This is a genomic window from Microbacterium paraoxydans (assembly GCF_018224615.1).
Classification (GTDB): domain Bacteria; phylum Actinomycetota; class Actinomycetes; order Actinomycetales; family Microbacteriaceae; genus Microbacterium; species Microbacterium paraoxydans_B.
In genome coordinates this window covers 671,836-784,157 of sequence record NZ_JAGTUK010000002.1, presented here as the reverse complement: position 1 = coordinate 784,157, position 112,322 = coordinate 671,836, and the positions used below count along the sequence as shown (strand labels likewise).

116 protein-coding genes, 2 tRNA genes, 1 other RNA gene and 1 pseudogene (1 of these 120 running past the window's edge) are annotated in these 112,322 nt (G+C 69.9%); 19 read left to right on the top strand and 101 right to left on the bottom strand.

The genetic code is table 11. The features are described from left to right. The 4 genes from pta to ffs form a co-directional block, all read right to left on the bottom strand. Nucleotides 1-1,986, bottom strand: partial view of a phosphate acetyltransferase gene (pta, locus tag KE274_RS09520; RefSeq protein ID WP_211543102.1) — the 5' portion only. 147 nt of this gene lie to the left of the window's left edge; 1,986 of the gene's 2,133 nt are visible here — the first part of the coding sequence; the start codon lies at nt 1,984-1,986; the stop codon falls past the left edge of the window. Nucleotides 1,987-2,047: 61 nt separating this feature from the next. Beyond that, nucleotides 2,048-2,743 (bottom strand): hypothetical protein, encoded by a 696-nt coding sequence (locus KE274_RS09515; protein ID WP_211543100.1) that lies wholly within the window; start codon nt 2,741-2,743, stop codon nt 2,048-2,050. Next, nucleotides 2,740-3,348, bottom strand: coding sequence for a rhomboid family intramembrane serine protease (locus KE274_RS09510; RefSeq protein WP_211543098.1), 609 nt, complete (start codon nt 3,346-3,348; stop codon nt 2,740-2,742). Before KE274_RS09510 ends, KE274_RS09515 begins: the two co-directional genes overlap by 4 nt. A gap of 54 nt (nt 3,349-3,402) precedes the next feature. After that, nucleotides 3,403-3,499: signal recognition particle sRNA small type (gene ffs / locus KE274_RS09505), an RNA gene on the bottom strand. A 116-nt stretch (nt 3,500-3,615) separates the two neighbouring features. On the opposite strand from ffs, the gene KE274_RS09500 reads away from it, so the two are divergent. The 3 genes from KE274_RS09500 to KE274_RS09490 are packed head-to-tail and all read left to right on the top strand — an operon-like array spanning nt 3,616 to nt 8,060. Continuing rightward, nucleotides 3,616-4,605 (top strand): AAA family ATPase, encoded by a 990-nt coding sequence (locus KE274_RS09500; RefSeq protein WP_211543096.1) that lies wholly within the window; start codon nt 3,616-3,618, stop codon nt 4,603-4,605. 10 nt (nt 4,606-4,615) lie between these two features. Next, nucleotides 4,616-5,806 (top strand): DUF58 domain-containing protein, encoded by a 1,191-nt coding sequence (locus tag KE274_RS09495; RefSeq protein WP_211543094.1) that lies wholly within the window; start codon nt 4,616-4,618, stop codon nt 5,804-5,806. After that, a complete protein-coding gene (locus KE274_RS09490; RefSeq protein ID WP_211543092.1) occupies nt 5,793-8,060 on the top strand; it encodes a transglutaminase family protein in 2,268 nt (755 codons plus the stop codon). The genes KE274_RS09495 and KE274_RS09490 overlap by 14 nt, the downstream gene beginning before the upstream one ends. A gap of 18 nt (nt 8,061-8,078) precedes the next feature. Here KE274_RS09490 and trhO read toward each other — a convergent pair whose 3' ends face one another. Then, a complete protein-coding gene (gene trhO / locus KE274_RS09485; RefSeq protein WP_211543089.1) occupies nt 8,079-8,984 on the bottom strand; it encodes an oxygen-dependent tRNA uridine(34) hydroxylase TrhO in 906 nt (301 codons plus the stop codon). Nucleotides 8,985-9,067: 83 nt separating this feature from the next. Between trhO and KE274_RS09480 the strand changes: the two genes are divergently transcribed. After that, nucleotides 9,068-9,155: transfer RNA gene (locus KE274_RS09480), tRNA-Ser, on the top strand. A gap of 172 nt (nt 9,156-9,327) precedes the next feature. Here KE274_RS09480 and KE274_RS09475 read toward each other — a convergent pair. The 5 genes from KE274_RS09475 to KE274_RS09455 all read right to left on the bottom strand — a co-directional run bounded on the left by KE274_RS09475 (nt 9,328) and on the right by KE274_RS09455 (nt 14,699). Next, nucleotides 9,328-9,948 carry a GNAT family N-acetyltransferase gene (locus KE274_RS09475; protein WP_211543087.1) on the bottom strand — a complete coding sequence of 207 codons (621 nt, stop codon included), beginning with the start codon at nt 9,946-9,948 and terminating at the stop codon, nt 9,328-9,330. Between the two features lie 21 nt (nt 9,949-9,969). Beyond that, the gene (locus tag KE274_RS09470; protein WP_249186153.1) at nt 9,970-10,614 is read right to left on the bottom strand and encodes a phosphatase PAP2 family protein; all 645 of its coding nucleotides are present in this window, start codon (nt 10,612-10,614) and stop codon (nt 9,970-9,972) included. 31 nt (nt 10,615-10,645) lie between these two features. After that, a complete protein-coding gene (locus tag KE274_RS09465; protein ID WP_439957712.1) occupies nt 10,646-12,010 on the bottom strand; it encodes a multidrug effflux MFS transporter in 1,365 nt (454 codons plus the stop codon). A gap of 103 nt (nt 12,011-12,113) precedes the next feature. Next, on the bottom strand, nt 12,114-13,268 hold the full coding sequence (locus tag KE274_RS09460) for a cystathionine gamma-synthase (RefSeq protein ID WP_211543085.1): 1,155 nt from the start codon (nt 13,266-13,268) through the stop codon (nt 12,114-12,116). Nucleotides 13,269-13,322: 54 nt separating this feature from the next. Then, the gene (locus KE274_RS09455; RefSeq protein ID WP_211543083.1) at nt 13,323-14,699 is read right to left on the bottom strand and encodes a cystathionine beta-synthase; all 1,377 of its coding nucleotides are present in this window, start codon (nt 14,697-14,699) and stop codon (nt 13,323-13,325) included. Nucleotides 14,700-14,864: 165 nt separating this feature from the next. Here KE274_RS09455 and KE274_RS09450 point away from each other — a divergent pair, with 165 nt between their 5' ends. Beyond that, entirely contained in the window at nt 14,865-15,863 is a 999-nt protein-coding gene (locus tag KE274_RS09450; RefSeq protein WP_211543082.1) for a glycerophosphodiester phosphodiesterase family protein, read from the top strand. A 97-nt stretch (nt 15,864-15,960) separates the two neighbouring features. On the opposite strand, the gene KE274_RS16680 is transcribed toward KE274_RS09450, so the two are convergent. The 6 genes from KE274_RS16680 to KE274_RS09420 form a co-directional block, all read right to left on the bottom strand. Next, entirely contained in the window at nt 15,961-19,665 is a 3,705-nt protein-coding gene (locus KE274_RS16680; protein ID WP_211543080.1) for a fibrinogen-like YCDxxxxGGGW domain-containing protein, read from the bottom strand. 199 nt (nt 19,666-19,864) lie between these two features. Beyond that, on the bottom strand, nt 19,865-20,539 hold the full coding sequence (locus tag KE274_RS09440) for a hypothetical protein (RefSeq protein WP_211543078.1): 675 nt from the start codon (nt 20,537-20,539) through the stop codon (nt 19,865-19,867). Between the two features lie 224 nt (nt 20,540-20,763). Further along, nucleotides 20,764-24,456: a fibrinogen-like YCDxxxxGGGW domain-containing protein gene (locus tag KE274_RS09435; protein ID WP_211543076.1), complete on the bottom strand. Its 3,693-nt coding sequence runs from the start codon at nt 24,454-24,456 to the stop codon at nt 20,764-20,766. A 359-nt stretch (nt 24,457-24,815) separates the two neighbouring features. Continuing rightward, nucleotides 24,816-25,778 carry a carbohydrate ABC transporter permease gene (locus KE274_RS09430; RefSeq protein ID WP_211543074.1) on the bottom strand — a complete coding sequence of 321 codons (963 nt, stop codon included), beginning with the start codon at nt 25,776-25,778 and terminating at the stop codon, nt 24,816-24,818. Beyond that, entirely contained in the window at nt 25,775-26,914 is a 1,140-nt protein-coding gene (locus KE274_RS09425) for a carbohydrate ABC transporter permease (RefSeq protein WP_211543072.1), read from the bottom strand. The genes KE274_RS09430 and KE274_RS09425 overlap by 4 nt, the downstream gene beginning before the upstream one ends. A 108-nt stretch (nt 26,915-27,022) precedes the next feature. After that, nucleotides 27,023-28,339, bottom strand: a complete 1,317-nt coding sequence (locus KE274_RS09420; RefSeq protein ID WP_211543070.1) for an ABC transporter substrate-binding protein — start codon at nt 28,337-28,339, stop codon at nt 27,023-27,025. A 286-nt stretch (nt 28,340-28,625) separates the two neighbouring features. Here KE274_RS09420 and KE274_RS09415 point away from each other — a divergent pair, with 286 nt between their 5' ends. Continuing rightward, nucleotides 28,626-29,630, top strand: a complete 1,005-nt coding sequence (locus KE274_RS09415; RefSeq protein ID WP_211543068.1) for a LacI family DNA-binding transcriptional regulator — start codon at nt 28,626-28,628, stop codon at nt 29,628-29,630. Nucleotides 29,631-29,705: 75 nt separating this feature from the next. Here KE274_RS09415 and rplL read toward each other — a convergent pair whose 3' ends face one another. Further along, the gene (gene rplL, locus KE274_RS09410; RefSeq protein ID WP_067194328.1) at nt 29,706-30,089 is read right to left on the bottom strand and encodes a 50S ribosomal protein L7/L12; all 384 of its coding nucleotides are present in this window, start codon (nt 30,087-30,089) and stop codon (nt 29,706-29,708) included. A 48-nt stretch (nt 30,090-30,137) separates the two neighbouring features. Continuing rightward, a complete protein-coding gene (gene rplJ, locus KE274_RS09405) occupies nt 30,138-30,626 on the bottom strand; it encodes a 50S ribosomal protein L10 (RefSeq protein WP_211543066.1) in 489 nt (162 codons plus the stop codon). A 297-nt stretch (nt 30,627-30,923) separates the two neighbouring features. On the opposite strand from rplJ, the gene KE274_RS09400 reads away from it, so the two are divergent. Continuing rightward, on the top strand, nt 30,924-31,604 hold the full coding sequence (locus KE274_RS09400) for a YqaJ viral recombinase family protein (protein ID WP_211543064.1): 681 nt from the start codon (nt 30,924-30,926) through the stop codon (nt 31,602-31,604). A 25-nt stretch (nt 31,605-31,629) separates the two neighbouring features. Here the strand turns inward: KE274_RS09400 and KE274_RS09395 are convergent, their stop codons facing one another. The 6 genes from KE274_RS09395 to KE274_RS09370 form a co-directional block, all read right to left on the bottom strand. Next, complete coding sequence (locus KE274_RS09395) at nt 31,630-32,124, bottom strand: hypothetical protein (protein ID WP_211543061.1); 495 nt, start codon at nt 32,122-32,124, stop codon at nt 31,630-31,632. Further along, nucleotides 32,121-32,753 carry a hypothetical protein gene (locus KE274_RS09390; RefSeq protein ID WP_211543059.1) on the bottom strand — a complete coding sequence of 211 codons (633 nt, stop codon included), beginning with the start codon at nt 32,751-32,753 and terminating at the stop codon, nt 32,121-32,123. Before KE274_RS09390 ends, KE274_RS09395 begins: the two co-directional genes overlap by 4 nt. After that, complete coding sequence (locus KE274_RS09385) at nt 32,750-33,373, bottom strand: signal peptidase I (protein WP_307872181.1); 624 nt, start codon at nt 33,371-33,373, stop codon at nt 32,750-32,752. Before KE274_RS09385 ends, KE274_RS09390 begins: the two co-directional genes overlap by 4 nt. Nucleotides 33,374-33,405: 32 nt before the next feature. Next, complete coding sequence (locus tag KE274_RS09380; RefSeq protein ID WP_211543055.1) at nt 33,406-34,023, bottom strand: SipW-dependent-type signal peptide-containing protein; 618 nt, start codon at nt 34,021-34,023, stop codon at nt 33,406-33,408. Between the two features lie 7 nt (nt 34,024-34,030). Continuing rightward, a complete protein-coding gene (locus KE274_RS09375) occupies nt 34,031-34,657 on the bottom strand; it encodes a SipW-dependent-type signal peptide-containing protein (RefSeq protein WP_211543053.1) in 627 nt (208 codons plus the stop codon). Between the two features lie 155 nt (nt 34,658-34,812). Continuing rightward, nucleotides 34,813-35,721, bottom strand: a complete 909-nt coding sequence (locus tag KE274_RS09370) for a LysR family transcriptional regulator ArgP (protein WP_211543052.1) — start codon at nt 35,719-35,721, stop codon at nt 34,813-34,815. A 70-nt stretch (nt 35,722-35,791) separates the two neighbouring features. On the opposite strand from KE274_RS09370, the gene KE274_RS09365 reads away from it, so the two are divergent. Beyond that, nucleotides 35,792-36,460: a LysE/ArgO family amino acid transporter gene (locus KE274_RS09365; RefSeq protein ID WP_211543050.1), complete on the top strand. Its 669-nt coding sequence runs from the start codon at nt 35,792-35,794 to the stop codon at nt 36,458-36,460. 6 nt (nt 36,461-36,466) lie between these two features. Here the strand turns inward: KE274_RS09365 and KE274_RS09360 are convergent, their stop codons facing one another. From KE274_RS09360 to KE274_RS16545, 7 genes are all read right to left on the bottom strand, one after another. Further along, a complete protein-coding gene (locus tag KE274_RS09360) occupies nt 36,467-36,823 on the bottom strand; it encodes an iron chaperone (protein ID WP_211543048.1) in 357 nt (118 codons plus the stop codon). A 49-nt stretch (nt 36,824-36,872) separates the two neighbouring features. Next, complete coding sequence (locus KE274_RS09355) at nt 36,873-37,676, bottom strand: amino acid ABC transporter ATP-binding protein (RefSeq protein ID WP_307872180.1); 804 nt, start codon at nt 37,674-37,676, stop codon at nt 36,873-36,875. Next, nucleotides 37,663-38,328 (bottom strand): amino acid ABC transporter permease, encoded by a 666-nt coding sequence (locus KE274_RS09350; protein WP_211543046.1) that lies wholly within the window; start codon nt 38,326-38,328, stop codon nt 37,663-37,665. Before KE274_RS09350 ends, KE274_RS09355 begins: the two co-directional genes overlap by 14 nt. A gap of 3 nt (nt 38,329-38,331) precedes the next feature. Next, nucleotides 38,332-39,150: an amino acid ABC transporter substrate-binding protein gene (locus KE274_RS09345; protein WP_211543045.1), complete on the bottom strand. Its 819-nt coding sequence runs from the start codon at nt 39,148-39,150 to the stop codon at nt 38,332-38,334. Between the two features lie 196 nt (nt 39,151-39,346). Beyond that, nucleotides 39,347-40,036 carry a 50S ribosomal protein L1 gene (gene rplA / locus KE274_RS09340; RefSeq protein ID WP_211543043.1) on the bottom strand — a complete coding sequence of 230 codons (690 nt, stop codon included), beginning with the start codon at nt 40,034-40,036 and terminating at the stop codon, nt 39,347-39,349. A gap of 11 nt (nt 40,037-40,047) precedes the next feature. Continuing rightward, a complete protein-coding gene (gene rplK, locus KE274_RS09335) occupies nt 40,048-40,479 on the bottom strand; it encodes a 50S ribosomal protein L11 (protein ID WP_025102337.1) in 432 nt (143 codons plus the stop codon). Between the two features lie 182 nt (nt 40,480-40,661). Continuing rightward, nucleotides 40,662-41,594: a helix-turn-helix transcriptional regulator gene (locus tag KE274_RS16545; RefSeq protein WP_307872185.1), complete on the bottom strand. Its 933-nt coding sequence runs from the start codon at nt 41,592-41,594 to the stop codon at nt 40,662-40,664. Nucleotides 41,595-41,699: 105 nt separating this feature from the next. On the opposite strand from KE274_RS16545, the gene KE274_RS16540 reads away from it, so the two are divergent. Next, entirely contained in the window at nt 41,700-42,095 is a 396-nt protein-coding gene (locus KE274_RS16540; protein ID WP_249186151.1) for a VOC family protein, read from the top strand. 79 nt (nt 42,096-42,174) lie between these two features. On the opposite strand, the gene nusG is transcribed toward KE274_RS16540, so the two are convergent. From nusG to KE274_RS09315, 3 genes are all read right to left on the bottom strand, one after another. Then, nucleotides 42,175-43,209 (bottom strand): transcription termination/antitermination protein NusG, encoded by a 1,035-nt coding sequence (nusG, locus tag KE274_RS09325; protein ID WP_211543040.1) that lies wholly within the window; start codon nt 43,207-43,209, stop codon nt 42,175-42,177. 42 nt (nt 43,210-43,251) lie between these two features. After that, entirely contained in the window at nt 43,252-43,524 is a 273-nt protein-coding gene (secE, locus tag KE274_RS09320; protein WP_136034407.1) for a preprotein translocase subunit SecE, read from the bottom strand. A gap of 40 nt (nt 43,525-43,564) precedes the next feature. Continuing rightward, a tRNA-Trp gene (locus KE274_RS09315) sits at nt 43,565-43,637 on the bottom strand. A 193-nt stretch (nt 43,638-43,830) separates the two neighbouring features. Here KE274_RS09315 and KE274_RS09310 point away from each other — a divergent pair. Next, nucleotides 43,831-45,654, top strand: coding sequence for an HSP90 family protein (locus tag KE274_RS09310; protein WP_211543038.1), 1,824 nt, complete (start codon nt 43,831-43,833; stop codon nt 45,652-45,654). Between the two features lie 21 nt (nt 45,655-45,675). Next, entirely contained in the window at nt 45,676-48,474 is a 2,799-nt protein-coding gene (locus KE274_RS09305) for a hypothetical protein (protein ID WP_211543036.1), read from the top strand. Between the two features lie 27 nt (nt 48,475-48,501). Here the strand turns inward: KE274_RS09305 and poxB are convergent, their stop codons facing one another. The 7 genes from poxB to gabT form a co-directional block, all read right to left on the bottom strand. Beyond that, nucleotides 48,502-50,226, bottom strand: a complete 1,725-nt coding sequence (poxB, locus tag KE274_RS09300; protein ID WP_211543033.1) for a ubiquinone-dependent pyruvate dehydrogenase — start codon at nt 50,224-50,226, stop codon at nt 48,502-48,504. A 92-nt stretch (nt 50,227-50,318) separates the two neighbouring features. Continuing rightward, complete coding sequence (locus KE274_RS09295) at nt 50,319-51,683, bottom strand: NAD-dependent succinate-semialdehyde dehydrogenase (protein ID WP_211543032.1); 1,365 nt, start codon at nt 51,681-51,683, stop codon at nt 50,319-50,321. 22 nt (nt 51,684-51,705) lie between these two features. Beyond that, nucleotides 51,706-53,172, bottom strand: coding sequence for an NAD-dependent succinate-semialdehyde dehydrogenase (locus tag KE274_RS09290; RefSeq protein WP_211543030.1), 1,467 nt, complete (start codon nt 53,170-53,172; stop codon nt 51,706-51,708). A gap of 24 nt (nt 53,173-53,196) precedes the next feature. Further along, on the bottom strand, nt 53,197-54,744 hold the full coding sequence (locus KE274_RS09285; RefSeq protein WP_211543028.1) for an APC family permease: 1,548 nt from the start codon (nt 54,742-54,744) through the stop codon (nt 53,197-53,199). Next, nucleotides 54,744-55,628, bottom strand: a complete 885-nt coding sequence (locus KE274_RS09280) for a universal stress protein (protein WP_211543026.1) — start codon at nt 55,626-55,628, stop codon at nt 54,744-54,746. Before KE274_RS09280 ends, KE274_RS09285 begins: the two co-directional genes overlap by 1 nt. Continuing rightward, nucleotides 55,628-57,010 carry a flavin monoamine oxidase family protein gene (locus tag KE274_RS09275; protein ID WP_211543024.1) on the bottom strand — a complete coding sequence of 461 codons (1,383 nt, stop codon included), beginning with the start codon at nt 57,008-57,010 and terminating at the stop codon, nt 55,628-55,630. The genes KE274_RS09280 and KE274_RS09275 overlap by 1 nt, the downstream gene beginning before the upstream one ends. A gap of 92 nt (nt 57,011-57,102) precedes the next feature. Beyond that, nucleotides 57,103-58,464: a 4-aminobutyrate--2-oxoglutarate transaminase gene (gene gabT / locus KE274_RS09270; protein ID WP_211543022.1), complete on the bottom strand. Its 1,362-nt coding sequence runs from the start codon at nt 58,462-58,464 to the stop codon at nt 57,103-57,105. Nucleotides 58,465-58,560: 96 nt separating this feature from the next. On the opposite strand from gabT, the gene KE274_RS09265 reads away from it, so the two are divergent. Further along, a complete protein-coding gene (locus KE274_RS09265) occupies nt 58,561-60,069 on the top strand; it encodes a PucR family transcriptional regulator (protein WP_211543020.1) in 1,509 nt (502 codons plus the stop codon). 14 nt (nt 60,070-60,083) lie between these two features. Here the strand turns inward: KE274_RS09265 and KE274_RS09260 are convergent, their stop codons facing one another. Both KE274_RS09260 and KE274_RS09255 read right to left on the bottom strand, forming a co-directional pair. Next, entirely contained in the window at nt 60,084-60,473 is a 390-nt protein-coding gene (locus KE274_RS09260; RefSeq protein WP_211543018.1) for a riboflavin kinase, read from the bottom strand. Then, nucleotides 60,470-60,979 carry a flavin reductase family protein gene (locus tag KE274_RS09255; RefSeq protein WP_211543016.1) on the bottom strand — a complete coding sequence of 170 codons (510 nt, stop codon included), beginning with the start codon at nt 60,977-60,979 and terminating at the stop codon, nt 60,470-60,472. The genes KE274_RS09260 and KE274_RS09255 overlap by 4 nt, the downstream gene beginning before the upstream one ends. 102 nt (nt 60,980-61,081) lie before the next feature. Here KE274_RS09255 and KE274_RS09250 point away from each other — a divergent pair, with 102 nt between their 5' ends. Beyond that, nucleotides 61,082-61,744: a PadR family transcriptional regulator gene (locus tag KE274_RS09250; protein ID WP_211543015.1), complete on the top strand. Its 663-nt coding sequence runs from the start codon at nt 61,082-61,084 to the stop codon at nt 61,742-61,744. Between the two features lie 19 nt (nt 61,745-61,763). On the opposite strand, the gene KE274_RS09245 is transcribed toward KE274_RS09250, so the two are convergent. The 6 genes from KE274_RS09245 to KE274_RS09220 all read right to left on the bottom strand — a co-directional run bounded on the left by KE274_RS09245 (nt 61,764) and on the right by KE274_RS09220 (nt 68,565). Then, nucleotides 61,764-62,648 (bottom strand): ribokinase, encoded by an 885-nt coding sequence (locus KE274_RS09245; RefSeq protein ID WP_211543013.1) that lies wholly within the window; start codon nt 62,646-62,648, stop codon nt 61,764-61,766. Beyond that, nucleotides 62,641-64,017: an NtaA/DmoA family FMN-dependent monooxygenase gene (locus tag KE274_RS09240; RefSeq protein WP_211543011.1), complete on the bottom strand. Its 1,377-nt coding sequence runs from the start codon at nt 64,015-64,017 to the stop codon at nt 62,641-62,643. The genes KE274_RS09245 and KE274_RS09240 overlap by 8 nt, the downstream gene beginning before the upstream one ends. A 105-nt stretch (nt 64,018-64,122) precedes the next feature. Then, nucleotides 64,123-64,971 carry an ABC transporter permease gene (locus KE274_RS09235; RefSeq protein WP_211543009.1) on the bottom strand — a complete coding sequence of 283 codons (849 nt, stop codon included), beginning with the start codon at nt 64,969-64,971 and terminating at the stop codon, nt 64,123-64,125. Further along, nucleotides 64,964-65,761, bottom strand: a complete 798-nt coding sequence (locus KE274_RS09230; protein ID WP_211543007.1) for an ABC transporter ATP-binding protein — start codon at nt 65,759-65,761, stop codon at nt 64,964-64,966. The genes KE274_RS09235 and KE274_RS09230 overlap by 8 nt, the downstream gene beginning before the upstream one ends. Continuing rightward, nucleotides 65,761-66,864: an ABC transporter substrate-binding protein gene (locus KE274_RS09225; RefSeq protein WP_249186150.1), complete on the bottom strand. Its 1,104-nt coding sequence runs from the start codon at nt 66,862-66,864 to the stop codon at nt 65,761-65,763. Before KE274_RS09225 ends, KE274_RS09230 begins: the two co-directional genes overlap by 1 nt. 249 nt (nt 66,865-67,113) lie before the next feature. Continuing rightward, the gene (locus KE274_RS09220; protein ID WP_211543003.1) at nt 67,114-68,565 is read right to left on the bottom strand and encodes a helix-turn-helix transcriptional regulator; all 1,452 of its coding nucleotides are present in this window, start codon (nt 68,563-68,565) and stop codon (nt 67,114-67,116) included. Nucleotides 68,566-68,696: 131 nt separating this feature from the next. On the opposite strand from KE274_RS09220, the gene aceA reads away from it, so the two are divergent. The 3 genes from aceA (at nt 68,697) to KE274_RS09205 (ending at nt 72,307) form a co-directional block, all read left to right on the top strand. Then, entirely contained in the window at nt 68,697-70,022 is a 1,326-nt protein-coding gene (gene aceA, locus KE274_RS09215) for an isocitrate lyase (RefSeq protein WP_211543001.1), read from the top strand. A 107-nt stretch (nt 70,023-70,129) separates the two neighbouring features. Continuing rightward, the gene (aceB, locus tag KE274_RS09210) at nt 70,130-71,785 is read left to right on the top strand and encodes a malate synthase A (RefSeq protein WP_211542999.1); all 1,656 of its coding nucleotides are present in this window, start codon (nt 70,130-70,132) and stop codon (nt 71,783-71,785) included. Between the two features lie 87 nt (nt 71,786-71,872). Then, nucleotides 71,873-72,307 carry a hypothetical protein gene (locus KE274_RS09205; RefSeq protein WP_211542997.1) on the top strand — a complete coding sequence of 145 codons (435 nt, stop codon included), beginning with the start codon at nt 71,873-71,875 and terminating at the stop codon, nt 72,305-72,307. 34 nt (nt 72,308-72,341) lie between these two features. Here KE274_RS09205 and KE274_RS09200 read toward each other — a convergent pair whose 3' ends face one another. Continuing rightward, nucleotides 72,342-72,860 carry an Lrp/AsnC family transcriptional regulator gene (locus KE274_RS09200; protein WP_211542995.1) on the bottom strand — a complete coding sequence of 173 codons (519 nt, stop codon included), beginning with the start codon at nt 72,858-72,860 and terminating at the stop codon, nt 72,342-72,344. 107 nt (nt 72,861-72,967) lie between these two features. On the opposite strand from KE274_RS09200, the gene ald reads away from it, so the two are divergent. Then, a complete protein-coding gene (gene ald / locus KE274_RS09195; protein ID WP_211542992.1) occupies nt 72,968-74,059 on the top strand; it encodes an alanine dehydrogenase in 1,092 nt (363 codons plus the stop codon). An 81-nt stretch (nt 74,060-74,140) separates the two neighbouring features. Next, nucleotides 74,141-75,340: a pyridoxal phosphate-dependent aminotransferase gene (locus KE274_RS09190; protein WP_211542990.1), complete on the top strand. Its 1,200-nt coding sequence runs from the start codon at nt 74,141-74,143 to the stop codon at nt 75,338-75,340. 79 nt (nt 75,341-75,419) lie between these two features. On the opposite strand, the gene KE274_RS09185 is transcribed toward KE274_RS09190, so the two are convergent. From KE274_RS09185 to KE274_RS09145, 9 genes and pseudogenes are all read right to left on the bottom strand, one after another. Further along, the gene (locus KE274_RS09185) at nt 75,420-75,821 is read right to left on the bottom strand and encodes a VOC family protein (protein ID WP_211542988.1); all 402 of its coding nucleotides are present in this window, start codon (nt 75,819-75,821) and stop codon (nt 75,420-75,422) included. 31 nt (nt 75,822-75,852) lie between these two features. Further along, nucleotides 75,853-76,983: a UDP-N-acetylmuramate dehydrogenase gene (locus KE274_RS09180; RefSeq protein WP_211542986.1), complete on the bottom strand. Its 1,131-nt coding sequence runs from the start codon at nt 76,981-76,983 to the stop codon at nt 75,853-75,855. After that, complete coding sequence (locus tag KE274_RS09175) at nt 76,980-77,381, bottom strand: MaoC/PaaZ C-terminal domain-containing protein (RefSeq protein WP_211542984.1); 402 nt, start codon at nt 77,379-77,381, stop codon at nt 76,980-76,982. Before KE274_RS09175 ends, KE274_RS09180 begins: the two co-directional genes overlap by 4 nt. Continuing rightward, entirely contained in the window at nt 77,381-77,839 is a 459-nt protein-coding gene (locus KE274_RS09170) for an FAS1-like dehydratase domain-containing protein (protein WP_211542982.1), read from the bottom strand. The genes KE274_RS09175 and KE274_RS09170 overlap by 1 nt, the downstream gene beginning before the upstream one ends. Nucleotides 77,840-77,946: 107 nt before the next feature. Then, a complete protein-coding gene (locus KE274_RS09165; protein ID WP_211542980.1) occupies nt 77,947-78,138 on the bottom strand; it encodes a hypothetical protein in 192 nt (63 codons plus the stop codon). Nucleotides 78,139-78,143: 5 nt separating this feature from the next. Continuing rightward, nucleotides 78,144-78,941 (bottom strand): sulfite exporter TauE/SafE family protein, encoded by a 798-nt coding sequence (locus tag KE274_RS09160; protein WP_211542978.1) that lies wholly within the window; start codon nt 78,939-78,941, stop codon nt 78,144-78,146. 46 nt (nt 78,942-78,987) lie between these two features. Continuing rightward, nucleotides 78,988-80,534: pseudogene (locus KE274_RS09155) on the bottom strand (tripartite tricarboxylate transporter permease). After that, a complete protein-coding gene (locus KE274_RS09150; RefSeq protein WP_307872178.1) occupies nt 80,534-81,001 on the bottom strand; it encodes a tripartite tricarboxylate transporter TctB family protein in 468 nt (155 codons plus the stop codon). The pseudogene KE274_RS09155 and the gene KE274_RS09150 overlap by 1 nt, the downstream one beginning before the upstream one ends. A gap of 91 nt (nt 81,002-81,092) precedes the next feature. Then, the gene (locus KE274_RS09145) at nt 81,093-82,112 is read right to left on the bottom strand and encodes a Bug family tripartite tricarboxylate transporter substrate binding protein (protein WP_211542974.1); all 1,020 of its coding nucleotides are present in this window, start codon (nt 82,110-82,112) and stop codon (nt 81,093-81,095) included. A 160-nt stretch (nt 82,113-82,272) separates the two neighbouring features. Between KE274_RS09145 and KE274_RS09140 the strand changes: the two genes are divergently transcribed. After that, nucleotides 82,273-83,493 carry a PAS domain-containing protein gene (locus KE274_RS09140; RefSeq protein WP_211542972.1) on the top strand — a complete coding sequence of 407 codons (1,221 nt, stop codon included), beginning with the start codon at nt 82,273-82,275 and terminating at the stop codon, nt 83,491-83,493. A gap of 54 nt (nt 83,494-83,547) precedes the next feature. On the opposite strand, the gene rplQ is transcribed toward KE274_RS09140, so the two are convergent. The 42 genes from rplQ to KE274_RS08930 form a co-directional block, all read right to left on the bottom strand. Next, nucleotides 83,548-84,123 carry a 50S ribosomal protein L17 gene (rplQ, locus tag KE274_RS09135; RefSeq protein WP_211542970.1) on the bottom strand — a complete coding sequence of 192 codons (576 nt, stop codon included), beginning with the start codon at nt 84,121-84,123 and terminating at the stop codon, nt 83,548-83,550. A gap of 34 nt (nt 84,124-84,157) precedes the next feature. Then, nucleotides 84,158-85,147 (bottom strand): DNA-directed RNA polymerase subunit alpha, encoded by a 990-nt coding sequence (locus KE274_RS09130; protein WP_211542968.1) that lies wholly within the window; start codon nt 85,145-85,147, stop codon nt 84,158-84,160. A 131-nt stretch (nt 85,148-85,278) separates the two neighbouring features. Continuing rightward, complete coding sequence (gene rpsK, locus KE274_RS09125) at nt 85,279-85,677, bottom strand: 30S ribosomal protein S11 (protein WP_045249905.1); 399 nt, start codon at nt 85,675-85,677, stop codon at nt 85,279-85,281. A gap of 30 nt (nt 85,678-85,707) precedes the next feature. Continuing rightward, a complete protein-coding gene (rpsM, locus tag KE274_RS09120; protein WP_062632862.1) occupies nt 85,708-86,082 on the bottom strand; it encodes a 30S ribosomal protein S13 in 375 nt (124 codons plus the stop codon). Between the two features lie 182 nt (nt 86,083-86,264). Then, a complete protein-coding gene (gene rpmJ / locus KE274_RS09115) occupies nt 86,265-86,381 on the bottom strand; it encodes a 50S ribosomal protein L36 (protein ID WP_005050492.1) in 117 nt (38 codons plus the stop codon). Between the two features lie 65 nt (nt 86,382-86,446). Next, nucleotides 86,447-86,668: a translation initiation factor IF-1 gene (gene infA, locus KE274_RS09110; RefSeq protein WP_018171468.1), complete on the bottom strand. Its 222-nt coding sequence runs from the start codon at nt 86,666-86,668 to the stop codon at nt 86,447-86,449. A gap of 171 nt (nt 86,669-86,839) precedes the next feature. After that, entirely contained in the window at nt 86,840-87,511 is a 672-nt protein-coding gene (locus tag KE274_RS09105; protein WP_211542966.1) for a DsbA family protein, read from the bottom strand. After that, nucleotides 87,511-88,362 (bottom strand): type I methionyl aminopeptidase, encoded by an 852-nt coding sequence (map, locus tag KE274_RS09100; RefSeq protein WP_211542964.1) that lies wholly within the window; start codon nt 88,360-88,362, stop codon nt 87,511-87,513. The genes KE274_RS09105 and map overlap by 1 nt, the downstream gene beginning before the upstream one ends. Before the next feature lies 1 nt (nt 88,363). Further along, nucleotides 88,364-88,969, bottom strand: a complete 606-nt coding sequence (locus KE274_RS09095; RefSeq protein ID WP_211542962.1) for an adenylate kinase — start codon at nt 88,967-88,969, stop codon at nt 88,364-88,366. After that, nucleotides 88,966-90,288 (bottom strand): preprotein translocase subunit SecY, encoded by a 1,323-nt coding sequence (gene secY, locus KE274_RS09090; protein ID WP_211542960.1) that lies wholly within the window; start codon nt 90,286-90,288, stop codon nt 88,966-88,968. Before secY ends, KE274_RS09095 begins: the two co-directional genes overlap by 4 nt. A gap of 152 nt (nt 90,289-90,440) precedes the next feature. Beyond that, complete coding sequence (gene rplO, locus KE274_RS09085) at nt 90,441-91,067, bottom strand: 50S ribosomal protein L15 (RefSeq protein WP_211542958.1); 627 nt, start codon at nt 91,065-91,067, stop codon at nt 90,441-90,443. After that, a complete protein-coding gene (gene rpmD, locus KE274_RS09080; protein WP_067121122.1) occupies nt 91,067-91,252 on the bottom strand; it encodes a 50S ribosomal protein L30 in 186 nt (61 codons plus the stop codon). The genes rplO and rpmD overlap by 1 nt, the downstream gene beginning before the upstream one ends. Then, the gene (gene rpsE, locus KE274_RS09075) at nt 91,252-91,926 is read right to left on the bottom strand and encodes a 30S ribosomal protein S5 (protein ID WP_200838869.1); all 675 of its coding nucleotides are present in this window, start codon (nt 91,924-91,926) and stop codon (nt 91,252-91,254) included. The genes rpmD and rpsE overlap by 1 nt, the downstream gene beginning before the upstream one ends. 20 nt (nt 91,927-91,946) lie before the next feature. Beyond that, nucleotides 91,947-92,306: a 50S ribosomal protein L18 gene (gene rplR / locus KE274_RS09070; RefSeq protein ID WP_136028894.1), complete on the bottom strand. Its 360-nt coding sequence runs from the start codon at nt 92,304-92,306 to the stop codon at nt 91,947-91,949. 2 nt (nt 92,307-92,308) lie between these two features. After that, complete coding sequence (gene rplF / locus KE274_RS09065) at nt 92,309-92,845, bottom strand: 50S ribosomal protein L6 (protein WP_211542956.1); 537 nt, start codon at nt 92,843-92,845, stop codon at nt 92,309-92,311. A gap of 6 nt (nt 92,846-92,851) precedes the next feature. Then, complete coding sequence (rpsH, locus tag KE274_RS09060; RefSeq protein ID WP_136028890.1) at nt 92,852-93,250, bottom strand: 30S ribosomal protein S8; 399 nt, start codon at nt 93,248-93,250, stop codon at nt 92,852-92,854. 133 nt (nt 93,251-93,383) lie between these two features. Next, nucleotides 93,384-93,974: a 50S ribosomal protein L5 gene (gene rplE, locus KE274_RS09055; RefSeq protein WP_211542954.1), complete on the bottom strand. Its 591-nt coding sequence runs from the start codon at nt 93,972-93,974 to the stop codon at nt 93,384-93,386. Next, nucleotides 93,974-94,333: a 50S ribosomal protein L24 gene (gene rplX, locus KE274_RS09050; protein ID WP_211542952.1), complete on the bottom strand. Its 360-nt coding sequence runs from the start codon at nt 94,331-94,333 to the stop codon at nt 93,974-93,976. The genes rplE and rplX overlap by 1 nt, the downstream gene beginning before the upstream one ends. 2 nt (nt 94,334-94,335) lie before the next feature. Continuing rightward, the gene (gene rplN, locus KE274_RS09045) at nt 94,336-94,704 is read right to left on the bottom strand and encodes a 50S ribosomal protein L14 (protein ID WP_025102399.1); all 369 of its coding nucleotides are present in this window, start codon (nt 94,702-94,704) and stop codon (nt 94,336-94,338) included. Then, nucleotides 94,701-95,018: a 30S ribosomal protein S17 gene (rpsQ, locus tag KE274_RS09040; protein ID WP_136028883.1), complete on the bottom strand. Its 318-nt coding sequence runs from the start codon at nt 95,016-95,018 to the stop codon at nt 94,701-94,703. The genes rplN and rpsQ overlap by 4 nt, the downstream gene beginning before the upstream one ends. After that, nucleotides 95,018-95,335, bottom strand: coding sequence for a 50S ribosomal protein L29 (gene rpmC / locus KE274_RS16675; protein WP_211542950.1), 318 nt, complete (start codon nt 95,333-95,335; stop codon nt 95,018-95,020). Before rpmC ends, rpsQ begins: the two co-directional genes overlap by 1 nt. Continuing rightward, nucleotides 95,335-95,754, bottom strand: a complete 420-nt coding sequence (rplP, locus tag KE274_RS09030; protein WP_025102402.1) for a 50S ribosomal protein L16 — start codon at nt 95,752-95,754, stop codon at nt 95,335-95,337. The genes rpmC and rplP overlap by 1 nt, the downstream gene beginning before the upstream one ends. Next, on the bottom strand, nt 95,754-96,506 hold the full coding sequence (gene rpsC, locus KE274_RS09025) for a 30S ribosomal protein S3 (protein WP_025102403.1): 753 nt from the start codon (nt 96,504-96,506) through the stop codon (nt 95,754-95,756). The genes rplP and rpsC overlap by 1 nt, the downstream gene beginning before the upstream one ends. Next, on the bottom strand, nt 96,506-96,904 hold the full coding sequence (rplV, locus tag KE274_RS09020) for a 50S ribosomal protein L22 (protein WP_025102404.1): 399 nt from the start codon (nt 96,902-96,904) through the stop codon (nt 96,506-96,508). Before rplV ends, rpsC begins: the two co-directional genes overlap by 1 nt. A gap of 25 nt (nt 96,905-96,929) precedes the next feature. Then, entirely contained in the window at nt 96,930-97,211 is a 282-nt protein-coding gene (gene rpsS / locus KE274_RS09015; RefSeq protein ID WP_017201589.1) for a 30S ribosomal protein S19, read from the bottom strand. Nucleotides 97,212-97,223: 12 nt separating this feature from the next. Further along, complete coding sequence (rplB, locus tag KE274_RS09010) at nt 97,224-98,063, bottom strand: 50S ribosomal protein L2 (protein ID WP_136028879.1); 840 nt, start codon at nt 98,061-98,063, stop codon at nt 97,224-97,226. Between the two features lie 20 nt (nt 98,064-98,083). After that, nucleotides 98,084-98,407 (bottom strand): 50S ribosomal protein L23, encoded by a 324-nt coding sequence (rplW, locus tag KE274_RS09005; RefSeq protein ID WP_025102406.1) that lies wholly within the window; start codon nt 98,405-98,407, stop codon nt 98,084-98,086. Further along, nucleotides 98,404-99,066, bottom strand: coding sequence for a 50S ribosomal protein L4 (gene rplD, locus KE274_RS09000; protein ID WP_211542949.1), 663 nt, complete (start codon nt 99,064-99,066; stop codon nt 98,404-98,406). Before rplD ends, rplW begins: the two co-directional genes overlap by 4 nt. 2 nt (nt 99,067-99,068) lie before the next feature. Then, the gene (gene rplC, locus KE274_RS08995) at nt 99,069-99,728 is read right to left on the bottom strand and encodes a 50S ribosomal protein L3 (protein ID WP_211542947.1); all 660 of its coding nucleotides are present in this window, start codon (nt 99,726-99,728) and stop codon (nt 99,069-99,071) included. An 8-nt stretch (nt 99,729-99,736) separates the two neighbouring features. Next, the gene (gene rpsJ, locus KE274_RS08990; protein ID WP_017201594.1) at nt 99,737-100,045 is read right to left on the bottom strand and encodes a 30S ribosomal protein S10; all 309 of its coding nucleotides are present in this window, start codon (nt 100,043-100,045) and stop codon (nt 99,737-99,739) included. An 842-nt stretch (nt 100,046-100,887) separates the two neighbouring features. Beyond that, nucleotides 100,888-101,100: a hypothetical protein gene (locus KE274_RS08985; RefSeq protein ID WP_211542945.1), complete on the bottom strand. Its 213-nt coding sequence runs from the start codon at nt 101,098-101,100 to the stop codon at nt 100,888-100,890. A gap of 153 nt (nt 101,101-101,253) precedes the next feature. After that, complete coding sequence (tuf, locus tag KE274_RS08980; RefSeq protein WP_211542943.1) at nt 101,254-102,447, bottom strand: elongation factor Tu; 1,194 nt, start codon at nt 102,445-102,447, stop codon at nt 101,254-101,256. Between the two features lie 148 nt (nt 102,448-102,595). Next, nucleotides 102,596-104,710, bottom strand: coding sequence for an elongation factor G (fusA, locus tag KE274_RS08975; protein ID WP_211542942.1), 2,115 nt, complete (start codon nt 104,708-104,710; stop codon nt 102,596-102,598). 87 nt (nt 104,711-104,797) lie between these two features. Further along, nucleotides 104,798-105,268 (bottom strand): 30S ribosomal protein S7, encoded by a 471-nt coding sequence (rpsG, locus tag KE274_RS08970; RefSeq protein WP_017201608.1) that lies wholly within the window; start codon nt 105,266-105,268, stop codon nt 104,798-104,800. 5 nt (nt 105,269-105,273) lie between these two features. Next, nucleotides 105,274-105,642 (bottom strand): 30S ribosomal protein S12, encoded by a 369-nt coding sequence (rpsL, locus tag KE274_RS08965; RefSeq protein WP_029145644.1) that lies wholly within the window; start codon nt 105,640-105,642, stop codon nt 105,274-105,276. Nucleotides 105,643-105,860: 218 nt separating this feature from the next. Beyond that, nucleotides 105,861-106,508 carry a spermidine/putrescine ABC transporter substrate-binding protein gene (locus KE274_RS08960; protein ID WP_211542940.1) on the bottom strand — a complete coding sequence of 216 codons (648 nt, stop codon included), beginning with the start codon at nt 106,506-106,508 and terminating at the stop codon, nt 105,861-105,863. Between the two features lie 47 nt (nt 106,509-106,555). Continuing rightward, nucleotides 106,556-106,990 (bottom strand): hypothetical protein, encoded by a 435-nt coding sequence (locus tag KE274_RS08955; protein WP_307872177.1) that lies wholly within the window; start codon nt 106,988-106,990, stop codon nt 106,556-106,558. A 65-nt stretch (nt 106,991-107,055) separates the two neighbouring features. Then, nucleotides 107,056-108,147: an ABC transporter gene (locus tag KE274_RS08950; RefSeq protein ID WP_211542938.1), complete on the bottom strand. Its 1,092-nt coding sequence runs from the start codon at nt 108,145-108,147 to the stop codon at nt 107,056-107,058. A 115-nt stretch (nt 108,148-108,262) separates the two neighbouring features. Continuing rightward, nucleotides 108,263-108,415: a hypothetical protein gene (locus tag KE274_RS08945; protein ID WP_211542936.1), complete on the bottom strand. Its 153-nt coding sequence runs from the start codon at nt 108,413-108,415 to the stop codon at nt 108,263-108,265. Nucleotides 108,416-108,481: 66 nt separating this feature from the next. Further along, nucleotides 108,482-109,384 (bottom strand): sugar ABC transporter permease, encoded by a 903-nt coding sequence (locus KE274_RS08940; protein ID WP_211542934.1) that lies wholly within the window; start codon nt 109,382-109,384, stop codon nt 108,482-108,484. A 1-nt stretch (nt 109,385) separates the two neighbouring features. After that, on the bottom strand, nt 109,386-110,990 hold the full coding sequence (locus tag KE274_RS08935) for an ABC transporter permease subunit (RefSeq protein WP_211542932.1): 1,605 nt from the start codon (nt 110,988-110,990) through the stop codon (nt 109,386-109,388). A gap of 73 nt (nt 110,991-111,063) precedes the next feature. Next, the gene (locus tag KE274_RS08930; RefSeq protein ID WP_211542931.1) at nt 111,064-112,272 is read right to left on the bottom strand and encodes a sugar ABC transporter substrate-binding protein; all 1,209 of its coding nucleotides are present in this window, start codon (nt 112,270-112,272) and stop codon (nt 111,064-111,066) included. Nucleotides 112,273-112,322 lie beyond the last annotated feature (50 nt).

Below are 112,322 nucleotides of genomic sequence, written 5' to 3'. Positions count from 1 at the left end.
GCCCGCCGACCGCTGCACGGCCTTGTAGGTGTTGTTGCCCGTGTTGAGGTCGGGGAAGACGAACACGGTCGCGCGTCCGGCCACCGCGGAATCGGGCAGCTTGGCCTTGGCGACCGCGGCATCGGCGGCCGCGTCGTACTGGATCGGCCCCTCCACGGGCAGCTCCGGCGCGCGTTCGCGCACGAGGGCCGTGGCCTGCCGCACCTTGTCGACGTCGGCGCCGCTGCCCGACTCGCCCGTGGAGTACGACAGCATCGCCACGCGCGGGTCGATGCCGAACTGCTGCGCGGTCGTCGCGGACGAGATCGCGATGTCGGCCAGCTGCTCCGCCGTGGGGTCGGGGATCACGGCGCAGTCGCCGTACACCAGCACGCGGTCGGCGAGCGCCATCAGGAAGACGCTGGAGACCACGGTCACCCCGGGCTTGGTCTTGATGATCTCGAACGACGGCCGGATCGTGTGCGCCGTGGTGTGCGCGGCACCCGACACCATGCCGTCGGCGAGCCCGAGGTGCACCATCATGGTGCCGAAGTACGACACGTCGGTGACCGTGTCGGCCGCACGTTCCAGCGTGACGCCCTTGTGCGCCCGCAGCCGTGCATACTCCTCCGCGAAGCGCGGCACCAGCTCGGGGTCGGTGGGGCTGATCACCTGCGCGCCCGCGATGTCGACGCCGAGCTCCGCAGCCCGAGCCCGGATCGCGGACTCGTCGCCCAGGATCGTGAGGTCGGCCACGTCGCGCGCGAGCAGCGTGGCCGCCGCGCGCAGGATGCGGTCGTCGTCGCCCTCCGGCAGCACGATGCGGCGGCGGTCGGCCCGCGCCCGCTCCATCAGGCCGTACTGGAACATCAGCGGGGTCACGACGTGCGCCTCCGCGAGACCCAGCTGCTCGGTCAGCTCGGCGATGTCGACGTGCGCCTGGAAGAGACCCAGCGCCCGGTCATACCGTCCGCGGGCATCGGCCGTGATCCGTCCGCGCGTGCCCATCACGCGCACCGCCGTGTCGTACGTGCCGAGATCAGTCGTGATGATCGGCACCGACGAGCCGACGCCGTCGAGCAACTGCAGGATCGGGGCCGGAAGCGGGAAGGGGCCGTTGAGGACGATGCCGGCGATGCGCGGGAACGTGCCGGACGAGTCGGCGAGCAGGGCCGCCAGCAGCACCTCGGTGCGGTCGGCAGGGATCACCACCACGGACTCCTCCGTGATCCGCGGCAGCACGTTCACCATCGACATCCCCGCAACCACGATCGACAGGGCCACCGCGGTCAGACGCTCCTCGTCCCCCGCCAGCAGCGTGCCGTCGATCGCCGCGAGGATGCCGCGGATGGACGGCGCCACCAGCGCGCGGTCTTCCGGGATCGCCCACACCGGGGTGCGGTCGGCCGGAAGCACAGCGCGCACCGCGGCGACCATCCGCTCCAGCGCCTCGGGGTCGGCGCGGTTCACGGCGACTGCGAACAGCTCCGCGCGCTCCGCGGCGAGCTCGGACAGCGCGAGCGCCGCGATCTGACCCACCGCGGCCGGAGTGCGCGCGGTCGTGGTGCCCAGCTGTTCGGCCTGGCGCTGCTGGTCGCGGCCGCTGAGCACGAGCAGCACGGGCGCGGCGAGGTTCGCGGCGATGCGGGCGTTGAACCCGAGCTCCGCCGGACTCGCGACGTCGGTGTAGTCGCTGCCCACGATCACGACCGCGTCGCACTGCGCCTCGACCGCCTTGAACCGCGCGACGATGGTCGCCAGAGCCGCCTCGGGATCGGCGCGCACGTCGTCGTAGCTCACCCCGATGCAGTCGTCGTAGTCGAGTTGCACGCCGTCGTGGGCGAGCAGCAGCTCGAGGATCTCGTCGCGCTCCGCGACCGACCGCGCGATCGGTCGGAACACCCCCACGCGCGGCGAGACGCGCATCAGAGCGTCGAGCGCCCCGAGGGCGATCGTCGACTTCCCGGTATGGCCTTCGGCCGAGGTGATGTAGATGCTCCGCGCCACGCCCCCAGCTTAGGCGGGGCGCCGCCGAACGCACCCGGCCGGTGCCGTGACTATCCGGCCGTCACTCGCACGGGCCGGACAGGGCGTCCACCACGGCCGTCGCGTCTTCCTGGTAGCGGGCGTAGTAGTCGCGATCGGTGTTGATCTGCACGCGGTGGATCGCGTGGGACGGCGGCATCGACTGCCACGCCGGCAGCCGCGCGAGCCGCTCGTAGAACAGCGTGGCCGAGGCCGCCGGGTCCATCCGCTGCTCCACGCTGCCCCACCAGTCCTGCTGCTGGAACAGACCGATGCTCGTGGTGCGCGAACCGTCCGGGTTGGTCCAGCCCCTGGTCTCCCAGTCGCCGTAGTCGATCGCGCGGAGGCTGCTCTCCCCCATCGCGGTCATCACGCCGAGGATCTGACCGTCGCGGCCGAAGCCGAGCGCGGAGGCGGTGCGCACGATCGTCGCCGCATTCTCCAACTGCTCGCCGCTCCACCCCTGGATGCCCGCCGCGGGGAACGTCTCGGGGCGGTCGATGCAGATCGGTGCCGGGTCGCGCGCGAGGCCGAGCGGGATGAGCACCAGGAGACCAGCGACCACTGCGATCACCCCGGCGGACACGAGTGCCCTCCGCAGCAGAACCCGGCGACGCGCACGCGAGGCCGCACGACGGCGCGCGGTCGCCCGACGGCGGGCGGCCGGAGAGCGCCGTGCCGCCGATCCGCGCCGCGCCCTGGCACCGCCGGACCGCGGCTTCGCGCGCGCCGAACTCATCGCCGGACGGCCCTCGTCTCGGAACGCGGGCGCCCGGCGAGCGCCGCGACGCCACCGCCGATCGCGCCGAACAGGTGCCCCTGCCACGAGACCCCGTCCGCCACGCCGAACACCCCGGAGAGCATGGTGCCGCCGTACACCCCGATCACCACGACCGCGATCACGGCGTACAGGATGCGGTGCGCGACCCGCCCCGGCGAGAACACCCGCATCACGACGTAACCGAAGTACCCGAAGACCAGCCCGGACGCGCCCACCGTGAGGGTGCCCGGAGCGTTCACGAGCCACGTCCCCAGCCCGCCGACCACGGCCACGATCGCCGTCACGGCCCAGAAGCGCCGTGCTGCCTCGACCGCCACGAGGCAGCCGAGCACCAGGAACGGCACCGAGTTGGCGATCAGGTGCGCCCAACTGGCGTGCAGCAGCGGCGCGAGCACGATGCCGCCCAGTCCGGACAGATCCCACGAGCGGATCCCGAACACCGTGAACGTCCCCGGCAGCACGGCATCGGCGAACTGCACCAGCCACATCAGGGCCAGCAGCAGCACCGGCGACGCGAAGCGGGCGAGCGGGTGCGGCGGCCGCGAAGGAGGGGGAACGGTCACCGCTCGATTGTCGCAGGCCCGTCCGACGAACGGCTGTGTGCGCGGCCCCGAGACAGAAAAGACCCTCCGCGCACCCAGCAGAGCCCGGTTACCCTTGCTGCGTTTCCGCCCTGGGGGAATTGGCCTGGATGCCGCCACGCGGAGAGCCGTCGTCCACTCTACCCGACCCGCCGGGGCACGGCGAACGCACCCGGGCATGGTCCCGCACGCCGCCCGGAGCGTACGATCGATTCACGCGCATCGTTGCGTCGACCTGAGAGGGAACGCATGCCAGAGAACGCCCCCCTGACCCCGGTCACGATCGACGCCGAACGATTCGCCGCCCAGACCGCGGCGATTCTCGGCTCGATCAGCCAGGTCATCGACGGCAAGCCCGACGCCGTGCGCAGCGCCCTCGTGTGCCTGCTCGCCGAGGGGCACCTGCTCATCGAGGACGTACCCGGCGTGGGCAAGACGATGCTCGCCCGTGCGCTGGCCGCGAGCGTCGACGCCACCGTCCGCCGCATCCAGTTCACCCCCGACCTGCTGCCCGGAGACGTCACCGGGGTCTCGGTGTACAACCCGGTCGACCGCGAGTTCGAGTTCAAGCGCGGCGCGGTGTTCGCGCACATCGTGATCGCCGACGAGATCAACCGCTCCTCCCCCAAGACGCAGTCCGCACTGCTGGAGGCCATGGAGGAGGGGCAGGTCACGGTCGACGGTTCCACGCACCGACTGCCCGACCCGTTCCTCGTGGTCGCCACGCAGAACCCGCTGGAGATGGAGGGGACGTACGCGCTTCCCGAAGCGCAGCGCGACCGGTTCATGATGCGCATCTCGATGGGCTACCCCGACCCCGCGGCGGAAGCCCTCATGCTGCGGCAGCGCGACGTGGTGAACCCGCTCGCCACCGTGACGCCCGTCGCCGATGCCGCGTCCGTCGCGCAGCTGATTGCGTGGGCCCGCGCCGTGCACGTGGCACCGGCCCTGGAGGAGTACGCGGTCGCGCTCGCCCAGGCCACCCGGTCCGACCCCAGCCTGCATCTCGGCGCGAGCCCCCGCGCGACCCTGCAGCTCGTGCGCGCCGCGAAGGTGTGGGCCGCTCTCGACGGGCGCGACTACGTCATCCCCGACGACATCACGTCGCTGCTCATCCCCGTGTTCGCGCACCGCCTGCTCCCCGCCCGCGGCGCCCACCGCGCCGGAGCCCAGCCCATCGAGGCCGCGCTCACCCAGATCGCCGAGCGCGTGCGCGTCCCGGTCGCCACCCGGTCCTGAGCCCCGGCCCATGCGACGACGACGCCTCCTCACCCGCCGGGGCACCGGTGCGCTCGTCGCCGCGCTGGCCTGCGTGGTGGCGGCGAACATCCTCGGTGCCCGGATCCTGCTCTACGTCGGTGTGTTCCTCGCCGCGCTCACCCTGTTCTCCGCCCTGGCCGTGCGACTCCCCCGGCGTTCCGGCACGGTCACGCGACAGATCTCCACCGACCTGCTGACGGTGTCGGAGGCCTCGCGCGTCACGGTGCGCTTCACCCTGCGGGCGCTGCGGGTGCCGCACGGCCTCTGGCACGACGTGCTCCCCGACGCCGTCGCCGGCGACTCCAGCGGCGAATACCCGGCCGACACGGCGCAGCTCAGCTACCTCATCACGGGGGTGCGGCGCGGCGTCTGGCCCCTCGGGCCCCTCATGCTCCGCACGGTGGACCCGTTCGGACTCGCACAGCGCGAGCAGGCGTTCGGCGACACGCGCACCATCACCGTGGTGCCGGAGGTGTTCGCGCTCACGCCGCTCGCCGTGCGCATCGGGGCGGCGGGCGGCACGGCCCACACGTCCTCGACCCGCCTCGGGCAGGGCAGCGACAACCTGTCCCCCCGCGGCTACGCCCCCGGCGACTCGATGCGCCGCATCCACTGGCGCGCGACCGCCCACCGCGGGCAGCTGATGGTGCGCCAGGAGGAAGAGGAGTCGAGCCCCGACGCGCTGGTCGTGCTCGACCGGAGCGCCGGGCACTGGGACGCCGCGGGCGACGCCGCCGACCCGGGCTTCGAGTCGGCCGTTTCGCTGTGCGCCTCCGCCGCGCTGCACCTCGCCGCCGAGGGCTACAGCGTCGACGTGATCGACACCTCCGGCACGCTGCTCGGCGCCCTGCGCGGACACGAGGACGACCGCGACGGACTGCTCGTGGCCCTGGCCCTGGTGACCCCCCGCGGCGAGGCCCGCGAACTCGCCGCACTGATCGGGGGAACCCCGCCCGGGCCCCTGGTCTTCGTCACCGGACGGCTCGACGAGGAGGACGCCGCGCTGCTGCGTCCCGCCGGGGCCGCGGCCCCGCTGCTGTTCGCGGCCGAGCCGCTGCCGGGTGCGGCCGAGGCGGCACGACTGCACGGCTGGACCGTTGCCACGCTCGGCAGCGACGTGGCCGAGGCCTGGGACGACGCGCTGGCCGCACGGGGCGGAGCCGGTGATGTTCCGCGCTGAGCGACCCCGCGCCGCCACGCCGCCCCCGCGCACCGTGCCCCGCTGGCACCGCGACCGCGACGAACCGGACCGCTTCGTGGCCACGGGCGTGCTGTCCGCGGTCGGGGCACTCGTCGCCCTGTGGCCCTTCACCTCGGTGATCACGCCCGGCGCCTGGTCGTTCACGGTCGTGCTGGTCGTGGTCGCCGTGGTGGGCACGGGCATGCTCGTCCGCCACCTGCTGCGACGCCGGCACGCGGGACTCGGCGATCTCGGCGCGCTGCTCGCCCAGCTCGTGGTCGCCGTGGGCACGCTGACCCTCCTGCTGGCGGGCGACACCGCGGTGCTCGGGGTGGTGCCCACCGCGACGACCATCGCGGTGTTCGAGCGGCTCGGGGCGGCCGCGTGGGAGCAGATCGTGTTCGGCTCGGCGCCGCTCGACGCCTCCACGGGACTCGCCGCCGCGCTCGGCGCCGGGTTCGCGATCGTGGCGATCCTGCTCGACCACCTGGTCGCACAGCGCTCCGCCGTGCTGGCCACCGTGCTGATCGGCGTGATCGGCGCGGTGCCGATGATCGTCACGTTCGGCGATCCGAACGTCGTGTGGTTCGTCGCGCTCGCGATCACCGCGCTGCTGCTGTTCCGCGTCACCGCGCAGCGCGACGCCTCTTCGCCACGACGGAGCTCGATCTCCGTCGCCACGGGTGTCGGCGCGGCCGCCGTCGCCGCCACGCTGATCCTGGCTCCGGCGCTGCCGGTCGCCCCGACCATGGCCGGCACCGGGGTCGGCGTGACGGTCGACGCCTCACTGCGTCTGGGTGACGATCTGCGCCAGCCCAACCCCGTCGAGGTGCTCACGCTCGCCACCGACGCCGATACCGCGCCCTACCTGCGTCTGACCACGCTGTCCCGCTTCGACGGTCGCGTGTGGCAGCCCGACCGCGGCGACCTGCAGTCGCAGGCCGAAGGTTTCGGTGAGCCGGAGTGGGGCGAGGGCATCGCGACCGAGGACGCCACCACGTCGATCCGCATCCTGCGGATGTCGAGCTCGTGGTTGCCGGTGCCGTACCCCGCCACCGACGTCTCCGGACTGAACGCGTCGTGGCGCGTGGCGCCCGAGAACCGCACGCTGTTCTCGCGCCGCTCCGACGCCGCGGGCAACGACTACACCGTGAGCTCCACGCGCGTCACGCCGACGCTGGAGCAGATCCGGGCGGTCGACGCGGCCGCTCGACTCCGGGATCCCGACGCGGAGGACGTGGAGCTGCCCGAGATCATCTCCGAGCTGGCGAGCGAGGTCACCGCGGACGAGGACACCGACTACGACCGGCTCGTGACACTGCAGAACTGGTTCCGCGCGCAGTTCTCCTACTCCCTGGAGACACCGGTGGAAGAGGGCTTCGACGGGACGGGTGCCGACGCGGTCGCCCGCTTCCTGGAGGAGCGCTCCGGGTACTGCGTGCACTTCGCCGGCGCGTTCGCCCTGATGGCGGAGAGCCTCGACATGCGCGTGCGGATCGTGGTCGGCTACCTCCCCGGCTCGCTCACCGACGAGAAGCGCGGCGACGAGTCGATCTTCTCCGTGACCAGCGACCAGCTGCACTCCTGGCCCGAGGTGCTGTTCCCCGGGATCGGCTGGGTGGCGTTCGAGCCCACCGCGTCGCTCGGCGTGCCGACGGCCTTCCGCGCCGGCGTGGCCCAGGGCGGCACCACCGGCGGGGTCACCGAACCCGTACCGACCACGGCTCCGCAGACGCAGGAGACCCAGGGCCCGGAGGTCGACCGCGGCGACACCGGCGCGGAGTCGTCCGGTGCGGGCGAGCTGCGACGCCTCGACCCCACACCGGTCACGCTGATCACGGCCGCGATCGTGGTGGTGCTGCTGCTCCCGTGGCTCGTGCGGCTCACCGAGCGGCGGCTGCGACTGCGACGCGCGGCGCGGGGCGATGCGGCCGCGGCATGGGCGGAACTGCGCGACACCCTGCTCGACCTCGCACTGCCGGTATCGGACGCGGACAGCCCCCGCGCGCGAGCCGCCGGACTCGTGCGCGACCGCGGCGCGGACGCCGCAGCTCTGCAGCGCCTGACCTCGGCGGTCGAGCGCGCCAACTACGCCCGCCCCGGCGTCGCGGAGACCGAGGACCTCGCCGAGCCCCTCCGCGCGGTGCTGTCCAGCCTCCAGCGCAGCGTCGACGGTCCGACCCGGGTGCGCGCCCGCCTGCTGCCGCGGTCGCTGTATGCCCCGCGCGGAGCGGACGCGGCACTGTTGACCTGAGGCGGGCGCGCGCGGGTTTCAGGAGACGACGGTCGTGGCGGGGTGGGCGTCGCAGCGCACGGCGTCACAGTCCGCGCACACCACGAACTGCGCGCGGCACGAGGGGTCGGGGCAGTTCGCGGTGCGCTTGGTCGCGGCACCGCAGCCCGCGCAGCGCCCGATCACGCGAGTGTGGTCGCTGAAGTCGACGGATCCGCGGCCGTCGAACACGTACAGCGACCCGTCCCACAACCCGTCGTCGCCGTACTTCTCGCCGTAGCGGACGATGCCGCCCTCCAGCTGGTACACCTCGCCGAAGCCGCGCGCGGTCATCAGACTCGACAGCACCTCGCAGCGAATGCCGCCCGTGCAGTAGGTCACGACCGGCTTGCCCTTGAGGTCGTCGTAGGCGCCCGAGTCGAGCAGCTTCACGAAGTCACGCGTGGTCTCGGTGTCGGGCACGACAGCGCCGCGGAAGCGTCCGATCTGCGCCTCGAGCGCATTGCGACCGTCGAAGAACACGACCTCGTCGCCGCGCTCAGCCACGAGCTCGTGCAGGGCCTCGGGGCTGAGACGCACACCGCCGCCCACGACGCCGTGTTCGTCCACGCGCAGCTCGCCGGGGGCTCCGAAGGACACGATCTCCTCGCGCACCTTCACGCTCAGCTTCGGGAAGTCGAGGCTGCGTCCGTGCTCGTCCAGTCCGGTCCCCTCGCTCCACTTGAGGTCGGCGTCTCGGAACGGCGCGTACGACCGGAACGACCGCGCCCACTTCTTCAGCGCGGGAAGGTCTCCGCCGAGGGTGCCGTTGATGCCGTGAGTCGAGATCAGCAGCCGTCCGCGCAGGCCGAGCGCCTCGCCGACGTCGCGCTGCCATACGCGCACGGCGTCCGGATCGGCGAGCGGGGTGAAGGCGTAGAAGAGCACGATCTTGGGGGTTGCCACCTCGGAATCCTACGTCGGAGCGGCCGCGCACTCCCTGTCACGCGCGGCGCACCGCATCGGATAGGATGGACAGGTTGTTCCCTGGTGACGTGTCCGAGCGGCCGAAGGAGCACGCTTGGAAAGCGTGTGTTGTGCAAGCAACCGCGGGTTCGAATCCCGCCGTCACCGCCAGAAAGCAGGAAGGGTCTCCGCGCCAGCGGGGGCCCTTCCTGCTTTCTCCCGTCCGCCGAGGGATTCGGGGAGGAGCGAGCGAAGCGAGCACCGGAGTCCCGCCGTCACCGCCAGAAAGCAGAACGACGAAGGCCCCCGCCGTCGCGGGGGCCTTCGTCGTTGTCGGAACGCCTCAGCGGGCCTCGGGCTCGGTGTCGTCGAAGCGCACGGCGTAGGTCACACCGCCGGGGGTCTCGGCGAGTCGGGTCATGCCGAGCCGGTCGTAGAACGCACCGGCGCCCGCATTGGCGGGGTCCATGCCGAGGTGCAGCGCAGGCACGCCGCGACGGCGGAGCTCGGCGAACAGGGTCTCGACCAGGCGCCGGCCCAGCCCCTGCCCCTGCGTCTCGGGCAGCAGGTCGATGTGCAGGTGCGCCGGGTACTCCGCGGCGTGCGGCTCCGCGCCGGGCTCCCGGGTGTACGCGTACTCGATCAGTCGGCTCTCGCGGTCGTCCACGGTCGCGGGGCGCGGATAGCGCTCCTGAAGCGGAGGCCACCACACGTCACGGAACCAGGCGTAGAACGCGTCGGTGTCGTCGGTCGCGACGAGGTAGCCGATGGCGCGGCCGTCCTCCCCCTCGACCACCCACGCGAGGTCCGGATGCCGCTCCACGTAGGGCACCGCGAACAGCGCGCCCCACAGGTCGTCGTCCGACAGCATGCCGGTCGCGTCGCCTCCGGCATCGGCCGTCTTCAGGCAGATCTCGTACATCGCGGCACGGTCGGTGGGCCGATACGGGCGGATACGCGCCACGGAGCACTCCTCGGGCTGGGGTCAGGTCCTGCTCAGCCTATCGGCGCGGGCGGCCCTGTCCTCCACGTCGGCGCGCACCCACGGCAGCAGCCATGCCGCCAGCATCAGCACCACCCCGGCACCGACCAGCGCGCCGCCGACCGTGTCGGTGGCCCAGTGCACCGACAGGAACGTGCGCGACAGCGCCATCGCCAGCACCCACAACACGCCCACGACCGCAGTCCACACGCGCGGGAACAGGATCCACACCACCACGGCGATCGTCGCCGCGTTGGCGGTGTGCCCGGAGGGGAACGAGCCGTAGTCGCTCACCACGAGCATGTCGTCGGGTCTGGCCCGTCCGAAGATGTTCTTCAGCAGCTGCACCGCCCCGGCGCTCGCCAGGAAGCAGATCGCGGCGAACAGCGCCCCGCGCCAACGCCGCAGCAGCAGGAGGATCAGGATCGACAGCAGCGGCACGCCGAGGATCGCGACCCAGCCGCCACCGATCCAGTTCAGCACCATCGCGAAGTCGAGCATCCAGTCGGCGCGGATGCGCACGATCGTCTCGTTCCACCACCGGTCGAACGCGAACGTCTGCGGCGAGGTGAACACGACGAACGCGCCCAGTGCGGTGGCCAGGAGCAGGCAGGAGACGCCCCACCAGAGCAGCATGCGTCGGTTCATCGTCCCATTCTGGCCGATGGTGCCTGCGATATCAGGGAGTGAGCATGCCGACCGTGCGCGGACGCACCACGAACCACAGGGCGAGGATCCCCACCGCGGCGCAGCCGACCATGACCGAGGCCATGGTGGTCGCGGTGATGCCCGCGTCGTGCGAGATCCACCCGACCAGCGGAGACACCAGGCCGGCGACGCCGAAGTTCGTGGCGCCGATGATCGACGCGGCCGTGCCGGCGGCCTTGCCGTGCCTGTCGAGCGCGAGCACCTGCACGTTCGGGAACGTGAAGCCGCAGGCGGTCATGAACACGAACAGCGGGATCACCGTGCCCCACAGCCCCAGGCCGAGCTGGTCGGTGATCACGATGGCGGACGCGGCGAGCAGCAGCACCGCGGTGGAATAGGCCATCACCCACTGCGGGCCGAACCGGGCGGCGAGCCGCGAGGCGGTCTGCACACCGGCCACCACGCCGAGCGAGTTCACCGCGAACAGCAGACCGTACTGCTGCGGGTCGAGCCCGTGCGTCACCTGGAACAGGAACGGCGACGCGGACAGGTAGGAGAACAGACCGGAGAAGGTCATGCCACCGATCACGAGCACACCGAGGAACACGCGGTCGGTCAGCACCGAGCGGTACCGTTCGCGCATGGTCGCCCCGCCCGGGTCCTTGCGCCGCGCGACCGGCAGCGTCTCCCGGATGAACAGCACGGTCGACACGAGCATCACCACGCCGTACGCCGCGAGCACCCCGAAGATCCCCCGCCACGGCATGAGCGTGAGCAGCCACGAGCCGATCAGCGGTGCGACCACGGGGGCCACGCCGGACACGAGGGCGAGCCGCGACAGCATCACCACGAGACGCCGTCCGCCGAACAGGTCGCGCACGACGGCCATCGCCACGACACCACCCGCGGCAGCTCCCACGCCCATCAGCACGCGCGCGGCGCCGAGCAGCAGCAGGTCGGGCGCAAACGCGGCTCCGAGACTCGCGATCACGTGCAACGCCGTGACGAGGATGAGCGGCAGGCGACGGCCGACCTTGTCACTGAGCGGCCCGACGATGAGCTGACCGAGCGCGAACCCGATCATGGTGCCGGTCAGCGTGAGCTGGATCGCGGCGGCCGTGGTCTGGAAGTCCTCCTCGAGCACCGGGAACGCGGGCAGGTAGAGATCGATCGTGAACGGGCCGAGAGCCGTGAGCGCCCCGAGCAGGATGATCGTGAGGGTGCGGCGGCCCAGGGGGATGGCGTCGCCCGGGTGCAGCATGATCGGCGCGGTGGCCGGGTTCGACCCGAGCGTGCGGATCGCTCCGGTCGGTGAGGAGGTGCGGATGCTGCCGGTCGCGGTGCGCTCCGGCGCGGGGATCGTGGGCGTGCTGTCGGTGCGTGGGGCGTCGGACACGAGGTCCTTCCAGGATTCGAGGGAGAACTCGTTCGAATCGATTCGATCGAGAGAAGACCCTCCATCGTATCGAAGCCCCGGCGCCACGGCGGCGCCGCGCGCATCAGCGGGCGATGCGCGCGAGCCCCTCCTCCAGATCGGCGATCAGGTCGGCCGCATCCTCGATACCGACCGACAGGCGCACCACGTTCTCCGGCACCGCCAGCTCCGTGCCGCGCACCGACGCGTGCGTCATCTCCGGCGGATAGCCGATCAGCGACTCCACGCCGCCCAGCGACTCCGCCAGCTGGAACACGCTCGTGCTCTCGGCGAACGCGCGCGCCGCCTCGGCCCCGGCCGCGAGCCCGAGCGACAGCATGCCGCCGAAGCCGCTCATCTGCCGCGACGCCACCGCGTGACCCGCGTGCGACGACAGACCCGGGTAGTACACCTCGGCGAACTCCGGCCGCGCGGCCGCCCACTCCGCGATGGCCTGCGCGTTCTCGGAGTGCTGGCGCATGCGCACCGCCAGCGTCTTGATGCCGCGCGTCGTGAGCCACGCATCCAGCGGCGCCGACACCGCGCCCACCGCGAACTGCTGGAACTTGACCGGCTCGACGAACCGGTCATCGCCGAACACCACGGCCCCGCCCAGCACATCCGAATGGCCGCCGAGGTACTTCGTGGTCGAGTGCACGACCAGGTCGGCACCGAGGGAGAGCGGTTGCTGCAGCGCGGGCGACGCGAACGTGTTGTCCACCACCACGATCGTGCCCGCCGCGTGCGCGACCTCGACGATCAGGGCGATGTCGACCACCTTCAGCAGCGGGTTGCTCGGCGTCTCGAGCCACACGATCTTCGTCTCCGGACGCAGGGCCGCGCGCAGCGCATCCACGTCGGACAGCTCGACCGTGGTCGTGTCGATGCCCCAGGGCGCGAGCACGCGGGTGAGCAGACGGTAGGTGCCGCCGTACACGTCGTTGCCGAGCAGCACGTGGTCGCCCGGCTTCAGGATGCCGCGCAACAGCGCATCCTCGGCGGCGAGTCCCGAGGCGAACGACAGCGCACTCGCGCCGCCCTCGAGCGCCGCGAGCTGCGTCTCCAGCGACGACCGCGTCGGGTTGCCCGCACGGTTGTACTCGTACCCCTCGCGGAAGCCGCCGATGCCGTCCTGCACGTGCGTGGACGACTGGTAGATCGGCGGGATGATCGCCCCCGTGGTGGGGTCGGGCGCTTGGCCCGCGTGGATGGCTCGGGTGGCGAAGGCGTGCTCGGACATGCCCTCAGCCTACGACCGGGCCCGGCGGCGCGACCGCCCCTGTTACGCCCCGCGTCAGCGCGCCAGGTAGGCGAGCAGATCCTGGCGCGTCAGCACCGTGTGCGGCTTGCCGTCCTCCGTGACCAGCAGCGCATCGGCCTCGGCCAGAGCGGCCCTCGCCTGCGCGACCGGAGCGTGGATGCCGATCAGCGGCAGGCGCTCGCCGACGTGCGAGCCCACCGCGTCGCTCGGCTCGGCGTCGCCACGGAACAGCAGGTCGAGCAACCCCTTCTCGTCGACCGTTCCCACGACCTCACCCATCATGACGGGCGGTTCCGCGCTCAGCACCACCAGCTGCGACACGTCGTACTCCGTCATCATGCGGATCGCCTCCAGCACGGTGTCGGTGGGGTGCGCGTGCACGAGGTCGGGCAGCCCGGCGTCGGCGCGCGGGGACCGGGCGGCCAGCACGTCGGCCACGGTCTCCCCGTCCTCCACGTCGCTGAAGCCGTACGAGCGCATCCACCCGTCGTTGAAGATCTTGCCCAGGTAACCGCGCCCGCCGTCGGGCAGCAGCACCACCATCACGGCCCCCGCAGGCAGTTCGCGGGCCACGCGCAGCGCCCCCACGACCGCCATGCCGCTCGACCCGCCGACGAGGATGCCCTCCTCGCGCGCCAGACGCCGCGTCATCGCGAAGGCCTCCGCATCGCTCACGGCCACGATCTCGTGCGGCACCGAGGGATCGTAGGCGCCGGGCCAGATGTCCTCCCCCACGCCCTCGACGAGATACGGCCGTCCGGTTCCGCCGCTGTAGACACTGCCCTCCGGGTCGACGCCGATGATGCGCACGCGCTCCTCCGACACCTCGCGCAGATACCGTCCCGTGCCCGTGATGGTCCCGCCCGTGCCGACCCCGGCGACGAAATGCGTGACCGTGCCCTCGGTGTCGCGCCAGATCTCCGGTCCCGTGGTCTCGTAATGACTGCGCGGCCCGTTGGGGTTCTCGTACTGGTTGGGCTTGAACGCCCCGGGGATCTCCCGCGCCAGCCGGTCGCTCACGCTGTAGTACGACTCCGGGCTGTCCGCCGCGACCGAGGTGGGCGTGACCACGACCTCCGCCCCGTACGCGCGCAGCACGTCGATCTTGTCCTCGCCCACCTTGTCCGGCACGACGAACACGCACCGGTATCCGCGCTGCTGGGCGACCAGGGCGAGCCCCACCCCGGTGTTGCCGCTGGTGGGCTCGACGATCGTGCCACCGGGGGCCAGGTCGCCGGCTGCTTCGGCTGCGTCGATGATCCGGGTGGCGATGCGGTCTTTCGCCGAGCCGCCGGGGTTGAGGTACTCCAGCTTGACCAGCACGGTGCAGGCGATGCCCTCCGTGACGCGCTGGAGCTTCACGAGGGGCGTGTCGCCGACCAGGTCGACGATCGATTCTGCGTAGGCCATGAGCCCAGAATACGGCGGCACCTCCCCCGATCTCGCGGGTGTGACGGCGGCGACGAGTGCACGGCCGTGGAGGGTATACCGGCCCGGCGGTGCAGGCGCTGGTAGCCTCCCCGCGCGGCGGGGAGTCCACTGGAAGCGGCGGGGACCCTGTGAAGGAGCATCACCATGTCCGTCCGTCCGTCGACCCCCTGGATCCGTGCCGCCGCCGCGCTCGCGCTCGGCTGCCTCCTCCCGCTCGCCGCGGCCGCCGGCGAGCAGGCCCTCGCCGCGAGCAGTCCCGCGGCACAGCCGAACGCTGCGGACGCCCGCACCGCGGCCGCCCGGCACCGGCACGAGCCGCTGATCATCGCCCACCGGGCCGGAACCGCCGACTACCCGGAGAACACCCTGGAGGGCATCCGCGGGTCGCTCGCGGACGGCGCCGATGGGCTGTGGCTCACCGTGCAGCTCTCCGAGGACGGCGTCCCGGTGCTGTACCGTCCGGTCGACCTGGCCGCGAACACCGACGGCACCGGCACCGTCGCCGAGCACACCGCGGCCGAGCTGACCCGCCTGAACGCCGGTTGGAACTTTCACCCCCGCGGCACGACCGACACCCCGTTCCGCTCCGATCCTGCCCTGCTGCCCACGCTGCGTCAGGCCCTGGCCGAGGTGCCGAGGGACCGGCTGCTGTTCCTCGACCTCAAGCAGGCCGACCCCGAACCGCTCGTGCAGGCTGTGGTCGCGGTGCTGCGCGACACCCACCGGACCGCGAACACGGTCGTGTACTCGACCGATGCGACCGCGACCGGGGCGGCCCGCGCCGCCGGCGGCGTGCAGGTCGCGGAAGACCGCGATCTCACGCGCGAGCGGCTGCTGGAGATCGCGCTCGCTCACCGCTGCGACGCACCCCCGGCCGACGGGACGTGGATGGCGTTCGAGGACCGGCGCACGGTCGCGGTGAGCGAGACGTTCACCTCGGGCACGGCGACGACCGAGGTGGAGGTCACGCCGTGGGACCGGGAGGCGGTCGCGTGTCTGGACCCGAAGGACCGCGCGAACCTGATGGTGATCGGGGTGACCGACGCGGACCGGTACCGGGAGCTCGGCCACCTCGGCATCGACGCGGTGCTGGTGGACTCTCCCCGCGACGCGGTGAGCTGGAAGGCCTCGCCCGAACGGTGACCGCGCGGAGATCAGACAGGGGCCGGACGCGCGTGGCGTCCGGCCCCTGTCGTGTGCCCCCTCTCCTGCCCCTCCCCGGGCAGGTGGCTGTCGGCTTCTATCTCGGCATGGTGAGGGCGAGGTCGAAGCTGAGGTCCGGGGTGCCGCGGTAGTTGGCGTGCACACTCGCGGCGAGCACGTTCGTGCCCTCCACGAGCAGCTTCGCCGGCACCTGGAACGTCACCTTCGCACCCGCCGCCGTGCCCGAGCGGGGAGCCGCGGTGGCGTACGTGTTCTGGGTGATCGTGCCGGTGGGCAGGTTCGCCCGCCCCAGCTCCACCCCGTTCAGATACAGCACCACCCCGTCATCGGCGATCACCGACACCGTCCCGTCCTTCACCGTGGACGCACCGGTCACCGTGAACGACTTCCGGAACTGGGCACTGAGCGGCTTGGTCGCCAGGTTCGACGGATCGATGTTCGTCGCCACCGTCCCCCCACGCCCCAGCACCGCCGACCCGGTCGCCCACGACGACGCATCGAACGCGGTCGTGTTCCAGTTCGCCGGCCACGCGTCCGCGGAGTACCGCCACGACCACGACGACCCCGCCGGCACCGACACCCCCGCCACCGGAGCAGCCGCCGTCGTCGTCGCCGACACCGACGCGGGCGTCGACGACACCCCCGCCGCCGACACCGCCGACACCGTGTACGAGTACGCCGTCGACGCCGTCAGACCCGTGTCCGTGAACGACGTCGTCGGCGCCGTCACCGTCCCGACCTTCACCCCGTTGCGCGACACCACATACGACGCCGCCGCCGTGGTCCCCGCCGGAGCCGTCCACGTCAACGCCACCGACGTCTGAGACGGCGTCGCCGTCAACCCCGTCACCGGAGACGGAGCCGCCGCCCGCTCCCCGGTGAACGCCAGATCGAAGCTCAGGTCGGTCGTGGTCCGGTAATTCGCATGGATCGACGCGGCCAGGACGTTCGTGCCCTTCACCAGCGCCCCCGCCGGCACCGTGAACACAGCACGAGCGCCCACGGCCGTCGCGTTGGATACGACCCCCGTCGCCAGCGTGTTCTGGGTGATGGCGCCGGACGGCATCCGCACCCGCCCCAGCTCCACGCCGTTGAGGTACACCACCGCCCCGTCGTTGGCGATCACCGAGACCTTACCGTTGACCACCGTCGTCGGGTCGTCCACCGTGAACGTCTTCCGGAACTGGGCGCTCAGCGGCTTGGTCGCCAGGTTCGACGGATCGATGTTCGTCGCCGCCCCCGAGACACCCCGCCCGAACAGGCCCTTGCCGACCGCCCACGAGGAGGCGTCGAACGTCACCGCGTTCCAGTTCGACGGCAGCGCATCCGACGAGTACCGCCACGACCACGAGTCCCCGTTCGGTACCAGCGTCAGCGCCGTCGACGGAGCCGGAGCCACCGCGAACGCCGCCGTCGACGCCGACCGGTTGCCCTGCACATCGCGCGCCCTGACGTAGTAGTTCGTCGGGGTCGCGGTCACCGGCGCGACATACGACGTCGAGGTCGTCGTGGCGATCACACGATTGCCCTGCAACACCTCGTACGTCACCTTGGCGGCGTCCGTCGAAGCACCCCACGAGAGGGTCGTCGTGGTGCCACCCGCGTTCGGCGTCGACGAGATGGCGCCCGGCGTGCTCGGGGCGACGGTGTCGCGCGGAGCGAACCGCACGAAACCCCCCGACCACTGCGCCGCGCCACCAGTGAGCTGCGACCGATTGAAGTCGCCCCCCACCCACAGGTTGCCCGTGCTGTCATACATCGACGCCCACGCGCCGTAGCCGGCGCGCGCCTCGAGGACCGGAGCCCACTCCTTGATGTAGTCCCCCGTCTTCGCATCCCACGCTCCGACGAGGGTGATCTTGTCGGCCTGTGTCCACCCGGTGAAGTCGGGCCAGGTCGTCCCGTCCTGGTACACGTAGTAGCCGCAGTGGCAGCCGGCGATCACGACCGAGCCGTTGCTCTCCGCGGTCTGGAAGTCCCCTCCGCCCAGCGAAGGCTGGTAGCCCGTGACGGACCCGCTGAGCTTCGCGAAGGTGTTGCGGTCGTAGGCGAACAGCGAGTGCTGAGATCCACCGAGATACACCCGACCACCGACCTCGACGACCGCGTCCTGATACGTGGCGCCGCTCATCGTGCCGTCGGGGTTGACCGTCCCGGCACTGAACTGCGGCCGCCAGACCGGGGTGACCAGTGGCGCACCGGTGGCCGTCTGGATCGCCGTGCCGTCCGGTGTGTACGTCCCCTGCTTGTATGTGAAGTACCCGGCGAAGTAAGTGCGGTCGCCCTGGTCGGACGCGTCGGTGGCCATCGCCGTACCGTTGAGGTTTGCGTTCCAGTTCGTGTCCGGCGTGCCCGTGGCCAGGATGATCCGACCACCGTTCCACGTGGAGGCCGTCGTGGGGGTAGCACTGACCGACGTCAGGTGCGTCATGGCACCAGCCACGTACAGGTAGCCATTCTGTACGTCGAGGCCGTGGATGTACGGCACGCCGCCGGTCGCCCGGTGCTCCGCTTTCACCTGCCAACCCGACAGCTGCCCCGTCGCCGGGTCGAGGATCGCCAGCCCCGGCTGCGACACCCCGTTCACGGTCGAGAACTGGCCGCCGATCGCGACGCGTCCATCCGGAAGAGCCTGGATGGCCTTCACCTGCCCGTCGAGCTTCGGCAGGAACGAGTTCACCCACGCCCCCGTCTTCACGTCGAAGGCAGCAAGGTAGGGCTGCTCGACCTGGCCGGTGCCGTCTTTCGTCTGCTGCACATAGCGGAAGTTCCCGCCGACGAACACCTTGCCTGCCGCCTCGCCGAACGCGGCGACCTCGACGTTGGTCTCGGTCGTCTTGCCGTTCGCCAGACCGGACACACCCCACGTGGTCTTCATCGCGCCGGTCTCGGGCATCGCCCGCTGCGTCTGCGCCGGGGTTCCCGTGGTCGGCACCGTGCCGAAGTCGAGGTCCGCCTGCGTCAGCCGCGGTCGGATGAACACCTGAGTGAACGGCCGAGCGTAGCCGCGGCCGTCCGGTCCCCAGAGGTACGACGACGCATCGTACGTTCCGGAGACTCCGCCCGCATACGACCAGCCGGCGCGGAACTTCCAGGCCGGGTCGGTGTCTTCGCGATACCCCACCGAGGTGTATGTGCCGCTGTCACCGAACTGGTTCGTGATGCCACCGGTGCCGTTGGTCGTGCCCGACGCGTCGGTGAACGACCAGGTGCGGACCGGGTGCTTCGCCCCGAACGTCCAGGCCCAGCGGTCGCGGTTCGCCAGCGTGAACCAGACCTCCTGCCACGCGGTACCCGCCGTATTCTCGGCGCGACGCAGCCGGATGCCCTCGCTCAACGAGTCGACGCGGTTGCCGTTCAGGAGCCCGTCGATCGTCGTCGCCGGCAGCTGTGCGGGCGCGAACGCCCCGGTGCCGTCGATCGTCGTGCGCAGGGCGTCCGCGCTGCCGAGACCGTCGTAGCCTTCCTTCCAGCCCTCGCGTCCACGGCCGATGAGCACCCAGCCGCCTCCGTCCTTGACCTGGTCGCAATAGAACTGCTGCGGGTACACGAGTTTCGGTGTCTGCAGCCAGTACACGCCGCTCGGCTGCGAGGGATAGTTCTGCTTGATCTCCCAACACGAGGCGGCGGCGGTCTCCTGGGTCTTCCCATCGGGCGCGGCCGCGGCGGCCGTCGCGGCCGTCGGTGCGACCAGCGCGCCGACGGCCACCGCCGTCGCAAGACCCGCCCCGAGGAGGGCGCGGGCTCCCCAGGCCCGCGGTCCGGTCTTCTTGAGGTTCATGAATCCTTCTTCGTTGTTCGTCGGTAGGTGCCGGCCGCCGCCCACCCGCGGTGACGTTCACCGGGATGCGCAGGACCATCGCGGGAGCGACGTGCTCCCACAGCACCGCTCGAGCAAGAGACGACCGGCGGGGTCGTTCATTACGCGAAAAGTAAAATGTTGCATGTCGAACCCGCGCACTGTCGAGTTCGACACCGGTTCACCGAGGCATGCGGAGCGTGAGGTCGTAGCTCAGGTCTCGCGTCGTCGGGGTGTTGGCGTGAACCGACGCCGCGATGACGTTGGTCCCCTCGACCAGCGCCGCGGCCGGAACCGGGAACGTGAAGACGTTCCTGGCGGCGACGTCGGCGCGGGGTGCCGCCGTGGCGAGTGAGTACTGCGTGAGCGTGCCCTCCGGGAGGTTCGCTCGCCCCAGTTCGACCCCGTTGAGGTACACCACGACGCCGTCGTCCGCGATCACGGTGACCGTGCCGTCGTGCACGCGCGAGGCTCCGGTGACGCTGAACGTCTTGCGGAACTGGGCGCTCACGGGCTTGTTCGACAGGCTGGTGGGGTCGATGGTCGTGGTCTCTCCCGGCGCACCGCGTCCGAGGACCCCGGGCCCGCTGTTCCAGCCGGCTGCGTCGTAGTCGACGCTGGTCCAGTCGTCGGGCAGCGCCTGGGTGGAGTATCGCCAGGCCCAGGTCGAGCCGCTGTGGATCGCGACGTTCTTGGTGCCCTTCACGGCGGGCGCGTGCGTGCTCATCATCTCCAGCACGGCACCTCCCGCCGAAGCGGCCGTCACCAGTGAGCTCGTGAATGCGGTGGCGGCGATGGTCGCTCCCACCAGAGCGCGCATCCCCCAGGTGCGCGCTCGGATTCCCTTCGGGTACATCGGATTCCTTCGTGTCCGTTGTCGTTTCGGCGCACTGCACCCACGACCGAATCCGGGCGCGGGTGAGGCGGCAGGCAGGTGCCTCCGGCTCAGCTCACCCCCGCTGCGAACGTCCCCATAACATGAGACGGCCGTGCGCCCGATTCATTACGCCGGAATCCCGGATCGATTTTCGGACCGTGCGCGGCCGGTCACCCGTGGGCGACCGGCCGCGCCGTCGGCTGTCACCTCGGCATGGTGAGGGCGAGGTCGAAGCTGAGGTCCGGGGTGCCGCGGTAGTTGGCGTGCACACTCGCGGCGAGCACGTTCGTGCCCTCCACCAGCAGTTTCGCCGGCACCTGGAACGTCACCTTCGCACCCGCCGCCGTGCCCGAGCGGGGAGCCGCGGTGGCGTACGTGTTCTGGGTGATCGAGCCGGTGGGCAGGTTCGCCCGCCCCAACTCCACCCCGTTCAGATACAGCACCACCCCGTCATCGGCGATCACCGACACCGTCCCGTCCTTCACCGTCGACGCATCCGCCACCGTGAACGACGTGCGGAACAGGGCACTGAGCGGCTTGGTCGCCAGGTTCGACGGATCGATGTTCGTCGCCACCGTCCCCCCACGACCCAGCACCGCCGCCCCGCTCGCCCACGACGACGCATCGAACCCGACCGTGTTCCAGTTCGCCGGCCACGCGTCCGCGGAGTACCGCCACGACCACGACGACCCCGCCGGCACCGACACCCCCGCCACCGGAGCAGCCGCCGTCGTCGTCGCCGACACCGACACGGGCGTCGACGACACCCCCGCCGCCGACACCGCCGACACCGTGTACGAATACGCCGTCGACGCCGTCAACCCGGTATCCGTGAACGACGTCGTCGGCGCCGTCACCGTCCCGACCTTCACCCCGTTGCGCGACACCACATACGACGCCGCCGCCGTGGTCCCCGCCGGAGCCGTCCACGTCAACGCCACCGACGACTGAGCCGGCGTCGCCGTCAGACCGGTCACCGGCGCCGGAGCTGCCGGAGCCGCCCGCTCCCCGGTGAACGCCAGATCGAACCCGAGGTCCGCGGTCGTGCGGAAGTTCGCGTGCACCGACACCGCGAGCACGTTCGTCCCCTCGGTCAGCACTCCAGGCGGGACCGTGAACACCGCGCGCGTGCCCGCCGCCGAGGCCTCGGTGACCGCCGCCGTCGCGTAGGTGTTCTGCGTGACCGTGCCGGACGGCATCCGCACGCGACCCAGCTCCCGGCCGTTGAGATACACCACGGCACCGTCGTTCGCGATCAGAGACACCTTCGCGTTCGTCACGGTCGCGGCGTCGGTCACGGTGAACGACTTGCGGAACTGGGCGCTCAGCGGCTTGGTCGCCAGGTTCGACGGATCCAGGTTGGTCGTCGCCCCCGACACCCCGCGGCCGAACAGCGCCGTGCCGACCGCCCACGAGGAGGCGTCGAACGTCGTCGCGTTCCAGGTCGACGGCAGCGCATCCGACGAGTAGCGCCACGACCACGAGTCTCCGTTGCCCACGAAGGTCAACGCACTCGCGGGGGCCGGAGCCACCGCGAAGGCCACGGTGGACGCCGAACGGTTGCCCACGGCGTCCCGCGCCCGCACGGTGTAGTTCGTCGCGGTCGAGGTCACCGGCACGGTGTATGACGTCGAGGTCGTGGACGCGATTACCCGGTTGCCCTGCAGCACCTCATACGTCACGCTCGAGCCCGCGTCGGTCGACGCCCCCCACGTCAGGGTCGCGGACGTGCCGCCCGCCCCCGGAGTCGAGGTGATCGCCCCGGGCCGCGTCGGCGCCACGGAGTCGCGCGGCGCGAAGCGGATGAACCCGCCCGACCACTGCTCCGTCCCGCCCGGCAGCTGCGACCGGTTGAAGTCGCCACCCACCCACAGGTTGCCCGTGCTGTCGAAGAACGTGCCCCACGCGCCATAGCCCGCGCGAGCCTCCACCATCGGCGACCAGTCCGGGATGTACTTCCCCGTCTTGGCGTCCCACGCCCCCATCAGGTTGATCTTGTCCGCCTGGCTGAAGCCGCCGACGAGGGTCTGGCTATAGGCGTCGTCGTACACGTAGTCGCCGCAGTGGCAGCCGCCGATCACCACCGAGCCGTTCGTCTCGACCGTCTGCATGTCGCCGCCCACCTGCGTGATCCAGCCGCCGACGCGCTGCATCGTGTTCCTGTCATACGAGAACATCGAGTGCTGCGAGCCGCCCATCCACACGCGACCGCCGACCTCGATGATGCCGAGCTGCCACACCGCGTTGACGTAGTTGCCGTTCTCGTCCTTGCGGTCGTCGCTGAACACCGGGGTCCAGGCCGTCGCGAGGGGCGCGCCGGCCGCCGTCTGCAGCACCGCGGCCGACGGGGCGGAGGTCGTGCCCTTCATCAGGAAGTAGCCCGAGAAGTAGGCGCGGTCGCCCTGCGTGTTGGCATCCACCGAGGCGGCGGTGCCGTTGAGGTTCGCGTTCCAGTTCGTGTCGGGCTTGCCGGTCGCCAGGACGATCCGACCGCCGTTCCACGTCGACGCGGTCGTCGGAGTGGTACCGACCGAGGTCAGGTGCGTGAACGAGCCGGCCACGTAGAGGTAGCCGTTCTGCACGTCGAGGTCGCGCACGAAGGGCACGGCCCCGGTGGCCCGATGCTCGGTCTTCACCTGCCAGCCGGAGAGCTGCCCGGTCGCCGGGTCGAGGATCGCCAGCCCCGGCTGCGACACCCCGTTCACGGTCGAGAACTGCCCGCCGATCGCCAGCCGCCCGTCGGGCAGCGCCTGCACCGACTTCACCTGACCATCGAGCTTCGGCCGGAACGTCGACACCCACTGCCCCGTGTTCACGTCGAACGCCGCCAAGTAGGGCTGCTGCACCTGACCGGCACCGTCCTTCGACTGCTGCACATTCAGGAAGTTGCCGCCGACGAACACCTTTCCCGCGACCTCACCGAAGTCCGAGACCTCCACGTTCGTCTCTCCGGACAGACCGTTCGCGAGTCCGGAGACACCCCAGGTGGTCTTCATCGCGTAGGAGCTCGGGATCGATGGCAGCGTGCTCGCCGGAGTACCGGTCGTGGGCACCGTGCCGAAGTCCAGCGTCGACAGCGTCAGCTTCGGACGCAGGAACACCTGAGCGAACGGGGTCGCATACCCCTGCCCCGCGGGAGCCCACAGGTACGAGGACGCATCTGTGGTCCCGGTGACCGCGGAACCGTAGGCCCAGCCCATCCGGTAGCCGTGCGTCGCCCGCTGTGAGAAGACCACGTTGTTCCACCCGGCATCGTCGTTGAACGTCGCCGTCACGCCGCCCGTGCCGGTCGTGTCGATGTCGCCGCTGGCACCGAAGCCCCAGGTGGAGAGGTCGTGCTTGGCACCGAAGGTCCACTCCCACCGATCGCTCTTCGCGAGCGAGAACCGCACCTCCTGCCACGCGGTGCCGGCGGTGTTCGTGGCCCGGCGGACGCGCACGCCGTCGGGCAGCGCATCGGGGCGGCCGTTGTCGAGCAGCCCGTCCACGGTCTTGGCGGGCAGTTCAGCGGGCGCGAACGCGGCGGTACCGGAAGGCGTGCTCGCCACCTGCGCCGCGGTGCCGAGACCGTTGTAGCTCTCCTTCCACGCCTCCCGACCGCGGCCCACGAGCACCCACCCGCCGCCGTCGGTCGTCTGGTCGCAGTAGAACTGCTGCGGATACACCAGCGCCGGAGTCACCAGCCAGTACACCCCGTCCGTCGCCGCCGGGTTGTTCTGCTTGATCTCCCAGCACGACGCCGCCGCCGTCTCCTGCGTCCGCCCGTCTGGGCCGGACGCGACCGCCGACGCCGCCCCCGGTGTCAGCAGCGCACCCACCACTGCGAGGGCGGCGACCGCCGCCCCCATGACCGCGCGGCCTCCCCAGGCGCGCGCGCGATTCCCCACGATGTTCATCTGTTGTGTCTTTCTGGCTTCCGATTTCAGCTTTCGCTGCGGACGCGCCGCCACGGCACACTCCTGCCACGGCGCACGCAGACACGACTGCCGACGGCCGGACCGGATGCCCCATACATCCGGACCGGATCGCTCCACCCCCGAGCGGACGTCCCCAGATCGTCCCTACGTGATGAGACGGAGCACGGCCCGATCCGTTACGCGGGAACCCGACGGGATTTCGTGTGAGATCGCTGAGAACGCCGGGCTACCGCCGCGGGGTCGCCCCGCCGACGCGCAGGCACCCATCCAGACACGACGAAAGGTGCCGCGGGCGGCTGCTGTACGCAGTCCGCCCGCGGCACCTTTCGTGGAACGCGTCAGCCCTTCGTCGAGCCCGCCAGCAGCCCGCGCACGAAGTAGCGCTGCAGGGCGAAGAACACGATGAGCGGGATGATGATCGACACGAAGGCGCCCGCCGTGAGCAGGTACCAGTCGTTGCCGCGGGTTCCGGTGATCTCGGCCAGCAGCTTCGTGATCGGCGCCGCCGCGCCGTCCGCGAACACCAGCGCCACGAGCAGGTCGTTCCACACCCACAGGAACTGGAAGATCGCCACGGAGGCGATCGCGGGCATGGTCAGCGGCAACACGACCCGGAAGAAGATCTGCCCCCGCGAGGCGCCGTCCACGCGGGCGGCCTCGATGATCTCACCGGGGATCTCCGACATGAAGTTGTGCAGCAGGTAGATCGCCAACGGCAGCGCGAACATCGAGTGCGCGATCCACACCTGCGCGTAGCCGTCCGACGCGCCGAGCGGCAGCGTGACCTGCAGTCCGAACAGGTTGAGGCCGCGCGAGAACGAGCTGAGCAGCGGCACCAGGGCCATCTGGATCGGCACGATCTGCAGCGCGAACACGAAGATGAACAGCGCGTTGCGGCCCTTGAAGTCGATCCACGCGAACGCGTACGCCGCCATCGCCGCGATCATCAGCGGGATGATCGTGGCCGGGATGGTGATGGCTATCGAGTTGATGAACGACTCGAGGATCGTCAGCTGCGTCGTGCCCGACTGCAGCACGTCGACGTAGTTCTCGAGCGTCACCTGCGGGTTGGCGAAGAACGTCCACCATCCCGTGGACTGGATGTCGTCGCGCGGACGGAACGACGAGATGAACAGCCCCAGCGTCGGGATCGTCCACAGCACCGCGATGACGATCGACGCGGCGGATGCCCACGGACGGGACAGCTTCTTCCGTGCGCGTCCGGCGGCGCCGTCGAGGCCACCACCGGTCGTGATCGCGCGCGTGCTGGCCGGGGTCTCGGTACCAAGCGTGTCGGTCATCGGATCTCCCGCTGCTTCTTGATCTGGCGTGCGTTGTAGATGACGATCGGCAGCACCAGGATGAACAGGATGACGGAGAGCGCGGCGCTGCGTCCCGCCTCGAACTTCGAGAACTGCGTGTACATCTCGTTCGCCAGCACCGACGTGCCGTAGTTACCGGCGGTCATGGTGCGGACGATGTCGAACACCTTCAGCGACGCGATCGAGATCGTCGTGAGGACGACGATGAGAGCCGGGCGGATCGCCGGCACGGTCACCGAGATGAACCGCTGCCAGGCGTTCGCGCCGTCCAGCTCGGCCGCCTCCAGCAGCTCGGCCGGGACGCCCTTGATGGAGGCCGACAGCACCACCATCGCGAAACCGGTCTGCACCCAGATGAGCACCACGATCAGGAACAGGTTGTTCCACGGCTGGTTGAGCAGCCACTGCTGCGGGGTGCCGCCGAACCACACCAGGATCTGGTTGAGCAGACCGATCTGCTCGAACTCGGGTCCGCGGTACTCGTACATGAACCGCCAGATGATGCTCGCGCCGACGAACGAGATCGCCATCGGCATGAACACCAGCACCTTGTAGATCTTCTCGCCGCGGGTCCGATCGATGAACACCGCGTAGGCGAGGCCGACGACGGTCGAGATCGTGGGCACCAGCAGCACCCAGATGATGGTGTTGACGACCGAGGTGATGCCGTCGGACTGCGTGAAGATCCACACGTAGTTGGCGAAGCCGACGAACGTGTTGCCCGAGGAGTTCCAGAACGAGGTGTACATGGTCTGGATCGACGGGAGGATGAGGCCGACCAGCAGGAGCAGCATCGCCGGGGCCATGAAGGCCACGAGCTGGATCAGGTACCCCGCTCCGTCGCGCGACCGGTAGTCCAGGAAGAAGAACAGGGCACCGACGAGGACCGCGACCCCCATGGCCCAGTAGTACGAGTTGAAGAACCACATCACCGCGAGCGGGATGAGCAGGCACATCGCCAGCCGGATGATGGTGTACTGCGTGCCCCGGCGTGGAGCGATGTCCACGAGGAGCAGGATCAGCGCCACGACCACCGCGAACGCGATGACCACGGCGACCGCCTGCAGGATCGGCGGGAGCGAGCCGATCCACTGGAAAAAGACTGTCGCGTTCACGGATTCCCCTTACGTCACGCGGAGCGGATCAGCGGCGCGCACCGTCGTCGTGCGCGCCGAGGGAGCAGAGGGGCCGCCCCTGGTGCGGGGCGGCCCCTCCCCCCGGGATCAGCTGGACGGCCAGCCGGTCTCGATCTGCGTGAGCACCTCATCGGTCGAGGTGCCGTTGATCCACGCGACCATGCCCTTCCAGAAGGTTCCGGCACCCACGGCGCCGGGCATCAGGTCGGAGGCGTCGAAGCGGAACGTGGTGTCCGGGTCCTGCAGGATCTTGATGGTCTCCTGGAGGATCGGGTCCTTCGCGTTGGCCGGGTCGAGGCCGTTGTTGGCGGAGGTGACGCCACCCAGGCTCACGCGGCTGTTGGCCCACTCCGGGCTGGAGAGGTACGCGAGCACCTTCTGCGTGGCCTCCGAGTCGCTGAACGCGCCGACGATCTCACCGGCACCCGTGACTGCGGTGTCGTCCTCGGACTCGCCGGGGAGCATGAACGCCCAGACGTCGCCGTCCTCGGCGATGTTGGTGCCCTCCGGGAAGAAGCCGGACAGGAACGACGCCTGGTGCGTCAGCGCGCACTCGCCGGCGGCGAGCTTGGGCGCCACGTCGCCGAACGCGGTGGAGTTGATCGAACGCACGTCACCGAAGCCCGCGTTCACGTTGGCCGGGTTGAGCAGGATCTGCCCGACCGCGTCGAACGCCTCCTTGATCTGCGGGTCGGTGAACTTCACCTCGTTGGTGACCCACTGGTCGTAGACGTCCGGGCCGGACTGGCGCAGCACGTAGTCCTCGACCCAGTCGGTGCCCGGCCAGCCGGTCGCCGTGCCGGACTCGAAGCCCGCGCACCAGGCGGGAGTGCCCGTGGCCGCCTGGATCGTCTCGGTCAGCGCCGACATCTCGTCGAGAGTCTTGGGCACTTCGACGCCCCACTCGGCGAACTTCGCCGGGGAGTACCAGATCCAGCCCTTGACGTTGGCCATGAGCGGCGCGCCGTAGAACGTGTCGTCGACGGTGCCGTAGGCCACCCAGTCCTCGGTCCAGTACTCGTTGGCGTTCTTCTCGACCTCTTCCGGCGCGGGCTTCAGGAAGCCGCGGTCGGCGAAGTCGGCGAACAGGCCCGGCTGCGGGAAGATCGCGATGTCCGGCGGGTTGCCGCCCTGAGCGCGGGTGCCGAGCTGGGTCTCGAAGTCCTGGCTGCCCTCGTACTTGATGGTGATGTTGTTCTCTTCGGCCCAGTCTTTCCACGATTCCTGGAGGAGTTCCGCCTCCGAGTCGACGATCGTGCCGTAGATCGTGACGGTGGCGTCATCGCCTCCGCCGCCTCCGGTGCTCGGCGCACCGCCCGGAGCCCCGCAACCGGCGAGGGCGATGCCCGCGACGCCCATGAGGGCCAGCGGCACGACCAGCCGGGAACGCTGTGACAGAGCCATGTGAATTCTCCTCTTCGAGTACAGGGTCCCGCCGTCCGTCGCCAGCACCGGCGTCGATTCGGGAACCGATTCCAGGCCAACATACTGGCGGCTCGCTTCCCGCACAACACGCAAGGGTCACAAGCTCACAACCATTCGCGCGCGCTGTTCGCCCCGATATGGGAGCGCTCCCTCCCGCGCGCTGTGGAACCGGTTCCTTTTCCCCGATCGAGCCGCTACGCTGTCACCCGTCGAGCGCGGCAACCGCCCGCACCACGCCGAGGTGGACCCTGGTCGAGGAGGACCGATGAGCACGATCGCGGACGTCGCGTCCCGTGCCGGAGTGTCCAAGGCCACCGCGAGTCGGGCGCTGAGCGGACGCGGTTACGTGTCGGAGAAGACGCGGCGCCGCGTGATGGATGCCGCCGATGCCCTCGCCTACGTCGCACACTCCTCCGCCACCAGCCTGGCGACCGGTCGCACGCAGACCGTCGGACTCGTGATGCCGCCCATCGACCGCTGGTTCTTCGCCGAACTGCTCGCCGGCGTGCAGGAGTCGCTGCTGGCACTCGACTACGACCTGTCGCTCTACGGCGTGCCCGAGGGCTCGCAGACCAGGGAGCGGCTGTTCGAGACCGTGCTCCCCGGGCGCCGGTTCGACGGCATCATCGCGGTCGGCATCCAGCCGAGCGCGCGCGAGCTCGAGCGACTGCACCGCACCGGTCGCCCCCTCGTCAGCGTCGGGCCCTACAGCGAGGGATCCAGCGCGGTCTCGATCGACGACACGGCCGCCGCCCGCATCGCGACCGAGCACCTGATCGAGCTCGGTCATGCGGACATCGCGTTCGTCGGGGGCTCGACCGACACGGGCGAGCTGAGCTACGGGGACGAGCAACGGCTCGACGGCTACCACGGCGCTCTCCGCGCGGCCGGGCTCGACGCACACGCGCGCGTCGTGGGCGCCGCTCCCACCATGCCCGGGGGCTACACGGCGGCCGCGGGGCTCCTCGGCGACCGCCGGAACCGCCCGACCGCGATCGTCGGGGTGTGCGACGAGGCCGCCATCGGCGCGATCATCGCCGCCCGGCGACTGGGGATCGCGGTGCCGACCGAGCTGAGCGTGGTCGGCATCGACGACCACGAGCACGCCGACATGTTCGCCCTCACCACGATCGGGCAGTCGCCGCGCGAGCAGGGGCACGAGGCCGTCCGGCTCCTCACCCGGCGCATGGACGAACCGGAGGCGCCACTCGAGCGCGTGTCCGCCCCCTCGTCGCTCGTCGTGCGCAGCTCCACCGCTCCGCCGCGCTGACCCGCACCCGCCCCGGAACGCACGAAGGCCCCGGGACGGACCCGGGGCCTTCGCAGAAGCGCTGGTGCGCTGGAATTACTTGAGGGTGACGGTCGCGCCGGCCTCTTCCAGAGCAGCCTTGGCCTTCTCGGCCGTCTCCTTGTTGGCGCCCTCAAGGACAGCCTTCGGAGCACCGTCGACGACGGCCTTGGCCTCGCCGAGGCCGAGCGAGGTGAGCTCGCGGACGGCCTTGATGACCTGGATCTTCTTGTCGCCAGCAGCCTCGAGGATGACGTCGAACGAGTCCTTCTCCTCCTCGGCGGCAGCCTCGCCTGCGCCACCGGCGGCACCGGCAACGGCGACGGGGGCAGCAGCGGTGACCTCGAACTTCTCCTCGAACGCCTTCACGAAGTCGTTCAGCTCGATGAGGGTGAGGCCGGCAAACTGCTCGAGCAGCTCCTCGGTGGTGAGCTTCGCCATGATGTATCTCCTAATAGATGGGGTGGTGTTGACGAGATCGCCGGACGCTTACGCGGCCTCTGCGGTCTCCAGCTTTTCGCGAAGCGCGTCGATGGTGGCGGCAGCCTTGCCCATCGTCGCCTTCATCATTCCCGCGGCCTTCGCCAGCAGAACCTCACGGCTCTCGAGCGAGGCGTACGTGTTGACCTCGTCGGCGGTGAGGGCCTTGCCCTCGAAGATGCCGGACTTGATCACCAGAAGCGGGTTGGCCTTGGCGAAGTCACGCAGAGCCTTGGCAGTGGCGACGAAGTCACCGTGCACGAACGCGACGGCCGACGGACCCTTGAGGTCGTCGTCCAGCGAGGAGATGCCGGCCTTGTTGGCGGCGATCTTGGTCAGCGTGTTCTTCACCACGGCGTACTCGGCGTCCTGACGGATGCTGTTGCGCAGCTGCTTGAGCTGGGCAACCGTCAGACCGCGGTACTCGGTCAGCAGGACGGCGTTCGAGTTCTCGAATGACTTCGTGAGCTCGGCGACCGATGCATCCTTCTGCGCCATGGTCACTCCTTGATGTGTACGAGGCGCCGCACGGTGGTGGGGCGCCGGCCTCCGACCCCCTGCAAAGAGAAGAGCTCCGGCGCAAGCGCACGGAGCTCGGAAGTTCGTGACACCTGCGCGGGCCCCTGCGATGCAGAGCTTCGATCGCTGCGTGCTTGCGCACACGACGATGACCAGCGGTCTTCGGTTGGCTCCACTCTACCCCAGTGCGGGGCGGGCCCCAAATCCGCGGCGGCCACCGCGGCCCCGCGGCGTGTACGGGAAGGGAGCGTCGGCGCGCGGGGTTAGGGTTTTCAGGTGACCCCCGAACTCCACGCCCGTATCGTCGCGGACTCGCGCGACCGGGTGGCGTGGATGCGAGCACGGTCCCGCGGCATCACCGCGACCGACGTCGCCGGACTCACGAGCGAGCGCTCCATCGCGCGCGCCGCCGACGCCAAGCTCGGCGGCGGTCCGCGCTTCGGCGGCAACGCCTATACCGACCACGGCCGGCGGCGCGAGCCCGAGATCGCGGCGTGGGTCGCGGCCACGCACGGCATCCTCCCCTCCTCCGCGCTGTTCCGCGCCGAGGTGGAGCACCGCCACCTCGCCACCCCCGACGGCATCGCGGTCGACGCCGAGGGTCGCATCCGCCTCGCCGAGATCAAGACCACCAACAAGGCGTTCCGCGGCATCCCGCGCACCTACCTGCGTCAGGTGTGGTGGCAGCAGCACGTGCTCGGCGCCGAGCGCACGCTGTTCGTGTGGGAGGAGCACGTCGACTTCGCCCCCGTGCACGACGAGCCGCGCTGCGTGTGGATCGACCGCGACGACCGCGAGATCGCGAAGCTCGTCGACCTGGCGACCGCGCTGATCGACGAACTGTACCGGCGCACCACGGGCCGAGAGGTTCCCACCCGGGCGCAGGACGCGGCCGCGAGCCGGCGCGAGCAGCTGCGCGAGCGCGACCTCTTCCGCGCCCTCGCCCTCGCGGACTGACCGCCGCCCGGGCCCCGCACTCCGCTCAGGTGCAGGTGTTGTTGCCGCCGAGCCCCAGCAACCCGCCCACCGACAGCGTGCGCGTCGCGGCGGGCGACGCCCAGGCCGTGCTCGGGATGATGGCTTCGACGCGCACCGTGTTCGACGAGCCCAGCAGACTCCCCAGCAGCGTGCTCAGCAGCCCGGAGCTGATGGTCGCCGAGTAGGAGTAGGGGCCGCTGCCGGTCTGGGTGACGTTGGTGTTGTCGACCACGACGTTGTTGATCGACAGGCGCTGCTGCGGCTTCAGGTACACCGAGGTCCAGGTGATCGTGAATCCCGTGAACGTCCCGAGCAGGCTCGAGACGTTGCAGGAGGTGATGGTCGGCGCCGCGAGCTGCGACGCGGTGAACGACGCCGCCGCGTACTCGGGATCGGTGAACCGCGCCTCGGTGGGCTGCACCGCGGGCGCGAGCGCCACTCCCACCAGGACGGCGACCCCGATGGTGCCCGCGAGCGTACGTCGCCGCGGCCGCGTCATGGTCGCGCCCCCGTGCGGTCCCGCTCGCGGCGGCCCCGGGCCACGAACCCTCCGATGAGCAGCAGTCCCCCGCCCGCAAGCGCCAGGGGCAGCCACGGCGCCGGTCCGGTGACCGCGAGGGTGCCGCCCGAGCCCACTGCGGCGCTCTCCCCCGCTCCATGCGCGAGCACCCGCACCTCGGTGCTGCCGGAGCCGTCGTCGGGGTCGAGCGCGATCGTGAGCCGCAGGTGCGCGGTCTCGGAGTCGCGGATGGCCGTGAGCGGCACCTCGGCACCGTCGCGCGGAACGCTCCAGTCCGTGCGCAGCGCCTCGGCCCCCGCCGGGCACACGTCGCCGCGCCAGGGCTCCGGGCACAGCCGGACGTCGAGCCGCAGTCGCGCGGTCCCCGTCGCACTCACCCCGAGCCGCACGAGCCCCGGGTCCGGCGCGTCGGCGCTCACCTGCACGTCCCACTGCACGGGCCGATCGGGGCGCAGGTCCCCGGCCGCCTCCCAGTCCGCGACCGAGACGAGCCGCAGCACCTGCCCCTGCACGACCTGCGTCGTCGGGGCGGCGACGGCGGCCGCCGGTGCGGCGAGGGCCAGGCCGACGGGCAGTGCGGCGAGCGCGAGCGCGACGCGGCGTCTCACGGCGGACCGCCCTCGGACCGCGCACGCCGGGGCGACCGCGGCCAGAACGCCCACACCACGAGCGCGGTCGCCGCCACCGTCAGCCCGCCCAGCACGACAGGATGCCCGAGTGCGACGATCACCGTGGCGAGTCCGGGCACCGCGAACAGCACGGTGCGCACCGAGGTCACGGTGTACGGGAAGGGGTCATCGGCGGCGTTCGCGTCGCCTCGCAGCGTCAGCACCCGCTCCTCCGCCGTGCTCCCCTCCTGCACCGACGTCACGCGGTGGGTCACCGGCAGATCTCCGGGGCGGTCGACCGTCACCACGTCGCCCACCTCGACCGCGGACGCGGGAACCCGCTGCACCACCGCGACGGATCCCGCGGGGATGGTCGGAGACATCGAGCCGGTACGGAACAGGATCAGCGTGATCTGCGCCGTCGCGGCGAGCAGCACCAGCACGATGCACACGACCCCGGCCGCCGCCGCGAGCCAGAGCAGCGCGTCGCCCAGAGCGCGGACGGCTCCCGGGCGGCGCGACGGACCACGGTCGCCCTGCTCCGTGCGAGGCTGAGCCTGCTCCGTACGGGGCTGAGCCTGCTCGCGCGCACGCGCCTCGCGGCGGGTGAGTGCCGTCACGGCTCCCTCCTCTCGCTCGTGCTCCGCGGCACCTACGACGACGTGCCCTGGATCTGCCATGTCTGCGTCATCGTCAGGCCCTGCGCGGTGTTCGGGGCCGTGGTGGGCAGTGTCACCGCGAAGCAGTAGTTCACGGTCGAGGCGCCGTTCGCAGCCACCGTCTGCGTGGAGGCACCGCTGGTCGTGAGCGCGGAGCCGTCGGCGACCACGGCCGTACCGCCGGCGTAGGTCGCAGCGGAGCACGTGGTCCCGGAGATCGTCCGCACGCCGTAGGTGAGCGACGACGCGAGACCCGTGCCGCCCGGCGTGCCCGCCGTGAGCTGCAGCACCCCGGCGACCGAGGGCGATGCGGTCTTGACGCTGAACAGCGCGTACGTGGTCGTGCCGGGCGCCATGGCCGTGGGCGGGAGCTGGAAGTTCAGCGCGGCCGCGGCCCCGGTGGTCGCGTGGCTGGAGAACGTGACGCCGTCGGTCGCGCCGAGCAGATCGAACCGTCCGGCCGTGAAGGTGGCGGCGCCGAACTCCGCGTCGTTCCAGGCGGCGAGCGTCGCGGTCGCTCCGATGCCGAGCACGAGGCCGCCCGCGAGGACGGCCCGGATGCGGCGGGAGCGGATCCGGAGCTTCTCCCGCCTCTGCCTGCGGGTCACCATCGTCGGCTCAGCTCGTCGAGGTGGCCGTGAACTCCCAGGTCGCGTTCGTGACCAGGCCGGGCTCGAGCGTGGCCGCCGCGGTCACCGCGAAGCACAGCTGCACGGCCGTCCCCGGGGTCGCGGCGGACGCGCCCTCGGTGAGGGTCACGGTGGTCACGCCGGTCTGCGCGTCGAGCGTGGCGCCGGACGCGACGGGGGTGCCGGTCGCGCTGGCCGCGTTGCACGTGGCCCCCGGCGCGAGCTGGTACACGGCGTAGGACAAGTGGTCGCTGTTCGAGCTGGCCGCGGGGTCGGCCGTGGTCCCGGCGGCCACGAGGTCTGCCCCGGTGGTGGTGCCGGCGGCGAGTCGCACCCAGAACCCGGAGTACACCGTGTCGCCGGGCGACATGGTGCCCACGACCCCGGCGGGCAGCGCGAAGGCGAGGGTGGCGGCCGTGTCGCCGTCGTCGACGTTGTGATCGGTGAAGGTCGTGCCGTCGGTCGACCCCTCCAGGTTGAACGTGCCGGCGGTGAACGTGCCGGTCGCGAACTCGGAGTCATTCCAGGCGGCCAGTGTGACGGCCGCTCCCACCCCGAGGACGAGTCCTCCTGCCAGCACCGCGCGCACCTTGCGCCGCGTCGTCGTGGTCGCCATGTCGTTCCCCCTCCATCGTCGATCTCGGGGATCACCGGACGAGCGGAACTCGGGGGATTCTCCCGCGTCTTCGCATCCTCTCCGAGCCCTCCGGAGGAGACAAGGCGATTCCGCGCGCAGCCGGGGCACAATCCGCGCAGCGGTCCCGGAGTGCGTCAGCGCCGCCGGGGCCGCCGGGGGCCTGCGACCGGGGCGAGCACCCGGCGCGCCTCCGCGGCGACCTCCGCGGCGATCGTGTCGAGCAGCGTCGAGCGCAGGTTCCACTGCTGCCAGTGCAGCGCGACCCGCAGCGTCGGACCGCCGAGCGCCACCAGGTCCGGTGTCTCCTGCAGCCGCGGCACCATGCCCCACCCGAGGCCGAGCGCCACGGCGACCGCGTAGTCGTGCGAGGCCGGGACGTAGTGCCGCGGTACGCCCTGCGGCGCGACCGACATCGCAGCGAGCCACTCGTGCTGCAGCGTGTCGCGGCGGTCGAAGTCGACGAAGGGGGCGCGCGCCAGCGCCTCGCGCGTCACGCCGTCGGGGAACCAGCGCTCGACGAAGCCGCGTTCGGCCATGGCGCGGTACTCGAGCACACCGAGCGGGGAGACCGTGCACCCCGCGACCGGGGTCTCCTCGCTCGTGACGGCCGCCATCACGGTGCCCGACTCGAGCAGCCGCGCGGTGAAGTTCTGATCGTCGCGGTGCAGGTCGACGTCGATGTCGTGCGTGGCGGAGAGGCGGGCCATCGGCGCGAGGAACCAGGTGGCCATCGAGTCGGCGTTGACGGCGAGCGGCACCACGATCCGCCGCCCGGAGCCGTCGTCGTCGATGCCCACGCCGGCGAGAGCGTCGTGCTCCAGCAGCGCCACCTGCCTGGCCAGCCGCACCACCGCCTCGCCCGCTGCGGTGAGGCGTGCCGGTTTGCTGCGCACGAGCAGGATGCGCCCCAGCTGCTCTTCCAGGCTCTTGAGCCGCTGGCTGACGGCGGAGGGCGTGATCCGGAGCCGTCGGGACGCGGCGTCGAGCGTGCCCTCGTCGGCGACGGCGGCCAAGGTCGCGGCGAGCTCCGGGTCGATCCTCACATCAGCGATGCTAATGGTTCGGAAGGAATCTTCGCTTCCCCTGATGATGGCGCTTTCCTACGCTGGACCCATGCTCACCGTCCTCGCCGGCCTCGGACTCGGCCTCTCCCTCATCGTCGCGATCGGCGCGCAGAACGTCTTCGTGCTGCGCCAGGGCATCCGACGCGAGCACGTGCTGGCGGTCGTGATCGTGTGCGCCGTGTCCGACGGGCTGCTGATCGTCGCGGGCGTCGCGGGGCTGGGGTTCCTGCTGCAGGCGGCCCCCTGGCTCGTGGTGGTCGCCAGGGTCGCGGGGGCGCTGTTCCTGCTCGGCTACGGGGTGCTCGCCGCCCGTCGTGCCTGGCGGGGCGGAGAGGTGCTGGCGGTGGACACCTCCGCGCCCGCGGGCGACGCCGCCGCGCTGCCGACCGGCGGTGTGGCGACCGCGACCCGCACCGGAACGCGCCTGCTGCCGGTGCTGCTCACCACGCTGGCGCTCACGTGGCTCAACCCGCACGTGTACCTCGACACGGTGCTCATGCTGGGGTCGATCGCCGCGACCCACGGCGACCGGCGCTGGCTGTTCGCCGCCGGAGCCATCACCGCCAGCGTCCTGTGGTTCACGGCGCTGGGCTTCGGCGCCCGCTACCTCGGACGATGGCTGCGCACCGAGCGGTCGTGGCGGATCCTCGACGCGCTGATCGCGGTGATCATGATCGCACTCGCGGTGAGCCTGATCCTGCCGGTGCTCGGCGGCTGACGCGACTCAGGCCCCGTCGATCTGGGCCAGCCGCGCCTGCACCAGCGCGCGAAGCGTCTGTTCCGGCAGCGGGTGCTCCGGCTGGAAGCGGATGGTGCCCTTGTCCACGCTGACCCCCGGATGATCGGCCAGCGCCGCCGCCACGGCCGCGACAGCATCGGGGCTGAACGGGTAGACGCCGATGTGCTTCTTGGCGCGCATCACCGACAGCAGTGGCTTCCCGCCGTGCACGAGAGCGGGCATGCCGTAGCCCGTGCCCTGCTCCGCGTCCGGCACCTCCTCGCGTGCGAGGGCGTACACGCGGTCGATCGCATCCCGGTCGGCGGGGGCGAGCTCGGTCAGGTAGTCGTCGATGGTTCCCACGACCGCATCCTGTCACCGATCGACGGCCCGCACGACCCCCGGACCGGTGTCAGGCGCCGTCGAGCGGACGGAGGATGCGCGTGAGGAAGCGCTGCGTGCGCTCGTGCGTCGGGGCGCGGAAGATCTCGGCGGGCGGCCCCTGCTCCACCACCACGCCGCCGTCCAGGAACAGCACGTGGTCGGCCACCTCGCGCGCGAAGCTCAGCTCGTGCGTCACGACGGCCATGGTCCAGCCCTCGTCGGCGAGCTCCTTGATGACGAGCAGCACCTCCCCCACCAGCTCGGGGTCGAGCGCACTCGTCGGCTCGTCGAACAGCAGCAGGTCGGGCCGGAGGGCGAGAGCGCGCACGATCCCCACCCGCTGCTGCTGTCCGCCGGAGAGTTCGTGCGGACGCGCCTTCGCCTTGTCGGCCAGGCCCACCCGGTCGAGCAACGCCAGGGCCTCGGCGACGACCTCGGGCTTGGGCCGCCGCTGCACTCGCCACGGCCCCTCGATCACGTTCTCGAGCACGGTCAGGTGCGGGAACAGATTGTGGTGCTGGAACACCATTGCGGAGCGGTCGCGCAGGGCGAGCCGACGCTGCTTCTGCTCGCGCGGCCTCGGTGCCGCCGCCGGGGAGAAGTCGATCTCCGGCCCGCCGTCGACCGCGATCACGCCGGCGTCCGGGGTCTCCAGGCCGTTGAGCGCCCGCAGCACCGTGGTCTTGCCCGAGCCGCTCGGCCCGATCAGCACCAGCACCTCGCCGCGGTGCAGCGTCAGGTCGATGCCGCGCAGCACCTCGTTGTCGCCGAAGCTCTTGCGCAGGCCGCGGGCGGACAGCAGCGGATCGGACGTCTGGTCAGTGAGCGACACGGCTGTCGAGCCTCCTCTCCAGGGCGCTCTGACCGAACGACAGCACCAGGCAGAACACCCAGTACACCAGCGCCGCGGCGAGATAGACCACCATGAACTCGAGCGTGGTGGCCGCGATCTGCTGCGCCACCTTGAACAGCTCCGTCACCAGGATCAGCGAGGTGAGGGAGGTGTCCTTCACGAGCGAGATGAAGGTGTTCGACAGCGGCGGCACCGACACGCGCGCGGCCTGCGGCAGGATGATGCGCGTGAGCGTGCGCGTGCGGTTCATGCCGACCGTGTACGCCGCCTCCCACTGCCCCTTCGGCACCGAGAGGATCGCGGCGCGCACGACCTCGGCGCCGTAGCCGCCCACGTTGAGCGACAGCGCGATGATCGCGCTCGGCCACGGGTCGAGCGTGATCCCGATCGACGGCATGCCGTAGAAGATCACGAACAGCTGCACGAGCATCGGCGTGCCACGGATCACCGAGATGTAGAACCGCGCGACACCGGACACCACCGGGTGCACGGAGATGCGCATCAGGGCGACGCCGATCGCGATCAGCAGCCCCAGCGCGAACGACACCAGGGCGAGCGGCACCGTCGCCGTCAGGCCCGCCCAGGCGATCGGCCAGAGCGAGTCGAGGAACAGCTGCCACGGGTTCGCCATCGGTTACTGCGACACGTCCTCGCCGAAGTACTTCTCGCTGATCTCGGCCAGGGTGCCGTCGGCGCGCAGCTCCTCGAGGGCCCCGTCCACGGCCTCCACGAGCGACGTCTTGTCCTTCGTGAACACGAACGCCTGCTCGCCCGCGTCGTCGGTCTCCGCCGCGATCTTCAGGCCGGTCGGGCTGTTGGTGGTCTCGTAGTCGAGGAAGGTGAGCTTGTCGTTCACGGTGGCGTCGACGCGACCCTGACGCAGCAGCTCGACCGCCTGCGCCCACCCCTCGACGGCCTCGACCCTGGCACCGGACTCGGTCGCCAGCTCGTACCAGTTGCTGGTGAGCGACTGCGCCGTGGTCTTGCCGTCCAGGTCGTCGAACGAGCTGATCGAGTCGTCGTCCTCGGCCACCACGATCACGCCGGGCGAGACCGTGTACGGCGTGCTGAAGAGGTACTTGGCCTCGCGCTCCTCGTTGATCGACACCTGGTTCGCGATCACGTCGAAGCGGCCGGCGTCGAGCCCGGCGAAGATCGCGTCCCACTGCGTCTCCTGGAACTCGACCTCGAGCCCCAGCTTGTCGGCGACCGCCTGGATGATCTCGACGTCGTAGCCGGTCAGGTCGCCCGAGCCGCCGTCGTCGTGGAAGCTGAACGGACGGTAGGTGCCCTCGGTCGCGACCGTGAACGTGCCGTCCTTCACCAGACCGAAGTCGGAGCCTTCCGAGCTCTCCGCGCCGGACGTGCTCGCGGGCGTGGTCGAACCACTGCAGGCGGTGAGCGCCGCGGCGGCGACGACGAGCGCGGTGACGGCGATGAGACGACGGGACATGGACCCTCCTGGGGGTGAGAGGCGCGGGTGCGAGTTTACGCGACCGGCGCGGGGACCTCCCCACAGTACGTGGCTCCGCGCGATCCGCCACATCCGATGACGCCCCGTTTCGGCGAGCGTGGCGGGCAATGCGAAACGCCCCCTGGCGAACCAGGGGGCGTTCCTCTGCGACGTGGTCGCTGAGCCTGACGATGCGTCAGATGGCGTTGACGTCCAGCGGGATGCCGGGGCCGAACGTGGTCGACACGGCACCCTTCTGGATGTAGCGGCCCTTCGAGCTGGACGGCTTGAGGCGCACGATCTCCTCGAGCGCCGCGCCGATGTTCTCGTTCAGCTGCTCGGCGGTGAAGGAGGCCTTGCCGACGACGAAGTGCACGTTGGCGTGCTTGTCGACGCGGAACTCGATCTTTCCGCCCTTGATCTCCTCGACGGCCTTGGCCGGGTTCGGGGTGACCGTACCGGTCTTCGGGTTCGGCATCAGGCCACGCGGACCCAGCACCTTTCCGAGACGGCCGACCTGGCCCATGAGCTCCGGGGTGGAGACGGCCGAGTCGAACGCGGTCCAGCCGCCGGCGACCTTCTCGATGAGCTCGGCGCCGCCGACCTCGTCGGCACCGGCAGCGATCGCCGCCTCGGCCGCGGGGCCGGTGGCGAAGACGATGACGCGGGCGGTCTTACCGGTGCCGTGCGGCAGGATGACGGTGCCGCGCACCATCTGGTCGGCCTTGCGGGGGTCGACCGCGAGCTTCAGCGCGACCTCGACGGTCGAGTCGAACTTCGACGAGCCGGTCTCCTTCGCGAGCGCGACGGCCTCGGCGGGCGTGTAGAAACGGTCTGCCTCGATCTTCTCGGCGGCAGCCTTGTAAGCCTTGGACTTGGTAGCCATGATTATTCTCCTCAGCCCTCGACCGTGATGCCCATGGAACGGGCGGTGCCGGCGATGATCTTCGAGGCGGCCTCGATGTCGTTCGCGTTCAGGTCGGCCTGCTTCTGCTCGGCGATCTGACGGACCTGGTCCTTAGTGATCTTGCCGACCTTGACGGTGTGCGGGGTGGCCGAAGCCTTCTGCACGCCGGCGGCCTTCTTGATGAGCTCCGCCGCGGGCGGGGTCTTCAGGACGAAGGTGAAGCTGCGGTCCTCGTAGACGGTGATCTCGACGGGGATGACGTTGCCGCGCTGCGACTCGGTCGCGGCGTTGTACGCCTTGCAGAACTCCATGATGTTGACGCCATGCTGACCGAGCGCGGGGCCGATCGGCGGCGCCGGGTTGGCGGCACCGGCGTTGATCTGAAGCTTGATCAGGCCGGTCACCTTCTTCTTCGGTGCCATTCTCTTTCCTTTCATCGAGGCGGACGACAGCCCTTCGCCTCGGCGCTGCGCGCCTCGCTCAGGATGAGCATCCGCTTCTCCCACGAACCGGCATCTCCGGGACGTGGTCGTCTGCGCGCACGCCGAAGCGGCACGCAAACCATACGAGTCTACCGCATGCGAAGCCCTCCAGCCGTCCGGACTCAGGCGTCGCGGTACTGCTCCGCGATCCGCTCCCCCAGCTCCCGTAAGGCCGCGCGCACCTCGACCGGTTCGAGCACCTCCACCGCCCCCGTCCACCCCGCGAGCTGCTCGGCCAGCGCGTCCGTGCGATGCGCCCGCACCTCGACCAGCAACTCGTCCGGATCGAGCATGGCGGCCTGCCGGCCGAAGCGGTCGAGCACCGCGCGCACCGCCCACGGCTCCGCCCTGACCACGGCCCGAGCCTCACCGCGCAGACCCTCGACCGACGCAACCATGCGCTCCCACGCGGCCGCCGCGTCGAAGCCGTCCGGCGCCCCGCCCGTCTCGCGCGTGACCTCGAGCTCCGCGATCCGGTCGAGGCGGTACGTGCGCAGCCGCTCGAGGTCGGCCACGCCGTCACGCGCCGGGGCCGCGAGCAGGTACCAGCGCGGCCCCCGGCTCCCGACCACGAGCGGCACCAGGTCGACCGGGCGCGCGGCCGCGCCGTAACGGACGAGCACGCGACGACGTGCGGCGATGGCCCGCTGCAGCTCCGCGACCCGCGGGCGCTCGGCCGCATCGTCCGCCTCACCCCACGAGGCATCCCGCACGGTCGCGTCGGCCACGCGCTGCGCCCCGGCGCGGAACGGCTCGGGAACGGCACGCATGAGCTTGCGCACGGCCGCCGTGTGCTCCGGCGCGGCAGTGCGACTCTGGCTCAACGCGATCAGCAAGGACGTCACCTCGCTCTCGGTCAGTCCGGTCAGGTCGGTACGGGCGCCGCCGATCAGCCGCCAGCCGCCGCCGCGACCCCGAGAGGGATAGATGGGCACCCCTGACATGGCGAGCGCCTCCAGGTCGCGGCGCGCGGTCGGCACCGACACCTCCAGTTCCGCGGCCAGCTCCGCGGCGGTGATGCGTGGACGCCCCTGCAGCAGCAGGAGGGCCTGGATCAGGCGATCGGCGCGGATGCGAACCTCTTTTCCGAAAGCGATCAGAGGATGATCACTTTGACGTCGAGCATAGAAGAAAAGCCGTTCCCACCGAAGGAGAATCCCATGTTCCGTGGCCTCGCCAACCTCAACCTCGTCGCCGAAGACCTGCCCGCCGCGATCGACTGGTACACGCGCGTGTTCGACGCCCCGCCCTACTTCGCCCGCCCCGAGCAGGGCACGCCGCAGTACGCCGAATGGCGCTTCGGCGACGACGACGACGAGTTCGCCCTCATGGACGCCCGCTTCCGGCCCGCTCTTCCCCAGCCGGGCGGCGCGCTCGTGAGCCTGCACGTCGACGACATCCACGCCGAGCTGGACCGCCTCGTGGGCCTCGGGGCCACCACGTTCGACCCCGTCACCCAGCGCGGCGAAGGGTGGTGGTCGGCCTCCGTCAGCGACCCCTTCGGCAACCTGCTCGGCCTGATCCAGAGTCCGCACTGGGCCGCGCAGCACGCGTGACCACGGGAACCCCGACCGCCGCCCCGCAACAGAGAACGCCCCGCCGGACGAACCGGCGGGGCGTTCTCGTGAAGCGAAGTCAGATCATCTTCGTGACCTGGTCGAACGACAGCTCGACCGGCGTCTCGCGCTCGAACAGCGACACGAGCACGGTGAGCTTGCCGCTCTCCGGCTTGATCTCGCTGATCGAACCGGGAAGGCCGGCGAACGAGCCCTCCTTGATCGTGATGGTCTCGCCCACCTCGAAGTCGACCTCGGCCGGCAGCGGACGGGCAACGGCGACGCCGCCCTTCGACGCGATGTTCTTGGCCGTCGGCACGTCCTTCACCTCGACGAGCGACTTCAGCATGTTGAAGGCCTCTTCGAAACGCAGCGGCGTGGGGTTGTGCGCATTGCCCACGAAGCCCGTGACGCCCGGAGTGTGACGGACGACCGACCACGTGTCTTCCGTGAGCTCCATGCGCACCAGCACGTAGCCGGGGATGCGCACGCGCGTGACCATCTTGCGCTGGCCGTTCTTGATCTCGACCACGTCTTCCATCGGGACCTCGACCTGGTAGATCTCGTCCTCGACCTCGAGCGTCGACTTGCGCTGCTCGATGTTGGCCTTCACCTTGCGCTCGAAGCCCGCGTAGGAGTGGATGACGTACCACTTGCCCGGGAGCATGCGCAGGTCCATGCGGAAGGCCTCGTAGGGGTCTTCCTCGGACTCGGCGTCGTCCTCGTCCGACTCGGCGGAGGGACGGTCGTCCTCGCCATTCACGTCGGGGCCGTCGTAGGGCGTGACCTCGTCGGCCGCCTCGGCCTCCTGCTCCGCGACCTCCTCGGCCACGGAATCGTTGAGGACCTCGGCGGCGGCCTCGGACTCCGCCGCTTCGTCCAGGTTGAGAGCGTCGTTCACGATCGCGTCCGCCTCCGGGTCGTCGATGTCGATGTCGATGTCTTCCGCATCCTGCTCGTCGTCCTCGTCTTCGACGTGGACGGCGACGTGCTCGGCCGAGGTGACCGAGAGCTCCTCCGCGGCGAGCACGTTGCCCTCCTGGGCCTCGTCCTCCTCGCTGGACTGCTCTGCGGCGGTCGCCCAGTCGGCGTCGTCGGAATATCGTTCAGACACGTTGCTTCTTCTCCATAGCTGCGGCGGCTGCCGCGGGGGTCATCAGCCAGGGATACCGAACACGTAGTGGGTCAGGAGCCCGAAGACGTAGTCGAGACCGTAGACGATGCCCATCACGATCACGACGAAGACGAGCACCACACCCGTGAACTTGAACAGCTCCTTGCGGGTCGGGGTGACGACCTTGCGCAGTTCGGCGATGACCTGGCGGATGAACAGGGCGATGCCCCCGAAGAACCGGGAGAAGGGGTTGCCCTTCTTCTGGCGCGTGGCGCCGGCCGCGACGACCTCGCCGCGCGGTTCGTCCTGATCCATCCTGAATGTACCTTTCGTGTGCCAGCGTTGCACTGACGCGCAGGGCGGACAGGAATCGAACCTGCAACCTGCGGTTTTGGAGACCGCTGCTCTGCCAATTGAGCTACCGCCCTAGAGGCCCGGGGGCCTCGGGGTGTCCTCTCATCCCACCGCTGAGCCGGAATCCGAAGACCCCAGGCACGGCGAAAGAATGCAGAGAACAACTGCTCCACAAGCATACGGCATCCGCCCGATGGTGCCGAACCGGCCTCGATATACGGGTTGTTGCTAGGCTCGGCGAGCGGATGCCGGCGAGAAGGGGCGCGTGTGGGTGGGGATGTGCAGCAGTTCCAGGTGGACCTGCGCGGAGTCGTCGATCTGCTGAGCAGACACATCTACTCGAGTCCCCGCGTGTACCTGCGCGAGCTGCTGCAGAACGCCCGCGACGCCATCGCCGCCCGCCGCGACGTCGACGGCGGCGGCGGACGCATCCGCATCACGCCCCTCACCGCGCAGACCGGCGAGTTCGTGCTGCGCGACGACGGCGTCGGCCTCACCGCGACCGAGGTCGCCGACCTGCTGGCCACGGTCGGCCGCAGCTCCAAACGCGACATCTTCGACCTGCCCCGCAGCGACTACCTCGGGCAGTTCGGCATCGGCCTGCTCAGCTGCTTCATGGTGGCCGACACCATCGTCATCCGCTCGCGCAGTGCCAGGGGCGGCGCGTCCGTCGAATGGACGGGCAGCGCCGACGGCACCTTCCAGGTCGTCGAGCTCGACGAGGAGCTCCCGGTCGGCACGAGCGTGCACCTGGTGCCCCGGTTCGACGCCGACGAGCTGCTGCGCCCCGCCGCCGTGCACGAGCTCGCCACGACCTTCGGCGAGTTCCTCCCCGTGCGCGTCACGATCGACACCGGCGCCGGCGACGTGGACGTCACGCGCGAGCCGCCGTTCCTCTCCCCCGCCGACGACCCCGACGCGGCCGTCGCCTACGGCCGCGACCTGCTGGGAGCGAACCCGCTCGACGTGATCGAGCTGAGCGAGCCGGGAACCGGGACGCGCGGGCTCGCCTACGTGCTGCCCTTCGCGCCACCGCCCGGTGCGCGCCAGGCCACCCGCATGTACCTCGGCCGCATGCTGCTGTCCGAGCGCGTGGACGACGTGCTGCCCGACTGGGCGTTCTTCGTGCGCGCGGTCATCGACTCCACCGGGCTCGCCCCCACCGCCAGCCGCGAGTCGCTCGTGGAGGACACGGCCCTCGAGCACGTGCGCGAACAGCTCGGCGCGGGCATCCGCCGCTGGGTGCTCGAACTCGGCCTGCGCGAGCCGCACCGCCTGGCGCAGTTCGTGGCGGTGCACGAGGTGGGCCTGAAGTCGCTCGTGCGCCACGACGAGGAACTGGCCCGGTTCATCACCCGGTGGCTCACGGTCGAGACCACGCACGGAACGCTGCGCATCGGAGACCTCGTCGAGCGCTACCCGCACATCCGCTATGCCCAGACCGTGGACGAGTTCCGCCAGGTCGCCGGCATCTCGCCCGCCGACGAGGTGCTGGTCAACGGCGGCTACCTGTACGACGCGGACCTGGTGCGGCTGCTGCCCGAGCTGTACCCCGCCGTGACGGTCGAGAAGGTCGACGTGGCCGGCGAGCTCGACCGGCTCGACCCGCCACCCCTGGACGACCGCGACGCCGCGGTCGCCCTCGAGAACCGCGCCGGTGCCGTGCTGGCCGCGTCGGACTGCGCCGTGGTCGTGCGGTCGATCGACCAGCCCACGCTCACCGGGCTGTACGTGGCCGACCCCGAAGTGCTGCGGGCGATCGACCGCAGCCGCACCAGGGGCGTCGCCGGAACGCTGTGGGGCGGTGTACTCGACCGCATCGACCAGACGCTCTCCGCCGCCCGCGACGACGACCTCACGGCGCGGCTGTGCCTGAACTGGTCCAACCGCGTGGTGCGGGCCCTGGTGCGCGTCGACGACGACGCCGTGTTCGCCCGCACCGTGCAGCTGCTCTACATCCAGGCCCTGCTCGCCGGACACCACCCGCTGCGCGACGCCGATCGCGCCCTGATGACCAGCGCCCTGGCCGACCTCGTCTCGCTCTCCGCCGGCATCGAAGGGGACGCCCTCCCCTTCGGCGACGCCCGCTGACACTCCACCGAAAGGCCCCTCATGGCACGTCCCAAGAAGCGCTTCCAACAGCTCATCGAGGAGATCGACCGCACCCCGTGGGGTCCCGCGGAGCAGGCCCTCGTGGCCGAGGCCGTCGCCCTCGCCGTCGAGCTCGGCGACGAGCGGCTGGAGTACGAGGCGCGCATGCGGCAGACCGCGTCCGCCAACATGACCGGCGCGACCGACGTGATGCTCAACTCCTTCGCGTGGTGCCTCGCCCACCACGACGCCGACCCGCAGCGCTTCCCCGCCGACCTCGACAACGGCGGCGCCGACCTCATGTGGCAGTTCAAGTGGATGGCGTCGTCGCTGCGCTCCTCCCCCGCGTTCTCGCAGGAACAGATCGCCGCCGTGCTCGACGACATGGAGTCGCACTACCGCGCCGCGGGACTCGGCCTCAGCGGCGTGCTCACCGCCCGCTTCGAGGACGCGTGGGACGCCGGGCGGATGGACGACGCCGAGGCGCTGCGCGTGCAGCTGGAGGCCACGCCCCGCGACGACCACAGCCACTGCGACGCGTGCGGCCGCAGCCAGTTCGCCGGGTTCTTCGCCGACACCGACCGCGACGCCGACGCCATCCGCCTCGTGGAGGAGATGATCGAGGGCGGCTTCTCGTGCGGTGAGGAGCCCGAGCACGCGCTCTCCCGCGTGCTGCTGCCCTACCTGCGCGCCGGCCGGCTGGAGGACGCCAAGACCGCGCACCTGCGCAGCTACCGGCTCGCGAAGGACAACCCCGACAACCTCCGCATCGTGGCCAACAACATCGTGTTCGCCGCCGTCACCGGCAACGAAGCGCGCGCTCTCGCCCTGATCGAGCGGCACATCGGCTGGCTCGCGCACGACGGCCTGAACGTCGACGCGCACTTCGCCGCGCTCACCGCGTTCGCCGTGGCGCTCGACCGGGTCGTGGCGACCGGGCACGGCGACACCCCCGTCCGTGGCGCCGAGGCCCCCGCCCTCACCGGGCTCTTCGGCGCGCACGACGGCGCGTGGACCGCGTCCGAACTGGCCACCGCCGCCTGGGCCGCCGCGGAGCGCATCGGCGCGCAATTCGACGAGCGCGACGGCACCGACGGTCACGCGCGGAGCCTCGACCGGATGCGCCGCCTCGCCGACGAGAGCTGGGACGTGCCGATCCGCTCGGACGCCTTCGTCGCCACCGCGCCCTCCACGACCCCGACGGACGCGGACGGCTGGTTCGACCGCGCGATGCAGCTCGCCCAGTTCGGCGCCGAGCACGAGACGCTCGAGGCCCTGCCGCGCGCGCTCGAGGTGACCGACCCGGGCAAGCGCGCCCAGCTGCTGTCGATGCGCCTCGGCATCCTCGTGGCGCTCGACCGCGTCGCCGAGGCCGAGCAGGTGCTGCCCGAGCGCATCGCCGCCCTGCGCGACGCGGGCCGCGACATCCAGGCCGACCTGGAGCAGCGCCTCGGACTCGCCACGTTCGGGCTCGACACCGACGACACCAGGGCCGCGCTGGAGGAGGAACTGGCCACCGCCGCGCAGCTGCCCGCGTGGTCGCGGGGTGACCTCGCGATCAGCCGCGCCTCGCTGCACCTGCACGCCGACGAGCCCGACGCCGCGCTCGACCTCGCCGAGCTCGCCGCCCGCGCGTTCGCCGAGGCCGAGGACACCCGGCTGTCGAACACCACCACGCTCATCGCGATCGGGGCCCTGCTGTCCAAGGGCGACCTGGAGGCCGCGACCGCGCTGCTGGACCGGTTCCTGGCGCAGGACGACCTGTCCGCCGGGCATCGCGCGAACGCCCTGCAGACCAGGGCGCGCGTGCGCGGCGGCACGGGCGAGCACCTCGACGGTGCCGCGGACGCCGACGAGGTCTGCCGCCTCCTGGCCGAACTCGGCGCCACGCGAGCCCTCGCCGACGCACACGTGCTCGCCGGGGCGCTGTGGGAGGACGCCGACCACCCCGACCGCGCCGTGTCGCGCTACCGCCTGGCCTCCCGCCTGCGCGCCGAGGCCGGAGGCGACGCGACCGGTGTCGACTTCCGTCTCGCCCGGGCCATGCTGCGCTCCGGCGACGCGCAGGAGGCCGCCGAGCTGTTCGGCGACGTGCTGCAGCGCGAAGAGCAGGCCGACGTGGCCCCCGCCTCGCGCGGCATGACCGCGACCCTGCTGGCGCGCGCCCTGGCCGAGTCCGGTGAGTTCGGCCAGGCCGTGGGCGTGCACGGCTACGCCGCCGAGCTGTTCGGCGAGGGCGAGGAGCACGCGGATCAGGCCATGGCCATGACCGAGCAGGCCAAGATCCTCGCCCGCTTCGACGAGCACGACGACGCCATCCGTCTCCTGGAGGGCGCCGCGGAGATCGTGCGGGGCGCCCCGGAGGCGGTCGGCGCGCTCAGCGAGGTGCTGCACAGCCTGGGCCAGGCATACGGCGGACGCGGCGACGAGCGGGCGTTCGCGCTGTTCGACGAGGTCGCGGCGCTCGCCCAGCAGCACGAGGCCGGGTGGCTGCTGGCCGACGTGACCGACTCCCGTGCCCGGGCGCTCGCCCAGCTGGAACGCGTCGACGAGGCCGTGGCCGCCGCGCTCACCGCCGCGGACGCCTTCGCGGCGCTGGGCGACCCCGGCTCCGCCGGAAGCTCCGAGCTGTTCGCCGCCCGGGTGCTCGCGGGCAACGAGCGGGCCGCCGACGCAGTCGCGGTGTACCGCAGCGCGCTCGACCACGCCGAGGGCTTCCCGCCGCTGCGCCAGGTCACCGCGCTCGAACTGGGCGACGTGCTGGAGAGCCTGGGCCGACACGGGGAGGCCGCCGAGGTGCGTGCCCTGCTGGAGAGCTGAGCGCGCACCCGCGGCGGCCCGGTGCCGTCAGAACAGCTGACGCCAGTTGGCCCGCGCCAGATCGAGCAGCTCGTCGCCGCGACCCGACATGACCGTACGGATCGCGTACAGCGCGAAACCCTTCACCTGCGCGGCCTCGATCGCGGGCGGCATCGACAGCTCCTGCCGCTCCGTGACCACGTCGAGCAGCGCGGGACCGTCGTGCGCCAGCACCTCCCGGACGGCATCGGGCAGCTCGTCGCTGCGCTCGACCCGCCGGGCGAAGATGCCCATGGCCTCGGCGATCGCGGCGAAGCTCGGGTTGTCCAGCCCGGTGCCGTACGTGACGAACCCGGCGGCCTTCATCTCCAGCTCGACGAAGTTGAGCGAGGCGTTGTTCACCACGATCGTCTTCACCGGGAGCCGGTTCTGCGTGAGGGTGAGCAGCTCGCCCAGCATCATCGACAGTCCGCCGTCGCCCGCGAGCGCCACCACCTGCCGCTCGGGATGCGCCACCTGTGCCCCGATGCCGTGCAGCAGCGCATTGGCCATCGACCCGTGCGTGAACGAGCCGATCAGCCGCCGGTGCTCCGTCATCGTCAGGTAGCGCGCGGCCCACACGGTCGGCGAGCCCACGTCGGCGGTGAAGATCGCGTCGTCCGCGGCGTGCTCGTCGAGCAGCCGGGCCAGATACTGCGGGTGGATCGGCCGGTCGCCCTTGGCGGGCACCGCGAGCTCGTCGAGCTTCTTGCGCGTCTTGCGGTAGTGCGCCGTGGCGTCGTCGAGGTGGTCGCGGTCGTCCTTGCGGGCCAGCCGCGGCAGCAGCGCCTCGGCCGTGGCGCGCACGTCGCCCACCAGTCCCAGGTCGAGCGGGTGCCGCTTGCCGAGCTGCGAGCCGCGGATGTCCACCTGGATCGTGGTCGCGTGGTCGGGGTAGAACTGCTCGTACGGGAAGTCGCTGCCCAGCACGAGCAGCGCGTCCGCGGCCTCCATCGCCCGGTAGCCCGATGCGAAGCCCAGCAGCCCCGTCATCCCGACGTCGAACGGGTTGTCGTACTCGATGAACTCCTTGCCGCGCAGGGCGTGCACGATCGGAGCGCCCAGCCGGTCGGCCAGCGCGATCACCTCGTCGTGCGCCCCCTCCACCCCGGCGCCCGCGAGGATCGTGACGCGCTTGGCGGCGTTCAGCATCGTGGCCGCCTGCTCCAGCTCGGCCGCGCTCGGCACCACCACCGGCCGGGTGCGGCGCACCACGACGGAACGGTCGTCGCCGATCTCCGACAGCGCCACGTCGCCCGGGATCACGAGCACGGCGACCCCGCGCTCCTCGATCGCCGCGCGCATCGCGATCTCCATCAGCCGCGGCATCTGCTTGGGGTCAGCCACGTACTCGACGTAGACGCTGCACTCACGGAACAGCTCCTGCGGGTGCGTCTCCTGGAAGTACCCGGTGCCGATCTCGGTGGTCGGGATGTGCGCCGCGATCGCCAGCACCGGCACACGCGAGCGCTGCGCGTCGTACAGGCCGTTGATGAAGTGCAGGTTGCCCGGACCGCACGAGCCGGCGACGACCGCGAGCTCACCGGTCGTCCCGGCGTCCCCCGCAGCCGCGAACGCCGCGGCCTCCTCGTGGCGCACATGCACCCAGCGGATACGGCCGTCCTTGCGCAGCGCGTCCGTGAAACCGTTGAGGGAGTCCCCCGGGATGCCGTACACCCGGTCGATCCCGTTGGCGTGCAGAGTCTTGACGATGTTCTCAGCGACGTTGGCCATACCCCGACCCTACGCCCGGGCGGACGGGAGGGCTCGGACGCGACAGCGCCCGGGAGCCGTGCGGGCCCCCGGGCGCTGACATCGCCTCGGACTCAGCCGATGCGGATGAGCTTCTTGTTGACGAACTCGTCCGCCGCGAGGTGCCCGAGCTCACGCGCGGTGCCGCTGCGCTTGATGCCGCCGAACGGCAGCTCCGGGCTGTCCGCGAGCACGAGGTTCACGTACACCATGCCCGCCTCGATGCGATCGGCCACGCGCTCCGCCTGCTCCTCGTCGGTCGTGAAGACGTACGAGCCGAGGCCGAAGGTCGTGTCGTTGGCCAGCTCCACCGCCGCATCCTCGTCCGCCACGCGGTACACGACAGCGGCCGGGCCGAACAGCTCCTCGCGGTACACGTCCATCTCCGGCGTGACGTCGGCGAGCACGGTGGGCGCGAAGAACGCTCCCTCGCGCGTGCCGCCCGTCAGCAGGGTCGCCCCCTGCGAGACCGCGGTGTCGATCTGCTTCTGCAGGTTCTGCGCCGCCGCCTCCGACGACACCGGGCCGAGCACGGTGTCGTCCTGCATCGGGTCGGTCGCCTCGACCGCCGCCATCGCCGCCGTGAACTTCTCCACGAAGGCGTCGTACAGCTCGTCGACGATGATGAAGCGCTTGGCGCCGTTGCACGCCTGCCCGTTGTTGTCGAGACGCGCGTCCACGCCCGCCTGCACCGTCGCGTCGAGATCGTCGGTCGACAGCACGATGAACGGGTCGGACCCGCCCAGCTCCAGCGCCACCTTCTTCAGGTTGCGGCCCGCGACCTCGGCGACGGCCGCACCGGCGCGCTCCGAGCCCGTCAGCGACACGCCCTGCACGCGCGGGTCGGCGATCATTCCGGCGATCTGCTCGTTGGTGGCGAGCACGTTCTGGTACGCCCCCTTCGGGAAACCGGCGTCGTGGTAGATCGCCTCGATCGCGCTCGACGACTCCGGGCACTGCGGTGCCGGCTTCAGCAGGATCGTGTTGCCGACGATCAGGTTCGGCGCCGCGAAGCGCACGATCTGGTACGCCGGGAAGTTCCACGGCATGATGCCCACCAGCGGGCCCAGCGACGAGCGGCGGATGATCGCCGACCCCTCCCCGAGGATCTTGATGGGCTGATCGGCCATGATGTCCTCGGCCTGATCGGCGTAGTACTCGGCGATGTCGGCGGCGAAGTCGACCTCGCCCAGCGCGGCCTCGCGCGGCTTGCCCATCTCACGCACGAACACGTCGGCCAGCTCCTCGCGGCGCTCGCGGTGCAGCTCGGCCGCCCGGCGCAGCAGCGCGGCGCGCTCCGCGACCGTGGTCGAGCGCGACCACTCGCGGTGCGCCTCGTCGGCGGCCGCGACGGCCTCCTCGATCTGCGCGTCGGTGAACGTGTCGTACGTGGCCAGGGTCTCGCCGGTGGCGGGATTGACGACGGCGTAGTCGGTCATGTCTCCTCCTCTTGCCGTCCGGTCAGGAGACCGGGATCAGCGTGTACTTGGTGGACAGGTACTCGTGGATGCCCTCGAAGCCGCCCTCGCGTCCGACGCCGGACTGCTTGACGCCACCGAACGGTGCCGCCGCATTGGAGACCACGCCCACGTTGAGACCCATCATGCCGGTCTCGAGCGCATCGATCATGCGCTGGCCGCGCTGCAGGTTCTCCGTGAACACGTACGACACCAGGCCGTACTCGGTGTCGTTGGCGAGGCGCACGGCCTCGTCCTCGGTCTCGAACGTCGCGATCGCGAGCACCGGGCCGAAGATCTCCTCGCGGAGGATCGCGGAACCCGCCACCACGTCGGTCAGGACCGTGGGCTCGTAGAACGTGCCGGTGCCCTCGAGCGCCTTGCCGCCCGCGAGCAGGGTCGCACCGCGCTGCACGGCGTCGTCGACGAGCTCGCCCGCCTTCGCCACGGCGTCCTCGTCGATGAGCGGGCCGATCGCCACGCCCTCCTCCGTGCCGCGGCCGATCTTCATGGCGTTGACGCGCTCCGTGACCCGCTTGGCGAACTCGCCGGCCACATCGCGGTGCACGATGAAGCGGTTGGCGGCCGTGCACGCCTGACCGATGTTGCGGAACTTGGCGGCCAGCGCGCCCTCCACCGCCTTGTCGAGGTCGGCGTCGTCGAACACCACGAACGGGGCGTTGCCACCCAGCTCCATCGACACGCGCAGCACGCCCTCCGCCGCCTGGGCGATGAGCTTGCGGCCCACCTCCGTCGAGCCGGTGAACGACAGCTTGCGCAGCCGCGGGTCGGCGATGATCGGCGCCGAGAGGGCGCTCGACTTCGACGTCTGCACCACGTTGACCACGCCGGCGGGGAGCCCCGCCTCCTCCAGCAGCTTCGTGAAGAAGATGGTCGTGAGGGGCGTGAGTGCCGGGGGCTTGATCACCACGGTGCAGCCGGCGGCGAGCGCCGGCGCGATCTTGCGGGTGGCCATCGCGAACGGGAAGTTCCACGGCGTCACGAAGAACGACGGGCCGACCGGGCGCTGCGACACGATCATGTGCCCCGTGCCCTCGGGGTTCAGGCCGTAGCGGCCGCTGATGCGCACGGCCTCCTCGCTGAACCAGCGGAGGAACTCGCCGCCGTAGGCGACCTCGCCGCGGGCCTCCGCGAGCGGCTTGCCCATCTCGAGGGTCATCAGCAGCGCCAGGTCCTCCTTGTGCGCCTGCACCAGGTCGAACGCGCGGCGGAGGATCTCGCTGCGCACGCGCGGCGCCGTGGCGGCCCACTCGTCCTGCGCGGCGACGGCCGCGTCGAGCGCGCGGATGCCGTCGGCGGGCGTCGCGTCGGCGATCGTGCGGATCACCTGGTTGGTCGCCGGGTCCTTCACGTCGAACGTCGCGCCGGTCTCGCCGTCGATCCACTGACCGCCGATGAAGAGTCCAGTCGGGATGCTGTCGAGCAGCGCCTGCTCGGTCTGAGTGCTCATGGGTTCTCTTTCTCTGGGTGGGGGCTAGGCGCGACGCCGCCGGCTCGCCGGGGCGTCGAGGCTGAGGGTCTGTCCGCGGAAGAACGCGGGGCGGCGGATCGCGTTCCAGATCATCACCACGACGCCGACCACGATGATCAGGATGCCGAGGATGAAGACGATCCCGATGCCGCCGATCTCCGACCCGGAGCCGTAGGCCGGGTCCATCGAGTCGATCAGCGTGGTGAAGAACAGGATCGCGAGGATGATGCCGCCCACCAGCGGGAACAGGAACGTGAAGAAGAAGTTGCGCGTGGAGTCGAACCACTGCTTGCGGAAGTACCACACGCACGCGAACGCGGTGATGCCGTAGTAGAAGCAGATCATCATGCCGAGCGTGAGGATCGTGTCCCACAGGGTGTCCTCGCTCACCACGCGCATGACCGCGTAGAACGCCGAGGCGACGATGGCCGAGACGATCGTGGCGTAGCCGGGGGTGAAGAACCGCGGGCTCACCTTCGCGAACGACTTCGGCAGCGCGCCGTAGTGCCCCATCGCGAGCAGCGTGCGGGCCGGGCCGACGAACGTCGACTGCAGCGACGACGCGGAGCTGGTGAGCACCGCGAGCGAGACGAGGAACGCCAGCGGACCGAGGATCGGCCCGGACAGGTGGAAGAACACGTTCTCCTGGATGTCGGCGTTGCCGAGACCGAGCTCGCCCGTGCCGACACCCGCGAACATGATCATCGCGACCGCCAGCAGCAGGTACAGGGACACGATCGTCAGCACCGTGACGGTCGCCGCGCGACCGGGGGTCTTCTCCGGGTCCTTGGTCTCCTCGTTCATCGTCAGGGTGACGTCCCAGCCCCAGAAGATGAAGATCGACAGCGACAGCCCCGCCGCGACGGCGCTGAACGACGAGATCGCGAACGGGTTGAACCAGTTGAGGTCGAACGGCTGGTAGTCGAACCCGTTGCCGCTCACGGCCTGCGTGATGGCGGCGATCGCGAAGAACACCAGCACCAGGATCTGGAAGCCCACGAGCCAGTACTGCAACTTCTGCGTGGTCTGCATGTCGCGGTACGACACCCACGTCGCGCCCAGCATGAACAGCAGGCACACGCCGATGTTGATCCACGTGACCCCGGCCAGATCGGCGATGTCGGGGTTGCCCGTGATCTGCGACAGCAGCAGGAACAGGAAGTCGACCGCGACGCCGGCGAGGTTCGACAGCACCAGGATGGTCGCCACGACCAGACCCCAGCCCGCCATCCAGCCCACCCAGGGGCCGAACGCGCGGGCGGCCCACGTGAAGGACGTGCCGGAGTCGGGCATGCGGTTGTTCAGCTCGCGGTAGCCGAACGCCACCAGGAGCATCGGGATGAAGCCGACGAGGATGATCGCCGGGATCTGCGCGCCCACCTCCGACGCGGTCGGGCCGACGGCGGCCGTGAAGGTATAGGCGGGGGCGATGCACGAGATGCCGATCACGACGGCACCGATCAGTCCGACGGTGCCGGCGCTCAGGCCCTTCGTGGAGATGCCGGTCGTGACGCCGGATGCGGGTTCCGTCGCCGGGTTGGTGCTGCTCATCAGCGGTCTCCTGCTTCGTTGCGGGTGCGCGGGACGACGATCATGGGGACGGGCAGCTCGTGCAGCATCTTCGCCGCCGTGGAGCCCAGGAAGAGCCGGCGGGGCTGGGCGAGCCGGCTCGAGCCGACCAGCACGACCTCGCCGGGGAGCCAGGAGAGACCGGCGACGGCGTCTTCCACCGTCTCGCCCGGCGCCTCCTCGACGACGGCGCTCAGGCCGTCCGGCAGCTGCTCGGCCGCGACCGCGAGCACCCGGTGCGCGTGCTCGCTGCCGGCCAGCCGGATCGCGCCCGTGTCCAGGCCCGGCGGCACGTCGAACGGCACGAGCGACACCAGCCGCAGCGACACCTCGGCCGCCCCGGCGAGCGCGACGGCCTGGTCGAGCACGCCCTCCGCGCCCGGACGCGTGCCGACCGCGACCGTGACGCGCGGGAGCACGTGGTCGTCCTGCTGCGCGAGCCCGGACGGGGCGAGGGCCACGGGGATCGGCGAGGAGTGCAGCAGCTCGGACGCGACACTGCCGAGGCGGTGCCGCCCGAAGAGTCCGCCGCCCGCCGTGCCGATCACGATCACGCTCGCGTCGAACTCCTCGCCCGCCGCGATCAGCCCCTCCGCGAACGACTCGGAGAAGCGCACATGACCGCTGCGCACGAGTTCCTGCGGCAGCCGCACGACCGCGTCCTGCAGCCACTTCCTGGCCTGCGTGCGGATCACGTCCTCGTAGGCGCGCTCGGGCGGGACCGCCGCGCTGCGCGTGCCCTCGGTGGGCAGCACGATCACCAGGTGCAGCGTCGCGCCGATGCTGCGGGCCAGCCGGGCACCCAGGGCTGCGGCGTCCGCTCCCGCGTCCGTCGCCGTGTACCCGACGACGACCGAGCCGGTCATCAGCTGCCGCTCTCGGAGGCGCCGGCGTCGCGGCTGGCGTCGACGATGTTCGACGCCACGAGGTGACCCATGCGGATCGCCCCGTCGACGTGCTGGTACCCGGCGCCTGCCATGTCGCTGCACGCGAAGTGGATCGGGCCGACGGGCGTGCGCAGGTCGGCACCGTAGCGGTGCAGACCGCCGAGGTCGAAGCTCGCGGCGTAGGCGCCCCTGGTCCACTCCTCCGAACCCCAGTCGCTCTCGTAGTACACGATCGGGTTCTTGGCCTCGGGGCCGTAGTAGTGCGACAGCGACTCGAGGATGCGCTCCTTGCGCTCCTCCGCCGACAGCTCGAACACCCCGTCGGCGTTCGCGTCGGACACGAAGCCGACGAGGGTGCCGCGCTCGTCGCCGTGGTTGGTGTTGTCGTACGCCTCGTGCGACAGCTCGTACGGGCTGAACGCCGTGCCGCTGAGGCCCTGCTCGCGCCAGAACGGGCGGTCGTACACGGCGTGCACCTTGATCACGAAGCCCATCGAGAGGTGCTGGTGCAGCTGGTGCTGGCGCCGCGGCAGGGGCGGCACGAACGAGATGCGGCTGTAGAGCACCGGGGCGTGCGCGAGGATCGCGTAGCGGGCGCGCACCGTGAGCTCGTCGGTCGTGGCGACCACTCCCGCGTCGGACCACTCGAGCGTGCGCACGGGCTGGTTCAGCAGCACGTCCTCCCCCAGGCGCTCGGCCAGGCGCAGCGGCACCTGCTGGAGACCGCCCACCACGCGCTTGTCGAGGATGAAGTCGGCGTCGACCAGGTTCGAGTAGGAGCCGGCCGAGGCCGCCATGAGCAGCGACTGCAGCAGCGAGAACGCGTGGGTGGGCTTGGTGAGCATGGCCGATCCGGTCGCGAACGCCAGGTTGCGCACGGCCTCGTCGTCGTCGGTCTGCGAGCGCAGCCACGCGTCCCACGAGATGGAGTCCCACTCGGCGGCGTTCGGGTGCTCCCACGGCTTGTCCGGGTCGATCTCGGCCACCAGGGCGTCGAGGATGCCGGTGATGCGGGCGATCACGGCCTCGGTCTCGGGCGACACGGGGAACATCTCGCCCGTGAAGCGCTGCGCCTTTCCGTCGGGGCCCACGTACACGCTGTCGCCTTCGCGGTAGCGGCTGTAGGTCTCGAGGCCCAGCTCCTCGATCGCGTCCTTCAGCGCGTCCTGGTCCGGCGACACCCACTGCCCGCCGATCTCGAGCATCGCGCCGTCGATCACGTCGGTCCAGAGCCGCCCGCCGACGCGGTCGCGGGCCTCCAGCACGGCGACCGACAGTCCGGCCTTGCGCAGATCGTTGGCGGCCGTGAGCCCTGCGGCTCCCGCACCAACGATCAGCACGTCGCGAGTGATCTCAGCCATCTGCAACTCCTTCGTCGTCGGGGGATGTGGGGGATGAAGTACCGGCCGCGTCCCGAAATCCCCCGATCCGGGGACGCGGCCGGACAGTGGTGTCAGGCCGAGGCGAGCGCCTGGGCGACGACGTCGAGGCCCTCGTTCAGCAGCTCGTCGCCGATCGACAGCGGCGGCAGGAAGCGGATGACGTTGCCGTAGGTGCCGCACGTGAGCACGATCACGCCCTGCGCGATGCAGGCCTTCGCGACGGCGGCGGTGAGCGCGGCGTCGGGCGCCTTGGTCTCGGGGTCGACGAACTCGGCCGCGACCATCGCGCCGTGCCCGCGGACGTCGCCGACGCGCGGGTCGTCCGCCTGGATCGCGGTGAGGCGACCGATCAGGATCTCGCCGATCTCGCGGGCGCGCTCGATCACGCCGTCGTTCTCGAACACGTCGATCGCGGCGAGGGCGGCGGCGCACGCGATCGGGTTGCCGCCGTATGTGCCGCCGAGGCCGCCGGAGTGCGAGGCGTCCATGATCTCGGCGCGGCCGGTCACGGCGGCGAGCGGGAGTCCGCCCGCGATGCCCTTGGCGGTGGTGATGAGGTCGGGCTCGATGCCGAAGATCTCGCTCGCGAACATGTGGCCGGTGCGGGCGAAGCCGGTCTGCACCTCGTCGGCGATGAAGACGACGCCGTTCGCGCGGCACCACTCGACGATCGCGGGGAGGAAGCCCTCGGCCGGGACGATGAAGCCGCCCTCGCCCTGGATCGGCTCGATGATGACGGCGGCGAGATTGTCGGCGCCGATCTGCTTCTCCAGCTGCAGGATCACGCGGGCCGCGGCCTCCGGACCGGCGAGACCGTCGCGGAACGGGTACGACATGGGGGCGCGGTACACCTCGGGCGCGAACGGACCGAAGCCGCTCTTGTACGGCATCGACTTGGCCGTGAGCGCCATCGTGAGGTTCGTGCGCCCGTGGTAGCCGTGGTCGAACGCCACGACCGCCTGGCGACCGGTGTGCTTGCGGGCGATCTTGATCGCGTTCTCGACGGCCTCGGCGCCGGAGTTGAACAGGGCGCTCTTCTTGGCGAAGTCGCCGGGGGTGACGCGGTTGAGGGCCTCGGCCACGCCCACGTACGACTCGTAGGGCGAGATCATGAAGCAGGTGTGGGTGAACTGCGCGGCCTGCGCGGCGACGGCGGCGGCGACCTTGGGGTGCGCGTTGCCGACCGTGGTGACGGCGATGCCGGAGCCGAGGTCGATCAGCGAGTTGCCGTCGGCGTCGACGACGACGCCTCCGCCCGCGGCCACGGCGGCGACCGGCACGGTGTGACCGACACCGGCGGCGACCGCGTCGGCCTTGCGGGCGAGGACCTCGGCCGAGCGGGGACCGGGAAGGGCGGTGACGAGGCGACGCTCCTGGGGGAGGTCGGGGCCGCCGAGGGGGGTTGCGGGTGCTGCGGTGTCGAGGAGTGCCATGTTCGCGAGCGTACGACCGCGATCGCGACCCCCGCATTCGCCGACTTGTACAATCTGAGCAGCGGATTCGCCACTTCGTACACCCCTCGGAAGCTCATGGCCCCCACCGACACCCCCACGCTCCGGTCCCTGCTGCACCGGAGGGACCTCGGCCTCGCGCTCGTGTCCGGCGAGGACGAGCTGCCTGACGGCGCGCTCGACCGGCCGCTGCGGTGGGTGCACGGGTCCGACCTCGCCGATCCGACGCCCTTCCTCTCGGAAGACCTGGCACTGCTCACCACCGGCACCCAGTTCGACGGCGCCGCCGACATCCCCTCCTACGTGGGGCGCCTGGCCGACCGCGGGGTCCTCGGCCTCGGCTTCGGCACCGAGGTGCACCGCTCGGGCATCCCCGACGAGCTCGTCGCCGCGTGCGCCGCGCACGGCATGCCTCTGTTCGAGGTGCCCTACCGCACCCCCTTCATCGCCGTGGCCCGGGCACACTCCGAGGCGATCGCCGCCCAGGCGTACGCGCGTCGCTCGTGGGCGCTCGACACCCAGCGCGCGCTGGCCCTCGCCGCCCTCCGCCCCCGCGGACTCGATGCGATCGTGGCGGAGCTCGCCCGCCGGCTCGACGTGTGGGCGGGGATGTACGACGCGGCCGGCGCCCTGCTCTACGCCCATCCGCGCGACGCGATCGACACCGCCACGCGCGACGTGCTGGCCGACCGGGTGCTGGAGATCCTCGGCCGCGGGCTGGAGGCGGGGCAGTCGCTCACGATCGACGCACACACCTTCATGCTGTTCACGGTGGGACGCGGCGGACACCTGCGCGGGGTGATCGCGGTCGCCGCCGATGCGCTCGACGCGGAGGCGCGGTCGGTCGTGACCTCGGTGATCGCGATGGCCGGGCTCGCGCTGGAGCAGAGCGAGCAGCTCGCCAGGAGCCGTCGCCGGCTGCATACCCAGCTGCTGCAGTCGCTGCTGGCCGACGACCCCGCGCTCGCCCGCCGCGTGCTCGGCGCCCTGCCGCCCGCGCCGATCGTGGTGGCCGTCGCGGCGGACGCCCCGGCCGGGGCCCTGGTCGACTGGTGGGAGCGGCAGCGCGCCGACCACGGCACGGTGTCGTTCCTCGCGGAGTCGCCCGAGGGGCTGACGATGTGCGTGTCCACGGCCGACGAGGGGCTGCTGGACGAGGCGGCCGAGCGCTTCGGCATCCGCCTCGGGGTCTCGGGGCCCGAGGGCTACGCGGTGTTCTCCCGTGCGCACGCGCAGGCGCTGACAGCGCTGCGGCAGCCGGGGGCGGCGGGGGTCGTGCGCTACGCCGACACGGTGGGCGCGAACATCCTCACGGCGCTCGCGACGGATGAGGCCCGGCTGGTGGCGGAGTCGCGGCTGGCCCCGCTGCGCGAGCAGGACGCGGCGCTGGGGGCCGGGCTGGAGCACACGCTGCGGGTGTGGCTGGAGCACGACGCCCGTGCGGAGCCGGCCGCCGCCGCACTGGGCATCCACCGGCACACCCTGCGTTCGCGCGTGGCCCAGGCCGGTGCGGTGCTCGGCGTCGACCTGTCGTCGTTCCCCGCGCGCGCCGAACTGTGGGCGCTGCTGCAGACCGCCAGGGACTGAGCGACCGCACCCGTTCAGCCGGCGGCGAGCACCGCGCGGCAGTGCTCGACATCGGCCGCGGTCTGCGCGATCAGCTCCGCGACGGTGTCGAAGCACAGCGTCGGCCGCAGCAGCGTGAGCAGCTCCACGTGCAGGCGGTGGCCGTAGAGGTCGAGGTCGGCATCGTGCAGGTGCACCTCGACGCGGCGCTCGCGGTCGCCGTCGAACGTGGGGTTCGCGCCGATGCTCACGGTCGCCGGGCGCCGGGCGGCCTCGTGGTCGATGCGCACACGGGCGGCGTAGATGCCGTCGGCGGGGAGGTCGGCGGCGTCGACGGCGAGGTTGGCGGTGGGGAAGCCCAGCCCGCGGCCACGGCCGTCGCCGCGCACGACCCGCCCGGCGACCGTGCGGAGGGGTGCGCTCACGCGGGCTCGGCGGCGGCGATCGCGCGATAGCGGCTCTGGTGGAACACGAGCGGCTCGACGTCGTCGAACAGGGTGACGTCGGCGATCTCGTACAGCGCGATCTCGTGATCGCCACCGTCGAACGTGCCGTGCAGGCGGCACGTGAGCCACAGGGCGGCGTCGGCGACGAGCACCGCCCCGCCCTCGGTGCGCTGCCACGCGTGGCCGCCGAAGCGGTCGCCTTCCCGCGCGGACAGCGAGCGGCTGAGCGGCTCGTGGTGGGCGGCGAGCACGCTCATGCCCAGCTCGGGCACGGCCCGCAGCACGGGCCAGGTCTTGGAGGTGCGGGCGGCGCTGACGGCGACCAGTGCGGGCTCGAGCGAGATCGAGGTGAAGGAGTTGACGGCCATGCCGACCGCGCGGTCGTCGACCACGGCGGCGAGCGCGACGACGCCGGTCGGATACACCGAGAAGGCTCGACGGAGGGCGCGGTCCCTGGGCAGGGCGTCGGTCACGGCGGTCGTCATGCGAAGTCCTTTCGTTAGTCAACTTTGACTAGTTTGAATCATAAGCACTTTTGACGGCTCGGACAACCGGATTCCGCGGAGCGCCCCGTTAGCATGAACGTCATGTCGACCACCCGCCTCGTCGTCCTCGGCGCCGTGAAGCAGTTCCAGCCCGTGCACGGCTACTTCCTCCGGCGGGAGCTCATGACCTGGCACGTGGACGAGTGGGCCCACATCCAGCCGGGTTCGATCTACAACGCCCTGCGGGCGCTCGAGGTCGATGGCTACATCGCCGAGAGCGGCACCGAGACCGAGGGCAAGCGCCCCGCGCGCACCACCTACCGCATCACTCCGGCGGGCGAGGTGGAGCTGCAGCGCATGCTGCGCGAGAACCTGTGGAACGTGGCCGCCTTCGACACCCAGGCCATCATGACCGTGGCCTCCTTCATGTTCGTGCTCAGCCGGCAGGAGGTGATCGCCGGGCTCGAGCATCGCCTCGTCAAGAGCGACGCGATCATCACGCAGAACGGCTTCGACGTGCAGGACACGCTGCGCTCCGAGACCACGCCCAAGTACGTGCGGGAGATCTTCGACCTCTCCACCGCGCGCCTCACCGCCGAGAAGCAGTGGCTGCTCGACCTGCTGGAGCGACTGCGCGCCGGCGAGTACGCGTTCGCCGGGGAGACCCCGGAAGACGCGGCGGCGAGCGACAATGCTCCCTCCGCGAAGACCGCGAAGACGGCGAAGACCGCGAAGAGCGGCGCGAAGGCCACCGCGAAGAGTTGACCCGCGCCGACCACCGGCGTCAGCGCGTGGCCACGAGTTCCGCGAGGGACGACGGCGACAGCGCCTCGGTGGTCGCCCCGCGGTGCTGCGCCACGATCGCCCCGGCAGCACACGCCCGCACGAGCGCGCCCTCCAGCTCCGCGCCCTCGGAGAGCGCCGCGGCCAGCGCGCCGCAGAAGGCGTCGCCCGCCCCCGTCGTGTCGACCGGCTCGATCCGGAACGCCGCCACCGACACGGGCGCCGCTCCCGCGCGGTGCAGCTCCACTCCCCCGGCGCCGCGCGTGCGCACGACCGACCGCGCGCCGACGGAGTGCAACCGCTCGACGCCGCCGAGCTCCGCGCACTCGGTCTCGTTCACCACCAGCACGTCCACCGCGTCGAGCAGACCGAGCACCGCCGGGCTGGCGGGCGCCGCGTTCACCACGGTCACCGCACCGGCCTCGCGGCCCGCCCGCACGGCCGCGGAGACGCTGGCGTACGGCACCTCCAGCTGCGCGAGCACGACCGCGGCTCCCGCAACACCGTGCACCGCATCCCGCTCGGTGAGCTCACCGTTCGCGCCGGCCGCCACCACGATGCTGTTGTCGCCGCCCTCGAGGGCGAGCACGTGGGCCACCCCGGTCGGCGCGGTCGCCGTGCGGCGCAGCGCGGTCGCGACCCCGGCGTCCGCAAGCGTGCGCTCCAGCAGCGCGGCCCCGTCGTCCACACCGACCACGCCGACGAACCGGGTCGCCGCGCCGCTCCGGGCCGCGGCGACGGCCTGGTTCAGTCCCTTGCCACCGGCGAACCGTCCGCCCGCGCGGCCCAGGAGCGTCTCGCCGATGCGCGGGGGGCGCGGCACCTCGACCACGAGATCGAGGTTCGCGCTCCCCACGACGGCGACGCCGGAGAGACCGTCAGACACGCGCCATCGTCCGGCGGAACGTCGAGCCGATGTGCGAGTCGGCGAGCGCGGGCGTGGGGGTGCCCATGAGCCGTTCGCGCAGCGACTGCGGCTCGGACGACGGCTCCGCGATGGCACCGCGCTCGCGCAGGATCGGCAGCACGTGCTCGATGAAGTCGGCGGTGGAGGCGGGCGGGATCACCGGCGCGAACAGGAAGCCGTCCAGGTCGGCGCCGTCGGCGAGCGCAATCATCCGGTCGGCCACCTGCTCCGGGGTGCCGACGATGGGGCGGGCGCCGACACCGTGCGCGTGCCAGTCGCCCAGCACGTCGCCCACGGTCTTGTCCGCGAAGCGCGCGACCTGCGTCTGCGACAGCTCCGTGCTCAGCTCCGACATGGGCGTGCTCGGGTCGTACGACGACAGGTCGAGCCCGGTGAACCAGGCGTACGACGCGACCGTGACCTCGGGGTTCTGCGCCTCGGCGACCTCGGCATACGTGCGCCTGGCCTCCTCCTCCGTGCTGCCGACGACGGCCGCGAACGCCGACATGATCTTGACCTCGTGCGACCCGCGGCCGTTCTTGACGGCCTCCTCGCGGATGGCGGACGAGTGCCCGCGCAGCTGCTCCACCGAGCCGCTGCCGACGAAGATGGCCTCGCCGTGCTTGCCCCCGAACTCGCGCCCGGCGGGAGACGCGCCCGCCTGGAACAGCACGGGAGTGCCCTGCGGCGAGCGCTGTGTGTTGCCGTAGCCGTGCGAGCGGAAGTACGGGCCGTCGTGCGCGATGCGGTGCACCTTGGCCGGGTCCGCGAAGCGCCCGGACTTGTCGCGCTCGAGCGCCCCTTCCTCCCACGCCTCCTCCCACAGCTTGTAGACGACCTGCATGAAGTCGTCGGCCATGAGGTAGCGCTCGTCGTGGCCGACCATCGGCACGCCGAATCCCTGCACGGCGGTGTCGGCGGTGCCCGTGGTGACCACGTTCCATCCGATGCGGCCGCCCGAGAGGATGTCGAGGCTGGCCATGCGCCGCGCGAACGCGTACGGCGGCTCCAGCAGCGTGGAGCCGGTGGCGACGAGGCCCAGGCGCGTGGTCTGCGGGATGAGCGCGGCGAGGATGACGGCCGGGTCGAGGCGCGGCAGGTCGAGGCCCTCGATGGAGCAGATGTCCGGTCGCTCACCGGCGACGTCGGCCCAGCCCCACGCGTCGGCGAGGAACAGGAAGTCGAAGCCCGCGTCCTCCGCCAGCAGCGCGGTATCGCGCCAGTAGTCCAGCCGGTCGAACAGGTACCGCCCGTTGTCGGGGTGGCGCCAGGTCGCGGTGCCGGAGTCGTTCGCCTGGGCGTTCTCGAAGAGGCCGAGGCGCAGCTGCTTCACGGGGTGATCGGTCATGGCGGGTGCCTTCCTTGGGGGTGGGTGGTGTCTTCGTCGGGGATTCCGGGCACGCCGGGGGAACCCCGGGGGCGGGGGCGCGCCCCCGGGGCGGGTGGGGTCTGGTCAGCCCTTCGCGGTGACCTCGCCGTCGCTCCACCACAGGACGCGCTTGCGCACGACCGCGAGGAGCACGATCAGCAGCACGCCGAGCAGGCAGAGCAGGGCGATGCTGGCCCAGGTGACGGGCAGGTTCGCCTGGGCGGCGGAGGTGGTGACGAGCGAGCCGAGACCGGCCTGCTGGCCCGCGGCGACGAACTCGGCGACCGCGGCGCCGACCACGGCGAGCGGGAGGGCGATGCGCAGCCCCGCGAACACGTAGGGCATGCTGCCGGGGAAGCGCAGCTCGCGGAAGATCTCCCACCGCGAGGCGTGCAGGGTGGTGAACACGTCGAGCGCCTTCTGGTCGACGTCGCGGAGCCCGGCGAGCGAGTTCACCAGCATCGGGAAGAACACCACGAGTCCGGTCACGATGAACTTGGGCACCATGCCGAAGCCGAACGCCACGACGAGGGCGGGGGCGATCGCGACGATCGGGGTGACCATCACGATGATCACGAGCGGCATCACGGCCCGTTCGATGATCTGGAACTCGGCCATCACCACCGCGAGCAGGAATCCGGCGAGGATGCCCGCCGAGGCGCCGACGACCACCTCCAGCAGGGTCACCAGGAAGTTCGACCAGTACATGCCCGCGTCGTCGACCAGGCTGCCGCCGATCGCTTCCAGGGTCGGCAGCACGTAGGGGTTCGTCCACGCCACGACCTGCCACAGCAGCGCGGCGATCACGAACGTCACGAGCGTGGGGAGCCAGGCGCCCCAGCGCAGCCACGGCGGCAGTCCCCGGCGCGGGGCGTCGCGCAGCCGTGCGGTCGCGAGGGTGGCGGTGGTGTCTCTCATGGTCAGCTCAGACATGGGCCTTCTCCGTCTGCGCGCGCAGCGCACCGCGCACGACTGCCTCCAGGTCGCGGAACTCGTCCGTCGCGTACGCGGCCTCGGTGCGGGGTCGCGGCAGGTTCACGTCGATCACCTCGGCGATGCGCCCGGGGTGCGCGGCCATCACCACGATGCGGTCGGACAGCATGATCGCCTCCGGCACCGAGTGCGTGACGAACATCACGGCCTTGCGGTTGGACTGCCAGAAGTCGAGCAGGGCGATGCGCTGCAGGTCGCGGTTCATCTCGTCGAGGGCGGAGAACGGCTCGTCCATCAGCATGATCGCCGGGTCGAATACGAACGCCCTGGCGATCGCGGCGCGCTGCTGCATGCCGCCGGACAGCTGACCGGGATACTTCTTCAGCGCGTGCCCGAGGCCGAAGGTCGACAGCAACTCGGCGGGGTCGCGGAGCGCACGGTCGCCGTTCGCTCCGCGGTTGATCCGCACCGGCAGCTCGACGTTCTCGCGCACGGTCTTCCACGGCAGCAGTGCGGGCGACTGCGGCACGAGACCGATCTTCTTGTCGCGCGAGGCCGCCGTGACGCTCTCGCCGTCGATCGTGACGGTGCCGGAGTCGGCGTCGAGGAGTCCGGCGACGACCTTGAGCAGCGTGGACTTGCCGCAGCCGCTCGGGCCGATCACCGACACGAACTCGCCCATGCCGATCGTGAGGCTCACGTCGTCGAGCACGGTGACCCTGGCGCCGTCGACGCCGAACGACTTCGAGACGTGGCGCACCTCGACGCCGGCGCCCTGGGCCGCGGCCATCACTTCGCCGTCCAGACGAGCTCGTCGCCGTCGTACAGGTCGGCCACCAGGTCGGGGTCCATCATGTCGGCGATCGCGGGCAGGTTCTTCACGTCGCCGTACTTCTGCACGATCTCGTACTCGGGCTCCCACATGGCCTCGGTCTGCACGCCGGGGTTGCCGCCGGCGCTCTCGCGCACCCAGGCCGACTCGACCTCCCACGTGCGGGCGAGCTGGTCGCGCGGGAACGCGGCCCCCTGGCCGTTGTCCTCCGCGAGCGTGGCGAGCATGTCGATGCACTCGTCGGACTCGTCGAGGCAGAACTGCAGCGCCTTGAGCGTGGCCCGCATGAAGTCGGCGGCGACCTCGCGGTGCTCATCGAGGAAGCGCGAGTTCACCTCCATCACGTTGTAGGTGCCCTCGACACCGAGGTCGGAGGGCAGGAACTCGCTGAAGGGCAGGTTCTGCGCCTTGAGCGACTGGGGCTGGTTGGACGCGTAGCCGACGATCGCGTCGACCTGCTCGCGCACGACCACGGTGGGGTCGTAGTTGGTCATCTTCACCATCTCGACCTTCGACACGTCGACGCCGGCCTCGTCGAGCATGGCCGAGGCGATGGGCGTGAGGTTGATGAAGTAGCCGAGTGAGCCGCCCTCGAGGTCGGTGAGGTCCTCGAGCTTCTCGTTGCCGAAGATCGAGAACGGCGGCGTGGTGCCGTAGGTGGCGACGGCGGTGAGGTTCTTGCTGTTCGCGGCCGCAAGCATCACGTCGGATGCCGAGCCGAGCGCGGTGAACTGCGCCTGGCCGGAGGCGACGAGCTGCTGTCCGTTCGCGCCCGACGCGTTGATCTCGACGTCGAGGCACAGGTCGTCGAAGTAGCCGAGCTCCTTCGCGAGGAACACGTCGAGCTGACCGGCGCTGGCGGAGTACCCGTAGCCGGAGATGTAGGTGATGGTGCCGGCATCCTGGTTCCGCTGGCAGGCGTCGGATCCGTCTGCACTGGTGGGGGCGGTATCGCCGCCCGGCGTCTGCGCGGAGCATGCCCCGAGCGTCAGCGTGGCGGCGAGAACGCACGTCAGGGTGGCAGTGATGCGGAATCGGGTTTCCGCAGAGGAAGTAGCCATGAGGGTCCCTTCTCGGCCGTTCGTCATTGATGGCTCGATGAAAGTAACATAGTCAATCTTGACTAAGCAAGATCAAACTAAGGCGCGCGCCTCCGGCCCCTCGGTACGGGGCGCGAGGACAGACGTCGGCTCAGTCCAGGCGCGGGGTCGTGCGGAGCGGCCAGGCCGGCCGCCAGCCGTCGTCGAGCCCGCGCAGGGGAACCCGGCCGGGGAAGCACACCCCGACCCGACGAGTACAGCGGGCGCGGATCAGGCGGGAGCGTGCGCCTCCAGGAACTCGTAGACGTCGGTGGTGTCCACGCCGGGGAATGCACCGGTGGGCAGAGTCGCCAGCAGCGTCCGCGGCGTCTTCACGTTCGGCCACGAGTGCGCGCGCCAGCGCTCCTCCAGTTCGGCCGGAGCCCGGCGGCAGCACACCTCGACCGAGTGCTTCGAGACGCCGCGGTGCGGGGTGTCGCGCCCCACGAACCACTTGGTGTCGTCGAACCGCACCCCCACACTCACCGAGTGCAGCCCCTCGCTCGACGCCTCGACTCTGGCCGTGCACCAGTAGGTGCCGTTGCCCGTGTCGGTGTATTGGTAGTACGGGTTGAAGCGGTCGTCCTCGTCGAACACCACGCGGGAGGTCCAGCGGCGGCAGCACATCTGCCCCTCGATCGCTCCGAGCCGGTCGGTCGGGAAGTTCACGTCGTCGTTCTCATACGCCTTCGTGATGGTGCCCGACTCGTGCACCTTGAGGAAGTGCACGGGGATGTCGAGGTGCCGCGTGGCCAGGTTGGTGAAGCGGTGCGCGGCCGTCTCGTACGACACGGAGTACGCGTCGCGGAGGTCCTCGATGGAGATCGCGCGTCGCAGCTTCGCGTCCTGCAGCGCGGGAACGACGTGCGCCTCCGGGATGAGCAGCGCGCCGGTGAGGTAGTTGGTCTCGACGCGCTGCCGCAGGAACTCCGCGTAACTGCGCGGCTCGGCGTGACCGAGGATGCGGCTCGACAGCGCCTGCAGCACCGCCGTGCGCGCGTCGCCCTTCGCCGGGACGCTGCTCGACAGGTACAGCCGCCCGTTCGCGAGGTCGGCCACGCTGCGGGTGGTCTGCGGCAGGTCGGGCGCGTAGTGCAGCGTGAAGCCGAGGTAGGCCGCGATCTCCGAGGCCGTGCGCTGCGTGAGCGGTCCGCCCGGGTGGCCGACGGCGGCGAGGATCTCCGACGCCTTGGCCTCCAGGTCGGCGAAGTGGTTGTCCTGCCGTCGCATCAGGTGCCGCAGCTCGACGTTCGCTCGTCGCGCCTCCTCCGGGGTGGCGGCGCGCTCGTCTTTCAGCCGGTCGATCTCGGCGTGCAGTGCGAGCAGGGCCTTGAGGGCGTCGGTCGGCACGCTCTTGGCGATGCGGAACGGCTCGATGCCGAGCGCCTGGAAGGTCTGCCCCTTCATGGCCCGCTCCAGCGCCACCTCCATGGCGCTGCGCTCGTCGAGGGGCTCTCCCGCCAGCAGCGCGTCGATCGTGACGCCGAGGGCACGGGCGATGGCCTGCAACTGGGTGAGCTTGGGTTCGCGCTTGCCCGTCTCGATCATCGACAGCTGACTCGGCGCCCGCTCGACCGCGGCGGCGAGCTCCTCCAGCGTCATGCCCCGCGCGGTGCGCAGCTGGCGGATGCGCCGTCCGACGGTGAGGGCGTCGGTGTCTTCTGCGGCGTCGGTGCTCGTCATGGCCGGGATTCTGTCACGAAAACAGAAATTCGTGCAAACTTCTCCTCCGATTCGGTCGGGGAAGCCGCGGAACTTCACTCAGAGTGGACACACGCCACCGGCACCGACGCCGGTCCATCCGAGGAGACACCATGACGAACACCGCATCGACCCCCACCCCGCGTCCCGCCGGCCTGCGCGCCGGCGACCAGGTGCAGACGGCCGCGGAGCTCCAGGAGATCTGGGACACCGACCCCCGCTGGGACGGCGTCGAGCGCACCTACACCGCGGACGACGTCATCCGCATCCGCGGCTCGGTGCGCGAGGACGCCACCCTCGCGCACCGCGGCGCCGAGAACCTGTGGAACCTGCTGCACACCGAGGACTACGTCCGCGCACTCGGCGCCTACACCGGCGGGCAGGCCGTGCAGCAGGTGCGGGCCGGACTCAAGGCCATCTACCTCTCCGGCTGGCAGGTCGCCGCCGACGGCAATCTCGCCGGGCAGACCTACCCCGACCAGTCGCTGTACCCCGCCAACTCGGTCCCGGCCGTCGTCCGTCGCATCAACAACGCGCTGCTGCGCCAGGATCAGCTCGAGCACGCCGAGGGCGAGATCACGCAGGACTGGCTCGCGCCAATCGTCGCCGACGCGGAGGCCGGGTTCGGCGGACCGCTCAACGCCTACGAGCTCGCGCAGTCGCTGATCCAGGCGGGGGCCGCCGCGATCCACTGGGAGGACCAGCTCGCGAGCGAGAAGAAGTGCGGTCACCTCGGCGGCAAGGTGCTCGTGCCCACGCAGCAGCACATCCGCACGCTCAACGCCGCCCGCCTCGCGGCCGACGTCGCCGGCGTCCCCACGGTCATCATCGCCCGCACCGACGCCCTCGCCGCCGACCTGCTCACGAGCGACGTCGACGAACGCGACCGCGAGTTCACCACCGGCGAGCGCACCACCGAGGGGTTCTACCGGATCCGCCCCGGCATCGAGTCGGTCATCAGCCGCGGCCTCGCCTTCGCCCCCTACGCCGACCTGCTGTGGGTCGAGACGGGTGAGCCGGACATCGCGCTCGCCCGCGAGTTCGCCGCCGCGATCCACGCGCAATTCCCCGGGAAGCTCCTGGCGTACAACTGCTCCCCGAGCTTCAACTGGAAGCGCCACCTGTCGGACGCCGAGATCGCGACGTTCCAGCAGGAGCTGGCCGACCTGGGCTACAAGTTCCAGTTCATCACGCTGGCCGGGTTCCACGCCGTGAACCACTCCATGTTCGACCTCGCCCGCGGCTACGCCGAGCGCGCCATGAGCGCCTACGTCGAGCTGCAGGAGGCCGAGTTCGCCGCCGAAGCCGACGGCTACACCGCCACCAAGCACCAGCGCGAGGCGGGCACCGGCTACTTCGACGTGATCTCCACCGCGCTCAACCCCGACAGCGCCACCCTCGCCCTCGCCGGCTCCACCGAGGCCGCGCAGTTCCACTGACCCGACCCTCCGTCTCGCTCCGCTCGCTCAGGGACCGGAGCCCCCCGTTCCTGAGCGAGGAGCGCAGCGACGAGACGAAGGACCACACTCGCAAAGGATTCACGATCATGACCACTCCCACCGCTCCCCCGACCACAGCCCCCATCCAGACGACCCAGCAGGGTCCGGCGATCGAGGTCACCGGGCCGCTCCGCGACCGCTACGAGGAGATCCTCACCCCCGCGGCGATCGCCTTCCTCACCGAGCTGCACCACCGCTTCGCGTCGCGGCGGCACGACCGCCTGGCAGACCGGATGCGCCGCCGCTTCGAGATCGGCAACGGCCACGACCCGGGTTTCCGGGAGGACACCGCGCACATCCGTGCCGACGCCGACTGGCGTGTCGCGGGTGCCGGGCCCGGTCTGGAGGACCGCCGCGTCGAGATCACCGGGCCGACCGACCCGAAGATGACGATCAACGCCCTCAACTCGGGCGCTCGCGTGTGGCTCGCCGATCAGGAGGACGCCACGAGCCCGACCTGGAAGAACGTGATCGAGGGGCAGCTGTCCCTGCGCGACGCGATCCGCGGCGAGCTCTCCTTCACCTCGCCCGAGGGGAAGGAGTACCGGGTCACGGCCGAGCGCACCCCCACCATCGTGATGCGACCGCGCGGGTGGCACCTGCCGGAGAAGCACCTGGCCTTCATCGACCGCGCCGGGCGTCGCACCTCCGCCTCCGGGTCGCTGGTCGACTTCGGGCTCTACTTCCTGCACAACGCGCAGGCGCTGATCGACGGCGGCCGCGGGCCGTACTTCTACCTCGCGAAGCTCGAGTCGAGCGAGGAGGCGAAGCTGTGGGACGACGTGTTCTCGTTCAGCGAGGAGTACGTCGGGATCCCGCACGGCACCGTCCGCGCGACCGTGCTGATCGAGACGCTGCCCGCGGCGTTCGAGATGGACGAGATCCTGTACGAGCTGCGCGACCACTGCGCCGGCCTCAACGCCGGACGCTGGGACTACATCTTCTCCATCATCAAGAACTACCGCGGCCGCGGGGCGCGCTTCGTCCTCCCCGACCGCAGCGAGGTGACCATGACGGTGCCGTTCATGCGGGCCTACACCGAACTGCTGGTGCAGACGTGCCACAAGCGCGGGGCCTTCGCGATCGGCGGCATGAGCGCGTTCATCCCCAACCGCCGCGACCCCGAGGTCACGGCGCGCGCGGTGGAGAAGGTGTCCGCCGACAAGAAGCGCGAGGCCGGAGACGGCTTCGACGGCACCTGGGTCGCCCACCCCGACCTGATCCCCACCGCGCAGGCCGAGTTCGACGCGGTGCTCGGCGACCGGCCGAATCAGGTCGACCGCCAGCGCCCGGAAGTGCAGGTGCGTGCCGAGGACCTGCTCGATCTGCACATCGGGCGGCCGATCACGGCGCAGGGGGTGCGCGACAACGTGTCGGTCGCGATCCGGTACCTGGAGGCGTGGCTGCGCGGACTCGGCGCGGTGGCGATCGACAACCTCATGGAAGACGCCGCGACCGCGGAGATCAGCCGGTCGCAGGTGTGGCAGTGGATCCATCAGGACCGCACCACGCAGGACGGCACCCCGATCACGGTGGAGTACGTCGAGGGACTCATCGGCGAGGTGCTGGGCGAGGTGGAGCGGCGCGAGGGCGATCGCTTCGACGATGCGGCGGAGATCTTCCGCGAGGTCGCCCTCCGCGAGGAGTTCCCCGCGTTCCTCACCCTGGGCGCGTACAGCCGCTTCCTGGTCGACGAGGACTGAGCACACCGGATGCCGCGGGTCCCCGGGCCCGCGGCATCCGTGCGCCCGGGCGGCCCCGACCGTCCGGCGCGGGCGTAGCCTGGAGCCATGAGCGACGTGTGGCACGGCATCGCCGAGGAGTTCCTGCACCTCTACCCGCGCGGGCGGAGACTGCTCGCGGTCGCGGGGGCCGATGCCGATCGGTCGCGCGTCGCCGCCGACGGCCTCGCCGCAGCCCTGACCGCCGCCGATCAGACCGTCGAACGCGTGCACCTCGGCGACGTGGACGAGACCGCGCTGCGCGCCCTCATCGTCGCCCCGTTCCGCACCGGCAGCGCCGACGGCACGATCCTGCTCGTCTCCGGTCCCGCGGCCCTGGTGTCGCCGACCGCCCGCGGCCTGTGGAACTACGTGCTCTGGCAGCTCGCCGGTGAGGAGCCTCCGCACACCGCGGCGAATGCGCTGGTCGACGTGACCGATCCCGCGCGGCCCACCCGCCGCTTCGCGGACTACTGCGCGGTGCCGTCATCGTTCGAGACCTGAGCCGGCCGACCCGCACGCACGGTCGACCGGGGTTCTAGTGGAACGGGGCGGCCACGGAGTTGCGGTGGTAGTCGAACACGATGCTCGTGCGGGTCGAGGCCACGCTGCTCTGCGCTGACAGGTGCTCCAGCACGAACTCGCGCATCTCGGAGGAGTCCGCGACGGCGATGTGCAGGAGGAAGTCGTCGTCGCCACCGAGGAAGAACACCTGGATCACCTGGGGCAGCGCGCGCACGCGGTCGGCGAACTCGACGATGCTCTCGCGCCGGGCGCTCGGGCGCAGGCTCACGCCGATGATCGCCTGGAGCCCGGCACCCAGCTGCCGCTCGTCGACGCTGGCGTGGAAGCCCGTGATCACGCCGCGCTCGATGAGGGCGCGCAGCCGGGCGTGAGCGGTGGACGGCGCGACGCCGAGCCGGCTCGCGAGCTCGGCGTTCGTCATGCGGCCGTCGGCGGTGAGCAGTCGCACGATGCGGGCGTCGGTCTGGTCGAGCGCGGGAGCCCGAACGCTGTTCGGCTCGGAGGCGGAGGAGGTGGCGGCCATACGAAGCATTATTCAGGATCGACGGACGCACCGAATTCTCTTCACGGAATCTGTCCTTTGCTCGACGTTTCTGCGATTGTTGTCTGCGCCCACGCACCCCGAGACCAGGAGGATCGATGAAGATCGGCGTCCCGACAGAGATCAAGAACAACGAGAACCGTGTCGCCCTCACGCCCGCGGGCGCCGACCGGCTGGTGCACGAAGGCCACCGCGTGCTCGTGCAGTCCGGCGCCGGCATCGGCTCCAGCATCACCGACGACGCCTACCGCGCCGCCGGAGCCGAGATCGTCGCCTCCGCCGAGGAGGCCTGGGGCGAGGCCGACCTTCTCATCAAGGTCAAGGAGCCGATCGCCGCGGAGTACGGCTTCCTCCGCCCCGACCTCACGCTGTTCACCTACCTGCACCTGGCCGCCGACCGCCCGCTCACCGAGGCGCTCGTGGCCGCGGGCACCACGGCCGTCGCGTACGAGACCGTGCAGCTGCCCGACCGCTCGCTGCCGCTGCTGGTCCCCATGAGCGAGATCGCCGGGCGGCTCTCCGTCACGATGGGGTCGTACTCGCTGCTGCGCTCGCAGGGCGGCCGCGGCACGCTGCTCGGCGGGATCGCCGGCACCCCCCGCGCCAAGACGGTCGTCATCGGCGGCGGCGTGGCCGGAGAGCACGCGGCCGCGAACGCGCTCGGCCTCGGCTCGAAGGTGACGGTGGTCGACATCTCCCTGCCGCGTCTGCGCGAGCTGGAGCACCGCTACGGCGGGGCGCTGGAGACCCGCGCCTCCAGCCGGTACGACATCGCCGAGGAGCTCGCGACCGCCGACCTCGTGATCGGATCGGTGCTGATCCCCGGTGCCGCCGCGCCGAAGCTCGTGACCGACGACATGGTCGCCGGCATGAAGAAGGGCTCGGTGCTGGTCGACATCGCGATCGACCAGGGCGGTTGCTTCGAGGGGTCGCGACCCACCACCCACGACGACCCGACGTTCGCGGTGCACGACTCGATCTACTACTGCGTCGCCAACATGCCCGGCGCGGTTCCCGAGACCGCGACGCGTGCGCTCACCAACGCCACGCTCCCCTACGTCTCGGCGATTGCGGGCAAGGGCTGGGAGCGGGCGGCCGCGGAGGACGTCGCACTGGCGAAGGGGCTCAACGTGCAGGGCGGGCACATCACGCTCGACGCCGTCGCCCGCGCACACGGTCTGACCGACTGACCTTCCCGACCCGAAAGAACCGCGGATCTTGGCGGGCCCCGACATGTCGGGGCCCGCAGCGACCCGAGTACGCTCGTAATCGTGACCGAACGCGCTCCTCTCTCCCGCAAACTGTCCGCCATCGCCGAGTCCGCCACGCTCAAGGTCGATGCCAAGGCGAAGGCCCTGAAGGCCGAGGGCAAGCCCGTCATCTCCTATGCCGCGGGCGAGCCCGACTTCGCGACACCGCAGTTCATCGTCGACGCCGCCGCCGAGGCCCTCGCCGACCCGGCCAGCTACCGCTACACGCCGGCTCCCGGCCTTCCGGCGCTGCGCGAGGCGATCGCCGCGAAGACGCTGCGCGACTCGGGGCTGGAGGTCTCGCCGAGCCAGGTCATCGTCACGAACGGCGGCAAGCAGTCGGTGTACCAGGCGTTCCAGGCCGTGGTGAACCCGGGCGACGAGGTGCTGCTGCCGGCACCGTTCTGGACGACCTACCCCGAGGCGATCCGCCTCGCCGACGGCACCCCGGTCGAGGTGTTCGCGGGAGCCGACCAGGACTACAAGGTCACGGTCGAGCAGCTGGAAGCGGCCCGCACGGAGCGCACGACCGCGCTCGTGTTCGTGTCACCGTCGAACCCCACGGGCTCGGTGTACACGGCCGAGGAGACCAGGGCCATCGGCGAGTGGGCCCTCGAGCACGGCATCTGGATCATCAGCGACGAGATCTACCAGAACCTCACGTACGAGGGCGTCACCGCCACCTCGATCGTGCAGGCGGTGCCCGAGGTCGCGAACCAGACCATCCTCGTGAACGGCGTCGCCAAGACCTACGCCATGACCGGCTGGCGCGTGGGCTGGATGGTGGGTCCCGCGGATGCCATCAAGATCGCGGGCAACCTGCAGTCGCACCTCACGAGCAACGTCAACAACGTGGCGCAGAAGGCGGCGATCGCGGCGCTCAACGGCCCGCAGACCGAGGCCGAGCAGATGCGCGAGGCGTTCGACCGCCGTCGCCGCCTGATCGTGTCGGAACTGTCGAAGATCGACGGGCTCGTGGTGCCGAACCCGCTCGGCGCGTTCTACGTCTACCCCGACGTGCAGGGCCTGCTCGGTCGCACGTGGGGCGGCGTGACCCCGACCACGTCGCTCGAACTGGCCGACCTCATCCTCGACCAGGCCGAGGTCGCCGTGGTGCCGGGCGAGGCGTTCGGCCCGTCGGGCTACATCCGCCTGTCCTACGCGCTGGGCGACGACCAGCTCCTCGAGGGCGTGCAGCGCCTCCAGCGCCTGTTCTCCTGAGCGCGAGACGACCGAGACCCGCCCGAGCCACCACGGCTCGGGCGGGTCTCGTCGTCTCAGCTCCCCGTGGGAGCCGGCCTCAGCCCTCGGGGTGGAAGCCGATGAGCCACCGCACGCCGTACCGGTCCACCAGGGTGCCGTCGACGTCTCCCCACGGCCGCGCCTGCAGCGCGTCGATCACCCGGCCACCGGCGGCGAGCTGCTCGAACCAGCGCGTCAGGGTCGCGCCGTCGGCGGTACCGAGCAGGGAGAGGAACATGCCGCTCATCTGCACCGCATCGTCGTCGGCGCCCGCATCCGCCCCGGCCAGCTCGACGGGTCCGCGCAACTGACCGTGAGCGATCGCGTCGCCCGGACCGTCGTGGCGTCCGGCCTGCGCATAGTCCATCAGCTGCAGGTCACCCCCGAACACCTCCCGGTAATGGCCGAGGGCCTCCGCCGCGGTGCCGGGGAACAGCAGGTAGGGGATCAGTCCGCTCATGCCGCGAGTGTACGCCGCGGCCCGGACACGCTCAGAGGTCGACGCCGAGCAGCACCGGCTCCGGCTGCAGCACGAGACCGAACTCGGCGTGCACGCGACTCTGGATGAACCGCGCCAGTTCCGCGACCTCGGCCGCCGTCGCCCCGCCGCGGTTGGTGAGCGCGAGCGCGTGCTTGGTGGACACCGACGCGCGGGAGCGCGGCAGCTTGAAACCCTTGCGGATCCCCGCCTGCTCGATCAGCCACGCAGCGCTCACCTTCACGTCGGGCGCCTCCGCCCTGGTGCGCGGCACATGCCCGTCGTACGACGCGAGCGGGATCACGGTCACCGCGTCGAGGTCGGGTGCGACGGGCCAGCGCGGGCACTCCGGCGGCAGCGATCTGGCCTGGGCAGCCGTCACGATCGCGTTCTGGAAGAACGAGCCGACGCCGTGCGTGTCGGGGTCGGCATCGTCGAGCAGCATGCCCTTCGAGGCCCGGGTGGCGAGGATGCGCTCGCGCACCCAGGCCAGCGGCACCGGGGCGTCGTCGGTCAGGCCCAGCGCCCGGCGCAGCTGTTCGCCACGCACCACGCGCTCGCTCGCGACCAGGAGGTCGACCGTGACGGAGAGGATGACGGCGCGGCGCTGCGGCTCGCTGCCGTGGTGATGCTTGAGCACCGACGTGCGGAAACCCAGTCCGAGTTCTGCGGCGGGGACCGCCGAGATCTCACCGGTGGACTCGTCGATCAGCTCGACCTCGACCAGCGTCTCCTGGATCTCCTGGCCGTAGGCGCCGATGTTCTGCACGGGCGACGCACCGACAGTGCCGGGGATACCGCTCATGGCCTCGAGCCCGGCATAGCCGTGCTCCACCGCATACGCGACCAGGTCGTCCCACCCGTGGCCCGCCTGCACCCGCAACCGGATGCGCCCCTCGTGCGGCGACGGCAGTTCCTCGATGCCGCTCGTACGCACGCGGATGACCGTGCCGTCGAACGGCTCGTCCCCCACGAACAGGTTGGAGCCGCCGCCGAGCACCAGCCACGGCTCCCCGCGATCCCACGTGTCGCGCAGCGCCTCCACGAGGCCCTCGGTCGTGGTCGCCTCGAGCATGCGCGCGGGGGCGGCTCCCGTGCGCAGCGTGGTGAGCTCGGCCAGCCGGAGCGGTGCGACCTCCCTCATCGGACGGCGACGCGCAGCTGCGCCTTGACGAGCACGGTCGTGTCGCCGAACGTGACCTTGAGGTCGATGCGCGCCGTCTCGTCGTCGACCGCGCCGACCGTCGCCGTCACGTGGATGTCGGCGCCGTCGACCGGGTCGACCACGACCGGCTTGGTGAAGCGCACGCCGTAATCGAGGATGCGCGTGGACGGGTCGAGCGCCGACACGACCACGGACGACGCGATGCCCATGGTGAGCATGCCGTGCGCGAGGACCCCGGGGAGCCCGACCGACGCGGCCACGTCGTCACGGTAGTGGATGGGATTGAAGTCGCCCGACGCGCCCGCGTAGCGCACGAGCGACTCGCGGGTGAGGTGCACGGTGCGCTCGGCGACCACGTCTCCGACGGTGAAGCCCATCAGGCGTCCTCCCCTTCTTCGGCGCCGACGAGCAGCACGCTGGTGGCGGTGACCACGTGCGCACCCTCGACGTCGGTGATCTCGGCCTCGCTCGTGATCATGGCGTTGCCGCCCATCATGCGGATGCCGGTGACCGACAGCTGTGCCGTGAGCTCGTCGCCCGCGACGATCGGCCGCGAGTAGCGGAACCGCTGCTCGGCGTGGATCGTGCGCGACAGCTCGATGCCCGAGTCCTCCTCGCCCAGCAGCTGCTGCAGCGTGAGGTCCTGGATCACCATCGCGAACGTCGGCGGCGCCACGACATCGGCGTACCCGGCGGCGCGGGCAGCGTCCACGTCGGTGTGCTGCGGAGCGTCGGCGAAGACGGCGCGCGCGAACTCGCGCACCTTCTCCCGGCCGACCAGATAGGGGGCGGTCGGCGGGAACTCCCGGCCGATCAGATCTTGGTTGACTGCCACCCCTCGATCCTACCGAGGCCCGCCGACGCCCGGTCCGCGGGGGCGCCGGACGAAACCGTCACGCCGCCCTGGCCGAAGGTCTCTTCATCCTCGCGGACACGGCAGCCTCAGCTCTGTGCGCGCACCACCATGTTCAGCGTCATGCGGCTGGGCACCACCTTCACCCGTGAGGTGTGCACCACCTCGCCCGCGCTGTCCAGCGCGCGCTTGCGGATCACGATGAGGGGGTCGTGCTCTGGTCGCTCCAGCCACTCCGCCGTCTGCGGGTTCGTGAAGCCGACGTCGATCTCCCGGTACATCTAGGTCAGCCGCGGCGGCGGCCGCGCACGGCCTTGAGCGCCATCTGCACCGCGATCACCACGAGGTACGCGGCGAACAGGAGGTTGCCGAGCGTGGGGTCGACGATGGTCGCGAGCCACGCACCGAGGGCGGTGGTGGTGCACGCCGCGACGCCGATCAGGACCGCCGCGAGCAGGTCGACGTTGCGGTTGCGGAGGTTGCCGACCGTGCCGGACACCGCGGTCGGAATCATCATCAGCAGCGACGTGCCCTTGGCGACGAGGTCGCTCGTGCCGAACGCGAGCATCAGCACCGGCACCACGATCACCCCGCCGCCGACGCCGATGAGTCCCGCGAGGATGCCGGTCCCGACGCCCACCGCGACCAGGGCGATACCCGTGAGCCACGTCAGCTCGAACACGGCGTCGCGCGAGGGGATCACGAGGAACAGGCTCACGATCACCACGACCAGGAAGCCGACGAAGCCCCACCGCAGGGCCGTCTGGGAGATGCGAGGGAGGAGCCTCGTGCCGATCTGCGCACCCACCACGGCACCCGCGGCGAGGATCAGCGCGGGGATCCACGCGACCGAGCCGGTGGTGGCGTAGGAGATCACGCCGACGCTGGCGGTCGGGACGATCGCGGCGAGGGAGGTCCCGGCGGCGAGACGCTGGTCGAACTGCAGCAGCAGCACCAGGAGCGGGACGATGACCGTGCCACCGCCGACGCCGAACAGGCCGGAGAGGAGACCGGCGAGGAGGCCGATGCCGATGAAGGCCGCGTACGCCCGAGGCCCACGTCTCAGGGCCCGCGCTTCAGTCACCGGCTCAGCCTACTCCCGGCCCCTCCCCGGCTCGAATCGACCGGGCTCACACCTCCGAATCGGCCTTCACCGGTACGGCGATCGACGCGGTCAGCGCCTGCTCGTAGCGCCGCTGCCGGCGCCGCAGCCACAACCCGCCCGCGATCAGCAGCGCGAGCACGGCGTACGCGATGGCAGAGAACGGCTGCGCCACGAGCGTCGTCAGGTCGCCCTGGCTCAGCTGCAGCGCACGGCGCAGCTGCTCCTCCCCCATCGGCCCCAGGATCATGCCGACCACGAGCGGCGCGACGGGGAACCCGTACCGCCGGAGGAAGTAGCCGAGCACGCCGATGATCAGCAGGATCAGGATGTCGACCACCGCGAAGTTCAGCGCGTAGGCGCCGAACGCGGCGAACAACAGGATGCCCGCGTAGAGGTAGGGCCGCGGGATCTGCAGCAGCTTCACCCACATGCCCACGAGCGGCAGGTTCAGCACGAGCAGGATCACGTTGCCGATGTACAGGCTCGCGACCAGCGCCCACACCAGATCGGACTGCCCCGTGAACAGCAGGGGCCCCGGCTGCAGGCCGTACGTCTGGAACGCGGTCAGGATGATCGCCGCGGTCGCCGTGGTCGGCAGGCCGAGCGTCAACAGGGGCACGAGCACCCCGGCGGCGGCGGCGTTGTTCGCCGACTCGGGCCCTGCGACGCCCTCGATCGCCCCGCGCCCGAACTGCTCGCGGTGCCGCGAGAGCTTCCGCTCGGTCGCGTAGGAGAGGAAGGTCGCGACGTCGGCGCCACCCGCCGGGATCGTGCCGATGGGGAACCCGATCGCGGTGCCGCGCAGCCACGGCTTCCACGAGCGCCGCCAGTCGTCCCTGGTCATCCAGCTGCGCCAGCCACGGGCGACGGGGATCACCTCGACCGCACCGTGGCGCAGTCGCGCGGCGACGTACAGCGTCTCCCCCACGGCGAACAGACCCACCGCCACCAGCACCACGTCGATCCCGTCCGCCAGCGGCAGCAGTCCCAGCGTGTACCGCTGCTGGCCGGAGAGCCAGTCGGTGCCGACCAGGCCGAGGAACAGTCCGACGCCGAGCGACAGCAGGCCGCGCGACACCGACGAGCCCATCAACGCGCCCACCGTGACGAACGCGACCACGATGAGCGCCACGTAGTCGGCGGGTCCCAGGTTCACGGCGAACTGCGCCAGCACCGGCGCCAGCAGCGTGAGGCCGATCGTGGCGAGGGTGCCCGCGACGAACGAGCCGATCGCCGCGGTCGCAAGCGCCGCGGCGCCCCGGCCGAGCTTGGCCATCTTGTTGCCCTCGATCGCGGTCACGATCGACGCGGACTCCCCGGGGTGTTGAGCAGGATGCTCGTTGTCGATCCGCCGTACATGCCGCCGTAGTAGATGCCGGCGAAGGTGATGAGTGCCGCGGCGGGCTCCAGCGTGTAGGTGAGGGGCAGCAGCAGCGCCACGGTCATGGCGGGGCCGATCCCGGGCAGCACGCCCACCGCCGTGCCGATCAGCACACCGAAGAACGCGAACACGAGGTACTGCGGCTGCATGGCGGTCGCGAAGCCCTCCAGCAGCAGGTTCCAGCTGTCCATCAGAGGATCCTCCCCAGCCACCCGAGCGCCGGACCCCAGGGCAGCGAGAGCCCCAGCAGCCCGCCGAACACGATCTGCACCACGAGGGCGATGGCTGCGCCGATCAGCAGCGCCATCCACCACCGCCGTGCCCCCAGCGCCCAGGCGACACCGCCGAACAGCAGTGCCGCGGCCGGTGCCCAGCCGAGCGGCTCGATCAGCAGCAGGTGGGCCACCACGAGCGCGACGATCTTCACGAGAGCGAGCCAGTCGGTCGGGAGCTCCTGGTCGATGTCCTCGCCGTCCTCCGGCACCCCGCGGTGACCGCGGAAGATGCTCACGACCACGGCGACCGCGGAACCGAGCAGCAGCACCGAGACGAACAGCGGGAACACGGTCGGCCCGACCTGGGCACCGGCGGGGACGTGGATCGAGAACACGCCGACCAGGGCGAAGACGCCCAGCGCGACCATGAGGAGGGCGAACACGAGCTCGCCCCGCGGCAGGGACCCGAGCGGACCTGCGGACCGGCGTGTGCCGGTCCGCAGTCCCGTGGGTCCGGGAGACCCGGTCGTCATGTCAGCCGACCAGCCCGATGTTCTGCAGCGTCGTGGTGACCTCGGCGATGTTGCCGGTGAGGAAGTCGTCGAACTCCGCGCCCGTGAGGAAGGCGTCCGCCCAGCCTCGGGTCTCCAGCTCGTCCTGCCACGCGTCGGATTCCTCCAGCTCGGTCACGATGCGTTCCAGCTCCGCACGCTCGGCGTCGTCGATGCCACCGGGGGCGATCACGCCGCGCCAGTTGGTGAGCACCACGTCGTACCCCGCGTCGGTGATGGTGTCCACGTCGGGCAGCTGCGCGACGGGCTCGTCCGACGACACCGCGAGCGCCTTCATCGTGCCCGCCTCGATGTGCTGCAGGAACTCGCCGACGCCGGAGATCCCGGCCGCGACCTTGCCGCCGAGGATCAGCGAGGTCGCCTCGCCGCCACCGGAGTTGGGCGTGTAGTTGAGCTTCTCCGCGATCTCCGCGCCGTCCAGCCCGGCCTCCTCCAGCAGCAGCCCGGCCAGGATGTGATCGGCACCTCCGGCGGAGCCGCCGGTGATGGTCACGGCCTGCCCGCGATCGACCACGTCTTCCACGAGGTCTTCGAGCGTGTCGTACTCGGACTCGGCCGGCACCACGACCACAAGCGGCTCGTCGGTGAGACGGGCGATCGGAGTCATGTCCTCGATGCGCACGGCCGAGGCGTTCGTCTCGACCGCGCCGACCATCACGAGCCCCATCACCATCAGGGTGGCGGGGTCCTTCTCGTTCGCGAGCTGCGCGAGTCCGACCGTCCCGCCCGCGCCGCCGACGTTGGTCACGGGCGCCGAGCCGACGATGCCCTCCTCGGTCAGCAGCTGCGACAGGGCGCGTCCGGTCTGGTCCCATCCGCCGCCCGGGTCGGCGGGCACGACGATGTTGAGGTCGGTGATCGCGGTGGCCTCCCCGCCGTCTTCCGAGCCCCCGGCGTCCCCTCCGCCCGAGGAGCAGGCGGTGAGGGCGAGGGCGGTGGCCGCGACCGCGGCGGTCAGGGTGGCGATGCGGGCGTAGGTCATGGCGCTCCTCCTTGAGCGTTCGAGTGCAATCCGTCCACTGTCGAGGCGGGGATGCGGCCGCTCAAGCTTCGGAAACCATTGGTCGCGTTCCGAAACTATTGGTCGCGAACGCCGTCCCGAGCGGCTCGCGTGCCCGTGCGACAGCCGGGAGAATGAGCGGGTGGCCTCGAAGATGACGCTCCGGATGCAGCTGCTCGCGCTGCAGGCGCTGATCGTGTTCCTGGTGACCCTCGCCACGGGGATCGCCGCCGGGGCGTTCCAGGAGAACGCGCTCCGGGAGGCCTACAAAGACCGCATGCAGGCGGTCGCCCAGTCGGTGGCCGCGCTGCCCGTGGTGCTCGACGCGTTCGACGACGACGATCCGTCCGCGGCGATCCAGCCCGTCGCCGAGGTGATCCGGGAGGCGTCCGACCTCGCGTATGTCGTGGTCGCCAACGACGAGGGCATCCGGTACTCCCACCCCAACCCGGAGCGCATCGGCGAACGCGTCTCGACCGACCCGTCGATCCCTCTCGGCGGTGACATCTACGTGGGCACGCAGACAGGCACGCTGGGCACGTCGTGGCGGGTGAAGGTGCCGATCCGCGACGAGGAGGGCACCGTGATCGGTACGGCCTCGGTGGGCATCCTGGAGTCGGAGTTGAACGAGGAGTTCACCGCGAACCTCGTGTGGCTGATCTCGGCCATGCTGGCGGCCGCGGTGCTGGGCGTGTTCGGGGCCGCATGGGTCACGTCGGTGATCCGGCGCCGCATCTACCGGCTGGAGCCGCACCAGATCGCCGCACTCGTGAAGAACCAGGAGACCACGCTGCACGGGCTCAGCGAGGGCGTGATCACGGTCGACGGTTCCGGGCGCATCACGCTCGCGAACGATGCGGCCGCACGGTTCCTCGGTCGCGATGCGGGCGACCTCGACGGCGCTATCGCGGACGACGTGCTGGGTGCGGAACTGTCGACCGTGCTGCACGAGGGCGAGGCCGCGGGACGCCCGGTGATCGTGGGGTCGCACGTGCTGGTGGCGCGCAGCACCGCGAGCGCGGACGACGAAGCCGACCGCGGCGCGACCCTGCTGCTCCGCGACCACACCGAGTTGCACGACGTGGTGCAGCGGGTGGAGGCGGCCGACGCGATCATCGCATTCCGGGAGAGGTTCGGGCTGCCGAAGGGACTCAGTGCGGAGACGCTGCATCGGGTGTCCACGGCCCTCGCCGCACGACCCGATGCCTCGGCGGCGGAGCTCGGCGCCGATCTGGACATGTCCCGCGTGAGCGCCCGCCGCTACCTGGAGCACCTCGCGGCCACGGGCCAGGCGGTGCGCTCGCTCGACTACACGACCAAGGGGCGTCCCGGCGCGCGCTACCGCATCACGGACGCCCGGTGACGACGAAGCCCGCCACCCCGAGTGGGGCGGCGGGCTTCGTGGTGTGCGAGTGCGTTACTCGGACTTCTTCTCGACAGCGTCCTCGGCGGCGGCCTCAGCGGCCTCGCCCTCGGCCTGCGACTCGGCGCCGGCCTCGGCTGCGGTGTCCTCGGCCGGAGTCTCCTCGGCGGCGGTCTCCTCAGCGGGGGTCTCCTCGGCCGGGACCTCCTCGGCGGGCTTCTCCGCCTTGGGGGCGGCGGCGGCCTTCTTGGTCGACTTCGCCTTGGGGGTGACGGGCTCGAGGACGAGCTCGATCACGGCCATGGGCGCGTTGTCGCCCTTGCGGTTGCCGACCTTCGTGATGCGCGTGTAGCCACCCTCGCGGTCCGCGACCAGCGGAGCGATCTCGTCGAACAGGACGTGCACGACTTCCTTGTCACCGATGACCGACAGCACGCGGCGGCGTGCGTGCAGGTCTCCGCGCTTGGCGAAGGTGATCAGGCGCTCGGCGAGCGGACGCAGGCGCTTGGCCTTCGTCTCGGTCGTCTTGATCGACTTGTGGGTGTACAGCGCAGCGGCGAGGTTGGCAAGCAGCAGGCGCTCGTGGGCGGGGCCGCCTCCGAGGCGGGGACCCTTCGTGGGCTTGGGCATAATCGTCTAACTCCTGGTCAGGAAAGGTCGGGTATCAGAAGGACTCGTCTTCGCTGCCGCCGTAGAAGTGGGCGCCGTCGAAACCGGGCACCGAATCCTTGAGCGACAGACCGAGCGAGATGAGCTTGTCGCGCACCTCGTCGACCGACTTCTGGCCGAAATTGCGGATGTTCATGAGCTGCGTCTCCGACAGGGCGACGAGCTCAGAAACGGTGTTGATGCCCTCGCGCTTGAGGCAGTTGTACGAACGGACCGACAGGTCGAGATCCTCGATCGGCATCGACAGCTCGTTGGAGTTCACAGCCTCCACGGGCGCCGGGCCGATCTCGATGCCCTCGGCCTCGACGTTCAGCTCGCGGGCGAGACCGAACAGCTCGGTGAGCGTCTTGGCGGCCGAGGCGACGGCGTCGCGCGGGCTGATCGCCGACTTCGTCTCGACGTCGAGGATGAGCTTGTCGAAGTCGGTGCGCTCACCGGCACGGGTGGCGTCGACGCGGTAGCTGACCTTGAGCACCGGCGAGTAGATCGAGTCGATCGGGATCTGACCGGCCTCGGCGTACTCGTTGCGGTTCTGCGTCGCGGAGACGTAGCCACGACCGCGCTCGATCGTCAGCTCCAGCTCGAACTTGGCGGTGTCGTTGAGCGTCGCGATGACGAGCTCCGGGTTGTGCACCTCGACACCGGCCGGGGCCGAGATGTCGGCGGCGGTCACTTCACCGGCACCGGTCTTGCGCAGGTACGCGGTGATGGGCTCGTCGCGCTCGCTGGAGACGACCAGCTGCTTGATGTTGAGGATGATCTCGGTGACATCCTCCTTCACGCCGGGGATGGTGCTGAACTCGTGCAGCACGCCGTCGATGCGGACGCTGGTGACAGCGGCGCCGGGGATCGACGACAGCAGGCTGCGGCGCAGCGCGTTGCCGATCGTGTAGCCGAAGCCGGGCTCCAGAGGCTCGATGATGAACCGGCTCCGGTTCTCGACGATCTTTTCCTCGGTCAGTGTGGGACGCTGTGCAATAAGCACTCTGTGTTCCTTTCGATCACATGCCCGCTATATGACATGTGGTGGGGTGAGGTCTTGAGTTGTGGAAGTCGATGCCCGCGCGGGGCGCCGAGCCGCCCGACTCCGGAGAGACGAGCGGCTCGGTTCACGCATCAGACGCGGCGACGCTTCGGCGGGCGGCAGCCGTTGTGCGCCTGCGGGGTGACGTCCTGGATCGAACCCACCTCGAGGCCGGCGGCCTGCAGCGAGCGGATCGCGGTCTCGCGGCCGGAGCCCGGACCCTTCACGAAGACGTCGACCTTCTTGACGCCGTGCTCCTGCGCCTGGCGGGCGGCCGACTCGGCGGCCATGCCTGCGGCGTACGGGGTCGACTTGCGGGAGCCCTTGAAGCCCACGCCACCCGACGACGCCCAGCTGATGACAGCGCCGGACGGGTCGGTGATCGAAACGATGGTGTTGTTGAACGTCGACTTGATGTGGGCCTGGCCCAGCGCGATGTTCTTCTTCTCCTTGCGGCGCGGCTTGCGCGCGGCGGCCTTGGGTGCAGCCATGAAAGTGTTCTCCTAGTCCCTGGCCGCTGCTTAGCGGGCCTTCTTCTTGCCGGCGACGGTGCGCTTCGGGCCCTTGCGGGTACGGGCGTTGGTCTTGGTGCGCTGGCCGCGGACCGGGAGGCCACGACGGTGGCGCAGGCCCTCGTAGGAGCCGATCTCGACCTTGCGGCGGATGTCTGCGGCGACCTCGCGGCGAAGGTCACCCTCCACCTTGTAGTTGCCTTCGATGTAGTCGCGGAGGGCGACGAGCTGGTCGTCGCTGAGGTCCTTCACGCGGATGCTCTCGTCGATGTCGGTCGCCTTGAGGATCTCGACCGAGCGGGTACGGCCGACGCCGTAGATGTAGGTAAGGGCGATCACCACGCGCTTGTCGCGCGGGATGTCAACGCCGGCAAGACGTGCCATGCGGTTCTCCTGGGTGTTGTGGAGGTGTGGAGCAGGATCGGTGCCCGGGCCTCCGCCCCGAGGTGTCCCCTCCGCCGGCCCGGGGGCCCGACGGAGGATCTGATCCTGCCGTGTCGTATTGAGTTATGAGATTGCGAGAGCGGTGCTCACGCAGCGCGGGCCGGAAGGCCCGGGCCGGGCGTTCAGCCCTGGCGCTGCTTGTGACGCGGGTTGCTCTTGCAGATCACCATGACGCGGCCGTGGCGGCGGATCACCTTGCAGTGGTCGCAGATCGGCTTGACGCTGGGGTTGACCTTCATGTTGTTTCCTGTTCGCTGTCTTCACCGGGCAGGCACGAATGCCTGGGGTGTTACTTCTCGACCGATCAGCGGTAGCGGTAGACGATGCGTCCGCGCGTCAGGTCGTAGGGGCTGAGCTCCACGACCACGCGGTCCTCGGGGATGATGCGGATGTAGTTCTGCCGCATCTTTCCGGAGATCGTTGCCAGAACCTTGTGTCCATTGCTGAGCTCAACGCGGAACATCGCGTTGGGCAGAGCCTCGGACACGACGCCCTCGATCTCGATGACACCGTCTTTCTTAGCCATAGCCTCGCTGACGCTTCTGCAGACCGGTCGATCTGCGGTGGATGGGTGGGTTGTGGTGCTGGGCCGATCGGACACGCCGAATACATGGCACAAGGCACCAAAGATCTATGTTATCCGACGACGCCCCGTCCGGCAACTTGGCCGGACGGGGCGTCGGGAGGTGATCCAGGCTCAGCCGAGGAGGTCGGTGAGCTTCTTCATGTCGGCCTGGTTCTGCAGGTCGAGCCGCTCGCCGTTGATCTCGACGGTCGGGGTGCCCTGGATGTCGTGCTTCTTCGCCTGAGCGACGCCGAACTTGCGGTACGTCTCGTCAGTGATGCACTTCACCACGTCGTCGTCGACGCCGACCTGGCTCGCGTAGTCGGCGAGCTGGTCGGTGGTCAGGCCAGGGGTGTTTTCGGTCGGCTGGTTCTCGAACAGCACCTTCGAGTAGTCGAAGTAGAGGTCGGCGTCCGACTCGGCGACGCAGAACGCCGCGCCCGCAGAACGCGAGGAGTACTCGGTGCCCTGGGAAAAGCGGTCGAGGATCGCGATGGGGTGGTTCACCAGCGTGATCTCGCCGCTGGCCGCCTTCTCCTCCAGCTGCGCGCCGAACTGGTCCTCGAACGCCTTGCACGCCGGGCACTGGAAGTCGAGGAACACCGCAACGGTGTCCTTGCCGTCGCCCTTGCTGATCGCGCCGTTCTCGGGGTCGAAGTTCTTGCTGGCGCTCGGCGTCGCACCCGGCGAGGTCGCCTGGTTGTTGAGGAACACCACGAGTCCACCGATCGCGACCAGGACCACGACGACGGCGATGGAGATGCCGATCGCGAACCAGTTGGTGTTGCTCTTCGCCGCTGCCATTACTTTCCGATCTCTCGAGGCTCGACCCCGAACGGGGCGAGTCCGGCTCTTCCACCATCGGGCGCGGTGAGCACCCATATCCCACCATCATGGAGGGCGACGCTATGTTCCCAATGTGAGCCGTCGGTGCCGTCGACCGTCGTGACGGTCCAGTCGTCGTCCTCCACGAACGTGGCCTCGCCGCCCGCGGTGACCATCGGCTCGATCGCGAGCACGAGCCCCGGCTTCACGTCGGCACCGCGGTCCGGCGTGCGGTAGTTGAAGACGCTCGGCGCCTCGTGCATCTTCCGGCCGATCCCGTGGCCGACGTACTCGCGGAGGATGCCGTAGGGCTCCCCCGACACCGCCGACGGCCCCTGCGCCTCGATGTAGTCCTGGATCGCCGCACCGATCTCGTCGATGCTGGCGGCCGAGGCCATGGCCGCGATGCCCGCCCACATGGAACCCTCGGTCACGCGCGAGAGCTCTTCGCGACGGGCGACGAGTTCCGGGCGCTCCGGGTCGGGGACGACGACCGTGATCGCACTGTCGCCGTTCCATCCCTCGAACTGGGCGCCACAGTCCACCGAGACGATGTCGCCAGGTTCGAGCACTCGCTCCCCCGGGATGCCGTGCACGACCTGCTCGTTCACCGACACGCAGATCGTGTGGTGGTAGCCCTTCACCAGCTGGAAGTTCGACTCGGCCCCGGCCTGACGGATCGCCCGGTTGGCTGCCGCGTCGAGCTCGATCGTCTTCACCCCCGGCTTGATGAGGGGGCGGACGGCGTCGAGCGCCGCCGCGGTGATGAGACCGGGCTCGACCATGGCGCGAAGCTGCGCCGGGGTCTTGTAGATCGAGCGGCGGAACATCTCAGGCAGCGGAGGCCGCGGAGCGCAGGCCCCGGGCCGCCAGCGCGGAGGCGATGCGATCGGTGATCTCCTCGAGCGAGCCGACACCGTCGATGCGGTCGACGATGCCGCGCGCGCTGTAGACCTCGATGATCGGGGCCGTCTCCTTCTCGTAGATGTCGAGCCGGTGCGCGATGGCCTCGTCGGTGTCGTCGGACCGCCCCTGCTCCGCGGCACGGAGCGCCAGGCGGGCGATGCTCTCCTCGCGCGGAACGTCGAGCAGGATCACGGCGTCGAGCGCCTCTCCGCGGCTCTCCAGGAACGCGTCGAGGTGCCCCACCTGCGTCGTGTTGCGGGGATAGCCGTCGAGCAGGAAGCCGTTCACGGCATCCTCCTGGCTCAGGCGGTCACGCACGATCTCGCTCGTCAGCTCGTCCGGCACGAGGTCGCCCTTGTCGAGGATGGCGGTGACCTGCTGGCCGAGCGCCGTCCCCTCCTTGATGTTCGCGCGGAAGATGTCCCCGGTCGAGACGACCGGGATGCCGTAGGTCTCGGCGATGCGCACACCCTGCGTGCCCTTGCCGGAACCCTGCGGACCGACGATGAGAAGACGTGCGGATGCTGTCATCGGAGAAGCCCTTCGTAGTGTCGCTGCTGCAGCTGGGCGTCGATCTGCTTGACCGTCTCGAGTCCGACGCCGACGATGATGAGGATCGACGCGCCGCCGAACGGGAAGTTCTGGTTGGCGCCGACCGTGGCGAGGGCGATCAGCGGAATCAGCGCGATCAGACCCAAGTAGAGCGAGCCGGGCAGCGTGATGCGGGTGAGCACGTAGTCGAGGTACTCGGCCGTCGGACGGCCCGCACGGATGCCGGGGATGAAGCCGCCGTACTTCTTCATGTTGTCGGCGACCTCGACCGGGTTGAACGTGATCGCCACGTAGAAGTAGGTGAACCCGATGATCAGCAGGAAGTAGGCGATCATGTAGATCGGGCTGTTGCCGCTCGTGAAGTTCGCGGTCACCCAGCTCACCCAGGCGGGCGGCGTCGAGCCGTCCTGCGGGGTGTTGAACTGCGCGATCAGTGCCGGGATGTACAGCAGCGACGAGGCGAAGATCACGGGGATCACACCCGCCATGTTCACCTTGATCGGGATGTAGGTGTTGGTGCCGCCATACGTGCGGCGGCCCACCATCCGCTTGGCGTACTGCACCGGGATGCGGCGCTGCGACTGTTCGACGAAGACGACCAGTCCCATCACGATGATGCCGACCACGAGCACGAGCAGGAAGATCTCGAAGCCCTTCGTCTGCCAGATGATGCTCATGGCGCCGGGGAACGTGGCGGCGATCGAGGTGAAGATGAGGAGCGACATGCCGTTGCCGATGCCGCGCTCGGTGACGAGCTCGGCGAACCACATGATGAGGCCGGTGCCGGCGGTCATCGCCATGATGATGAGCACCTGGGCCCACCACACGTCGTTCGTGAGCAGCTGCTGGCACGCCGCGATGTCGGTGGCGCCGAACAGCTGCCCGCTGCGCGCGACCGTGACCAGAGTGGTCGACTGCAGCAGCGCGAGCGCGATCGTGAGGTAGCGCGTGTACTGGGTCAGCTTGGCCTGTCCGGCCTGACCCTCCTTGTGCAGCGCCTCGAAGTGCGGGATGACGACGCGGAGGAGCTGCGTGATGATCGTCGCGGTGATGTACGGCATCACGCCGAGGGCGAAGATCGACAGCTGCAGCAGCGCGCCGCCGGAGAAGAGGTTGACGAGTCCGAGCAGGCCCTCGGTGCCGGTGTTGGCTGCGAGACACTCCTCGACGTTCGGGAAGTTCACGAACGGCGCGGGCACGTTCGAGCCGAGTCGGTAGATCGCGATGATGGCGAGAGTGAAACCGATCTTCCGACGCAGGTCGGGCGTGCGGAAGATCCGCGCGATGGCGCTAAACAAGGACGTTCCTCCTGAAAAGGTTGCCGATCCCTGAAGGACGGCTGAAAGACCAGGGTAACTCACTCCGTGGTCTGCGAATGCGGCGTCGCCGCCTGCCCGCCTCCCGAATCAGAAGAGGGGCCGGAGAATCTCCGGCCCCTCTTCCGCGGTGGTTACTTGACGGATCCGCCCGCAGCCACGATCTTCTGCTCGGCGGAACCCGAGACCTTGTCGACCGCGACGGTGAGCTTCACGGCGATGTCGCCGTTGCCGAGAACCTTGACCTTCTCGTTCTTGCGCACCGCACCCTTGGCCACCAGGTCGCTGACGGTCACGTCGCCGCCCTGGGGGTAGAGCTCCGCGAGCTTCTCCAGGTTCACGACCTGGTACTCGACGCGGAACGGGTTCTTGAACCCGCGCAGCTTCGGGGTGCGCATGTGCAGCGGCATCTGCCCACCCTCGAAGCCGACGCGCACGGTGTTGCGAGCCTTGGTGCCCTTCGTGCCACGACCGGCGGTCTTGCCCTTCGAGCCCTCACCGCGACCCACGCGGGTCTTGGCGGTGTTGGCGCCGGGGACCGGACGCAGGTGGTGCACCTTGAGCACGCCGGGGCGAGACGCGGGAGCGTCCTTCTTCGGCGCGGCCTTCTTCGCGGCAGCCGAGTCGGCCTTCGCGTCCGAGGCGGCGGTCTTGGCCGGCGCCTTCTTCGCAGCGGGCTTCTTCTCTGCAGCAGCCTTGGGAGCGGCAGCCTTCTTCGGGGCCTTCTCGGCCTCGACAGCGGCGTCGTTCTTCTCAGCCATTAGTCGATCTCCTCAACCTTGACGAGGTGGGCGACGGTCTTGACGTAACCGCGCGTCTGCGCGTCGTCGGGGCGGACGGTGCTGTCACCGATCCGCTTGAGACCGAGGCTGCGCAGCGTGTCGCGCTGGTTCTGCTTCTCGCTCACCTTGGACTTGATCTGCGTGACCTTGAGTCGCGCGGCCATCAGGCACCTACCTTCTGTGCGGCGATGGCCTCGGCCTCGGCGCGGACGAGACGCGCCGGGGCGACCTGGTCGAACTCGAGACCACGACGTGCGGCGACGGCGCGGGGCTCCTCGAGCTCCTTCAGGGCGGTGACCGTCGCGTGCACGATGTTGATCGTGTTCGACGAGCCGAGCGACTTGGACAGCACGTCGTGGATACCAGCGCACTCGAGCACGGCGCGGACCGGACCACCGGCGATAACACCGGTACCGGCGGCGGCCGGACGCAGCAGCACGACACCGGCGGCGGACTCACCCTGCACGGGGTGCGGGATGGTGCTGCCGACGCGGGGCACGCGGAAGAAGTTGCGCTTGGCCTCTTCGACACCCTTCGAGATCGCCAGGGGGACCTCACGGGCCTTGCCGTAGCCGACGCCCACCAGACCGTTGCCGTCACCGACGACCACGAGAGCGGTGAAGCTGAAGCGCCGACCACCCTTCACGACCTTCGAGACGCGGTTGATGGTGACGACGCGCTCCAGGAACTGGTTGTCGCCGCGGTCGCGCGAGTTACGGTCGCGGCCGCCCTGGTTGCGGTCACGACCGCCGCGGCGGCCGTCCCGCTGGTCGCGAGTGGGCTCAGCCTGCGTGGTGCCGGCGGCCGTCTCGGAAGTGGCAGCTGCCGCTTCGGTCACTTCGTTCTCCTTGTTGTCACTCACAGTGCCAGACCCCCTTCACGGGCGCCGTCGGCGATGGCGGCGACACGACCCGCGTAGCGGTTACCGCCACGGTCGAACACTGCCTCGGAAACGCCTGCGGCCTTCGCACGCTCGGCGAGCAGCTCGCCGACCTTGCGAGCCTTGGCGGTCTTGTCGCCCTCGAGCGAACGCAGGTCGGTCTCGAGCGTCGAGGCCGACGCCACGGTGTGACCCTTGCTGTCGTCGACGAGCTGCACGAAGACGTGACGCGCCGAACGGTTGACGACGAGACGCGGACGCGCCTCGGTGCCCACGATCTTCTTGCGAAGACGGGCGTGACGACGCGCGCGGGCGTCGGACTTCGACTTCACAGCCATGGTTACTTACCAGCCTTTCCGGCCTTGCGACGCACGACCTCGCCGGCGTAGCGCACACCCTTGCCCTTGTACGGCTCGGGCTTGCGGATCTTGCGGATGTTCGCAGCCGCCTCACCGACGGCCTGCTTGTCGATCCCGCTGACGGTGAGCTTGTTCGTGCCCTCGACCGTGAGCGTGATGCCGGCGGGCGGGTCGATCAGGACCGGGTGCGAGAAGCCGAGGGCGAACTCGACCGAGCTGCCCTTCTGCTGCACGCGGTAACCGGTGCCGACGACCTCGAGACCCTTGGAGTACCCCTGGGTCACGCCGATGATGTTGTTGTTGATGAGCGTGCGGGTCAGGCCGTGAAGCGACCGCGACTCGCGCTCGTCGTCGGGGCGGGTGACGAGAACCTGGTTCTCCTCGACCGACACCTCGATGGGGCTGGCCACCGTGAGGGTGAGCTCACCCTTGGGGCCCTTCACCGCGACCTCACGGCCGTCGACCGAAATGGTCACGCCCGCGGGAACGTCGATGGGAAGTCGTCCAATACGCGACATTTCGGATTACCACACGTAGGCGAGAACTTCTCCGCCCACGCCCTTCTGCTCAGCCTGGCGGTCCGTGAGGAGACCGGAGGAGGTGGACAGGATGGCCACGCCGAGGCCGCCGAGGACCGTGGGGATCTCGGTCGACTTCGCGTACACGCGAAGTCCGGGCTTCGACACGCGCTTGATGCCCGCGATGGAGCGCTCGCGGTTCGGGCCGTACTTCAGCGTCAGCGTGAGGTTCTTGCCCACGCGCGCGTCGGACGTCTCCCAACCGGCGATGTAGCCCTCCTGCTGGAGGATCTCCGCGATGTGCGTCTTCAGCTTGCTCGACGGCAGGGTCACGGAGTCGTGGTGCGCCGAGTTCGCGTTGCGCAGACGGGTCAGCATGTCTGCGACCGGGTCTGTCATTGTCATGGTTGTCTACTTTCGTTCATGAGGTTCCGGCTGCCGTTACACGACAGACGGCCTGCGATGAGCACGCAATCTTCAATTGTACGTGCACATCGACGGGCTCAGTGACACGAGACCACTGAGCCCGTCGATGGTGTTACGCCTGAGCGTCGTCCGCGCGGAACGGGAAGCCGAGGTGACGCAGAAGCGCGCGGCCCTCGTCATCCGTCTTCGCCGAGGTCACGACGGTGATGTCGAAACCACGGACGCGGTCGATCTTGTCCTGGTCGATCTCGTGGAACACGCTCTGCTCCTGGAGACCGAAGGTGTAGTTGCCGTTGCCGTCGAACTGCTTGGCCGACAGACCGCGGAAGTCGCGGATGCGGGGCAGGGCGAGCGACACGAGGCGGTCCACGAACTCCCACGCGCGGTCGCCACGGAGGGTGACGTGCGCGCCGATGGGCTGACCCTCACGCAGCTTGAACTGCGCGATGGACTTGCGGGCCTTCGTGACGATCGGCTTCTGGCCGGTGATGCGGGTGAGGTCGTCGACCGCCCCATCGATCACCTTGCTGTCGCGAGCCGCCTCGCCGACACCGGTGTTCACGACCACCTTGACCAGGCCGGGGATCTGCATGACGTTCGTGTAACCGAACTCGTCCTGCAGAGCCTTCTTGATCTCGGCGTTGTACTTCGCCTTCAGGCGGGGCTGGATCTTGCCAGCCACCGCAGCGTCGGTCGTTGCCATCAGAGGTCCTTACCGCTCTTCTTCGCGTACCGCACGCGGACGGTGCGCTTGACGCCGTCCTTGGTCTGCTCCTCGACCCGGTGGCCGACCTTGGTCGGCTTCTTGGTCGAGGGGTCGACGAGTGCGACGTTCGAGATGTGGATGGGCGCCTCGACGGTCTCGAGGCCACCCGTCTTGGTGCCACGCTGCGTCTGACCGACGCGCGTGTGCTTGGTGACGTAGTTCACGCCCTCGACGACGACGCGGTTCTGCTCGACGAGGACGTCGAGCACCTTGCCCTGCTTGCCGCGGTCGCCACCACGCTCGGGCTTGGCGCCCGAGATGACCTGAACCAGGTCGCCCTTCTTGATCTTCGCCATGATCAGATGACCTCCGGTGCCAGCGAGACGATCTTCATGAACTTCTTGTCACGAAGCTCACGGCCGACCGGCCCGAAGATACGGGTGCCGCGGGGCTCCCCGTCGTTCTTCAGGATGACGGCGGCGTTCTCGTCGAACTTGATGTAGGAGCCGTCCGGACGACGGGTCTCCTTCTTGGTGCGGACGATGACCGCCTTGACGACGTCGCCCTTCTTGACGTTGCCACCGGGGATCGCGTCCTTGACGGTCGCGACGATGGTGTCGCCCAGGCCCGCGTAACGGCGGCGCGAACCACCGAGCACGCGGATCGTGAGCAGCTCCTTGGCGCCGGTGTTGTCGGCGACCTTGAGACGGGACTCCTGCTGAATCACTTGGCCTTCTCCAGAATCTCCACCAGGCGCCAGCGCTTCGTGGCGCTCAGCGGGCGGGTCTCGTTGATCAGGACCAGGTCGCCGATGCCGGCGGTGTTCGCCTCATCGTGCGCCTTGACCTTCGACGTGCGACGGATGACCTTGCCGTAAAGCGGGTGCTTCACGCGGTCCTCCACCTCGACGACGATGGTCTTGTCCATCTTGTCGCTGACGACGTAGCCACGACGGGCCTTGCGGTACCCGCGGGCGTCCGCGTCGCGCACGTCGTGAGCGGCGTGCTCAACCTCGACGGCGGCTTCCTTCTTCGTGGCCATCACTCAGCCTCTTCCTTCACGGCGTCGACGGCGGCATCCGCCTTCTTCGCCTTCGACTTGGTCGCCTTCTTCGCGGGAGCCTCGACCGGAGCAGGCGTCGCACGGATGCCCAGCTCGCGCTCGCGGATCACGGTGTAGAGGCGCGCGATGTCGCGCTTGACGGCGCGGATGCGGCCGTGGCTCTCCAGCTGGCCGGTGGCCGACTGGAAACGGAGGTTGAACAGCTCCTCCTTGGCCTTGCGCAGCTCCTCAACGAGGCGCTGGTCTTCGAACGTGTCGAGCTCTGCCGGAGCGAGCTCCTTGGTGCCGATCGCCATTACGCGTCGCCCTCCTCGCGCTTGATGATGCGTGCCTTGAGCGGCAGCTTGTGGATTGCACGGGTCAGTGCCTCGCGAGCGAGCTGCTCGTCGACACCCGCGACCTCGAAGAGGACGCGGCCCGGCTTGACGTTGGCGACCCACCACTCGGGGGAACCCTTACCGGAACCCATGCGGGTCTCGGCAGGCTTCTTCGTGAGCGGACGGTCAGGGTAGATGTTGATCCACACCTTTCCACCACGCTTGATGTGACGGGTCATCGCGATACGAGCGGACTCGATCTGACGGTTCGTCACGTACGCGGGGGTGAGGGCCTGGATGCCGAACTCGCCGAAGGAGACCTTCGTGCCGCCGGTGGCCTGACCCGAGCGGCCCGGGTGGTGCTGCTTGCGGTACTTGACCTTACGGGGGATGAGCATTATGCCGAAGCTCCTTCTGCAACAGGTGCCTCGTTGCGCGGGGCACGGCGGCGGTCACCACGGTCGTCACGACGCGACTTCGGCGCGTTGGCCTGCTCGCGCGCGAGCTCCTTGGCGGTGAGGTCGCCCTTGTAGATCCACACCTTCACGCCGATACGGCCGAAGGTGGTCTTGGCCTCGTAGAACCCGTAGTCGATGTTCGCGCGCAGCGTGTGCAGCGGCACACGACCCTCGCGGTAGAACTCCGAGCGGCTCATCTCAGCGCCGCCGAGGCGACCCGAGACCTGGATGCGGATGCCCTTGGCGCCGGCGCGCTGCGCGCCCTGCAGACCCTTGCGCATCGCGCGACGGAACGCCACACGAGCAGACAGCTGCTCGGCGATACCCTGCGCGACCAGCTGAGCGTCGGCCTCGGGGTTCTTCACCTCGAGGATGTTCAGCTGGATCTGCTTGCCCGTGAGCTTCTCGAGGTCGCCACGGATGCGCTCGGCCTCTGCACCGCGACGACCGATCACGATGCCCGGACGGGCGGTGTGGATGTCGACGCGGACGCGGTCACGGGTGCGCTCGATCTCGATGTTCGAGACACCGGCGCGGTCGAGCTGCGTCTGCAGCAGACGACGGATCTTGATGTCCTCGGCCACGTAGTCGGCGTAACGCTGACCCGGCTTCGTCGAGTCGGAGAACCAGCGCGACACGTGGTCCGTGGTGATGCCGAGGCGGAAGCCGTACGGGTTGACCTTCTGTCCCATTACTTGCTCGCCTTCTTGTTGCTGTCACCGGCCGCGGCAGGAGCCGCCTCCGGCGTCGAGAGCACGACCGTGATGTGGCTCGTGCGCTTCTTGATCTGGAAAGCGCGACCCTGTGCACGGGGCTGGAAACGCTTGAGCGTCGTGCCCTCGTCCACGTACGCGTTCTTCACGTACAGGTCCTGCTCGTCGAGGTACTCGCCGTCACGATCCGCCTTGACCTGCGCGTTGGCCATGGCCGACGCGACAAGCTTGTAGATCGGCTCACTGGCGCTCTGCTGCGCGAACTTCAGGATCGCGAGAGCCTCCTGGGCCTGCTTGCCCTTGATGAGCGCGACGACACGACGAGCCTTCTGAGGGGTCACGCGGATGTGTCGCACGCGTGCGATGGACTCCACCATTTCTCTCTCCTCTATCGTCCCCGCGTCAGCGGCGACGGCCCTTCTTGTCGTCCTTCTCGTGGCCGCGGAAGGTGCGGGTGGGCGCGAACTCGCCCAGCTTGTGACCGACCATGGTCTCGGACACGAACACGGGGATGTGCTTGCGTCCGTCGTGGACCGCGATCGTGTGACCCAGCATGGCCGGGATGATCATGGACCGACGGGACCAGGTCTTGATGACGTTCTTCGTGCCGGCTTCGTTCTGCACGACCACCTTGCGAAGCAGGTGCTCGTCGACGAAGGGGCCCTTCTTAAGACTGCGAGGCATCTTCTCTTACTCCTACTTGCGCTTCTTGCCGGCGTTGCGACGACGCACGATGTACTTGTCGCTTTCCTTGTTGGCGTGACGGGTGCGACCCTCGGCCTGACCCCACGGGGAGACGGGGTGACGACCACCGGAGGTCTTGCCCTCACCACCACCGTGCGGGTGGTCGACCGGGTTCATCGCGACACCACGGACCGTCGGGCGGACGCCCTTCCAGCGCATACGGCCGGCCTTGCCCCAGTTGATGTTCGACTGCTCGGCGTTGCCGACCTCGCCGATGGTCGCGCGGCAGCGCGCATCGACGTTGCGGATCTCGCCCGAGGGCAGACGCAGCTGGGCGTAGGGGCCGTCCTTCGCCACGAGGCGGACGGAGGCACCGGCCGAGCGCGCCATCTTCGCGCCGCCGCCGGGGCGGAGCTCGATCGCGTGGATGACGGTACCCGTGGGGATGTTCTTCAGCGGGAGGTTGTTTCCCGGCTTGATGTCCGCCGCGGGGCCCGACTCGACGATGTCGCCCTGGTTCAGCTTCGCCGGCGCGAGGATGTAGCGCTTCTCGCCGTCGAAGTAGTGCAGCAGCGCGATGCGTGCGGTGCGGTTGGGGTCGTACTCGATGTGAGCGACGCGGGCGTTGACGCCGTCCTTGTCATTGCGACGGAAGTCGATGACGCGGTACTGGCGCTTGTGGCCACCACCGATGTGACGGGTCGTGATGCGGCCCTGGTTGTTGCGACCACCGGTCTTCGAGAGCGGGCGCAGCAGCGACTTCTCCGGCGTCGATCGGGTGATCTCGGCGAAGTCAGCCACCGACGAGCCGCGACGGCCCGGGGTCGTGGGCTTGTACTTGCGAATAGCCATGATTGTCCTTATCCCCCGGATCAGCCGATTGCCGTGAAGATGTCGATGGTGCCCGACTTCAGGCTCACGATGGCGCGCTTGGTGTCCTTGCGCTTGCCCGTGCCGAAGCGGGTGCGACGGGCCTTGCCGACGCGGTTGATCGTGTTGACGGACGCGACCTTGACACCGAAGATCTTCTCGATGGCGAGCTTGATCTCGGTCTTCGAAGCGCGCGGGTCGACGAGGAAGGTGTACTTACCTTCGTCGATGAGCCCGTAGCTCTTCTCGGACACGACCGGCTTCAGGATGATGTCGCGCGGGTCCTTGTTCAGGGCCGTCTGGAGAACAGATGCCTGCTCGCTCATGCGGAGACCTCCTGGTTGGCGCCGGACTTGGAGGCGATGAAGCCCTCGAGCGCGGCCTGGGTGAAGACGATGTCGTCGGAGACGAGCACGTCGTAGGCGTTGAGCTGGTCGAACGACAGCACGTGGACGTGGCCGAGGTTGCGGATGCTCTTGAGCGCGAGCTCGTCGCCGCGCTCGATGACCACGAGGACGTTCTTCGACGAGGCGACCTGGGCGAGGAAGCCCGCAGCAGCCTTGGTCGAGGGCGTACCCTCGGTGCCGAACGTGTCGATCGCGTGCAGACGGTCCCCGCGGTAACGGTCGCTGAGCGCGCCCAGCAGGGCGGCGGCGATCATCTTCTTGGGGGTGCGCTGCGAGTAGTCGCGCGGCTTCGGGCCGTGCACGATGCCACCGCCGGTCATGTGCGGCGCGCGGATCGAGCCCTGACGGGCGTTACCCGTGCCCTTCTGCTTGAAGGGCTTGCGACCGGCACCGGAGACCTCGCCACGACGCTTGGTCGAGTGCGTGCCCTGGCGCGCGGCAGCGAGCTGCGCGACGACGACCTGGTGGATGAGCGGGATGTTCGTCTTGACGTCGAACAGCGCGGCGGGAAGCTCGACAGAGCCTGCCTTCTTGCCGTCTGCCTTGAGGACGTCGAGCGCGAGAGTGGAGTCAGCCATGATCAGGCACCCTTCACTGCGTTGCGGACGTAGACGATGCGGCCACGAGCACCGGGGACGGCGCCCTTGACGAGCATCAGACCCTTCTCGATGTCGATGGCGTGCACCGTGAGGTTGAGGACGGTCACGCGCTCGCCACCCATACGGCCGGCCATGCGCATGCCCTTGAAGACGCGGCTCGGGGTCGACGACGCGCCGATCGAACCGGGCTTGCGGTGGTTGCGGTGCGCACCGTGCGAGGCGGAGACGCCCTTGAAGTTGTGGCGCTTCATGACACCGGCGGTGCCCTTGCCCTTGCTCGTGCCGACGACGTCGACGAGCTGGCCGGCCTCGAACGTGCCGTCGACGGTGAGCTCCTGGCCCAGCGTGTAGTCGGCGGCGTCGGCCGTGCGGATCTCGGTCACGTGGCGACGCGGCGTCACGCCGGCTGCCTCGAAGTGCGCCGTGAGGGGCTTGTTCACCTTGCGGGGGTCGATCTGACCGTACGCGATCTGCACGGCGTTGTAGCCGTCCTTCTCGGGCGTACGGATCTGGGTGACCACGTTCGGCGCCAGCTCGATGACGGTGACGGGAACGAGCTTGCCGTTCTCGTTCCACACCTGGGTCATGCCGAGCTTCGTGCCGAGCATGCCCTTGGAAACCTTGGAGTTGATGTCAGCCATGTCGAACCTCAGAGCTTGATCTCGATGTTGACGTCGGCCGGCAGGTCGAGACGCATCAGCGAGTCGACAGCCTTCGGCGTCGGGTCGACGATGTCGATCAGACGCTTGTGGGTGCGCATCTCGAAGTGCTCGCGGCTGTCCTTGTACTTGTGAGGCGACCGGATGACGCACACGACGTTCTTCTCGGTCGGAAGGGGCACGGGGCCGACGACGGTCGCGCCCGCACGGGTCACGGTGTCGACGATCTTGCGTGCGGACGTGTCGATGACCTCGTGGTCATACGACTTCAGGCGAATGCGGATCTTCTGTCCCGCCATTGTCTGCTCTCTCTCTTTAAGCGTCTTACCGTCCTGGACCGGGTGGCCCTGGGGCATTGGACGCACGTCGGCGCGGTTGCGCCTCGGCACGAGAACGGCTCCTGCGAACCGATCTGCTGCACCACTGTTCTGCTGTCAGCCACTCGCCCGGCGGCGAACGGATGCCCGACCCTCGCCGCGCACGGCGATGCCCTCGGGAGGAGGGTGTCGGGATTGTGCTCTGCTGCCCGCGGCCTAGAACCCTGCGCCTCCGGAGAGACGCCGTCTATGCACTGCCCTGGCAGTGATCCGTTGCACGCACAGCGGCGACGGAATATCGAACCTGTCTATTCTGCCACGGCCGATTTCACTTCCGCAAACCCGGGCGTGTCGCGCGTCCTGGCGCGGAGTTCGGGGCGGCGTCTGAGCCCGCGCTCAGCCGCGAATGGAGCGCGGGGCGAGGCATCCCCATGCCTCGCCCCGCTTGGGGAGGGCGTTCAGTGCGAGGGGGCACACCGAACGCGAGGAGCCCGGCGTGAAGGGACGCCGGACGCCTCGACCGAGGGCACGGCGGAAGACCCGCCGCGCAGGCGGGGAGACGCGTAGGCGCAAAGAGTGCGCGCGTCGCACGATGATGATCCCCAAGATCGTTTCCCCAGTGTGAACGCGGTCGAACCGCGAGCTTCAGGAAATCGAACCCCTTCGATTTCCCCGACCGCAAGATCCCCAGGCGGTCTGCATCATCCTACTCGAAGACTTCGACGCTTCGCCACTTCGGCTCGCGAGTGCCGGGATGCTCGGGCGGCGGGCACGAGAAGAGCGGCGCCTCCGAGTTGGAGACGCCGCTCATCGGTTGGATCACGTCACTCGTTGCCGACGCTCTTGTCGGCGTTGTCCCTGATCTCATCGATCTTGTCGGCCGCACCCGGAGCGATCTTCTTGGCGAAGTCCGCGACGCCGTCGAGGACCTTGTCGCTGATGTCCTCGGCCTGCTCACTCTTGACGGCTTCGGCGATCTTGTCCTTGTTCTGCTCGTACAGGTCCTTGCCCTTGTTGACGGCGTCCTCGATACCCATGTGTTCCCCTTCGGAGGTGTGGATGCCCGGCCGATCAGGCCGGACACACTCATTGTGCATCGCCGCCACCGCCGGCGAAACCCTCCGCACGGCGTGGAAAACGACAGAGGGGCCGGACCCGAAGGTCCGACCCCTCTGCGAGGAAGCAGCTGCTTACTTGATGATCTTCGTCACCGTACCGGCGCCGACCGTACGACCACCCTCACGGATGGCGAAGCCGAGGCCCTCCTCCATGGCGATCGGCTGGATCAGCTCGACCGTCATGTCGGTGGTGTCACCGGGCATGACCATCTCAGTGCCCTCGGGCAGCGTGATGACGCCCGTGACGTCCGTGGTGCGGAAGTAGAACTGCGGACGGTAGTTCGTGTAGAAGGGGTTGTGGCGGCCACCCTCGTCCTTCGACAGGATGTAGGCCGTGCCCTCGAAGTCGGTGTGCGGCGTGACCGAACCCGGCTTCACGATGACCTGACCGCGCTCCACGTCCTCACGCTTGGTACCGCGGAGAAGCAGACCACAGTTCTCGCCGGCCCAAGCCTCGTCGAGCTGCTTGTGGAACATCTCGATACCCGTGACGGTCGTCTTCTGCGTCGGACGCAGACCGACGATCTCGACCTCGGAGTTGATGGCCAGCGTGCCACGCTCGGCGCGACCCGTGACGACGGTGCCACGACCGGTGATCGTGAAGACGTCCTCAACAGGCATGAGGAACGGCTTGTCGCGGTCACGCTCCGGGTCCGGAACGCTGTCGTCGACAGCCTGCATGAGCTCGAGGATGGCCTCGGTCCACTTCTCGTCACCCTCGAGGGCCTTAAGAGCGGAGACGCGAACGACGGGAGCGTTGTCGCCGTCGAAGCCCTGGCTCGAGAGCAGCTCGCGAACCTCGAGCTCGACGAGCTCCAGGATCTCCTCGTCGTCCACCGCGTCGGACTTGTTCAGCGCGACGAGCAGGTAGGGAACGCCCACCTGCTTCGCGAGCAGCACGTGCTCACGCGTCTGCGCCATCGGGCCGTCGGTGGCGGCGACCACGAGGATCGCGCCGTCCATCTGCGCCGCACCGGTGATCATGTTCTTGACGTAGTCGGCGTGGCCGGGGGCGTCAACGTGTGCGTAGTGGCGCTTCGGGGTCTCGTACTCGATGTGCGAGATGTTGATCGTGATACCGCGCTGACGCTCTTCCGGCGCCGAGTCGATGGAAGCGAAGTCACGCTGCACGTTCGTGTCGGACGGGTACTTGTCAGCAAGCACCTTCGAGATCGCTGCGGAGAGCGTGGTCTTGCCGTGGTCGACGTGACCGATCGTTCCGATGTTGACGTGCGGCTTGGTCCGCTCGAACTTGGCCTTAGCCACTGGGTCCTCCTCAGGACGTCGTTGTAGAGGTGCCGGGCACTGGTTTGCGACCGGTTCTCTACGGGTTAGGTTCTCAGTTTAGTAGAGAGGGAATGTGAAGTTGTAGGTGACCTGGGAACAGGACCGATGGCCCTGTTCCCAGGAAGTGTTACTCGCCCTTGGCCTTCTGGACGATCTCGTCGGCCACGGCGCGCGGGACCTCGGCGTAGCTGTCGAACTCCATGGAGTAGACGGCGCGACCCGAGGTCTTGGAACGCAGGTCGCCGATGTAGCCGAACATCTCGGACAGCGGCACCGCGGCACGCACGACCTTGACGCCGGCAGCGTCCTCCATCGACTGGATCTGGCCACGACGCGAGTTCAGGTCGCCGATGACGTCGCCCATGTACTCCTCGGGAGTACGGACCTCGACGGCCATCAGCGGCTCGAGCAGCACGGGGTTGGCGCGACGAGCGGCCTCCTTGAAGCCCATGGAGCCCGCGATCTTGAACGCCATCTCCGAGGAGTCGACATCGTGCGCAGCACCGTCGACCAGCGTCGCCTTGACACCGACCATCGGGTAACCCGCCAGCACACCGACGTTCATCGCGTCCTGGAAGCCAGCGTCGACCGAAGGGATGTACTCACGAGGCACGCGCCCACCGGTGACGGCGTTGACGAATTCGTACGTCTTCTCCGCATCGAGCTCGAGCGGCTCGATGTTGAACTGGATCTTCGCGAACTGACCCGAACCACCGGTCTGCTTCTTGTGCGTGTAGTCGTGCTTCTCGACGGCCTTGCGGATCGTCTCGCGGTACGCCACCTGCGGCTTGCCGACGTTCGCCTCGACGCGGAACTCGCGCTTCATGCGGTCCACGAGGATGTCGAGGTGGAGCTCGCCCATGCCCTTGATGGTCGTCTGACCGGTCTCGGGGTTGAGCTCCGTGCGGAAGGTCGGGTCCTCCTCAGCGAGCTTCTGGATCGCGAGACCCAGCTTCTCCTGGTCGGCCTTGGTCTTCGGCTCGATGGCGACCTCGATCACCGGCTCCGGGAACGTCATCGACTCGAGAACGACCGGCTGCTGCGGGTCGGCGAGGGTGTCACCGGTGGTGGTGTCCTTCAGGCCGATCACGGCGTAGATGTTGCCGGCGGTCAGCTTGTCGACCGGGTTCTCCTTGTTGGCGTGCATCTGGAAGATCTTCCCGATGCGCTCCTTCTTGCCCTTGGTCGAGTTGATGACCTGAGCGCCCGACTCGAGCTCACCCGAGTACACGCGCACGTACGTCAGGCGACCGAAGAACGGGTGCACGGCGACCTTGAAGGCCAGAGCCGCGAACGGGTCCTTCGCGTCGGGGTGACGCTCGATGATCTTCTCCTCGTCCTTCGGGTCGTGCGCCTCGATGGCGGGCACGTCCAGCGGGGACGGGAGGTAGTCGACGACGGCGTCCAGCATCGGCTGCACACCACGGTTCTTGAACGCCGAACCGCACAGGACCGGGTAGATCTCGCTGGCGATGACCATCTTGCGGATGGCGCCCTTGATCTCCGCGACCGTCAGCTCCTCGCCGCCGAAGAACTTCTCCAGAAGCTCCTCGTCGGTCTCGGCGACCGTCTCCAGCAGCTGCTGGCGGTACTCCTCGGCCTTGTCCTTGAGGTCGGCCGGGATCTCCTGCACCTCGTACGAGGCACCCATGGTCACGTCACCCTTGGCGTCGCCGGGCCAGACCAGCGCACGCATCTCGATGAGGTCGATCACGCCGACGAAGTCGTTCTCGGCACCGATCGGGAGCTGCAGCACGAGCGGCTTGGCACCCAGGCGGTTCACGATGGTGTCGACCGTGAAGTAGAAGTCCGCGCCGAGCTTGTCCATCTTGTTGACGAAGCAGATGCGGGGCACGTTGTACTTGTCGGCCTGACGCCACACGGTCTCGGACTGGGGCTCGACGCCCTCCTTGCCGTCGAACACGGCGACCGCACCGTCGAGGACGCGGAGCGAGCGCTCCACCTCGACCGTGAAGTCCACGTGACCGGGGGTGTCGATGATGTTGATCTGGTTCTTGTTCCAGAAGCAGGTCACGGCGGCCGACGTGATCGTGATGCCGCGCTCCTTCTCCTGCTCCATCCAGTCGGTGGTCGAGGCGCCGTCGTGCGTCTCGCCGAGCTTGTGGTTGACGCCCGTGTAGAACAGGATGCGCTCGGTCGTCGTGGTCTTGCCGGCATCGATGTGCGCCATGATGCCGATGTTGCGGACCTTGCTCAGGTCCGTGAGCACGTCTTGTGCCACAGGAGTGTCCTTATCTTTTGGAGCAGTCGTACTGCGAAGAGTGGGGTGCCCGCCCCGGGCGATCGGCCACGGGGCGGGCGAAGCTGATTACCAGCGGTAGTGAGCGAACGCGCGGTTCGACTCGGCCATCTTGTGCGTGTCCTCACGGCGCTTGACCGCAGCACCGAGACCGTTCGACGCGTCGAGGATCTCGTTCTGCAGACGCTCGGTCATCGTCTTCTCACGACGACCCTTCGCGTAGCTCACGAGCCAGCGCAGCGCGAGGGTGTTCGCACGGTGCGGCTTGACCTCGACCGGAACCTGGTAGGTCGAGCCACCGACGCGGCGGCTGCGGACCTCGAGGGTGGGGCGCACGTTGTCGAGCGCCTTCTTCAGCGTGGCGACAGCGTCCTGACCGTTCTTCGCCTCGACGCCGCGGAGGGCGCCGTAGACGATCGACTCGGCCAGCGACTTCTTGCCGTCGACGAGGATCTTGTTCACCAGCGAGGTGACGATCGGTGCGCCGTAGACCGGGTCGTTGACGACGGGGCGCTTCGGGGCGGGACCCTTACGAGGCATCTAACTCAACCCTTCTTCGCGCCGTAGCGGGAACGAGCCTGCTTACGGTTCTTGACGGCCTGGGTGTCCAGGGCACCACGGACGATCTTGTAGCGCACACCGGGGAGGTCCTTCACACGACCGCCGCGGACGAGCACCAGCGAGTGCTCCTGCAGGTTGTGGCCCTCACCGGGGATGTAGGCGGTGACCTCGGTCCCGTTGCGGAGCTTCACACGAGCGACCTTGCGCATCGCCGAGTTCGGCTTCTTGGGGGTGGTGGTGTAGACGCGGGTGCAGACCCCGGCCTGCTGCGGGTTCGACTTGAGCGCGGGCGCCTTGGTCTTCGAGACCTTGGGCGTGCGACCCTTGCGAACCAACTGCTGAATGGTTGGCACGTTCTCTCCTCATAGTGCTGCACGGTGACAGCGTGATGGGTTTCACATCATGACCCACCGGCACGCCGGAACCGGCGGACTTTTGGTGTGGTGGGTATGCCGTGGGGGCGGACCGGCAGGGGGCCGACGCCCAGCGCGCACACGTAGGACGTGCACACACCTGATCAAGTGTAATGCCGCGTAACCAACCCGGTCAAATGAGCGCGGGCGGCAGCGGCTCAAGAAGCGTCAGGACCGAACGGCGAGTCCAGCGACTCGGTCAGCTCGGCGAGCATCGCCTCGATCTGCGGCTCCACATGCTGCGACACGGCGGCCTGGATCTGCACGCGGTGACGCAGCAGCAGGCCACAGATCTCGCGGCCGATGAGGTTGGCGTACTCGTCGGCGAGTGCCACCTCCTGCCGCAGCGCGATCTTCGCCTCCTCCGACAGGGGAGGCAGCGGCGGGAGCTCCGCGGCGGAATCGTCGGCGAGCCCGGCGATGGTGAACAGGAACGGCGCACCGGGGACGGGCTCGGGATCCAGCGGCATACCCTCGAACTCCGGGGCCAGATCCTCCGTCGGACGGTAGCTGCGGGCCCGGTTCCTGGCGGCCTGATGGTCGAGCTCACGCTGGAGCATCGGCAGATTGCGCGCCGTGTACTCCGCGACAGCGTGATCGACGATCGTCTTGATGCGCGTCGACAGACCGTGCTGCACGCCATGCGGCGTATTGCCGGCGATGCCTGCCGCGGCGAGGATGGGCGAACCGAGACAGCGTCGACACGGCGCTACCCTGCCGCGGTGGGTGGCCGGCTCCCAGCGCGGCACCCAGCGCAGCCACGCCTCGACGGCCTGGTCCACCTGCGTCTCCAGTGAGCGCTCCACCACACCAGCGTACGGCGCGTCGCACCCTGACACGCAGATTTCCGGCGTCACTCCCCCTCGTCGCGCTCCCACGGCCAGCGCGGACGTCCGCTGCGCGTGCGGCGGAGGGCGATCCCGCTCCACCCCGCAACGGCCGCTGCCACCACGATCACCGCACTCGCACCGCCCCGCACGAGGTCGCCCGCCACCACCGTCGCGATGACGAGGTCGCCCGAGGCAGCGAGCACAGCGAGCCACACGGTTGCGAGATGCAGGAGGGCCGTGACGAGCGCGATCACCAGCGCGGAGCCGAACGAGGGGCGCGGTCGTCGCAACGTCGCGCCGAGAGAGAGCGCGAAGGTGGCGACCGCCAGGATCATGCCCGCGACGCCGGGAGCCTGGCCCAGGCCTTCCACGGCGATGATGTCGCGATCCGTCGCCACGCTCAGCGCACCCAGCCCGAAAACCGCGAGGGCGAAGAACCCGATCGAGGCGAGCACCACGGCGAGGACAGCCGAAACCCCCGCGGACTCGGGCCCGCGGGGGTTCTGCGTGGTGGAGTGCGTGACTACCTCGCCAGAGTCGGGCCGGCTTCGAGCGTGCGCTCGTACTCGCGCTGCGCCTCGGCGTTCAGTTCGTTCTTGCGGGCACCGCTGCGGGCGACCCAGGCGCCGAACCAGATGGTGAGTTCACGGGCGAACACGAAAGCGGCGATGGCCAGGGGAGCGAGGAGCTGCTCCCCCACCAGCTCGAGCCCCTGCGACGCGGTGAGCTTCCAGAACGGCGCTTCGAACAGCTGCCCGAGAATGTGCCCCGCGTACGCGATCAGGCCGACGATGATGCCGAAGACCACCCAGAGCCCCCAGCGGCCGCGGTTGATGATGGCACCGAGCAGCCAGAAGCCGAGGAAGAACACGACCACCGGGGTCCAGAAGCCCCAGGTGAGCAGCGGTGCCACGAGAGCCTCGCCGATGTTCTCGCCCGTGATCTCACCGGCGATGGCACGAAGGCCGATGGTCGTGGCGAGGTACAGGATCGCGAAGGCCAGGGTCGCGAGCAGGCCGATCGCGCCGGCCGTTCCGCGGTTGCCGCGGTCGCGAGGAGGCTCGGGGGCCTGCACGAAGATCGGCTGCGGCTGCACACCGGCTCCGCCCAGCGCAGGCTCGGAGGGGACGATGCGGGTGTCGGCGTCGTCGGCGTGGGACGCGTAGGCGCTGTCCGCCATCGACGACTCCTCATGCCGGGGGTAGGAGGCCGTGGCAGCCGGGGCGGCGAAGGCAGCCGTCGCTCCCGAACCGCCGACCTGGTCGCGGGCGACGTGGTCGTCTTCCGGACGGTCGTCGACCGTCCGGTCGTGAGCGGTGTGCTCGTCGACACGACGCTGCGCACCGTCGTCGCCGTCGCTCGACGCGGTCGCGGAGGCTGCGGACGACGTGAAGGTTCCTGGGTGGTCGCGCTCCGCCGCCTCGAAGGCAGCCAGGTCGGGGTCGACCGCCGGCTCGCGACGCTCAGCGCCGTCACCGGGGGCGGTCTCGGAATCCGAGGAGCCGGGGACGTCCGCTCGGGCTGCGGCCGCAGCATCGAGACCGGCGTTCGCGCTGCCGACGACGTCGTCGACGTCGTTCGACTTCTCGGGCTGACGAGCCTCGGGATCACTCATGGGGTGCGCCTCTCATCGATGTGTGCAGTGTGAGGCTACCGCCGCCCGTCCGAGCGCTCTCGGAGGCGTGCCGACGTGTCGCCTGGTCGGTGTCGAGGGAAGGCCGCGGAACGTGTCAGGGAAGAGCGGAGCGCAGCGCGTCCCCGGCGACCTGGGCCAGCACGGGGACCATCGGCAGCGCCAGCCAGAGCAGCCCGACGATCACCGCCGCGCACAGGACGCCGGCGACCCAGCTCATCCCGGTGCTGCGACCCCCGATCCGTGCCATGGCACCAGGCTAGACGCGGCGTCGCCCACCACGCGGACGCAACGCCGATCCGGCGTGCGCGCCGCCTCAGCCCTTCGTCGCGCCCGCGGTGAGGCCGCCCACGATGTACTTCTGCAGGAACAGGAAGAGGACCATCACGGGGATCGCCGCCATGACCGCGCCCGCGCTGAACGCCGACCAGTCCGCATAGCGCGGGTTCGCGACCAGCTTGGTGAGACCGACGACCAGCGTCTGCTGATCGACGTCGACGAGCATGACGCTCGCGATGACGTACTCGTTGACCGTGCCGATGAACGACAGCAGGCCGACGACCGCGAGGATCGGCGCCACGAGGCGCAGGATGATCGTGAAGAAGATGCGGGCGTGACCTGCCCCGTCGATCCGTGCCGCCTCGTCGATCTCTTTGGGGATCGTGTTGAAGAAGCCGTACATGAGGTAGGTGTTCACGCCGAGCGCGCCGCCGAGGTACACCAGGATCAGGCCGGTGTGGGTGTTCAGGCCGATGGCCGGGAACCAGTCTCCGATGGTCGACATCAGCAGGAAGATCGCGACGACCGCCAGCAGCTGCGGGAACATCTGCACGACGACGATCGTGACCAGACCCACACGGCGACCGGCGAAGCGCATGCGCGAGAACGCATATGCCGCGCAGGCGCCGATGAACACCGTCACGGCACCGGTGACCACGGCGATGATCAGCGTGTTCAGGAACCAGGTCGCGTACGGGTTCTGCGGGTCGCTCAGGATGCGGACGTAACTGTCGATGCCGACGGCGGAGAACACCTGGTTCGAACCGGTCAGCGTTCCCTTCGGGTTCAGCGACGCCGACACCACGTAGAGCAGCGGGAAGAGGGCGAACGCGCTCACCACGATCGCGACGACGTGCCGCCACCCGGTGTCGCGGAACCATGCGCCGACGCTGCGGCGACGGCGGACGGGGACCTCGGTGGCCACGGAGCTGGTGTTCATGTCAGTTCAGCTCCTCGAGAGCCTTGGTCTTGCGGAAGCTGATGATCGAGATCGTCGCGACCACGATGAAGATCAGGATCGTGAACGCCGAAGCGAGACCGTAGTCGCGGGTCTGCCCGGTGAACGCCACCTTGTAGACCATCGAGATCAGGATGTCCGTGTGGCCGACCGGGATCGAGACGTCACTGAACCGCGGTCCACCCTTGGTGAGCATGTAGATCAGGTTGAAGTTGTTGAAGTTGAACGCGAACGAGGAGATCAGCAGCGGCGCGACCGTCACGAGCAGCAGCGGCAGCTTGATGCGCCGGAAGATCTGCCACGCGTTCGCCCCATCCATCACGGCCGCCTCGTTGACGTCGTCCGGAATGCCCTGCAGCGCGCCCATGCACACCAGGAACATGTACGGGAATCCGAGCCACAGGTTCACCAGGAGCACGGACACCTTGGCCAGCGTCGGATCCGTGAGCCACGGGATCGCCGCTCCCCCGAAGAGCACCTGGTTGATGAACCCGAAGCTCTCGTTCATCATGCCGGCCCACACGAGGGCCGAAAGGAACGCAGGGAACGCGTACGGCAGGATCAGGATGATCCGGTACCCGTTACGGAACCGCATCCGGGTGTTGTTGAACACCAGGGCGAGCAGCAGCCCGAGGAAGAAGGTGGACGCGACGGAGACGAGGGCGAAGACGAACGTCCAGATCGTGACCGAGATGAGCGGGCCGCGGATCGAGGAGTCGGTCACGGCTCTTACGAAGTTGTCGAAGCCGACCGTGGTCTGCCACCCGGGCAGCAGCTGCTCGCCATCCTCCGCCGTGAAGGCGCCCTCCCCCGTATCGCGGTACACCGTTCCCGTGTCCGTGTCGGTGATGGTGTCGGCTTCTGCGTCGTACTCGAGCGTGGAGACGTACAGGTACCCCTTCTGACCGTCCGGTGCGCGGAGGCTCCCGTCGTTCGGGTCGTCGCTGAACGGCACCGAGAGCTGCTCCAGCTGGTCTGACAGGCTGAACACCGTCGCGAGGGGAAGCGTCGTCCAGCCGTCGACGGCGATCGCCTGGCCGCCCTGGAACTCGGCATCGACCTCGTGGAGCGGCTCGTCCGCCGTGCCGAGCAGCGCATCGCCGGTGTCAGGGTCGGTCACCAGCAAGCCGTACGTGCCGAGCTGCTCGACCACGGTCACCGGGTAGGTCGGCGAGTCCTCGACGCGTTCCTGCGCGGATGCCAGCAGCGAGGAGATCGCCTGTTCTTTCGTGCCGTTGTGGCCCGTGCCGTAGTTCGTGAATCCGATGTACCCCGTGTAGAGCAGCGTGAAGACCTGGAACAGGACCAGGAAGATGATGCCCGGGGTCAGATACTTCGCCGGAACGTGTCGGCGGGAGAAGTAGATGTAGTTGACGAGGATGGTGACCAGGACGACGATCCCGAGGATCAGCCATTCGCGGTGCGTGAACAGCACGAAAGCGGCGTAGACCGCGATCGCGTCGACGATGGCCAGCAGCAGGATCTTCAGCAGCATCCAGCCGATCGGCCGGGAGGCGGCTTCCGCGATGGCAGCGGCCTGGCGCTGTCGGGAGGTCGGAGGCGTCGTGCGCTCTTCGGTGTCTGTCATGTCGTCCTCGTCATGATCCTGCCGAGGCGGGCGAGACGGCCCGCCCCGGCAGGGTCGATTCCCCGAAGGGGTGTTACTTGATCGCGGCGGTCACGTCGTCGACGAGCTTCTGCCACGTCGCCTTCGGGTCTGCGCCGTTGATGATGGCGGCCTCGGCCACACCCCAGTACTGCCACACGGCACCCATGGCCGGGATGGCCGGCATCGGCACCGCGTCGGCGCCGACGGCCTGGAAGCCGGCGATGATCGGGTCGGACGCCGCGGAGTCCGCAGCCGCCGTGAGCGCCGGAAGCACGTTGCCCGCCTTGAACAGGGAGAGCTGCACGTCTTCCGTGCCGATGTAGTTGACGAGGAAGTCGTTCGCGGCGACCTTGTTCTTCGACTCGGCGCTCACGAAGAAGCCCTTCACGCCCGCGAACGGCGAAGCGGTCTGGCCGGTCGGGCTCGGGATCGGGTCGATCGCGACGTTGATGCCGGCGTCGGTGGCAGCCCCGACGTTCCACGGACCGGTGAGCCAGAACGCGGCGGTGCCGTCGAGGAACTGCTGCTTGGCGATCTCGCCGTCGACGTCGGTGTTGAGCGTGCCTGCCGCTCCCTGGGCCGCGAGCCAGTCGGCGAAGGCGAAGCCGCCCTCGCTGCCGAGCTGCAGGTCTGCCGGGTCGTAGCTTCCGCTGTCGTCGGTGCCGAAGACCGGGGCGCCGAACGCCGTCTGGAACGGGTACAGGTGGTACGGGTTGCCCTCGGTGCCCTGCTCGACGACGAACTTGCCCTTCGACACCATGTCGTCGAAGCTGGTCGCGGCCTGGGGCACGAGGTCGGCGTTGCGGAGCACGGCGATGTTCTCGACCGCGTACGGGAGCATGTAGACCGTGCCGTCATAGGTGGCGGCCTGGAGCGCCACCGGAAGGTAGTCCTCCGAGCTGTCGCCGAGCTCGATCGGTGCGACGACGCCGTTCGTCGACAGTTCGCCGAGCCAGTCGTGCGCGCCCATCACGATGTCGGGCCCCTTGCCGGTCGGGACCTGCTGGATGAAGTCGTCCTTCATGTCGTCCACGGACTTGCCCACCAGGTCGACCTTGACGCCCGTCTTGTCCTGGTATGCGTCGGCCGCGCCCTGGAGAGCGTCGACTCGCTCGGCGTCGACCCAGACGGTGAGCGAGCCGCTGCTGTCGCCACCGGAAGAGGATCCGCCGCTGGTCCCCGTGGAGCAGCCGGCAAGCGTCAGAGTCGAAACGATGGCGAGCGCGCCCGCGGCGAGCACGCCCCTCTTGTTCACCTTCATTGGTGTGTGCCTCTCTCAATGCTGTTCAACCTGCAAGGACTGCAAGCGCT

Bases quoted from the DNA above. Each gene is read 5' to 3' on its own strand.
- KE274_RS09515 (WP_211543100.1), bottom strand. From the start codon at position 2,743: ATGAGTTCGGCGCGCGCGAAGCCGCGGTCCGGCGGTGCCAGGGCGCGG.
- KE274_RS09500 (WP_211543096.1), top strand. From the start codon at position 3,616: ATGCCAGAGAACGCCCCCCTGACCCCGGTCACGATCGACGCCGAACGA.
- KE274_RS09495 (WP_211543094.1), top strand. From the start codon at position 4,616: ATGCGACGACGACGCCTCCTCACCCGCCGGGGCACCGGTGCGCTCGTC.
- KE274_RS09490 (WP_211543092.1), top strand. From the start codon at position 5,793: ATGTTCCGCGCTGAGCGACCCCGCGCCGCCACGCCGCCCCCGCGCACC.
- KE274_RS09470 (WP_249186153.1), bottom strand. From the start codon at position 10,614: ATGAACCGACGCATGCTGCTCTGGTGGGGCGTCTCCTGCCTGCTCCTG.
- KE274_RS09460 (WP_211543085.1), bottom strand. From the start codon at position 13,268: ATGTCCGAGCACGCCTTCGCCACCCGAGCCATCCACGCGGGCCAAGCG.
- KE274_RS09455 (WP_211543083.1), bottom strand. From the start codon at position 14,699: ATGGCCTACGCAGAATCGATCGTCGACCTGGTCGGCGACACGCCCCTC.
- KE274_RS09450 (WP_211543082.1), top strand. From the start codon at position 14,865: ATGTCCGTCCGTCCGTCGACCCCCTGGATCCGTGCCGCCGCCGCGCTC.
- KE274_RS16680 (WP_211543080.1), bottom strand. From the start codon at position 19,665: ATGAACCTCAAGAAGACCGGACCGCGGGCCTGGGGAGCCCGCGCCCTC.
- KE274_RS09440 (WP_211543078.1), bottom strand. From the start codon at position 20,539: ATGTACCCGAAGGGAATCCGAGCGCGCACCTGGGGGATGCGCGCTCTG.
- KE274_RS09435 (WP_211543076.1), bottom strand. From the start codon at position 24,456: ATGAACATCGTGGGGAATCGCGCGCGCGCCTGGGGAGGCCGCGCGGTC.
- KE274_RS09430 (WP_211543074.1), bottom strand. From the start codon at position 25,778: ATGACCGACACGCTTGGTACCGAGACCCCGGCCAGCACGCGCGCGATC.
- KE274_RS09420 (WP_211543070.1), bottom strand. From the start codon at position 28,339: ATGGCTCTGTCACAGCGTTCCCGGCTGGTCGTGCCGCTGGCCCTCATG.
- KE274_RS09415 (WP_211543068.1), top strand. From the start codon at position 28,626: ATGAGCACGATCGCGGACGTCGCGTCCCGTGCCGGAGTGTCCAAGGCC.
- rplL (WP_067194328.1), bottom strand. From the start codon at position 30,089: ATGGCGAAGCTCACCACCGAGGAGCTGCTCGAGCAGTTTGCCGGCCTC.
- rplJ (WP_211543066.1), bottom strand. From the start codon at position 30,626: ATGGCGCAGAAGGATGCATCGGTCGCCGAGCTCACGAAGTCATTCGAG.
- KE274_RS09395 (WP_211543061.1), bottom strand. From the start codon at position 32,124: ATGACGCGGCCGCGGCGACGTACGCTCGCGGGCACCATCGGGGTCGCC.
- KE274_RS09380 (WP_211543055.1), bottom strand. From the start codon at position 34,023: ATGGTGACCCGCAGGCAGAGGCGGGAGAAGCTCCGGATCCGCTCCCGC.
- KE274_RS09375 (WP_211543053.1), bottom strand. From the start codon at position 34,657: ATGGCGACCACGACGACGCGGCGCAAGGTGCGCGCGGTGCTGGCAGGA.
- KE274_RS09365 (WP_211543050.1), top strand. From the start codon at position 35,792: ATGCTCACCGTCCTCGCCGGCCTCGGACTCGGCCTCTCCCTCATCGTC.
- KE274_RS09350 (WP_211543046.1), bottom strand. From the start codon at position 38,328: ATGGCGAACCCGTGGCAGCTGTTCCTCGACTCGCTCTGGCCGATCGCC.
- KE274_RS09345 (WP_211543045.1), bottom strand. From the start codon at position 39,150: ATGTCCCGTCGTCTCATCGCCGTCACCGCGCTCGTCGTCGCCGCCGCG.
- rplA (WP_211543043.1), bottom strand. From the start codon at position 40,036: ATGGCTACCAAGTCCAAGGCTTACAAGGCTGCCGCCGAGAAGATCGAG.
- rplK (WP_025102337.1), bottom strand. From the start codon at position 40,479: ATGGCACCGAAGAAGAAGGTGACCGGCCTGATCAAGCTTCAGATCAAC.
- KE274_RS16540 (WP_249186151.1), top strand. From the start codon at position 41,700: ATGTTCCGTGGCCTCGCCAACCTCAACCTCGTCGCCGAAGACCTGCCC.
- secE (WP_136034407.1), bottom strand. From the start codon at position 43,524: ATGGATCAGGACGAACCGCGCGGCGAGGTCGTCGCGGCCGGCGCCACG.
- KE274_RS09305 (WP_211543036.1), top strand. From the start codon at position 45,676: ATGGCACGTCCCAAGAAGCGCTTCCAACAGCTCATCGAGGAGATCGAC.
- poxB (WP_211543033.1), bottom strand. From the start codon at position 50,226: ATGGCCAACGTCGCTGAGAACATCGTCAAGACTCTGCACGCCAACGGG.
- KE274_RS09295 (WP_211543032.1), bottom strand. From the start codon at position 51,683: ATGACCGACTACGCCGTCGTCAATCCCGCCACCGGCGAGACCCTGGCC.
- KE274_RS09290 (WP_211543030.1), bottom strand. From the start codon at position 53,172: ATGAGCACTCAGACCGAGCAGGCGCTGCTCGACAGCATCCCGACTGGA.
- KE274_RS09285 (WP_211543028.1), bottom strand. From the start codon at position 54,744: ATGAGCAGCACCAACCCGGCGACGGAACCCGCATCCGGCGTCACGACC.
- KE274_RS09280 (WP_211543026.1), bottom strand. From the start codon at position 55,628: ATGACCGGCTCGGTCGTCGTCGGGTACACGGCGACGGACGCGGGAGCG.
- KE274_RS09275 (WP_211543024.1), bottom strand. From the start codon at position 57,010: ATGGCTGAGATCACTCGCGACGTGCTGATCGTTGGTGCGGGAGCCGCA.
- gabT (WP_211543022.1), bottom strand. From the start codon at position 58,464: ATGGCACTCCTCGACACCGCAGCACCCGCAACCCCCCTCGGCGGCCCC.
- KE274_RS09265 (WP_211543020.1), top strand. From the start codon at position 58,561: ATGGCCCCCACCGACACCCCCACGCTCCGGTCCCTGCTGCACCGGAGG.
- KE274_RS09255 (WP_211543016.1), bottom strand. From the start codon at position 60,979: ATGACGACCGCCGTGACCGACGCCCTGCCCAGGGACCGCGCCCTCCGT.
- KE274_RS09250 (WP_211543015.1), top strand. From the start codon at position 61,082: ATGTCGACCACCCGCCTCGTCGTCCTCGGCGCCGTGAAGCAGTTCCAG.
- KE274_RS09240 (WP_211543011.1), bottom strand. From the start codon at position 64,017: ATGACCGATCACCCCGTGAAGCAGCTGCGCCTCGGCCTCTTCGAGAAC.
- KE274_RS09235 (WP_211543009.1), bottom strand. From the start codon at position 64,971: ATGTCTGAGCTGACCATGAGAGACACCACCGCCACCCTCGCGACCGCA.
- KE274_RS09230 (WP_211543007.1), bottom strand. From the start codon at position 65,761: ATGGCCGCGGCCCAGGGCGCCGGCGTCGAGGTGCGCCACGTCTCGAAG.
- KE274_RS09225 (WP_249186150.1), bottom strand. From the start codon at position 66,864: ATGGCTACTTCCTCTGCGGAAACCCGATTCCGCATCACTGCCACCCTG.
- KE274_RS09220 (WP_211543003.1), bottom strand. From the start codon at position 68,565: ATGACGAGCACCGACGCCGCAGAAGACACCGACGCCCTCACCGTCGGA.
- aceA (WP_211543001.1), top strand. From the start codon at position 68,697: ATGACGAACACCGCATCGACCCCCACCCCGCGTCCCGCCGGCCTGCGC.
- aceB (WP_211542999.1), top strand. From the start codon at position 70,130: ATGACCACTCCCACCGCTCCCCCGACCACAGCCCCCATCCAGACGACC.
- KE274_RS09205 (WP_211542997.1), top strand. From the start codon at position 71,873: ATGAGCGACGTGTGGCACGGCATCGCCGAGGAGTTCCTGCACCTCTAC.
- KE274_RS09200 (WP_211542995.1), bottom strand. From the start codon at position 72,860: ATGCTTCGTATGGCCGCCACCTCCTCCGCCTCCGAGCCGAACAGCGTT.
- ald (WP_211542992.1), top strand. From the start codon at position 72,968: ATGAAGATCGGCGTCCCGACAGAGATCAAGAACAACGAGAACCGTGTC.
- KE274_RS09185 (WP_211542988.1), bottom strand. From the start codon at position 75,821: ATGAGCGGACTGATCCCCTACCTGCTGTTCCCCGGCACCGCGGCGGAG.
- KE274_RS09180 (WP_211542986.1), bottom strand. From the start codon at position 76,983: ATGAGGGAGGTCGCACCGCTCCGGCTGGCCGAGCTCACCACGCTGCGC.
- KE274_RS09175 (WP_211542984.1), bottom strand. From the start codon at position 77,381: ATGGGCTTCACCGTCGGAGACGTGGTCGCCGAGCGCACCGTGCACCTC.
- KE274_RS09165 (WP_211542980.1), bottom strand. From the start codon at position 78,138: ATGTACCGGGAGATCGACGTCGGCTTCACGAACCCGCAGACGGCGGAG.
- KE274_RS09145 (WP_211542974.1), bottom strand. From the start codon at position 82,112: ATGACCTACGCCCGCATCGCCACCCTGACCGCCGCGGTCGCGGCCACC.
- rplQ (WP_211542970.1), bottom strand. From the start codon at position 84,123: ATGCCCAAGCCCACGAAGGGTCCCCGCCTCGGAGGCGGCCCCGCCCAC.
- rpsK (WP_045249905.1), bottom strand. From the start codon at position 85,677: ATGGCTGCACCCAAGGCCGCCGCGCGCAAGCCGCGCCGCAAGGAGAAG.
- rpsM (WP_062632862.1), bottom strand. From the start codon at position 86,082: ATGGCACGTCTTGCCGGCGTTGACATCCCGCGCGACAAGCGCGTGGTG.
- rpmJ (WP_005050492.1), bottom strand. From the start codon at position 86,381: ATGAAGGTCAACCCCAGCGTCAAGCCGATCTGCGACCACTGCAAGGTG.
- infA (WP_018171468.1), bottom strand. From the start codon at position 86,668: ATGGCTAAGAAAGACGGTGTCATCGAGATCGAGGGCGTCGTGTCCGAG.
- KE274_RS09105 (WP_211542966.1), bottom strand. From the start codon at position 87,511: ATGGCAGCGGCGAAGAGCAACACCAACTGGTTCGCGATCGGCATCTCC.
- map (WP_211542964.1), bottom strand. From the start codon at position 88,362: ATGTTCCGCCGCTCGATCTACAAGACCCCGGCGCAGCTTCGCGCCATG.
- KE274_RS09095 (WP_211542962.1), bottom strand. From the start codon at position 88,969: ATGACAGCATCCGCACGTCTTCTCATCGTCGGTCCGCAGGGTTCCGGC.
- rplO (WP_211542958.1), bottom strand. From the start codon at position 91,067: ATGGCTGAGAAGAACGACGCCGCTGTCGAGGCCGAGAAGGCCCCGAAG.
- rpmD (WP_067121122.1), bottom strand. From the start codon at position 91,252: ATGGCCGCGCGACTCAAGGTCACGCAGATCAAGTCCAAGGTGAGCGAG.
- rplR (WP_136028894.1), bottom strand. From the start codon at position 92,306: ATGGCTGTGAAGTCGAAGTCCGACGCCCGCGCGCGTCGTCACGCCCGT.
- rplF (WP_211542956.1), bottom strand. From the start codon at position 92,845: ATGTCGCGTATTGGACGACTTCCCATCGACGTTCCCGCGGGCGTGACC.
- rpsH (WP_136028890.1), bottom strand. From the start codon at position 93,250: ATGACAATGACAGACCCGGTCGCAGACATGCTGACCCGTCTGCGCAAC.
- rplE (WP_211542954.1), bottom strand. From the start codon at position 93,974: ATGGCAACGACCGACGCTGCGGTGGCTGGCAAGATCCAGCCCCGCCTG.
- rplX (WP_211542952.1), bottom strand. From the start codon at position 94,333: ATGGCGAAGATCAAGAAGGGCGACCTGGTTCAGGTCATCTCGGGCGCC.
- rpsQ (WP_136028883.1), bottom strand. From the start codon at position 95,018: ATGGCCACGAAGAAGGAAGCCGCCGTCGAGGTTGAGCACGCCGCTCAC.
- rpmC (WP_211542950.1), bottom strand. From the start codon at position 95,335: ATGGCGATCGGCACCAAGGAGCTCGCTCCGGCAGAGCTCGACACGTTC.
- rplP (WP_025102402.1), bottom strand. From the start codon at position 95,754: ATGCTCATCCCCCGTAAGGTCAAGTACCGCAAGCAGCACCACCCGGGC.
- rpsC (WP_025102403.1), bottom strand. From the start codon at position 96,506: ATGGGACAGAAGGTCAACCCGTACGGCTTCCGCCTCGGCATCACCACG.
- rplV (WP_025102404.1), bottom strand. From the start codon at position 96,904: ATGGTGGAGTCCATCGCACGCGTGCGACACATCCGCGTGACCCCTCAG.
- rpsS (WP_017201589.1), bottom strand. From the start codon at position 97,211: ATGCCTCGCAGTCTTAAGAAGGGCCCCTTCGTCGACGAGCACCTGCTT.
- rplB (WP_136028879.1), bottom strand. From the start codon at position 98,063: ATGGCTATTCGCAAGTACAAGCCCACGACCCCGGGCCGTCGCGGCTCG.
- rplW (WP_025102406.1), bottom strand. From the start codon at position 98,407: ATGAGCGAGCAGGCATCTGTTCTCCAGACGGCCCTGAACAAGGACCCG.
- rplD (WP_211542949.1), bottom strand. From the start codon at position 99,066: ATGGCTGACTCCACTCTCGCGCTCGACGTCCTCAAGGCAGACGGCAAG.
- rplC (WP_211542947.1), bottom strand. From the start codon at position 99,728: ATGGCTGACATCAACTCCAAGGTTTCCAAGGGCATGCTCGGCACGAAG.
- rpsJ (WP_017201594.1), bottom strand. From the start codon at position 100,045: ATGGCGGGACAGAAGATCCGCATTCGCCTGAAGTCGTATGACCACGAG.
- KE274_RS08985 (WP_211542945.1), bottom strand. From the start codon at position 101,100: ATGGGTATCGAGGACGCCGTCAACAAGGGCAAGGACCTGTACGAGCAG.
- rpsG (WP_017201608.1), bottom strand. From the start codon at position 105,268: ATGCCTCGTAAGGGTCCCGCCCCGAAGCGCCCCGTCGTCAACGACCCG.
- KE274_RS08950 (WP_211542938.1), bottom strand. From the start codon at position 108,147: ATGAGTGATCCCGAGGCTCGTCAGCCCGAGAAGTCGAACGACGTCGAC.
- KE274_RS08945 (WP_211542936.1), bottom strand. From the start codon at position 108,415: ATGGCACGGATCGGGGGTCGCAGCACCGGGATGAGCTGGGTCGCCGGC.
- KE274_RS08940 (WP_211542934.1), bottom strand. From the start codon at position 109,384: ATGAACACCAGCTCCGTGGCCACCGAGGTCCCCGTCCGCCGTCGCCGC.
- KE274_RS08935 (WP_211542932.1), bottom strand. From the start codon at position 110,990: ATGACAGACACCGAAGAGCGCACGACGCCTCCGACCTCCCGACAGCGC.
- KE274_RS08930 (WP_211542931.1), bottom strand. From the start codon at position 112,272: ATGAAGGTGAACAAGAGGGGCGTGCTCGCCGCGGGCGCGCTCGCCATC.